Below are 114929 nucleotides of genomic sequence, written 5' to 3'. Positions count from 1 at the left end.
GCCCTGGATGTACAGCTGGTCGCCGGAGCCGTCGCCCTCCTTCCCGCGGAAGAAGTGGTTGAAGCCGGTCTCGTACAGCCAGGCCGCCGAGGCGAAGGTGGCGATGTGGCCGCCGACGCCGTGCTTGCTGCCGCGCGTCACCATCGCGGCCGCATTCCAGCGGTTGTACGCGGTGATCTTGGCTTCCATCTCCTCGTCACCGGGGAAGTCCGGCTCGGCGGAGGTGGGGATCGAGTTGATGTACTCGGTCGACAGGAGCTTGGGCAGCGGCAGGCCGCCGGCCTCGCCGCGCTCCAGCGTGCGCCGCATCAGCTGCGCGGCACGGTGCGGCCCGGCCGCCTTGGTAACGGCGTCCAGGGAGGCCTGCCACTCGGCGGTCTCCTCGGGGTCGCGGTCCGGGAGCTGGTCGAGCTCGCTCGGCTGGATGCGCATGGGGTCGGTCATAGTCGCCGCACGCCTTCCTGAGTCGAAGGGGGTGGGGTTGGGGTGCCCTTTGTCTTTGGCAGGACAGGGCGAGGTCCCGGTGGGGACCCGTCGGCGACTGTAACTCCCTGATCGATGATCGATCAAAGGGTTGAAGGGCAAAACCTCTTCAGATCAAGAAAGTAGGCACAGCGTGCCCGGGTACGGGGCACTCCGTGCCCCGTAAGGGGCGCGGGGAACTGCGCGACCAGCCACATACGGCGATCACTCTGCGACGCACCGCACACGGCAGACGAGACGCAGCTCACGCGCGCGGGGCACACCCGAGAACATGCGCCTTGACCAGCGCGGCAATATCCGGATCACGCCGCTGAAAGGCGGCGACGAGATCCGCGTGCTCCTCGGCGTACGACTGCTGCACCGTCCCCAGCCACCGGATGGACAGCGCCGTGAACACCTCGATGCCGAGCCCCTCCCAGGTGTGCAGCAGTACCGAGTTCCCGGCGGCCCGCACCATCTCCCGGTGAAAACCCACGGTGTGCCGCACCTGGGCGGTCCCGTCGGCCTCCTGGTCGGCGACGTACAGCGCGGCGACGTGCGGCTCCAGCGCGGAGCAGTCCCCGGCCAGCCGCTCGGCGGCCAGCTCGGCCGCGATGGCCTCCAGGCCCGCGCGCACCGGGTAGCTCTCCTCCAGGTCCGCCGCGGAGAGGTTCCGTACGCGCACGCCCTTGTTCGGCGCCGACTCGATCAGCCGCAGCGACTCCAGCTCCCGCAGGGCCTCCCGTACGGGCGTCTGGCTGACCTCCAGCTCGGTGGCGATGCGGCGCTCCACGATCCGCTCGCCCGGCTTCCAGCGGCCGCTGACGATCCCCTCCACGATGTGCTCGCGGATCTGCTCGCGCAGCGAGTGGATGACGGGCGCGGTCATGGGGGGCTCCTCGGCTGTACGGACCCGGTGGCTCGGCAGGGACCCTTAGACAATACGGCCGGGCCCCTGGACAGAAAGGGCAGCGTCGCTCTTGCCACGGGTGATGCCGGTTACAGAGACGTGCCCGACAGGGCGCCTGCCCATTCTGATGCGGCGTCACGCGGCGGCAGCCGCGGACACGACGAGGCCCCCGCCCGGAGCGGAACTCCGGACGGGGGCCTCGGTGCGTGCGGTGTCGCTTACAGACCCAGCTCGGCGGTGAACTCGCCGGCCTCGAGGATCTGCTTGACCGTGGTCAGGTAGCGGGCGGCGTCCGCGCCGTCCACCAGACGGTGGTCGTAGGAGAGCGTCACGTACGTCATGTCACGGACGGCGATCGTGTCACCGAGCTCCGGGTCGGAGACGACGACCGGGCGCTTGACCGTGGCACCGATGCCCAGGATGGCGACCTGGTTCGGCGGCACGATGACCGTGTCGAAGAGCGCACCGCGCGAGCCCGTGTTGGAGATCGTGAAGGTGGCGCCCGACAGGTCGTCCGGGGCGATCTTGTTCGTGCGGACCTTGTTGGCCAGCTCCGCGGTCTTCTTGGCGATGCCCGCGATGTTCAGGTCACCGGCACCCTTGATGACCGGGGTCATCAGGCCCTTCTCCGAGTCGACGGCGATGCCGACGTTCTCGGAGTCGAAGTAGGTGATGGTGCCCTCGTCGTAGTTCAGGCGGGCGTTGATGACCGGGTGGGCCTTCAGCGCCTGGACGGCGGCCTTGACGAAGAACGGCATCGGGGAGAGCTTGACGCCCTCGCGGGCGGCGAAGCCGTCCTTGGCCTTGTTGCGGAGCTTCATCAGCTTGGTGATGTCGACCTCGATGACCGAGGACAGCTGAGCCTGCTCCTGCAGCGCCTTGTGCATGTTGTCCGCGATGGCCTTGCGGATGCGCGGCAGCTTGACCGTCTGGCCGCGGAGGGGAGAGACCTCCAGGGCCGGGGCCTTCGACGCGGCGGCCGGGGCGGCAGCGGCGGCGGGGGCCGGAGCGGCGGCCTTGGCGGCCTCGGCGGCGGCGATGACGTCCTGCTTGCGGATCCGGCCACCGACGCCGGAGCCCTGGACGCTGGACAGGTCCACGCCCTGCTCGGACGCCAGCTTGCGCACCAGCGGGGTCACGTAGGCACCGTCGTCCGCCGGGGTGGCGGCGGGCGCGGGCTTGGCCGGGGCGGCCGGGGCCTGCGGCGCGGCCGGGGCGGGAGCCGGGGCCGGAGCGGCCGGGGCAGCCGGAGCCGGGGCGGCGGCCGGAGCGGCCGGAGCCGCGGGGGCCGGAGCCTGGGCGGCGGGCTGCGCCGGAGCGGCCGGGGCCTCCTGCGCCGGAGCCGGGGCGGCCGGAGCAGCCGGGGCGGCGGCGGCCGGAGCGGCACCGGGAGCGCCGATGACGGCGAGCTTGGCGCCGACCTCGGCGGTCTCGTCCTCACCGACGACGATCTCCAGGAGAACGCCGGCGACGGGGGAGGGGATCTCGGTGTCGACCTTGTCGGTGGAGACCTCGAGCAGGGGCTCGTCCTCCGCGACCTCCTCGCCGACCTCCTTCAGCCAGCGGGTCACGGTGCCCTCGGTGACGGACTCGCCCAGGGCGGGCAGCGTCACGTCGGTGCCCTCGGCGGAACCGCCGGAGGCCGCGGCGGGGGCCTCCTGCGCGGGGGCGGGCTGCTCCTGGGCCGGGGCGGGGGCCTCGGCGGCGGGAGCGGCCTCCTGCTGCGGGGCCTCCTGGGGGGCGGGGGCGCCCGAGCCGTCGTCGATGACGGCCAGCTCGGCGCCGACCTCGACCGTCTCGTCCTCGGCGACCTTGATGGAGGCCAGGACGCCGGCGGCGGGGGAGGGGATCTCGGTGTCGACCTTGTCGGTCGAGACCTCGAGCAGCGGCTCGTCGACCTCGACGCGCTCGCCCTCCGCCTTCAGCCAGCGGGTGACAGTGCCCTCGGTGACGCTCTCACCGAGCGCCGGAAGGGATACGGAAACCGCCATGGTTTCTGTTGCTCCTTAACGATGTGCAGTGCGCGGCAACGCAGTGCGGAAGTCTGGTGGTCGGTCGTCGCGCCCAGATGCGACGGGGGCGGGGCTCAGTCGTGCGAGTGCAGCGGCTTGCCCGCGAGCGCCAGGTGGGCCTCGCCGAGCGCCTCGTTCTGCGTCGGGTGGGCGTGGATGAGCTGGGCGACCTCGGCCGGCAGCGCTTCCCAGTTGTAGATCAGCTGGGCTTCGCCGACCTGCTCGCCCATGCGGTCGCCGACCATGTGGACGCCGACCACGGCACCGTCCTTGACCTGGACGAGCTTGATCTCGCCCGCGGTCTTGAGGATCTTGGACTTGCCGTTGCCCGCCAGGTTGTACTTCAGAGCGACGACCTTGTCCGCGCCGTAGATCTCCTTGGCCTTGGCCTCGGTGATACCGACGGAGGCGACCTCGGGGTGGCAGTACGTCACCCGCGGCACACCGTCGTAGTCGATCGGGACGGTCTTGATACCGGCCAGACGCTCCGCCACCAGGATGCCCTCTGCGAAGCCGACGTGCGCGAGCTGGAGCGTCGGGACGAGGTCACCGACGGCCGAGATGGTCGGCACGTTGGTCTGCATGTACTCGTCGACCAGGACGTAGCCGCGGTCCATCGCGACGCCCTGCTCCTCGTAGCCGAGGCCCTGCGAGACCGGGCCGCGGCCGATGGCGACGAGGAGGACCTCGGCGTCGAAGGTCTTGCCGTCGGCGAGGGTGACGCGGACACCGTCCTGCGTGTACTCCGCCTTCTCGAAGAAGGTGCCGAGGTTGAACTTGATGCCGCGCTTGCGGAACGCGCGCTCGAGAAGCTTGGAGCTGTTCTCGTCCTCGAGCGGGGCGAGGTGCTTGAGGCCCTCGACGATGGTGACGTCGGTGCCGAAGGACTTCCACGCCGAGGCGAACTCGACGCCGATCACGCCGCCGCCCAGGATGACCGCGGACTTCGGGACCCGGTCCAGCGTCAGCGCGTGGTCCGAGGAGATGATGCGGTTGCCGTCGATCTCCAGGCCCGGCAGCGACTTCGGCACGGAGCCGGTCGCGAGGAGGACGTGGCGGCCCTGGATCCGCTGGCCGTTGACGTCGACGGAGGTCGGGGAGGAGAGCTTGCCCTCACCCTCGATGTACGTCACCTTGCGGGAGGCGATGAGCCCCTGCAGGCCCTTGTAGAGGCCGGAGATGACCTCGTCCTTGTACCGCAGCACGGCGGGCATGTCGATGCCCTCGAAGGTCGTCTTCACGCCGAACTGCTCGGACTCGCGCGCCTGGTCGGCGATCTCACCGGCGTGCAGCAGCGCCTTGGTGGGGATGCAGCCGACGTGCAGGCAGGTTCCGCCGACCTTGTTCTTCTCGATCAGGGCGACGTCCAGGCCCAGCTGCGCTCCGCGCAGGGCCGCGGCGTAACCGCCACTGCCACCGCCGAGGATCACTAGGTCGAAAACGGTGCTGGCGTCGTTCGCCACGTCACGTCCTCCATGCATGTGCGCCGTACGCCGGTCTCCAGTGACCGCGCGGCGGCTGGTGTTCGGCCGCTCGATGATTCGGCCCTCGGGTGGGGCCCTGTCCTGCCGCCCCCCATCCTCGCACTTGTCGAAGGCATGCGGGACGTCGGGCCGGGCGGTGAGACCCCTGTTACATCGCAAACGCGAGTGACAAGGACGTCATTCCTGCGGATTTCGTCGAAAGCGAACAGCCCCGGGGATCGCTCCCCGGGGCTGTCACCAGTGACTTCCGCCTCAGCCGAGGTCGCCGGCCGCCGTGCGCTCGGCGAGCCGGACGAGCGTACGGACCGCGGAACCCGTGCCACCCTTCGGCGTGTAACCGAACGGGCCGCCCTCGTTGAAGGCCGGGCCCGCGATGTCGAGGTGGGCCCACGTGATGCCCTCGCCGACGAACTCCTTCAGGAACAGACCGGCGACCAGGCCGCCGCCCATCCGCTCGCCCATGTTGGCGATGTCGGCGGTCGGGGAGTCCATGCCCTTGCGCAGGTCGGCGGGGAGCGGCATCGGCCACGCGGGCTCGCCGACCTCCTCCGCGATCTCGTGGATCGACGTACGGAAAGCGTCGTCGTTGGACATGATCCCGTACGTGCGGTTGCCGAGCGCCAGCACCATCGCGCCGGTCAGCGTCGCCACGTCGACGATCGCGTCCGGGGTCTCCTCGGAGGCCTTGGCGAGCGCGTCGGCCAGGACCAGACGGCCCTCGGCGTCCGTGTTCAGGACCTCGACGGTCTTGCCGGAGTACATGCGCAGCACGTCACCCGGGCGGGTGGCGGAGCCGGACGGCATGTTCTCGGCGAGCGCCAGCCAGCCGGTCACGTTGACGTCGAGCTTCAGGCGGGCCGCGGCGACGACGGCGGCGAACACGGCGGCGGCGCCGGCCATGTCGCACTTCATCGTCTCGTTGTGGCCGGCCGGCTTCAGCGAGATGCCGCCCGAGTCGTACGTGATGCCCTTGCCGACGAAGGCGAGGTGCTTCTTGCCGCGGCCGGCCGAGTAGGCGATCTTCACGAGCCGCGGGCCCGAGGCGGAACCGGCGCCGACGCCGAGGATGCCGCCGTAGCCGCCCTTCTCCAGCGCCTTCACGTCGAGGACCTGGACCTTGAGGCCGTGCTCCTTGGCCGCGGCCGTGGCGACGGCGGCGAAGGCCTCCGGGTTCAGGTCGTTCGGCGGGGTGTTGATCAGGTCGCGGGCGCGGTTGAGCTCCTCGGTGAGGGCGAGGGCGCGCTCGATCTCGGCCTTGTACGCCTTGTCGCGCGGCTTGCCGCCGAGGAGGGCGATCTCGGCGAGCGGGCCCTTGGCGTTCTTCGGGTCCTTCGCGGACTCCTTGTACGCGTCGAAGGAGTACGCGCCGAGCAGCGCGCCCTCCGCGATCGCACCGGCGTCCTCGGCGTCCTGGACGGGCAGCGCGAACGCGGCCTTCTTCGAGCCGGTCAGCGCGCGCGAGGCGACACCGGCGGCGCGGCGCAGCGCCTCGGCCTCGTAGATCTCGTCCTTCTCGGGCTCGCTGCCGAGACCGACCGCCAGCACGACCGGCGCCTTGAACCCGGAGGGCGCGGGGACCTTGGTCACCTCGCCCTCGGCGCCGGTGGCACCGAGGGTCTCCAGGACGGAGGCGAGGTTGCCGTCGTACGCCTTGTCGACGGCCTCGGCGCCGGGGGCGACGACCGGGCCGGCGGCACCCTTCGCGATACCGACGACGATCGCGTCGGCGCGCAGGCCGGCGGCCGCGGCGGTGCTGAGAGTCAGAGCAGTCACGGTGGTGAGGTCTCTCTTTCATCGGTGGGGCCGGCATCGTTGCCGCGCCCATGGGGGTGTGGCCCTCGCTTGAGCCTACGCCGGGTCACCGAAAACCCTCCGCCGAGGTGCGCTTCACCTGCCGGTGGGTGGGGGGTGGCCGCGCTCCTGGGTTGTTCTTCGAGTGCGGCCCGGTGGGGCTTCTCGCGCAGTTCCCCGCGCCCCTGAAAACCAGTTCCCACGCGCGGCTCTCGTCGTGGCTGGTCGCGCAGTTCCCCGCGCCCCTGAGGCAGGCGCTTCGCGCAGCCTCCCCTTCAGAGGCTGCGGCTCCGCCGCGCCTCTGGTGATGAGATGGCGCACGAAGTGCGCATCTCAGGGGCGCGGGGAACTGCGCGAGAAGCGGCCACCGGCTCGCGGACGAAGGGCGTGCCCTCAAAGGGACAGGGTCACCAGCGCCGCTGTTCCGGCGACCTCCGCCACGGCGCCGAAGACGTCCCCCGTCACCCCGCCGAACCGCGACACACACCGCCGCAGCATCAACTCCCCGGCACCACACCCCAGTACGACAGCGGCAGCCCCCTGCAAGGAGACCCCCGCGACCACCGCGACGACCACCGCACCGACGACCAGCGCGCCCCGCACCGGCACCGTCTCGGCGACGGCGGCGCCGAGACCCTCCGGGCGGGCGGCCGGCACCCCGGCCCGGGACGCGAAGGTCAGCGCCAGACGGGCCGTCACCGCACACACGCCCGCCGCGACCGCCCCCCGAACCCAGGAATCGGCGTACATCTGCCCCAGCACGGCGACCTGCGCGAGCAGCGCGAGGACCAGGGTCACGACGCCGAAAGGCCCGATGTCGGACTGCTTCATGATCCGTAGCGCGTCCTCGGCCGGCTTGCCGCTGCCCAGCCCGTCCGCGACGTCCGCGAGCCCGTCCAGATGCAGGCCCCGGGTGAGGACGGCCGGCACCGCGACGGAGGCGACCGCGCAGAGCAGCGCCCCCGCGCCGAGGAAGGACAGCGCCACCCCGAGCGCGGCCGCGCCCAGACCGACGACCAGGCCCGCCAGCGGGGCGGACAGCATCCCGGCGCGGGCCGCGGCACGGTCCCAGCGGGTGACCCGGACGGGCAGCACGGTCAGGGTGCCGAAGGCGAAACGTATGCCGTCGGCGAGGGAGGCGCGGGGGTTCGTTGCGGACACCGGGGGAGATTACCCGGGGTGGCCCACAGGGTGGGCGGCGCCCGCCCGCCGCCCGCAGGATGGGTCCATGGGCGACTGGTGGTACCGCAACATCACGGAACCGGGAAAGCTGCCGGTGCTCCTCGCGCTGGTCACGTTCATTGCCACGTTCCTGATCACCCGTACGGTGACCCGGCTGATCCGGGCGGGCCGCGGCCCGTTCCGGGACATCTCGCCGGGCGGGCTGCACATCCATCACGTGGTGCCGGGCATCCTGCTGATGGTCGTCGGCGGGTTCGGCGCGGTGGGCAGCGAACGGCACGGCTTCGGCGCGTGCCTCTTCGCCGTCCTGTTCGGCATCGGGGCGGGCCTGGTGCTCGACGAGTTCGCGCTCGTGCTGCACCTGGACGACGTCTACTGGACCGACCAGGGACGGCAGAGCGTCGAGGTGGTGGTGCTCGCGGCGGCGCTCGGCGGTCTGGTGGTCAGCGGGTTCTCGCCGCTCGGGGTCAACGACATGACACAGGACGAGCAGCACGACCGGGCGGCCCTGATCGTCTCGCTCACCCTGAACTTCCTGTTCGTGCTGGTGACCCTGCTCAAGGGCAAGTTGCGGATGGCGCTCGTCGGCGTCCTGGTGCCGTTCGTCGCCTGGTACGGCGCGGTCCGGCTCGCCCGGCCCGATTCGGCCTGGGCCCGCCGCTGCTACCGCCGCAGGTACCGGGCGCGGGCCCGTTCGATCCTGCGGGCCTACAAGCACGACCGCCGCTGGCTGCGGATCAGCCGGCGCTTCCAGGATCTGGTCGGCGGATTCCGCGAACCGACGACCGTACAGCGCACACGATGAGCACGGCCGCGATCGCGGCCAGGTGTTCCCAGCCCGCGAGGTTCGGCTTGAGCGCGCACTCGACGACCATCGTGACGACGACCAGCGCGCAGGTGAACCAGGCCCGGTAGCGCCAGCACACGTACACCGCGAGCCCCACCACCGCGGCCGACGGGCCGGTGTCGACGATCTGCGCGTCGGAGGCGGGCAGCCAGCCGGCGGCGATGGCAAGGCGCGCGTACAGGGTGCCGCCGAGCGTCGCCGCGTACGCGATGCCGAGCGTGCGCGGGCGGCCCAGGGAGATCTCCGCGATCCCGAAGACCACCAGGATCTGGACGAGCGCGCCCCACACGGGCAGATCGAGGGCGGGCACGAACAGCGACAGCGGGGTGCGCAGCAGGGCGAGCGGCAGCGGATCGGCGGCCCGGACCGAGCCGATGTCCTGCACGATCCGGTAGCCCCAGGACTGGTTCTGCACGTACTGGAACACCGCCGTCAGGCAGACCGCGGCCAGGGTCAGCGGGATCGCCCGCCACCGTCCGGCGACGAGCCCGTCCCGTACGGCCGTGTAGAGGGGGCCCCACTCCGTGCGGGCCGCGTCCTTCCATCTCACCGGCGCGCCAGCCGTTTCGGCAGCCCCGGGACTTCGAGGAAGCCCTCGGCGCGGGCCGAGGCCAGGCCGATGCGCGGCAGGTCGGCGCTCTTCTCGAAGAGCAGGAAGCGGGGTTCCCAGATGGGCCGGTACTTGGCGTTGGCCCGGTAGAGCGATTCGATCTGCCACCACCGCGAGAAGAAGCTGAGCAGCGCGCGCCACAGGCGCAGCACCGGGCCCGCGCCGAGTCGCGCGCCGCGTTCGAAGACGGAGCGGAACATGGCGAAGTTGAGCGAGACCTGCGTGATCTCCATCTCGGGCGCGCGCTGGAGGAGTTCGATCACCATGAACTCCATCAGGCCGTTCTCGGCGTCGCGGTCACGGCGCATCAGATCGAGGGAGAGCCCGTGCGGGCCCCACGGCACGAAGGAGAGCAGTGCCCTCAACTCGCCCTCTCCGTCGCTGCATTCGAGCATCATGCACTGTCCGTCGCCGGGATCGCCGAGCCGCCCCAGCGCCATGGAGAAGCCGCGTTCGGTGGCGCCGTCGCGCCAGTCGTCGGCCCGCTTGAGGAGGTACGTCAGTTCGTCGGCCGGGATGTCCTCGTGGCGGCGGACGCGGACCGTGTAGCCCGCGCGCTTGACGCGGTTGTAGGCCTGGCGGACGGTGCGCATCGCCCGTCCTTCGAGGGTGAAGTCCGCGGTCTCGACGATGGCCTCGTCACCGAGTTCGAGGGCGTCGAGGCCGTGCCGGGCGTAGATGGTGCCCGCCTCCTCGCTCGCGCCCATCACCGCGGGCAGCCAGCCGTGTTCCCGTGCCTCGGCGAGCCAGGGCTCGATCGCGCCGGGCCAGGCCTCGGGGTCGCCGATCGGGTCGCCGGAGGCCAGCGACACCCCGCCGACCACCCGGTAGGTCACCGCGGCCTTGCCGGTCGGCGACCACACGACGCTCTTGTCGCGGCGCAGCGCGAAGTAGCCGAGCGAGTCGCGCTCGCCCTCCTTGGCGAGCAGGGCGCGCAGCCGCTCCTCGTCGTCGGCGGAGAGCGGGTCGACGGCGCGGCGGGAGCGGAACGCGGCGTAGACCACGGCGATCAGCAGGGCCGTGGAGAGGATGTTGATGACGACGTTGACCCAGTTCGGGGAGGTGATCCCCGGGAAGCGGGAGTCGTCGGTGGCGACCGAGATCAGCCGCAGCGTGCCGTAGCGCCAGCGCTCCAGGAACGTGGAGCGGTGCGGGTCGTGCGCCTGATTGGTGACCGTCACCAGGAACGTCGCGAACAGCGAGGTCACCAGGAGCCCGCCGACCGCCACGACGGCTGCCAGCTTCGCGTTCGACCGGTCGCCCTTCGCGTAGAACTCGCGCCGTCCCAGCAGCAGCGCCACGAGGAACGCGGCGGTCAGCACCAGCGAGATCCAGTTCTGCGCGTACTGCCGGACCTCCGGGAACACCATCACGAAGGCGAACAGCAGAAAGAACAGCCCGCTCAGTACGAGGTTGAGGATCCAGGCCGCGCGCTTGCGGCGGCGCATCGTGATCGCCAGGAACCAGGCGACGACCGCCGACGAGAAGCCCGCGGCGAGCAGGTAGGGGGTGAAGTAGTTCTCCGAGTTGTGGCGGCGCAGATCGTTGCCGAAGGAGACCCACACGGCGCTCAGCAGATTGATGCAGGTGACGATCCGCAGATACCAGACGGTGAAACTCGCGGCGCGACGTGAAGTGACAGTGCTTGTCCGTACGGCTCCCATGTCGGGAGCTTATGAGTGATTTGTCCTGCGCTCCGTAAGGGGCGCGAGGCTGTGTCGATATGGGGCTCCGCCGCGTGGGCGCGAGCAACCCGCGAAAAGCCGCGGACGCGAACGCTCGATGTACGAGCAGACGCGTCCGCGGCTTTTTGACGACTGAGCCCTACTGAACCTCGGGAAGCTCGGCGGCCAGCGCCGCCGCGGCCTGCACCAGCGGCAACGCCAGCAGCGCACCGGCGGCGCCGCCGACCTTGACGCCCTGGTCGAGCATCGGCTCCATGGCCATCCGGTCCAGCGCCTTGGCCTGCGCCGGCTCCCCGCTGGACTGCCCGGCCAGCCACCAGTCCGGCGCCCGGAACGCGACGCGCTGGCCGACCAGCGCGCAGGCCGCGGAGACGACCCCGTCCAGGATCACCGGCGTACGGCGCACCGCGCACTGGAGCAGGAAACCGGTCGTGGCCGCGAGATCGGCGCCGCCCACCGTGGCGAGCAGCTGCAACTGGTCGCCGAGGACCGGGCGGGCCCGGCGCAGCGCGTCGCGGACGGCCGCGCACTTGCGCATCCAGGCCAGGTCGTCGATCGGGTCGCCGCCGCGCCCGGTCACGACGGAGGCGTCCGTGCCGCACAGCGCGGCGATGAGCGTGGCCGCCGCCGTGGTGCCGCCGACGCTGAGGTCGCCGAGCACCACCAGATCCGTACCGGAGTCGGCCTCCTCGTCGGCGACCGCCATGCCCGCGCGGAACGCCTGCTCGGCCTCCTCCAGGGTGAGCGCGTCCTCGGTGTCGATGCTGCCGGAGCCGCGCCGCACCCGCCGGTTCTCCACGGCCTCGGGCAGCTCGTCCGGCTCGCAGTCGAGCGACAGGTCGACGATCCGTACGCCGACGCCCAGGCGCCGTGCGAGCACCGCACCGGGGGAGCCGCCCTCGACGGCCTCGCGCACCAGCTCCGCCGCCGTGCCCGCGCCCCGCTTCGACACGCCGAGACCGGCGACCCCGTGATCGCCCGCGAAAAGGATCACCCGCGGTCGCGCCACCGGCCGCACGGGCACGGCGCCCTGGGCGGCCGAGAGCCATTCGCCCAGCTCGTCCAGGCGGCCGAGCCCGCCGGGCGGCACGGCGAAGCGCGCCCTGCGCTCCTCGGCGTCGCGGCGCATACCGCCGTCGGGGCGCTCGATCAGGTCGGTGAAGTCGTCGAGATTCAGCGAGCTCATTCGCCGAACAGTACCGGCCGCACGCGCGCCGAGTCCCTGGTGTCCCGCCTGTCACAGGGCAGGTCACGACGGCTTTCCGACCGCCGGTTACGCCATGCGATGGGTCGAACGCACAACGTCATTGAAAGGCCGTCGATGATCCCTTACGTTCCCTTTCGTATCGGATTGCCGTTCGGATTGTCGTATCGCGGCCGTCGCCCGCCCGTGGAGCCGAAGGAGTCCCATGCCCCCCACAGCCCAGGCCGTCGCCGAGCGCCGCCCCGCCTATCTCACCGAACTCGCCCGCGGCACCGAGCGCTTCCACGAACCGCGCCGCCCCGACTGCCCCTGGTGCGGCTCGACGAAGCTGCGCACCCGGCTGCGCACCACGGACCTCCTCCAGCACAAGCCGGGCACGTTCACCGTCGACCAGTGCCGGGCCTGCGACCACTCGTTCCAGAACCCGCGGCTGACCCCCGAGGGCCTGAACTTCTACTACCGCGACTTCTACGACGGCCTGCGCGCCGGCCACGCCGAGAAGATCTTCGGCGGCCGCCCCTCGGCCAAGCGCCACCGGGCCGCCGCCCACGCCATGTTCCGGCACATCGAACCGGAGAGCTGGCTCGACGTCGGCACCGGCCCGTGCCACTTCCCGGCCGTGGCCAAGGAGGTCCTGCCCTACACCGCGTTCGACGGGCTCGACATCGGCGACGGCGTCGAGGAGGGCCGCAGGGCCGGCCGCATCGAGGAGGCCCACCGCGGCTTCCTCACCGAACTCGCGCCCCGGCTCGCGGGCCGCTACGACGCGATGAGCATGTTCCACTACCTGGAGCACTCCCTCGACCCGCGCGAGGAGCTGAAGGCCGCCCGCCGCGTCCTGCGCCCCGGCGGCCACCTCATGATCGAACTGCCCGACCCCGAGAGCCGCTGGGCGAAACTGCTCGGCAAGTGGTGGGTCTCGTACTTCCAGCCGCAGCACCTGCACCTCATCCCGCTCGCCAACCTGCGCACCGAACTGGCCGCCCTCGGCTACACCGTCGTCGCCGTCGACCGCCGCGCACCCCATCTGCCGCACGACCTGACGGCGGCCTGCGCGCTCTTCCTCGGCCACTGCCTGCCCGCCGCCGACGACCCGTGGCGCACCAAGGCCCCCAGCGACCTCCAGCGCGGCCTGCGCCGGGCGCTGACCCACGCGAGCACCCCCGCACTGCTCACCGCACGGGCCGCGGACCACCTGCTCTCCCCGCTGCCCGACCGCACCGGCTTCTCCAACGCCTACCGGGTCATCGCGCGCCGCAACCCCGACCCGGGCGTCAGCCGCGCAGCGTGAGCGCCTGACCGGCCACGATGAGCAGGACGTGCTCGCACTCGGCGGCGAACGCGGCGTTCAGCCGGCCCAGCTCGTCGCGGTAGCGCCGCCCGGAGGCGGTGGCGGGCACGATCCCCGACCCCACCTCGTTCGACACGGCCACCACCGTGCGCCGGGTGCACCGCACGGCCGCCACCAGCCCGGCCACCTTCTCCCGCAGCGCCTTCTCCCCGCCGCCCGCCCACTCGGCGTCGTCCCAGGCCCCGACCTCGTCCATGGCGTACGTCAGCCACAGCGACAGGCAGTCGATCAGCAGCGGCGCGGGGTCCGAGGCGTCGGCGAGGAGCGGTTCGAGATCGCAGGTCTCGGCGGTGCGCCACGACCCGGGCCGCCGCTCCCGGTGCGCGCCGACGCGCTGCGCCCACTCGGCGTCGCCGCCCCGGGTGCCGCCCGTCGCCACGTACAGCACGTCGGGGAAGGCCTCCAGGCGCCGCTCGGCCTCGACCGACTTGCCCGACCTGGCGCCCCCGAGGACCAGCGTCCTGCGCGGCACGTCGGGCACGTCCTCGTACGCCCCGACGTCCAGGGTCGTCCCGTCCGGCACCGCGCGGGCGCCCGCCGCCGCGAGCCGCCGGGCCAGCTCGGCGCCCGGCGGCGCGTCGTGCCCGAGGTGCACGGCGACGACGTCCGTGGTCGGCCCGACGGCGCCGCTCGCCCGCAGCCGCGCCAGCGCGTCCGGGCGCCCCACCACATCGGTGAGGACCAGCTCGTACGGGGCCCGCGCCGCTTCGAGCCCGGCGGGCGCGGCCCCCGGCGGCAGATAGAGCACCCGCACCCCGTCCGGCCCCGTCACCTCGTACCCGGTGCCGGGCGCGTCCAGGGCGAGCGCCCGCACCCGGTGCCCGCTGATCAGCGCCAGCTCGCGCCCGTCCGGCACCCGCACCGGCTGCGGCAGCCCCGCCGGGACCTCCACGGCGGGCCCGTCGTGCGGGTGCGTGAGCAGCACCTGCCGCACTCCGGCGAGGCTGTGCCCCGCGCGGGCCGCGGCGAACACCGCGCCCGGCGTCAGATCGAGCAGCAGCACCTTGTCGATCAGCACCGCCGTCGCGCCGCGGGCGTCCGCGCCGAGGGCACCCGCGCAGGCGGCGCAGGGGCAGTCGGGGCGGGGCAGTCCTTCGGGGGCACCGGTGCCGAGCAGTGTCAGTTCCACAGGAAGATCCTCCCGCGCGGCTTCGGGCGCCGCTCGCCCGGCTAGGCTTCCAGGGACATCGCGCATCGGACATCCGATACCGGGAGGCTGACATGGCGGCGTGGACGTGGCGGTTCGAGAAGTCCGACGGGACGGAGGTGCCTCCGGCGGTGCAGCCCGAGGAGTTCCCGACCCAGGGTGACGCGGAGTCCTGGATCGGGGAGTACTGGAAGGAACTCGCCGAGGGCGGCGCCGACCAGGTGACCCTCTTCGAGGACACCAACGAGATCTACGGCCCCATGAGCCTTCACGCCGAGGAGGCCGCCCCGTAAGGGGCGCGGGGAACAGCGCGCTCAGCCACGACGAAAGCCGCGGACGCGTCTGCTCGGTGCATGAGCAGACGCGTCCGCGGCTTTTCTGTGGTTGCCCCCGCGCCCCTGGCGGCGCTCTTTTACATCTCCCCGAGGGTGACGTCGGCCGACTTCTTGTCGCCGTCCCGGGTGAAGGTCACCTTCACCTTGTCGTCCGGCTTCTCGTCGGCCAGGGCCTCCTGGAGCGAGGTCATGGTCGTGATCTTCTCGTCGCCCAGCTCGGTGATGACGTCCCCGGCCTTCAGCCCGGCCTTGTCGGCGGGCCCGCCGTCGGTCACGGAGACCACCGAGACCCCGGCCGCCCGAAGATCACCGTCGACGACGACACGCGCGGTGATGCCCAGCTCGGCCCGCCCGGAGTCCGTCACCTTGCCGTTCTCGACGATCTGGTCGGCGATGTCGGTCACCGTCGAGGCGGGGATCGCGAAGCCGATGCCCGGCGCCGAGCTGTCCCCGAGTTCGGGGTCGGTCGCCGCCAGCGTCGGAATGCCGATGACCTTGCTGTCCAGGCCGACGAGGGCGCCCCCGCTGTTGCCGGGGTTGATCGCCGCCGAGGTCTGCACCATGTTGGCGATGGTCGCGCCGGTGCCGCCGCCCGAGCGGCCCTCGCTCACGGTCCGGCCGGTCGCGGAGACGATGCCCTGGGTGACGCTCGACGACAGCCCGAGCGGCGAACCCATGGCCAGCGTGATCTGCCCGACCTCCACCTTCGACGAGTCCCCGAACTCCGCCGCCTTCAGCCCGTCCGGCACCTTGTCCAGCTTGATGACGGCGAGATCCTGCTCCGGATACGAGGAGACGAGCTTCGCCGTCAGCTCGTCCTCGCTCGTCGACGTCGTCACCTTGAACGTCTTCTCGTCGCCGACCACATGGGCGTTCGTCACGATGTGCCCCTTGTCGTCGTAGACGATGCCGGAACCGAGGTCGGACGACGCCTGCACCTGGACGACGGACGGCAGGACGTCCTTGATGACGTCCTGGTACGCGTCCTGCAGATCGTTGCCGCCCGAGGCCGCGGCGGCCTGCGTGGTCGAGCCGGACGACGACGAGTCCCCGGCGTTCGACGAGCCGGAGTCGGAGCAGCCCCCGACGAGCGCCGCCGAGCAGGCGACGGCGGCGACGGGGAGCACGAGGCGCGTACGCGGAGAACGCGAAGAAGCAGTCATGCCCGGATTGTCACGTTCGCCCCGGGCGGGCGCTCCCGTCGATCGGCCGAACAGCCGACCCCCGGCGCGCCAGGATCAGCCCCGCACCCCGCACAGATGCAGCAGCGCGGCCACCCGCCGGTACGGCTCGCTGCGCCCGGCGCGCTCCTCGGCGGCGAGCAGCGTCTGCAACTCCCCGCGCTCCGGCACCGCCGCGGCGTCGCCGGCCTGGTCGGTGAAGACCCGCACCCCGTACCAGGCGTGCAGTGGCGCCCCGATCCCGGCGAGGGTCTCGGTCAGCGCGTCGAGCCGGTCGGCCCGGACGTCCAGGCCGAGCCGGTTGGTGTACTTCAGCGAGTCGAAGGCGCCGAGCGCCGTGACCCAGTCGCCGGCCAGGCCCGGCCGCATCGCCAGCGCGTCCGCGTTCCGTACGAGCAGGGAGAGCAGGCCCCCCGGCGCCAGCATCCGCGCCAGTCCCGCGAGCAGCGCGTCCGGCTCGTCGACGTACATCAGGACGCCGTGACAGAGCACGACGTCGAAACTGCCGGGCAGGAAGTGGACCCCGGTCTCCATGCCGCTGCCCTCGACGAACCGCACCCGCTCCTGCACGCCCGCGGGCTCCGCGGCGAGCGCGGCCTGCGCGACGGCGAGCATCGCGGGGTCCTGGTCCACACCGGTCACCTTGTGCCCGGCCCGTGCCAGGCGCAGCGCCTGGGTGCCCTGGCCCATCCCGACGTCGAGCACCCGCAGCCGCTGCCCGACGGGGAAGCGCCCGGCTATCTGCTCGTCGAGCTGCCGGGACACCAGTTCCTGCCGTACGACGTTGCGCAGGCCGCCCAGCTTCTGGAGCCAGGCGCCCGGCGCGTCCCCGGCGAAGGCGTCCGTGCTCAGGGCCGCTCTCCGCGCTTGACCTGGGGCTTGGGCAGCCGCAGTCGCTTCATCTGGAGCGTGCGCATCAGGGCGTAGGCCACGGCACCCTTGCGGCGCTCGTCGGGGAACTTCTCCGCGAGGCGCTTCTTGAGCCGGAAGCCGGTGATGGCCGAGTCGATCACGATCGCCACGATGACGAAGAGCCACAGCAGCAGCGCGATGTTCTGCAGCGAGCCGACGCGGACCATGCTCAGGACGAGGATGATCACCGCCATCGGCAGGAAGTACTCCGCGATGCAGAACCGCGAGTCGACGAAGTCGCGGGCGTAGCGCCGCACCGGGCCCTTGTCGCGGGCGGGCAGGTAGCGCTCGTCACCGCTGGCGAGCGCGGCACGCTGCTTCTCCATCGCCGAACGCCGCTCGTCGCGCTGGCGGGAGCGGGCCTCCTTCGGCGTCATCTTGGTGTTGGCCACGCTGCGGCGCTGCGACTGGGCCGCGCTGCGCTTGGGCGTGGGGCGGCCCTTGGGCGCCTGCGGGTCACGGGTCTCTTTGGACAGAGAGGTCACCGGGGCCTTGTCGGCCGGCGCCTTGTCGTCCTTGGATCGGCTACGGAACACAAAAGCCAAGGGTACGTGGTGGTCGTGCATGGACCACAGGCCCATGGGGAACGATCCGGCAACACCCTGCGTCCATAGAGGCACATGGGGACACACCGGGTGCGTCCGGGCGGCCCTTGGGGGGACACCTACTCCTTGCGCCGGAGCGGGACCGTACGCAGTCGTCCTTGGGGATGAGCGCATCCGCCCCTGGACAGTGCGGTAATAGATGCAGGACCCGTACTGTGGGTGGTGTCGCAGTGCCGGAGCTGGACCGTCGGCTTGATCAGTCAGTAGAAGGGGGCGCGCGAAGCCCATGAGCGGTGTCATGAAGCGTATGGGGATGATCTTCCGCGCGAAGGCGAACAAGGCCCTTGACCGGGCCGAGGACCCGCGCGAAACCCTCGATTACTCCTACCAGAAGCAGCTGGAGCTGCTGCAGAAGGTGCGCCGCGGCGTCGCGGACGTCGCGACCAGCCGCAAGCGCCTGGAACTGCAGCTGAACCAGCTCCAGGGCCAGTCCTCCAAGCTGGAGGACCAGGGCCGCAAGGCGCTCGCGCTCGGCCGCGAGGACCTGGCCCGCGAGGCGCTGTCGCGCCGTGCCGCGCTCCAGCAGCAGGTCACGGACCTGGAGACGCAGCACCAGACGCTGCAGGGCGAGGAGGAGAAGCTCACTCTCGCGGCCCAGCGGCTCCAGGCCAAGGTCGACGCCTTCCGTACGAAGAAGGAGACCATCAAGGCCACCTACACGGCGGCCCAGGCGCAGACCCGCATCGGCGAGGCGTTCTCCGGCATCTCCGAGGAGATGGGCGACGTCGGCATGGCGATCCAGCGCGCCGAGGACAAGACGGCCCAGCTCCAGGCGCGGGCCGGCGCCATCGACGAGCTGCTGGCCTCCGGTGCCCTCGACGACTCCTCCGGCCTCGCCAAGGACGACATCCAGAGCGAGCTGGACCGGCTCTCCGGTGGTACGGATGTAGAGCTGGAGCTCCAGCGCATGAAGCAGGAGCTGGCCGGCGGTCCGTCCTCGCAGCAGGCGATCGAGGGCGGCCAGGGCCAGCCCCAGCAGGCGCAGCAGCCGCAGGACACCCCGCGCTTCGACAAGCAGTAGCAGCCCGAGGAGGCCGACGTGATCGTACGGATCATGGGGGAGGGCCAGGTGAAGCTGGCCGACAGCCACTTCACCGAACTCAACAAGCTGGACGACGAGCTTCTGGCCGAGATGGAGACCGGCGACGAGGAGGGCTTCCGCCGTACCCTCGCCGCCCTCCTCGACGCCGTACGCCGTCTGGGCGAGCCGCTCCCGGACGACTCCCTGGAGCCGTCCGAGCTGATCCTCCCGTCCCCGGACGCGACCCTCGAAGAGGTCCGCGCCATGCTCTCCGACGACGGCCTGATCCCGGGCTGACCCGGTCCGCCGCCCCCTGAACGAGCGGAGTTCGTTTTCAGGGGCGCGGGGAACCGACCGGCGCCCGGAGGGCAGCCGCGTGAAAGGGGACCGTTACCGTGACCCCGGTGACCCCCCTCGTACGCTGGGCCAGAACCCACCCCCTGGCCCTCGACGCCACCCTGGCCCTCGCCGTGCTCGTCTGCATGGTCGCCGGTTCCTTCGTCGACCACAGCAACGCCGACGGAGGCAGCTACACCTGGGGCGCCCGCACCCCGAACCCCCTCAGCCTGGTCCTGATGGTGCTCGGCGCCGCCGCCCTGGTCTTCCGGCGCGTCGCCCCCATGTGCGTACTCGGCGCGACCGCGACCGTCTCCCTCGCCGAACTGGCCACCGGGGACCCCCGCGCCCCCATCGTGATGTCCGCCGTCATCGCCCTGTTCACGGTCGCCGCCCGCACCGACCGCCCCACCACCTGGCGCGTCGGCCTGGCCACGATGACCACGCTCACCGGCGTCGCCATGCTGGCGGGACCGCTGCCCTGGTACGCGCAGGAGAACCTCGGCATCTTCGCCTGGACCGGCATGGCCGCGGCCGCCGGTGACGCCGTCCGCTCCCGGCGCGCCTTCGTCGACGCCATCCGGGAGCGCGCCGAGCGGGCCGAGCGCACCCGCGAGGAGGAGGCCAGGCGCCGGGTCGCCGAGGAGCGGCTGCGGATCGCCCGCGATCTGCACGACGTCGTCGCCCACCACATCGCCCTGGTCAACGTGCAGGCCGGGGTCGCCGCGCACGTCATGGACAAGCGCCCCGACCAGGCCAAGGAAGCCCTCGGCCACGTCCGCGAGGCCAGCCGCTCCGCGCTCAACGAACTCCGTGCCACCGTCGGCCTGCTGCGGCAGACCGGCGACCCCGAGGCACCGACCGAACCGGCCCCGGGCCTCGACCGGCTCGACGACCTCGTGGACACCTTCCGGCACGCGGGCCTGCCGGTGGAGGTGGCCCGCGCCGAGGACGCCCCGCCGCTGCCCGCGGCCGTCGACCTGGCCGCCTTCCGGGTCGTGCAGGAAGCGCTGACGAACGTACAGAAGCACGCGGGCCGGGGCGCGAAGGCCGAGGTCAGCGTCGTCCGGGTGGGCGCCAATGTGGAGGTCAGCGTCCTCGACGACGGACCCGGCGGCGCCCCCGCACCCGGCGCGGCGGACGGCAACGGCGGGCACGGGCTGCTCGGCATGCGCGAGCGCGTCACCGCCCTGCGCGGCACCCTCACCGTCGGCCCGCGCTACGGCGGCGGGTTCCGCGTCCATGCGATCCTTCCCGTCAAGGACCTGGCCACCGAGACCACTTCAGGGGACACCACCACATGACCAGCGGCACGATCCGCGTCCTCCTCGCCGACGACCAGGCCCTGCTGCGCAGCGCCTTCAGGGTGCTCGTCGACTCCGAGCCGGACATGCAGGTGGTGGGGGAGGCGTCGGACGGCGCGGAGGCGGTCCGGCTCGCGCGCTCCGAGCGGCCCGACGTGGTCCTGATGGACATCCGGATGCCCGGCACCGACGGCCTCGCCGCGACCCGCGAGATCAGCGCGGACCCCGAACTCGCCGCCGTCCGCGTCGTCATGCTGACCACGTTCGAGGTCGACGAGTACGTGGTGCAGTCCCTGCGGGCCGGGGCCTCCGGGTTCCTCGGCAAGGGCGCGGAGCCGGAGGAACTGCTCGGCGCCGTACGGATCGCGGCCGCGGGCGACGCCCTGCTGTCGCCCGCCGCGACCAAGGGACTGATCGCCAAGTTCCTCGCGCAGGGCGAGGGTTACGAGGACGACGGCCGGTCCGCCGGAGCCCACGCCGAGCGGCTCGCCGCGCTCACCGTGCGCGAGCGCGAGGTCCTCGTGCAGGTCGCGGGCGGCCACTCGAACGACGAGATCGCCGAGCGCCTCGAAGTCTCCCCGCTCACCGTGAAGACCCACGTGAATCGCGCGATGGCCAAGCTCGGCGCCCGCGACCGGGCCCAACTCGTCGTCATCGCCTACGAATCGGGTCTGGTCCGCCCACGGGTGGAGTGACCTCCACCGGTCACGTACTACGGGCGCAGTAGGAAGCGGATAAGCAACGGGACCTGGGAGCGACGCCCCGCACCGTCCGCGTGCACCAGGGTGTACTCGTGCCCGGCGTGTCTGCGCGCCGGGGACTGCCCATCGCACACCGTTCCCCGGGGAGACCTGCCTTCATGTCCTGGCTGTCGAGATTCAGCCTCGCCCAGCGAGCCCTGATCGGCCTCATGTCGATCATCGCGATCGTCTTCGGCGCGATAGCGATCCCCCAGCTCAAGCAGCAGCTGCTGCCGACGATCGAACTGCCGATGGTGTCGGTGATCGCCCCGTACCAGGGCGCGTCGCCCGACGTGGTGGAGAAGCAGGTCGTCGAGCCGCTGGAGAACTCGCTCGATGCCGTCTCCGGGATCACCGGCGTCACCTCGACGGCCAGCGAGGGCAATGCCCTGGTGATGGCCTCGTTCGACTACGGCACCGGCACCAAGCAGCTCGTCGCCGACGTCCAGCAGGCCGTCAACCGGGCGCGCGCCCAGCTGCCCGACGACGTCGACCCGCAGGTCGTCGCGGGCTCCACCGACGACATCCCGACCGTCGTCCTCGCGGTCACCTCCGACCAGGACCAGCAGGCGCTCGCCGACCAGCTGGACAAGACCGTCGTGCCGTCCCTCAAGGACATCGACGGCGTCGGCCAGGTCACGGTCGACGGCGTCCGCGACCTCCAGATCAACGTCACGCCGAACCCGAAGAAGACGGCCGCCGCCGGAGTCAGTGCCCAGGCGATCGGCCAGTCTCTCCAGGCCGGCGGCGCCACGCTGCCCGCGGGCTCCTTCGACGAGGGCGGCAAGAACCGCACGGTCCAGGTCGGCGGCGGCTTCACCTCGCTGGCCCAGATCAAGGACCTGATGGTCACCGGCGAGGGCGTCAAGAAGCCCGTACGCCTCGCCGACATCGCCACCGTGAAGCAGGAGCCGTCCACGGCCGACTCGCTCACCCGCACCGACGGCCGGCCCAGCCTCGCCGTCGCCGTGACCATGGACCACGACGGCTCGGCCGTCACCATCTCCAAGGCCGTCGAGGACAAGCTGCCCGGCCTGCGCCAGGACCTCGGCAAGGGCGCCGACCTCACGGTCGTCAGCGACCAGGGCCCGGCGGTCTCCAAGTCCATCTCGGGCCTGACCACGGAGGGCGCGCTCGGCCTGCTCTTCGCCGTCATCGTCATCCTGGTCTTCCTCGCGTCGCTGCGCTCGACCCTGGTGACGGCGGTCTCCATCCCCCTGTCCGTGGTCCTCGCCCTGATCGTGCTGTGGACCCGCGACCTGTCGCTGAACATGCTGACGCTCGGCGCGCTGACCATCGCGATCGGCCGCGTCGTCGACGACTCGATCGTCGTCCTGGAGAACATCAAGCGCCACCTCGGCTACGGCGAGGAGCGCAAGGAGGCCATCCTCACCGCGGTCCGCGAGGTGGCCGGCGCGGTCACCTCCTCGACCCTGACGACGGTCGCCGTGTTCCTGCCGATCGGCCTGGTCGGCGGCATGGTGGGCGAGCTGTTCGGCTCGTTCTCCCTCACGGTCACCGCGGCGCTGCTGGCGTCCCTGCTGGTGTCGCTGACGGTCGTCCCGGTGCTGTCCTACTGGTTCCTGCGCGCCCCCAAGGCGGTCCGGGGCGTCGACCCCGAGGAGGCCCGCCGCCTCGCCGAGGAGAAGGAGGCCAGGTCGTGGCTCCAGCGGGCGTACGTGCCCGTGCTGCGCTTCGCGACCCGGCGCCGCCTCACCAGCCTGGCGATCGCCGTCGTCGTCCTCCTCGGCACGTTCGGCATGTCCTCGCTGCTGAAGACCAACTTCTTCGACCAGGGCGAGCAGGAGGTCCTCTCCATCAAGCAGGAGCTGGCCCCCGGCACCAGCCTGGCCGCCACCGACGCCTCGGCCAAGAAGGTCGAGCAGGTGCTCCAGAGCATCGACGAGGTCAAGGACTACCAGGTCACCGTCGGCTCGTCGGGCTTCATGGCGGCCTTCGGCGGCGGCACCGACACCAACCAGGCGTCGTACTCGGTGACCCTGAAGGACAAGGCGTCGTACGAGGACACGCAGGACCGCATCGAGCGCGAGCTCGGCAAGCTGGACGGCGTCGGTACGACGACGATCTCGGCCGGTGACGGCTTCGGCAGCCAGGACCTCAGCGTGGTCGTGAAGGCCGCCGACGGTGCCGTCCTCGACAAGGCGGCCGAGCAGGTCAAGGACGCCGTCGCCACCCTCGACGACGTCACGGACGTCACCAGCGACCTGTCCCAGTCCGTCCCGCGGATCTCGGTCCGGGCCAACTCCAAGGCGGCCGCGGCGGGGTTCAACGACACGACGCTCGGCGCCGCCGTCACCCAGGCGGTCCGCGGTACGACGACCGGCAAGGCGACCCTCGACGACACCGAGCGCGACATCGTGGTCAAGTCGGCGAAGCCCGCCGAGACCACGGCCCAGCTGAAGAAGCTGCCGATGGGCCCGCGCGGTCTGACCCTCGGCGACATCGCCACCGTGAAGCTGGTCGACGGCCCCGTCTCGATGACCCGGATCGACGGCGCCCGCGCGGCGACGATCACGGCGAAGCCGACCGGGGACAACACCGGTGCCGTCAGCGCCGACCTCCAGTCGAAGATCAAGGCGCTGGATCTGCCGAAGGGCGCCACGGCGACCATCGGCGGGGTCACCTCCGACCAGGACGACGCGTTCAAGAACCTGGCGCTCGCCATGCTCGCCGCGATCGCGATCGTGTTCATGCTGCTGGTGGCGACGTTCCGCTCGCTGGCGCAGCCGCTGATCCTGCTGGTCTCGATCCCGTTCGCGGCCACCGGCGCCATCGGCCTGCTGGTCGCCACCGGTACGCCGATGGGCGTGCCCGCGATGATCGGCATGCTGATGCTCATCGGCATCGTGGTCACGAACGCGATCGTGCTGATCGACCTGATCAACCAGTACCGGAGCCAGGGGCTCGGCGTGGTCGAGGCCGTGGTGGAAGGCGGTCGCCACCGTCTCCGCCCGATCCTGATGACGGCCCTGGCGACGATCTTCGCGCTGCTTCCGATGGCGCTCGGCGTCACCGGGGAGGGCGGGTTCATCGCGCAGCCGCTGGCCGTGGTCGTGATCGGCGGTCTGATCACCTCGACGCTGCTGACGCTGCTCCTCGTCCCGACGCTCTACGCGATGCTGGAGCTCCGCAAGGAGAAGCGGGCCCGCAAGCGCGCCGCCAAGCACGGCTCCGCCGAGGTGCCGCCGCAGTCTCCGACCCCGGACCAGGAATCGGAGCGGGCCGGAGTCTGACCCCGGTCACCGCCCCGCCGTCTTGGGCAATCTGCCGCCTGGGGCGGCAGGGTGGGCAAGGCGGCGCCCCGGCGCGGGGTGAGCGCTTCAGGGGGCGGTCACCTCGGCGCCGTTCGCGGGTGATCGCCCGGTGGGGCTTCTCGCGCAGTTCCCCGCGCCCCTGACGGGGCGCCTCAGCGGGGCCGTGCCAAAAGGTGCGGCCCCGCTGAAGCATCCCGCTACGGCAGCGCCAGCATGCGTTCCAGGGCCAGCTTTGCGAAGCGCTCCGTCTCCGGGTCGACCTCGATGCGGTTCACGAGCTGGCCGTCGGCCAGGGACTCCAGCGTCCAGACCAGGTGCGGCAGATCGATCCGGTTCATGGTCGAGCAGAAGCACACCGTCTTGTCGAGGAAGACGATCTCCTTGCCCTCGGGCGCGAACCGGTTGGCGAGGCGGCGCACCAGGTTCAGCTCGGTGCCGATCGCCCACTTCGACCCGGCCGGCGCGGCCTCCAGCGCCTTGATGATGTACTCGGTCGACCCGACGTAGTCGGCGGCGGCGACGACCTCGTGCTTGCACTCGGGGTGCACCAGGACGTTCACCCCCGGAATGCGCTCCCGCACGTCGTTCACCGAGTCCAGCGAGAACCGCCCGTGCACCGAGCAGTGCCCGCGCCACAGGATCATCTTCGCGTCCCGCAGCTGCTCGGCGGTCAGCCCGCCGTTCGGCTTGTGCGGGTTGTAGAGGACGCAGTCGTCCAGCGACATCCCCAGGTCACGGACGGCCGTGTTGCGCCCCAGGTGCTGGTCGGGCAGGAAGAGAACCTTCTCCCCCTGCTCGAACGCCCAGTTCAGCGCGCGCTCGGCATTGGACGACGTACAGATCGTGCCACCGTGCTTGCCGGTGAACGCCTTGATGTCGGCCGAGGAGTTCATGTACGAGACGGGGACGACGGAGCCGGCGATCCCGGCCTCGGTCAGCACGTCCCAGCACTCGGCGACCTGCTCGGCGGTGGCCATGTCGGCCATCGAGCAGCCGGCGGCCAGGTCCGGCAGCACGACCTTCTGGTCGTCGCCCGTGAGGATGTCGGCGGACTCCGCCATGAAGTGCACACCGCAGAACACGATGTACTCGGCCTCGGGGCGCGCGGCGGCGTCCCGCGCCAGCTTGAAGGAGTCGCCGGTGACGTCGGCGAACTGGATGACCTCGTCGCGCTGGTAGTGGTGCCCGAGGACGAACACCTTGTCGCCGAGCTTCTCCTTGGCCGCGCGGGCACGCTCCACCAGGTCCGGGTCGGACGGGGAGGGCAGATCGCCGGGGCACTCCACACCACGCTCGCTCCGGGTGTCGGCCTCGCGGCCGAGCAGGAGCAGCGCCAGCGGAGTGGGCGAGACATCCAGGTCAACGGGGGTCTGGGCCGTGGTCACGTCACGCACCCTTTCTTGAGTTCTGCAGAACACTTCTCGTCGAAATGACGCTATCTATCATACGTGCTTCACGTCAGTTTGACGATGCCGATGTCGTCGATGTGACGCAATCCGCGTGGGACGGCCCGTGCCCCGTTCGCCCCAGGTGTGCGAGCATGAAAAGAGGAAGTGCAAAACCCTCGGCGGATCCGGAATGGATCCGGGCCTTTGCCGGTTGCAATGGTCGGCAAGCAGTCTCCGTACAACCCGGGAGAGATGTAGATGTCCGTATCGGACGAGACCACCACCGTCAGCGACGGCATCATCCTCAGCGACGAAGCCGCCGCCAAGGTCAAGGCTCTGCTCGACCAGGAAGGCCGTGACGACCTGGCCCTGCGTGTGGCTGTTCAGCCCGGCGGCTGCTCCGGCCTGCGCTACCAGCTCTTCTTCGACGAGCGCTCGCTCGACGGCGATGTCGTCAAGGACTTCGGCGGCGTCAAGGTCGTCACCGACCGCATGTCCGCCCCGTACCTGGGCGGCGCGTCGATCGACTTCGTCGACACCATCGAGAAGCAGGGCTTCACGATCGACAACCCGAACGCGACGGGCTCCTGCGCCTGCGGCGACTCGTTCAGCTAAACAGCACGAGCGCCACAAGCAGCGCAAAGGGCTGGGGCACCCCCTCGGGGGTGCCCCAGCCCTTTTGTTCCTGCGCGCTTCTCAGTCCCGCGGCGCGGGGGCGCCGCCCGGCCGGTTCTTCTCCGCGGCCGACACCGTGCTCCCGTCCGTGCCGACGACCTTCCGCCCGTCCAGCGGGGCGTCGAGCGTCACCGGCAGCGTGTAGAACTTCGCGACCTTGACGCAGATCGTGCCCTTCTTCTGGGTCTCGGTGACCCGCACGGTCACCTGCTTCCCCGACTCGTCCGCCGCCGCCGTGTACGTCGCGCACACGCCACCGGTGAAGTGCAGGGTCAGCTCCGTGCCCGAGGAGTCGGCGCGGTACCCCTGCACCGGCACATCGCGGACCTCCGACCCCGGCCCGCCCGACGCCGAGGCGGAAGCCGAAACCGACGGCTCCGGTGCGGCCGTCGAACTCCCGGGCGCGACCAGGTACTTCGGCGCGACCGCCGGACGCGTCACGGTCATCGGGCGCTCGGCCCCCGGCTGCTCCACCGTGAACAGCCACGACGGTACGAGCATCTGCTCGCCGCCGCTCGCGTACGTCGCGAGCCCGAACACGGCGTCGGTGACGTCGACCGTCGTCGACGCGGGCGGCTTCGGCGACGACGGTGTACACCCCGAACCGCCGTCCAGCGGCACCGCGCTCGCACAGGCGTCGGCCGGGACACGGCCGCCCGCCGACGAGCCGTTCATCTTCTTCAGCGTCTCCTGCGCGCCGACCGTCGGATACGTGGCGCCCTCGGCCGGCGTCTTCAACCGGCCGCTGCCGCCGACCACTTGACCGTCGGAGCCGATCTGGATCCCGGTCGACCAGCCGTACGTGGGCAGGCCGCCCACCTCGGGATCGGCGTTCACCACTCGGGTGGCGCCCATCAGCTGGCTCGCGTCCACCTTCGCGGAGTCCTGACCGAGCGCCTTGAGGACCGGCGCCGCCGCCTTCTTCGCGGCCGCCTCGCTCACCGCGTCCCGCGCGTTCCCGCTGCCCACCCCGCCCGCGCACGAGGCGGCACCGGGGCACTTCTTGCCGCTCGCCGACCCCGCGTAGCGCGCGTACGTCCAGGTGCCCGGCGCCTTCCCGGTCACTTCAAGGGACGGCCCCGAGCCGTCCGGCGCCGGTCCGATCCGCCAGGTCCCGGCCTGCAGCTTCGGGGTGCCGGCCACGTCGAGCGCCGTGCCGAGGGCCTGCACGTCGGCGGCGGTCACCGAACCCTTCGCCCGGTACACCGCGGCCTCGTCCGGCCCGTCGGGCAGATCGCCCGTGGCCCTGTACCGCGAGCCGTTCGGATCCGGCTCGCCCGGCGCGATCCCGTTCGACGCACCCGGCGCGCCGCCCTCGCCGTAACCGTCGAGGGCGAGCGGCGGGGGAGTGCCGCCTGCCCCGGACCCGTCCGAACTGCCCCCGCCGTCCCCGCCGGTCACGCTCGTCGCCCAGTACGCGCCACCGCCACCGGCCAGGAGGACAGCCGCCAGGGCCGAGGCGACCGCCAGCGTGCGCCGTCGCCCGCTCCGGTCCCGCGTCCGCTCTTCGGTGCTCACCGCATCGCTCCTTCGCCTGCCGTGTCGTATCCCGCATCCCCTCGATGGGGGACATCGAAAGGGGACAGCGATGGGACGCGGCAAAGGGGCGTGCGGTTCCCTTCCGCGCGCCGTCAGTCGTCGAAGCCCGCCAGGGAGTCGACGAGCCGCGCGGACGAAGCGGGCACCACGACCCCGTGGATGCCGGCCGCACCGACCACGGTGACCCGCGGCTCCACCTCCCAGGGTGCCCGCGGCAGCACCCACTGCGGAACCATCCGGGCACAGTCGCCGCGCAGCGCCGCGAGCCCGTCCTGCGTCATGAAGGACACGTCGTAGGTCATGTACGCACCGTAGGCACGCGGCGGCTCCGGAAAAAAGACCTACTATCAGGTAGTTTCCGCACTTCAGGGCAAGGGTTCCGACCGGGTAGCGTGAACTGTCAACCGCCGCCCCTCAGGAAGCGTGTTCCCGCTGTGCGAATCGCAGTCACCGGCTCCATCGCCACCGACCATCTGATGACCTTCCCCGGCCGCTTCGCCGACCAGTTCGTCGCCGACCAGCTGCACACGGTCTCCCTCTCCTTCCTCGTCGACAACCTCGACGTGCGCCGGGGCGGCGTCGGCGCCAACATCGCCTTCGGCATGGGCCAGCTCGGCACGGGCCCGGTCCTGGTCGGCGCGGCCGGCTCGGACTTCGACGAGTACCGCGCCTGGCTCGACCGGCACGGCGTGGACACGACCTCGGTGCGGATCTCCGAGACGCTGCACACGGCCCGCTTCGTGTGCACCACGGACGCCGACCACAACCAGATCGGCTCCTTCTACACGGGCGCGATGAGCGAGGCCCGCCTCATCGAGCTCAAGACCGTCGCCGACCGCGTGGGCGGCCTCGACCTCGTCCTCATCGGCGCCGACGACCCGGAGGCGATGCTCCGGCACACCGAGGAGTGCCGCAGCCGCGAGATCCCCTTCGCCGCCGACTTCTCGCAGCAGATCGCCCGCATGGACGGCGACGAGATCCGCACCCTCCTCGACGGCGCCACCTACCTCTTCTCGAACGAGTACGAGAAGGGCCTCATCGAGTCCAAGACCGGCTGGAGCGAGGCCGAGATCCTCGGCAAGGTCGGCCACCGGGTGACCACCCTCGGCGCGCGCGGCGTCCGCATCGAGCGCGTCGGCGAGGAGCCGGTCGAGGTCGGCTGCCCGGAGGAGGAGGCGAAGGTCGACCCGACCGGCGTCGGCGACGCGTTCCGCGCCGGTTTCCTGTCCGGGCTCTCCTGGGGCGTCTCCCTGGAGCGGGCCGCGCAGATCGGCTGCATGCTCGCCACGCTCGTCATCGAGACCCTCGGCACCCAGGAGTACGCGCTGCGCCGGGTCCCGTTCATGGACCGCTTCCGCAAGGCCTACGGCGACGAGGCCGCCGCCGAGGTCGAGTCCTACCTGGGCTGAGGCCCCGCCAGGGGCGCGGCTGCTGTGCGGCTGAGCGCGCAGTTCCCCGCGCCCCTCACGGGGCTGTACTTCTGCGGACCTCGTAGGCGACGGCCCCGTCGGGCCGCGGGCTGGACCCCACATACGCGTGGCCCTGCGTGAAGCACCACGCCGGGATGTCCACGGCGGCCACCTCGTCGTCGGCGACGACCGTGACGGTGCCCCCGGGCCGGACCTTCCCGATCGCCCGGGCCAGTTCGATGACGGGCTGCGGGCACGTCAGGCCCAGGGCGTCCACGGTGACGGCCTCGGCGTCCCCCGGCGCCAGGGCGACCGGCGCCCCGAGCCGTTCCCTGACCTCCCGCACCACCTCCGGCAGCACGTCGAGGAACCGCTCCACCTCCGACTCCGGCGTCCCGAGCGGCAGCGACACCCGTACATTGCCCTCGCTCACCACACCCATCGCCCGCAGCACATGGCTGGGCGTCAGCGTGCTGCTGGTGCACGACGAACCCGACGACACCGAGAAGCCGGCCCGGTCGAGACCGTGCAGCAGGCTCTCCCCGTCCACGTACAGGCACGAGAACGTCAGCAGATGCGGCAGCCGCCGCACCGGATCCCCGACGACCTCCACGTCCGGCACCAGCTCGGGCACCCGGGCCCGCATCAGGTCCGTCAACTCGCGCAGCCGCGCCTCCTGGGCCGCGGCCTCGGCGCGGACCGCGCGCAGCGACGCGGCGGCGGCCACGATGCCCGGGATGTTCTCGAACCCGGGCGCCCGCCCCGACTCGCGCTCGTCCCCGGGCCCCTGCGGCGCGAACCGAACACCCTTGCGCACCACGAGCAGCCCGACCCCCGCGGGCCCGCCCCACTTGTGGGCGCTGCCCGCCAGCAGTGACCACGCACCCGGCACCGGCCCCCACGCCAGCGACTGCGCGGCGTCCACGAACAGCGGCACACCGGCGGCCCGGCAGTCCTCGGCGACCTCCTCGACCGGCTGCTCGGTGCCCACCTCGTGGTTGGCGGACTGCAGACAGGCCAGCGCGGTGTCCGCGCGCAGGGCCTCCCGGAAGGCGCCGGGGCGGACCGCGCCGGTCCGCCCGACCCCCACCTCGGTCACCGAACCGCCGTGTCCCTCATGGGCCGCCGCCGAATGGAGTACGGCCGAGTGCTCCACCGCCGATACCACCAAGTGCTGCCCGACACGCCGACGTGCGGCGAGTGCGCCGCCGACCGCCGTGTGCACGGAGGCCGTGCCGGACGGCGTGAACACCAGCTCGTCGGTCCGGCATCCGACGGCCTCGGCGGCCGCCTCGCGGGCGGCGTCGAGCAGCATCCGGGCCCGCCGTCCCTCCCGGTAGAGCCGCGAAGGATCGGCCCACCCCTCGTCCAGGGAGGCCTGCAGGGCCTGCCGGGCAACGGGATGCAGGGGAGCGGACGAGGCCACATCGAAGTACGACACGAGGCGAAGGCTAGAACGCCGGCTGGGCGAAGCGCCCTGTAGGGGCGCGGCGAACCGCGCGAGCAACCACGACGAACCCGCACTCGCGAGCGGACAAAACCCCCACCCCGGGACGGCGCCCCGACCCCCCGTCAGAAACGCCTGGAGCAGCCACATCCCACCCTTCGGAGTGACCCGCGGCGCGTTAGGCACCCTCCCCGCGCGACCCCAAATAGCGTCCAGTAGGGTTTGGTCCGCATAAACATCCAAACCCCTGCCCGTGTGCCAGGGCGGCGAGCGACCAGCGAGATGGCGGCCGTAGCCAACCAAAGAGCGCGGGCGAGACTCTCGGGAAGGCGCTACGTGAGTCCCAACGGCTCCGACCGCTCGTCGCGGCGCCCGATGCGGCGGAAGCTGCCGCAGGTGCTGACTGCGGGCCTGATCCTGGTTACCGCAACCGGTTGCACATACAAGGACTTCCCTCGTCTTGGTATGCCCACCCCGGTGACGGAAGAAGGTCCCCGGATCCTCTCCCTCTGGCAGGGCTCGTGGGCGGCAGCGCTCGCCACGGGCGTGCTGGTGTGGGGGCTGATCCTGTGGAGCATCATCTTCCACCGGCGTAGCCGCACCAAGATCGAGGTTCCGACGCAGACGCGGTACAACATGCCGCTCGAGGCGCTGTACACGGTCGTACCGCTCATCATCGTGTCGGTCCTCTTCTACTTCACGGCTCGAGACGAGTCGAAGCTCCTCAAGCTCTCCGACAAGCCGGACGTGACCGTCAACGTCGTCGGCTACCAGTGGAGCTGGGGCTTCAACTACGTCGAGAACGTGCCCGGCGTGTCCGGCGACGCGAAGACCTCCAAGGAGCTCTCGGGTATCCCCGAGCGCTTCAAGAAGGACTTCCCCGCCGACGCCGGCGGTGTCTACGAGGTCGGTACCCCCGGTACGCGGAACCCGCAGACCAACAACCCCGGCCCGACCCTCTGGCTCCCCAAGGGCAAGAAGGTCCGGTTCGTCCTCACTTCGCGTGACGTCATCCACTCCTTCTGGGTGGTTCCGTTCCTCATGAAGCAGGACGTCATCCCGGGCCACACCAACTCCTTCGAGGTGACCCCCAACAAGGAGGGGACCTTCCTGGGCAAGTGCGCCGAGCTCTGCGGCGTCGACCACTCCCGGATGCTGTTCAACGTGAAGGTCGTCTCTCCGGAGAAGTACGAGCAGCACCTCAAGGACCTCGCGAAGAAGGGGCAGACCGGTTACGTCCCGTCTGGCATCGCCCAGACGGAGCACGAGAAGAACCGGGAGACGAAGACAACGTGAGCATCCTCAACGAACCCCAGGGTGCCGCGGCAGCAGACGACTCGTACGAGAACGAGCTGCCGGTCCGGCCCAAGCGCCCCGGCGCGACCGTGATCAAGTGGCTGACCACCACTGACCACAAGACGATCGGCACGCTCTACCTGGTCACGTCGTTCGCGTTCTTCTGCATCGGCGGTCTGATGGCGCTCTTCATGCGCGCCGAACTGGCTCGTCCCGGCACGCAGATCATGTCGAACGAGCAGTTCAACCAGGCGTTCACGATGCACGGCACGATCATGCTGCTGATGTTCGCGACGCCGCTGTTCGCGGGCTTCGCGAACTGGATCATGCCGCTGCAGATCGGTGCCCCCGACGTCGCGTTCCCGCGGCTGAACATGTTCGCCTACTGGCTGTACCTGTTCGGCTCGCTGATCGCGGTGGGTGGCTTCCTCACCCCGCAGGGCGCGGCCGACTTCGGCTGGTTCGCCTACAGCCCGCTGTCGGACGCCGTCCGCTCGCCGGGCATCGGCGCCGACATGTGGATCATGGGTCTGGCCTTCTCCGGCTTCGGCACGATCCTCGGCTCGGTCAACTTCATCACCACGATCATCTGCATGCGCGCTCCCGGCATGACGATGTTCCGCATGCCGATCTTCGTCTGGAACGTCCTGCTGACCGGTGTCCTGGTCCTGCTGGCCTTCCCGGTCCTCGCGGCCGCGCTGTTCGCCCTGGAGGCGGACCGCAAGTTCGGTGCCCATGTGTTCGACGCCGCGAACGGCGGCGCGCTCCTATGGCAACACCTCTTCTGGTTCTTCGGTCACCCAGAGGTGTACATCATCGCCCTGCCATTCTTCGGAATCATTTCCGAAGTGATCCCGGTGTTCTCGAGAAAGCCGATGTTCGGCTACTCGGGCCTCATCGGCGCGACGATCGCCATCGCCGGTCTCTCCGTGACGGTGTGGGCGCACCACATGTACGTGACCGGTGGCGTGCTGCTTCCGTTCTTCTCCTTCATGACGTTCTTGATCGCCGTGCCAACAGGCGTGAAGTTCTTCAACTGGATCGGAACGATGTGGAAGGGCTCGCTGTCCTTCGAGACACCGATGCTCTGGGCGATCGGCTTCCTGATCACCTTCACCTTCGGTGGTCTGACCGGTGTGATCCTGGCGGCCCCGCCGCTGGACTTCCACATCTCCGACTCGTACTTCGTGGTGGCGCACTTCCACTACGTCGTCTTCGGCACGGTCGTCTTCGCGATGTTCGCCGGCTTCCACTTCTGGTGGCCGAAGTTCACCGGAAAGATGCTGGACGAGCGGCTCGGCAAGATCACGTTCTGGACGCTGTTCATCGGGTTCCACGGCACGTTCCTGGTCCAGCACTGGCTGGGCGTCGAGGGCATGCCGCGTCGTTACGCGGACTACCTCGCGGCCGACGGCTTCACCGCCCTGAACACGATCTCGACGATCTCCTCGTTCGTGCTCGGTCTGTCGATCCTGCCGTTCTTCTACAACGTGTGGAAGACCGCCAAGTACGGCAAGAAGATCGAGGTCGACGACCCGTGGGGCTACGGCCGTTCGCTGGAGTGGGCGACCTCCTGCCCGCCGCCGCGGCACAACTTCCTCACCCTGCCGCGCATCCGTTCGGAATCGCCGGCGTTCGACCTGCATCACCCTGAGATCGCGGCTCTGGACCAGCTGGAGAACGCTGGACACGGGGCCAAGGGCGACACTGCCCTCGCTGGCGGCAAGGAGGCCGGCAAGTGAAGGTCCAAGGCAAGATGTTCATCTGGCTGAGCCTCTTCGTCCTGATCATGGCGGCCGTGTACGGCGTCTGGTCGAAGGAGCCGGCCGGTACGACGGCGCTCTTCCTGGCGTTCGGCCTGTGCATCATGATCGGCTACTACCTGGCCTTCACGGCCCGGCGGGTCGACACCGGTGCGCAGGACAACAAGGAGGCCGACGTCGCGGACGACGCCGGCGAGGTGGGCTTCTTCAGCCCGCACTCCTGGCAGCCGCTCTCCCTGGCCGTCGGTGGCGCCCTCGCCTTCCTGGGCGTCGTCTTCGGCTGGTGGCTGCTGTACTTCGCCAGCCCCGTGATCCTGTTCGGTCTGTGGGGCTGGGTCTTCGAGTACTACCGCGGCGAGAACCAGAACCAGTAGCGGTTCCGAACTGCCGTACGTGAAGGGCCCGGACACTCCCGAGGGAGCGTCCGGGCCCTTCCGTGTGTCCGACATGCCCCGTGCGGCCCAATCACCGCGCCGGAGGTGATGAACCTTCATACGGTTCTGTTCATGAGCCACTCACCGCGCATCCGTACGGTTCTGGGCTGCACCCTCGGTGTGGCGGCCCTCGGTGCGGGCCTCACGGCCTGCGGCAGCTCCTCGCACCCGCTCTCCGCCGCGCCGTACGACGCGGCGGGCCAGATCTCCTTCAGCGGGCCCGTGGGAGCCAAGAAGGCGGATCCGGACAAGCCGCTGGAAGTCACCGCACAGGGCGACGAGGCGCGCATCACCGATGTGACCGCCACAGACGCCATGGGGCGCTACGTCGCGGGCGAACTCACCGCCGACGGCCACCGGTGGCACTCCACGGCTCCGCTGGCCGCAGAGGCCCAGTACACGGTCCGCGTCTCCACCGAGGACGAGGACGGGGCCCAGGGCCGCAAGGTCCTCACCTTCGAGACCGGCAACCCGTCCAAGGAGAAGGCGCTCAAGGTCACCTTCGGCCCCGACGCGGGCAAGTACGGCGTGGGCCAGCCGCTCGTCGCCGAGCTGAACAAGCCCGTCAAGGACAAGAAGGCCCGCGCCATCGTCGAGCGCGCCCTGAAGGTCGACTCCAAGCCCGCCGTGGACGGCTCCTGGTACTGGGTGGACAGCAAGGAGCTGCACTACCGCCCCAAGGAGTACTGGCCCGCCCACGCGACCATCACGGCCCGCAGCAATCTCCAGGGCATCAAGGTCACCGACCGGCTGTGGGGCGGCGCGTCCAAGCCGCTGACCATCACCACCGGCGACAAGATGGTCGCCATCACCGACGCCGGCTCGCACTACATGACGGTGTACCGCAACGGGGAGGAGATCAACTCCATCCCGATCACCACGGGCAAGCCCGGCTTCGAGACCCGCAACGGCACCAAGGTCGTGCTCGGGCAGGAGTACTACGTCCGGATGCGCGGCACCAGCATCGGCATCTCCGAGGGCTCGTCGGACTCGTACGACCTGCCCGTGTACTACGCCACCCGGGTCACCTGGAGCGGTGAATACGTGCACGCCGCGCCGTGGTCCACCGGCTCCCAGGGCGCCGCGAACGTCAGCCACGGCTGCACCGGCATGAGCACGGGGAACGCCGAGTGGTTCTTCGACACCTTCCGCAAGGGTGACGTCGTCAAGGTCGTGAACAGCTACGGCGACGACATGGACCCGTTCGGGAACGGCTTCGGGGACTGGAACCTCGGCTGGAAGGAGTGGGGCAAGGGCAGCGCCCTGAACACCACGGACACGCCCGACCCGGCCCAGCAGGCGCGGCTCAGCCCGGAACTCTGAGCATCCCGGGTGTGAGACTTCCGACTCCCGTACGCGGACCGCGTACGGGAGTCGGCGCGTGTCAGGCCCCCACGGCGAGCCGTGAGCGCAGCAGGGCGGCCAGTGCGTCGGCGAATTCCACCGGTTCGACCGGAAGCGTCACCGCGGCGTCCGCGCGGCTCCAGGTGGCCAGCCAGGCGTCCTGCGGGCGGCCGATCAGGAGCAGCACCGGCGGGCAGCGGAAGATCTCGTCCTTGATCTGCCGGCAGACCCCCATGCCCCCGGCCGGAACGGCCTCGCCGTCCAGCACGCACACGTCGATCCCGCCCCGGTCCAGCTCCTTCAGGACCGCGGGGAGCGTCGCGCACTCGATGAACTGGACCTCGGGGGCATCGGCCGCGGGCCTGCGTCCGGTCGCGAGCCGGACCTGCTCGCGGGTGTTGGCGTCGTCGCTGTAGACCAGGACCGTCGCGGTCGACTGCATCGTTCCTCCGAGACATCGGCAGACATCGGCGTCTTACGGGCGTCGTTGGCGCGGAGCCTACTCCTCCCGACACCCCGTCAACAGCGGTTCGCACACGCCTCCGATGGGCCATATGGGCTGGACACACCACCCAGACACTCCGAACGGCACCCCCCGGAGTGAGGGCGAGATAAGCGACCGACATAATGTCGGTCGTGGCGACAGCAACGACAGTAGAAACCGGGCACGCGCACCCGTCGGTCAATCGACCGAACCTCACCAGCGTCGGAACCATCATCTGGCTGAGTTCCGAGCTGATGTTCTTCGCGGCCCTCTTCGCGATGTACTTCACCCTGCGATCGGTGACCGGACCGGATCACTGGAAGGAAATGGCGTCCAGCCTGAACCTTCCGTTCTCCGCGACGAACACCACGATCCTGGTGCTCTCCTCCCTGACCTGTCAGCTCGGCGTGTTCGCCGCCGAGCGCGGGGACGTGAAGAAGCTCCGGATGTGGTTCATCGTCACCTTCATCATGGGTGCGATCTTCATCGGCGGTCAGGTCTTCGAGTACACCGAGCTGGTCAAGAAGGACGGGCTCTCGCTCTCCTCCGACCCGTACGGCTCGGTGTTCTACCTGACCACCGGCTTCCACGGCATGCACGTGACAGGCGGCCTCATCGCCTTCCTGTTCGTCCTCGGCAGGACGTACGCGGCCCGGAAGTTCACCCACGAGCAGGCGACCGCCGCCATCGTCGTGTCCTATTACTGGCACTTCGTCGATGTCGTATGGATCGGCCTCTTCGCCACGATCTACCTGATCAAGTAGTTCGCAGATCGCAGCATCGGGCGAAGCACCCGAAACATTCCCGCAGCACCGACGCAGAAGATCCTGACACCGGGGTAATCCGTGAAAAAGCTCTCCGCACGACGACGCCATCCGCTGGCGGCGGTCGTCGTCCTACTCCTCGCGCTGGCGGCCACCGGGGGGCTGTACGCCGCGTTCGCGCCCGCGGACAAGGCGCAGGCCGATGAAACCGCCCAGTCCCTCGCCATCGACGAGGGCAAGAAGCTGTACTCCGTAGGCTGCGCCAGCTGCCACGGAACCGGCGGTCAGGGCACCACTGACGGTCCTAGCCTCGTCGGTGTCGGCTCCGCCGCCGTCGACTTCCAGGTCGGCACCGGCCGTATGCCGGCCCAGCAGCCGGGCGCCCAGGTCCCGAAGAAGAAGGTCATCTACTCGCAGGCCGAGATCGACCAGCTCGCCGCGTACATCTCCTCCCTCGGCGCCGGTCCGGTCACGCCGACCAAGGAGGACTACGACCCGAGTGGGGCGGACGTCGCCAAGGGCGGCGAACTGTTCCGCACGAACTGCGCCCAGTGCCACAACTTCACCGGTGAAGGTGGCGCGCTGACGCACGGCAAGTTCGCGCCGAGCCTGGAGGGCGTCAGCCCGAAGCACATCTACGAGGCCATGCAGACCGGCCCGCAGAACATGCCGTCCTTCCCGGACACGACGATGACCAAGCAGAACAAGAAGGACATCATCGCGTACCTCGACGCGGTCAACGGTGACAAGTCCGAGAGCCCCGGTGGTCTCAAGCTGGGCGGGCTCGGCCCGGTCAGTGAGGGTCTGTTCGCCTGGATCTTCGGTCTCGGCGCCCTGATCGCCGTCGCCATCTGGGTTGCCGCTCGGACCGCAAAGGCCAAGAAGTCATGAGTAGCCAAGACATTCCAGAAGAGAACCTGCCCGCAGCGCAGGGTGACGGACACGGTTCCGTCGAGACGGTGAAGGACAACCCCTTCGCCGACCCGGGCCTGCCCCCGCACGAGCACCGGATCCAGGACATCGACGAGCGGGCCGCCCGGCGGTCCGAGCGCGTCGTGGCGATGCTGTTCACGATCTCGATGCTGGCCACCGTCGGCTTCATCGCGTCGTACGTGACCATCAGCGCCCACAAGATCGTCTACATCTTCCCGATGGGGCACATCAGCGCGCTCAACTTCGCCCTGGGCACGACCCTGGGCGTGGCGCTGTTCTGCATCGGCGCGGGCGCGGTCCACTGGGCCCGCACCCTGATGTCGGACGTCGAGATCGCCTCCGAGCGTCACCCGATCGAGGCCGAGCCCGACGTCAAGGCGCAGGTCCTGTCGGACTTCGCCGACGGCGCGCGCGAGTCGCAGTTCGGCCGTCGCAAGCTGATCCGCAACACGATGTTCGGCGCGCTGGCCCTGGTGCCGCTCTCCGGCGTCGTCCTGCTCCGCGACCTCGGGCCGCTGCCCGAGAAGAAGCTCCGCACCACGGCCTGGAAGAAGGGCCTGAAGCTCGTCAACATGAACACGAACGAGCCGCTGCGTGCTTCGGACATCGCGGTCGGTTCGCTCACCTTCGCCAAGCCCGAGGGCCTGGAGGAGCACGACGAGGACTTCCAGAAGGAGATCGCCAAGGCGGCTCTGATGCTCGTCCGGATCCAGCCGGACAACATCAAGGACAAGCAGGAGCTCGAGTGGTCGCACGAGGGTGTGGTCGCGTACTCGAAGATCTGCACCCACGTCGGTTGCCCGATCTCCCTGTACGAGCAGCAGACGCACCACGTGCTCTGCCCCTGCCACCAGTCCACCTTCGACCTCTCCGACGGTGCCCGGGTCATCTTCGGCCCCGCCGGTCACGCTCTTCCGCAGCTGCACATCGCCGCTGACGATGAGGGTTACCTCGTGGCGCAGGGCGACTTCGCTGAGCCCGTCGGTCCTGCCTTCTGGGAGCGCGGATGAGTACTGAACCCACGAACGACGCGCCTTCTCGCGAGAAGGCACCGGCCGGCGAGCGTGTCGCCGACTGGGCGGACGGACGCCTCGGGATCTACTCCCTGGCCAAGTCCAACATGCGCAAGATCTTTCCGGACCACTGGTCCTTCATGCTTGGCGAGATCTGCATGTACAGCTTCATCATCATCATCCTCACGGGTGTGTACCTGACGCTGTTCTTCCACCCGTCGATGAACGAGGTGGAGTACCACGGCAGCTACATCCCGCTGCAGGGTCAGCTGATGTCCGAGGCGTTCAACTCGACCATGCACATCTCCTTCGATGTGCGCGGTGGTCTGCTCATCCGGCAGATCCACCACTGGGCGGCGCTGATCTTCCTCGCCGGCATGTTCGTGCACATGATGCGCGTGTTCTTCACGGGTGCGTTCCGCAAGCCGCGTGAGGTCAACTGGCTGTTCGGCTTCCTGCTGTTCGTCCTGGGCATGTTCACCGGCTTCACCGGTTACTCGCTCCCCGACGACCTGCTGTCCGGCACCGGTGTCCGCTTCATGGAGGGCGCGGTCCTGTCCGTGCCGATCGTCGGCACGTACCTGTCGTTCTTCCTCTTCGGCGGTGAGTTCCCGGGCGGCGACTTCGTCGCGCGGTTCTACTCGGTCCACATCCTGCTGCTGCCGGGCATCATGCTCGGCCTGATGGTGGCCCACCTGATCCTGGTCTTCTACCACAAGCACACGCAGTTCGCGGGTGCCGGAAAGACCGAGAAGAACGTCGTCGGCATGCCGCTGCTCCCGGTCTACATGGCCAAGGCGGGTGGCTTCTTCTTCCTGGTCTTCGGTGTCATCGCGATCGTCGCGGCCATCGCCTCGATCAACCCGATCTGGGCCATCGGCCCGTACCGTCCGGACCAGGTCTCCACCGGCGCCCAGCCCGACTGGTACATGGGCTTCTCCGAAGGCCTGATCCGAGTCATGCCGGGCTGGGAGATCAACCTCTGGGGTCACACGCTCGTCCTGGGTGTGTTCATCCCGCTGGTGATCTTCCCGCTGGTCCTGGTCGCGATCGCGGTCTACCCGTTCATCGAGTCCTGGGTCACCGGCGACAAGCGCGAGCACCACATCCTGGACCGCCCGCGCAACGCGCCGACGCGCACCGCCTTCGGCGCTGCGTGGATCTCCTGGTACTTCGTGCTGATGATCGGTGGTGGCAACGACCTCTGGGCCACGCACTTCCACCTGTCGATCAACGCGATCACCTGGTTCGTCCGCATCAGCTTCTTCGTGATGCCGGTCGTGGTCTTCATCGTCACCAAGCGGATCTGCCTCGGCCTCCAGCGCCGCGACAAGGACAAGGTGCTGCACGGACGCGAGTCCGGCATCATCAAGCGCCTGCCGCACGGTGAGTTCATCGAGGTCCACGAGCCGCTCGACGCGGAGGCCCTGCACACGCTCACCGCGCACGAGCAGTACAAGCCCGCCGAGATCGGCCCGACGGTCGACGAGAACGGTGTGGAGCGCAAGGTGCCGCGTACGCAGAAGCTGCGTGCCAAGCTGTCGAAGGGCTACTACGGGGAGAACAACCAGATCCCCAAGCCCACCGCCGAGGAGTACAAGGAGATCACCAGCGGCCACGGCCACCACTGATCTCCGGGGTTCCACCTCGACACTGATCGCCACGGCAAGAGCCCTCGTCCAGGCACTGGACGGGGGCTCTTTGCCGTCCCCGGCGGTCGATAAGGTGGGTGCGTTCCCCAACCGCGTACGGACAACATCACAGGAGCGGCCATGAGCGCTTTGACCCCCGCTGGAGGCGACACCGCGGCGGGCCGTTCCTGGCCGAGCGTGCTGAACGGGCTGCTCGAGGGGCACGACCAGAGCGCCGACGACACCGCGTGGGCGATGGACCGCATCATGAGCGGCGAGGCGACCGACGCGCAGATCGCCGCCTTCGTGGTCGCGCTGCGCGCCAAGGGCGAGACCGTCGAGGAGATCACCGGTCTGGTCCGCGCCATGTACGAGCACGCCAACACCATCGAGGTGCCCGGCGAGACCGTCGACATCGTCGGCACGGGCGGCGACGGCGCGAAGACCGTCAACATCTCCACCATGTCCGCCATCGTGATCGCCGGCGCCGGGACCAAGGTCGTCAAGCACGGCAACCGGGCGGCCTCGTCCGCCTCCGGCTCCTCGGACGTCCTGGAGAAGCTCGGCGTCAATCTGGACCTGACACCGGCCCGCGTCCCCCAGGTGGCCGAGGAGGCGGGCATCACCTTCTGCTTCGCCGTCAAGTTCCACCCGGCGCTGCGGTACGCGGGCGCGGCCCGCGGCCAGATCGGCATCCGTACGGTCTTCAACCTGCTCGGCCCGCTGACCAACCCGGCCCGGGTGAGCGCCCAGGCCGTCGGGGTCGCCGATCCGCGGATGGCGCCGGTGGTCGCCGGGGTCTTCGCCGAGCGCGGCAACTCCTCGCTGGTCTTCCGCGGCGACGACGGCCTCGACGAGCTGACCATCACCGGGACCTCCCGGGTCTGGGTGGTGCGCGACGGAGCCGTGCGCGAGGAGGTCTTCGACCCGCGCGACGTCGGCATCGAGCCGGTCGGCATCGAGGCGCTGCGCGGCGGCGACCCGTCGTTCAACGCCGAGGTCGCCCGGCGCATCCTCGACGGGGAGCGCGGGCCGGTGCGCGACGCCGTGCTGCTGAACTCCGCCGCCGCGCTCGTCGCCGTACGCCCCGGCGGCGGCACGCTCGTCGAGCAGATCAGGGCCGGCATGGAGCGGGCCGCCGAGTCGATCGACTCCGGCGCCGCGAAGGCCACCCTGGAGCGGTGGGTCGTCGCCAGCAACCGCTGAGTGTGACGCAGGGCGCAGTCCTTCCTGTCTCAGGAGCTGGACTGCGCCCTTGCCATTCGGGACACGTATGGCAGGATTCTCCACAAGGTCATGAGTGACAGCGATCGAGGCCCCAGCCCGCTGTCCGGCAACCCTCCGTCCGTGGCGGGGTGCCCTGGGTGAAGACCAGGCCGTAGGCAGCGAGGTCTATGGCAAGCGCGGACCCCTGCACACCCTGGGGTCCTGGTCCTCAAGGGAGCAGTCTCGTGAGCAAGCGAATGCGATAGGGCGTTTCGGCCCCGCCTCTGCCTACCCGTTCCACCTTTTCTTTCCATGCCGTCGAGCCCTGTTCCGTAGCGCTCAGACGTGGCTCCGGCATGGTCAATTCGCTTACCTCGCCAGGGAGTTCAGCCATGTCTGTTGCCGTTGACGCCGCCGCCTGTACCGAGACCGTCGCTCCGCTTCCCGTGCTCGGCCGGGACGTCACCGTGCCGCTCGTCACCGGTGGCGAGGTGACCTACGCGGCCCTCGACTACGCCGCCAGCGCGCCCGCCCTGCAGCGGGTGTGGGACGACGTCGCCGCGTACGTCCCGTACTACGGCAGCGTGCACCGCGGCGCCGGGTACCTCTCGCAGCTCTCCACCGACCTCTTCGAGAACTCCCGTACGACGGTCGCCGAGTTCCTGGACTGCCGCGACGGCGACCAGGTCGTCTTCACCCGCTCGACCACCGACTCCCTCAACCTGCTCGCCGCCGCGCTCCCCGCCGACTGCCAGGTCTTCGTCTTCGAGACCGAGCACCACGCCTCGCTGCTGCCGTGGCGCGACGCGCGGGTCACCTACCTCAACGCCCCGCGCACCCCGGACGAGGCCGTCGCCACGCTGGAGCGGGCCCTTGCCGACCGCGACCCCTACGGGCCGGCCCTCGTGTGCGTCACCGGCGCCTCCAACGTCACCGGTGAGCTCTGGCCGGTGCGCGAGCTGGCGGCGGCCGCTCACGCGCACGGTGCCCGCATCGTGCTCGACGCCGCCCAGCTCGCGCCCCACCACCCCGTCTCCGTCCAGGACCTCGACGTCGACTGGGTCGCCTTCTCCGGGCACAAGCTGTACGCGCCGTTCGGCTCCGGCGTGCTCGCCGGCCGCTCCGACTGGCTGACCGAGGCCGAGCCGTACCTCGCCGGCGGCGGCGCCTCCCGCAAGGTCGCCCGGCGCACGGACGGCGGCGTGGACGTCGAGTGGCATGAGAACGCCGCCCGGCACGAGGCCGGTTCGCCGAATGTCATCGGCGTCTACTCCATCGCCTCCGCCTGCAAGGCGCTGACCGAGGCCGGGTTCGACAGCCTCGTCGCGCGGGAGCAGCACCTGATCCGCACGGTGCGCGACGGGCTGGCCGCCGTGCCCGAGGTGAAGGTGCTGTCCCTGTTCGGGGACGACGCCCCGCGCGTCGGCGTCATCTCGTTCGTGGTGGAGGGCTGGAACTCCTCGCACTTCGCCGCCGCGCTCTCCGCCGAGTACGGGATCGGCGTCCGTGACGGCCTCTTCTGCGCCCACCCGCTGGTCCGCACGCTGCTCGGCTCCGACCCGCAGACGCAGGGCGAGTGCGGGGCGCCCGAGGCGGCGCCCGGTGAGAAGTCGCTGAACGCGATCCGGGTCAGCTTCGGTGCCGGTACGCCCGACGAGCACGTCGAGCGGTTCGTCGCCGCCGTCACCGAGCTGGTCCGGGACGGCGCCGCGTGGAGCTACCGCACCGAGCAGGGGCGGTGTGTTCCGGCGTCGTAGGGCCCGGCCCTTTTTTGAAAGCCGCGGTCGCGTCTGCCTGGTTGGTGAGCAGGTGCGTCCGCGGCTTTCGTCGTGGCTGGTCGCGCAGTTCCCCGCGCTCCTTACGGGGTGCTGCTAGCCGTCCAGGCCGATGGAGAAGGCGGCTTCCAGGTCGTGCTGGGAGTAGGTGCGGAACGCCACGTGGGTGTCCGTGGCCTCGACGCCCGGGATCTTGCTGATGCTGCCGGGGATGATGTCCGCGAGGTCGTCGTGGCGGGCGACCCGGACCATGGCGATCAGGTCGTAGGTGCCGGTGACGGAGAAGACCTCGCTGACGCTGTCCAGAGCCGCGATCGACTCGGCGATCTCGGGGATCCGGTCCACGCTGGTCTTGATGAGCACGATCGCGGTGATCACGGCTGGCTGTCTCCCTCGGTGGCCGTGGCATGGGTCGGCTCAACCTTAGCCCGGCTCCTGTAGCGCACCCACGCGTAGAGGAACCCCAGGGAGAAGCCCACGAGGTGCGCCAGATAGGCGACCGCCGGGCCCTGGGTGTCCTGGCCCGCGGCCGCCCACTGGAGCGCCACCCAGAACGGCAGCACCACCCAGGCCGGAAAGCGCAGCGGCAGGAAGAGGAGGAACGGGAACAGGCTCGTCACGCGTGCGTCCGGGAAGAGATAGAGGAAGGCGCCCAGGACCGCCGAGATCGCCCCGGAGGCCCCGACCAGGCTCTGGTCGGAGTCGACGTGGGCGGCCGCGTACGCGAACAGCGCCAGATACCCGGTGATCAGGTAGAAGAGCGCGTACTGGACGCGGCCCATGCGCTCCTCGACCATCGCGCCGAAGACATAGAGGAACAGCATGTTGCCGAGCAGGTGCAGCCAGCTGCCGTGCACGAACAGAGCGGTGAGGGGAGTGAGGGCGGCCCGCGCCGATCCCGCGAAGAGTTCGGTGGGGACCACGCCCCAGCGGTCGAAGTAGGCGGCCTGTTCCGTGAGCAGCCGGGCACCCGTGCCGTAGGTGGGGTTGAAGCCCGAGGCGGGGGAGAGCACGAAGACCGCACAGCACAGCGCGATGATTCCGTACGTGACCGGGGCCGGATGCCCTCTGAGGAATGCGGTCACTTTTCCGAATTTTCCGGTCGCGTCGCGCCCGTCGCCGATCATGGGAAGAGCATGACGCAAGGCGGGGAGCGGGCGGCGTACGGCAGGCCGTAGGGTTACGGGCAATACAGCAAGCACCACGCACCACGCCGTGCACGCGCGAGGAAGAGATGCTCTGAGATGACGGTTCCCCTGCCGACCGCCACCACCCGCTGGCGCTGCACGCTGTGCGGCAACCTGACGCGGTTCGACGTGACGCGCTCCTCGAAGGTCGTCGAGTACGTCCACCTCGACCTGGCCGGTGAGCCGAAGGTCGAGGAACGCGACGTGGTCAGTGAGACCATCGAGTCGGTCCGCTGCCGCTGGTGCAACGCGGTGGACCAGGTGGAGCTCGTCGACAGGCCGGGCACCGACTCCTGACGGAGCCGGTGCACTCGAGACAGTTGGGGTGACGGATGGCGCAGAGCACGGGCGGGGAGGCCAAAGACCCTGAGCAGGCCGCCGCCGAGGTGCTCGACCGGCCGCTGCCCGAAGGCGTACGGCGTCGGGTCGTGCAGATCGTCTCGGACGGTTTCGGCGGGCTGACCATCGGCGAACTTCCCGCACAATTGCGGCAGTATGCCCGCTTCACCCCCACGCGGCGGGCCAAGTTCGCGGGCAACGCCATGGCCGCCGCCGTGGAGAGCGACACGATCTTCCGGCAGCGGATCGCCGAGCGGTTCCGTGAGGCGCAGCCCGAGCTGGCGGGCGCCCTGGAGTCCGGCTCGCCGCCGCCCGCCGCCGATCCCCTCGACGTCGCCGCCGCCGCGTACGTGCTGCGGCCCACCGGCTGGGTCAAGCTCGTCGCCGCCGCCGGCGAGGAGGCGCAGCGCGCCGACGCCGAGCGCGCCGACGAGGAGACCCGCGCCGAGCTGGAGAGCCTGCGGGCCCAGCTCGCCGAGGCGCAGACCCAGACCAGGACCGAGACGGAACGGTTGCGCGCCGAGCTGGACGCGGCCCGGCGCGAGGCCGACGCCGTGCACCGCAAGCTGCGCTCCGCCCAGAGCGACGTCAAGCGCGGTGAGGCCGCGGTGCGCAAGGCGCGCGGTGAGATCGACGCGGCGCGGGCCGAGGCACAGGCGCAGGTGTCGGCCGCGGAGAGCGAGTCGCGGCGGCTGAAGGGGCGGCTCGGCGAGGTCGAGGCGGCCCTGGAGGCGTCCCGGCGCGCGGCCCGCGAAGGGCGCAGCGTCGAGGACATGCGCGTACGGCTGCTCCTGGACACCGTGCTCGACGCCGCCCAGGGGCTGCGCCGCGAGCTGGCGCTGCCGCCGGTGTCGGCGCGGCCCGCCGACTCCGTGGACGCCGTGGAGCCGGGGAAGATGACCCCGAAGGACATCGCGGCGCGCGCCCTGCACGAGCACGACCCGGCGATCCTGGACCAGTTGCTGGCGCTGCCGCAGGCCCATCTCGTGGTCGACGGCTACAACGTCACGAAGACCGGCTATCCGACGATGCCGCTGGAGAAGCAGCGGCTGCGGCTGCTCGGCTCGCTCTCGCAGCTGGCCGCGCAGACCGGCGCCGAGGTGACCTGTGTCTTCGACGGGGCGGAGCTGGCCGCGCCGGTGCTGCTCGCGCCGCCGCGCGGGGTCCGGGTGCTGTTCTCCAAGGCGGGTGTCACGGCCGACGAGTTGATCCGGCAGCTGGTGCGCGCCGAGCCGCCCGGCCGGCCGGTGATCGTCGTCTCCACGGACCGCGAGGTCGCCGACGGGGTGGCGAAGGCGGGAGCCCGTCCGGTTGCGTCCGTCATGCTGCTGAAACGCCTCTCCCGGGGCTGATGTCCGCATTCGGTGGAGCCGCAACCTCCGTTCCACTTGCCCGAATTGGCGAAACCTTCACGCAACGTAGCGTCAAAGCGACATCACTGCATGTGAGTTGAGTGCAAAGAATGCAGTGGGTGACCGAGATTTTTCCCGACAGGATTTGAACTGATCACAAGAAGGTCACTAGGGTCGAGCCTCGAACCTCCGCTCGGTTGATCACTCACATGAGGTGAGTGGCGGTGGAGGGGCACCGCCCATCGGGTGTTCTTTGGGCGGCTGGAGGAAGAAGGAGCTCGCCTTCGTGGCGTCCCACCGTCGACCCAAGCAGCCGAGCCGCACCCGTGTGACCGTGCTCACCGCGACCGCCGCCGCTGCCGTGGCCCTCACGTCGCAGGCGGCCAACGCCGCGCCCAAGCCCGACAAGAGCGAGGTCAAGGCCAAGGTCGACAAGCTCTACGAAGAGGCGGGGAAGGCCACCGACCTCTACAACGGGGCCAAGGAGAAGCAGAAGAAGCTCGAGAAGGAGATCGGCGACCTCCAGGACAAGGTCGCCCGCGAGCAGGACGAGCTCAACCAACTGCGCACCGGCATCGGCACGATGGCCAGTGAGCAGTACCGCTCCGGCGGCATCGACTCCTCGGTCCAGCTCTTCCTCTCCGCCGACCCGGACGACTACCTCGACAAGGCCTCCACGCTCGACGCGCTCTCCGCGCAGCAGCTGGAGTCGCTGAAGAAGGTCCAGGCGAAGCAGCGCACGCTCGCCCAGGAGCGCGCCGAGGCCGCCGAGAAGCTCAAGGACCTCGCGGACACCCGCACCGAGCTCGGCAAGAAGAAGAAGGAAGTCCAGGGCAAGCTGAGCGAGGCGCAGAAGCTGCTCAACTCCCTGACCGCCGCCGAGCGTCAGAAGATGGCCGACGCCGAGACCCGCGCCAGCCGCTCCTCCGCGAGCCGCGTCGACCTCGGCAACGAGGCGGCCGCCTCCAAGTACGGCGCCGCCGCCCTGAGCGCCGCGGCCACCCAGCTCGGCAAGCCGTACGTCTCCGGCGGCACCGGCCCCAATTCGTACGACTGCTCGGGCCTGACCCAGTACGCGTACAACGTGGCCGGCGTCGGCATCACCCGGACCACGTACACGCAGCAGAACGACGGCACCAAGATAGGCATGAGCCAGCTCAAGCCCGGTGACCTCGTCTTCTTCAACAACCTCGCGCACGTCGGCCTGTACGCCGGCAACGGCCAGGTGCTGCACGCCCCGCACCCCGGTGCCGTCGTCCGCTACGAGTCGATGAGCACGATCGGTTCGTTCCAGTTCGGCGTCCGCATCTGATCCTCGTACCAACGGCCTGAGGAGATCGGAAAACGCGCCCGTTCGGGCGAATCCCGACACCTTTCGCTGACCCCGCGCCCCGCCCATGACCTGCGTCAGAGGCGGGGCGCAGCTGTGTGCGGCCCGTGAAGGGTCTTTGGTGAGGGGGTGGTTGCGCGGCTACTGTCGGCCCGCACTTCCCCCGAGCACGAGCATGGGGGACCGTCAGCGGAAGGGGAGCTGTCGCCCGTGGGGTCCCATCGCCGTACAGCGCACTCTCGGCAGTCAGGGTTCGACCTCGGGACGCGTGTCACCGTCCTGACCGTGGCCGCGGCGGGAGCCGTCGCCGCGCTCGGCGCCGCTCCCGCGGGGGCCGCGCCGCAGGACAAGCCCGCCGACACCAAGGCGGAGGTGGACCGCCTCTACGAGCAGGCGGAGCAGGCCACCGAGTCCTTCAACAAGGCGGACGAGCGCGCCGACCGGCTCCGCAAGGACCTGGCCAGGACCCAGGACGAGGTGGCCCGCGGGCAGGAGCGGATCAACAGGATGCGGCAGGCGCTCGGCATGGTGGCCGGCGCGCAGTACCGCACCGGCGGCATGGATCCCTCGCTCGTCCTGATGCTCTCCTCCGACCCCGAGGGCTATCTCGACCGGGCCGGCACGATGGACCGGATCAGCGCCCGGCAGGCCGACGACCTGGCGGAACTCCAGGAGGCCCAGCGGCAGTCGGCGCAGCAGCGGGCCGAGGCCCAGCGGCAGCTCGCCGAGCTGGACCGCAGCCGCAAGGCCGTGGCCCGGCACAAGCACACCGTCGAGAAGAAGCTGGCCAAGGCGCGGCGGCTGCTCAACTCCATGACCGGCCCCGACCGGGCCGCGTTCGAGCGGGCCTCGCGCGGCGGCGCCCGCCCCGATCTCGCGGGCGCGGGCCCGGCGTCCTCCTCGCGGGCCGCCGCGGCCCTGGCCGCCGCGCAGTCCGCGCTCGGCAAGCCCTACGTCTGGGGGGCCAACGGACCCTCCGGGTTCGACTGTTCGGGCCTGACCCAGTGGTCGTACGCGCAGGCGGGCGTCGGCCTGCCGCGCACCTCGCAGGCGCAGCGGTACGCGGGGCAGCAGGTGTCCCTGTCGCAGGCCCGCCCCGGTGATCTGGTCACCTACCGGAACGACGCCAGCCACGTCGGCATCTACGCGGGCAACGGGCAGGTGATCCACGCGCCCTACCCGGGCGCCGCGGTCCGCTACGACCCCGTCGGCATGATGCCCGTCTCATCCGTGACCCGGCCGTAGGCGCCTTCGGCCCGGACCGCCGTACGATCGGCAGGATGGCTGGTCGTCGGCGTGCGATGAGCAGGGCGGGCTCCTTCGTGGCGCTCGGCGCCCTGCTCGCCGCCATGTCCGCCTGCGGCGGCGGGGACGGAGCGCCGTCGGACGCCCGCTCGACGGCCGTGCAGCACGTCCTGGACCGGCGGGCCGCGGCGGTCGTCGCGGGGGACACGGCGGCGTACCGGGCCACCGGCGACGCGGACCCGGCCCTCCTGTCCGACCTCGCGGAGGTCCCGCTCGACGGCTGGAGCTACCGGCTCACCCGGCTCGGCCGCACCGAGCACGCCCGCGCCACCGCCACCGCCGAACTGCGCTACCGCGTCGAGGGCTACGACAAGGCCCCCGTCGTCACCGAGCGCACCCTCACGCTCCGCCTGCGGACCGGGCACTGGTACGTCACCGACGACCGGCCCGCGAAGAAGTCCGCGGACCAGCTCTGGGACCAGGGCCGGGTGACGGTGGTGAAGGGCGAGCACAGCCTGGTCCTCGGGGTGGGCCAGCGCCGCTCGGCGCTGCGCTCCTACGCCGACGACGCCGACGACGCGGTGCCCGCCGTGGACAGCGCGTGGGGCACCGACTGGGCGCGGCGGGTGGTCGTCGTGGTCCCCAAGTCGCTGGACGGCATGGGCGAGTTGCTGGGCGCGCCGGCCTCCGGCTATCAGGGCATCGCGGCCGTCACGACCGGTGAGGCGGGCGGCTCGCGCACCGCGCCCGCGGACCGGGTGATCATCAACCCCGAGGCGTACAGCGTGCTCGGGTACTTCGGCAAGCAGGTCGTCCTCACCCACGAGACGACGCACGTGGCGACGCGGGCGCACACCTCGGCGGCGACCCCGCTGTGGCTGTCGGAGGGGTACGCGGACTGGGCCGGCTACCGCGGCAGCGGCCGCACCCCGGCCCAGGCCGCGCCCGAGCTGCAGCGCGCGGTACGCGGCGGCTCGGCCCCCGGCACGCTCCCGGACGACGCCGACTTCGGCTTCAGCGGCGACTCCGCCGACCTCGCGCAGGCCTACGAGTCCGGCTGGCTGGCCTGCCGGATGATCGCCGACGACTGGGGCGAGGAGAAGCTCAACGCCTTCTACAAGGCGGTCGGCGGCCACCGGCAGCGCGCCGGGGCCGTGGACGCCGCGGCGCAGAGCGTGCTCGGCGTCGACGAGCGGGAGCTCGTGGCGCGCTGGCGGTCCTACGTGCGGGACGAGCTGGGCTGACCGGTCAGCCCGGGAGCGTGCTGAGGGCTTCCCGCAGCCAGGCCCGCTCGGCCCGGCCCGTCGCCCGCGCCACCTCCAGCATGCCGCGCCGGAACAGGTCGTCGGGCTCCTCCGCGCGCACCGGCCGGCCCTCCGCGTCGTAGAAGAAGCTCGCGGGGGTCTCCAGGAAGTCCAGGCGGCGGCGCAGGACGGCGGCCTGCTCGGCGGGGTCGGACAGATGGCGCAGGAACGCCAGGAGCGTGTTGAAGCGGGTGTGGTCGCTGATCTCGATGTCCTTCGGCCGGCGCAGGCGGTCGAGGAGGTCCGCGCGGCCCGCGTCGGTGAGCGTGAGTACCCGCCGCTGGGCCGCGCGCGTGCCGGGCACCGTGTGCTCGACGAGCCTGCCCGCCTTCACCAGCCGGGCGATCGCCGGGTAGAGCGCGCCGTCGCTGACCGGACGGACATGGCCGTGCAGCGCCTTGATGCGCTCCTTCAACTCATAGCCGTGCAGCGGCCGTTCACAGAGGAAGCCGAGAATCGGCAGCTCCAGCACGCGGCCTCCGGTGGGAATTGTGAATGCGGGGACGCCCATGCTACCTCTTTTCGAGGTAATCAATACCTCTAAAAGAGGCATGGGGGCTGTCGGGATGGGATCAGGGGCGGGAATGACGGACACCGAACACCGCAGAACACTCATCGGGCTGGCACGGCCCGTCTACTTCTCGCTGCTCGCCTCCGTGGCGGCCGGGATCATCAACACCGTGTGGGTGGCCCGGCTCGGGGGCGACGCCGTCGCCGCCGTGGCCGTCGCCACGAACGTGGAGAACGTGCTGCTCGGCGTGGCCCTCGTCTTCGGCTCCGGCGCGACCGTGCTGGTGGCCCACGCGCGGGGCGCCGGGGACCCGGGCGCGGTGCGGGCCGCGGCGCGCGGCGGGGCCGGGCTGTGCGCGCTGATCGTGCCGGTCGTCGTGGCCGGCGGCTGGCTGTTCCGGTCGGACCTGGCGCGGCTGGTGCTGGGCGGCGGGGACGAGCAGGGCGCGCTGCGGCTCGCCACCTCGTACTTCGCGGTCTCCATGCCCGGCATGGCCGTCTTCTTCGCGCAGCAGCTCGTCGACGGGCTCCTCAAGGGCGCGGGCGACACCCGCACCCCGATGCGGCTGGCCCTGCTCGCCAACGGCCTGATCCTCGTCCTGGACCCGCTGCTCATCCACGCGTACGGGGTCGTGGGCGCCGCCGTCGCCACGGTGGCGGCCCGGCTCGTCGCCCTGGCCGTGGGGGTCGTGGTGCTGCGGCGCGACCCGGTGCTGCGGGCAGCCCGCACGGCGACCGTGGGGGAGCGCCCGGCCGCCTCCGTGCGGCGCACCCTGCGCACCGGCCTGCCCATGTCCGCCGACTTCACCGTGCGGCAGACGGGCGCGCTCGCGCTGATCGCGGTCGTGGCGCGGCTCGGGGTGACGTCGGTGGCCGCGTACGCCGTCGCCTACAAGATCCTCTACCTCGCGACGATGGCCGCCTACGCGGTGCGCCAGGCCGCCTCCATCCACACCGCGCACCGCCGGGGCGCGGGCCGCGACGAGCGCCGCGCCATCGGGCGGCAGGCGGTCCTGGTGGCCGGGGCGGCGGGGCTCGCCGCGGCCGGGCTCTTCCTCGTGCTCGCGCCGTGGCTGCCGCGGGCGTTCGGGGCGCCGCACGCCGTCACCGCCGAGGCCGCCCTGTTCCTGCGCTGCGTGGGCCCGTACCTGGTGCTGATGGCCGCCTTCATCGCGCTGGGCGGTGTCTTCGAGGGCAGCGGGGGAGCGGGCCGGGTGCTGCGGGTGACGCTGCTCGGGACCGCCCTGCAACTCCCGTGCGCCCTCTGGCTGTCAGAGCTCTGGGGGCTGCCCGGGGTGTGCGCCGCGCTCGGGGCCGCCATGGCCGTGCAGTGCGCGGCCCTGCTGTTCCTGGCCCGGCGGGCGACGGCTCAGGAGCCGATCACCGAGTTCTCACGGGTGGCCTGAGCGGGAAGCGGGCTGCGCTCGGCGCGGCGCGGTTCGGTCACCGTCGCCCGCCACAGGCGGCGGCAGGCCGACAGGGACGCCACGACCAGCAGGCCGTTGCGGACCAGCAGCAGGGTGAGCCCCAGCGCGTCGCTCGCGACCACGTGCGAGAACCAGATCGGGAACTCCAGGAAGGTGACGAACGTGGCCGCGAGCACCAGCCACACCGGCAGCGCCATCCGGCTCTCACGGAACAGCAGACAGACCGCCGCGAGCCCGACCAGCCACAGCATGTACTGCGGGCTGATGACCCGGCTGGTGGTCGTGAACAGCAGCACCGCCGTGAGCGCCGCGTCGGCGAGCGTGGCCGGTCCCCAGGCGCGTGCCTTGAGCCGCCACAGCAGCAGCCAGCCGAAGGCGAGCGCGGTCAGCACCTGCGCGAACATGCTCACCAGGTCCACGTACGGGCCGAGGAACTCCACCGAGCCGTAGTTCAGCTGCACCGTGCCCGACCAGCCGAACTGCCGTGCCACATGGAAGACGAGCGAGCCCAGCGACTCGACCTCGGTGCCCCGGTCCCGCTGGAAGGTCAGGAAGGCCATCGCGCCCGGCATCGCGATCATGAAGGCCAGGATCAGCCCGCCCGCCGTCAGCGCGGCCGCGCCCCACGACTCCCGGGTGGCCCGGCCGCGCCGGGTGCCGAGCAGCAGCAGCGCGGGCCAGACCTTCAGCATCGCGCCGATCGCGGCCAGCACCCCCGCGGCCTTCGGGTGCCGGGCGGCGGCGAGCAGCGCGGCGACCGCGACGGCGGTGACCATCACGTCGTAGCGCGCGTAGACGGTCTGTCCGAGCAGCGGCAGGCCGACGACCCACACCCACACCCCGCGCCGCGACGCGTACGGCCGGCCGGACAGGTGGAGCAGCATCAGGAAGACGACCGCGTCCGCCAGGAAGGCGAGCAGGAAGAACGCGGAGGCGTATTCGAGGAACGGCAGCAGGGCCGGCGAGAGGATCGCGACCGCCGCGGCCGGCGGGTACTGCCACGTCACGTCGTCCAGAGGGAACGTTCCGGTACGCAGAATGTCGAACCAGCCGTGGTAGATCACCGAGACATCGCTGGTCACGTCCGGTCCGGGGACGACGATGACCTTGAAGACGCAGAGCAGGAGCAGGGTCCTGGTCAGAGCCCAGGTGAACAGGAGTGCGGAGGGATTTCGCGTCTTCATTCGACTCATCATGCCGGGGGGAACTGTGCCGTGGCCATGGAACCCGGCGGCGTGGCGCGATCCGAGGGCCCGGTTCGGTACTGTCGGCGGCGATGCACCAGACAAACAAGACGCTGCTCGTGACGAACGACTTCCCGCCCCGCCCCGGTGGTATCCAGGCGTTCCTGCACAACATGGCGCTGAGGCTCGATCCCGAGCAGCTCGTCGTGTACGCCTCCACGTGGAAGCACGGCCGGGAGGGCGCCGAGGCGACCGCGGCCTTCGACGCCGAGCAGCCGTTCACCGTCGTACGCGACCGTACGACGATGCTCCTGCCGACGCCGCGCGTGACCCGGCGCGCGGTGGGCCTGCTGAAGGAGCACGGCTGTACGTCCGTGTGGTTCGGGGCGGCCGCGCCGCTCGGGCTGATGGGTTCCGCGCTGCGCAGGGCGGGCGCGCGGCGGCTCGTCGCGACGACGCACGGGCACGAGGCGGGGTGGGCCCAGCTGCCCGCCTCCCGCCAACTGCTGCGCAGGATCGGCGAGTCGACGGACTGCATCACGTACCTGGGCGAGTACACGCGCTCCCGGATCGCCGCCGCGCTGACGCCCGAGGCCGCGGCGCGCATGGTCCAACTGCCGCCCGGGGTCGACGAGAAGACCTTCCATCCCGGATCGGGAGGGGACGCGGTCCGGGGCCGGCTCGGGCTCGCCGACCGGCCCGTCGTCGTGTGCGTCTCGCGGCTCGTGCCGCGCAAGGGGCAGGACACGCTGATCCTGGCCATGCCGCGGATTCTGGCCGCCGTGCCGGATGCGGTGCTGCTGATCGTCGGGGGCGGGCCGTACGAGAAGGAGCTGCGGCGGCTCGTCGCGGAGACCGGGGTCTCCGACTCCGTGCACTTCACGGGCGCGGTGCCGTGGGCGGAGCTTCCGGCGCACTACGGCGCCGGTGACGTGTTCGCCATGCCGTGCCGGACGCGGCGCGGGGGCCTGGACGTCGAGGGGCTCGGCATCGTCTATCTGGAGGCCTCCGCCACCGGGTTGCCCGTGGTCGCCGGGGACTCCGGCGGGGCGCCGGACGCCGTGCTCGACGGGGAGACGGGGTGGGTCGTCCGGGGTGGCTCGCCCGAGGCGGCGGCGGATCGGGTGGTGCCGTTGTTGCTCGATGCCGAGTTGCGGGCCCGGATGGGGGAGCGGGGGCGCGCCTGGGTGGAGGAGAAGTGGCGCTGGGACCTGCTCGCCGAACGCCTGCGGGAGCTGTTGTAACCCGGGTTCGCCTTCGGGTTCGCCTTCGGGTGCGGCTCCGGTGGGGGCTGGTCGCGCAGTTCCCCGCGCCCCTGGAGCGAGCTTCGCTCGCCCTCAGGGGCGCGGAAGGCGTCAGCCCCGGTACAGGGCCTCGATCTCGTCGGCGTAGTCCTTTGCCACAACGTTTCGCTTCAGCTTCAGCGAGGGCGTCAGGTGGCCCGACTCCTCGGTGAACTGGGTGCCCAGGATGCGGAACTTGCGGACCGACTCGGCCTTGGACACGGCGGCGTTGCCGTCGTCCACCGCCGACTGGATCTCGGCCAGCAGATCGGCGTCGGAGCTGAGCGACGCCACCGTGGCACCGTCCGCCTTGCCGTGATCGGCGGCCCACTTGCCGAGGAACTCCTCGTCGATCGTGACCAGCGCGCCGACGAACGGCCGCCCGTCCCCGACGACCATGCACTCGGCGACCAGCGCGTGCGCGCGGATGCGGTCCTCGATGACGGCGGGGGCGACGTTCTTGCCGCCGGCCGTCACGATGATCTCCTTCTTGCGCCCGGTGATCCGGAGGTAGCCGTCCTCGTCGAGGGTGCCGATGTCACCGGTGTGGAACCAGCCGTCGGCGAGGGCCTCCTCGGTCGCGCCCTCGTTGTTCCAGTAGCCCGTGAACAGGTGCTCGCCGTGCAGCAGCACCTCGCCGTCGTCGGCGATGCGGACCACCGAGCCGGGCAGCGGCTGGCCGACCGTGCCGATCTTCTGCCGGTCCCACGGGTTGAAGGCGGTCGCCGCACAGGACTCGGTGAGGCCGTAGCCCTCCAGGACCGTGAAGCCGATGCCGCGGAAGAAGTGGCCGAGCCGCTCGCCGAGCGGGGCGCCGCCGGAGATCGCGTACTCGCCGCGCCCGCCGAGCACGGCCCGCAGCTTGCTGTAGACGAGCTTGTCGAACGTCTTGTACTTCAGCTTGAGCGCCAGCGACGGCCCCTTGGGGGTGTCGAGCGCGCGGCTGTACTCGATCGCCGTGTCCGCGGCCTTGTCGAAGATCCTGCCCTTGCCGTCGGCCTGCGCCTTGGCCCGCGCCGAGTTGTAGACCTTCTCGAAGACGCGCGGGACGCCCAGGATCAGCGTGGGACGGAACGCGGCGAGCTCGTCCGTGAGGTTCTTGATGTCCGGGGCGTGGCCCAGCTTGATCGGGGCCATCAGCGAGGCCACCTGGACCAGCCGGCCGAAGACGTGCGCCACCGGAAGGAAGAGGAGGACCGAGCACTCGCCGGTGCGGAACAGTGGCTTCAGGCGCTCCACCACGTTGCCGCACTCCGCGAAGAAGCTGCGGTGGGTCAGCACGCAGCCCTTGGGCCGGCCGGTGGTGCCCGAGGTGTAGACGATGGTCGCCGGGTCGTCGGCCTTGGCGACGGCGCTGCGCTCGTCGACGGTCGTGTCCGGCACCTCGGCGCCGGTCCGGTTCAGCTCCTCGACCCCGCCCGCGTCGATCTGCCAGACGTGCGCGAGCTGCGGCAGCGTGCCGCGCACGGAGTCGACGGCCGCGGCGTGCGCGTCCGACTCGACGACGATGCCGACGGCACCGGAGTCGCCGAGGATCCACTGGATCTGCTCCGGCGAGCTGGTCTCGTAGACCGGGACGGTGACCGCGCCCGCGCTCCAGATGGCGAAGTCGAGCAGCGTCCACTCGTAGCGCGTACGGGACATGAGGGCGACGCGGTCGCCCGCCTGCACACCGGCGGCGATGAGGCCCTTGGCGGCCGCGAGGACCTCGGCGAGGAAGACGGTCGCGGTGATGTCCTGCCAGGTGCCGCCGACCTTGCGGCCGATGACGGCGACATCCGGATGCTGCGCGGCGTTTCTGCGGACGATGTCGGTCAGATTGCCGTCGGCAGGGACCTCGTACAAAGCCGGAAGGCTGAACTCGCGCAAGACTGCTGCTCCTCATAGGGCGCCGGCGCCACGACTCTGTGTGCTGCGTCGGTGCGGTCCAAGATCGGGCAGGTGCTCAGTCCCTGAACTGGTCGATCTGGTTGAACTGAGCACGACTGGACTGCCCGGACGTTACCCACCGGTACTGCTTTTTCGGTAGGGGGTCCAGGCCAGATGTTCGCTGCGTCACACGTCACGGCGGTGCTCTGCGCACAGTAGTCCAGCAGTTTCCCGACTCGGAAGTAACCGCAGGTCCGGCGGGCTCTACCCACCTTAGGCCGGTCGTCCTAGGGTGATCGCATGCGCGTTCATGTAGTCAGCGATGTGCACGGAAACTCCACCGACCTCGCACGGGCCGGCGACGGGGCCGATGCCCTCGTCTGCCTCGGTGACCTGGTGCTTTTCCTCGACTACGCGGATCACTCGCGCGGCATTTTCCCCGACTTGTTCGGAAAGGAGAACGCCTCGCGCCTCGTGGAGCTGCGCACCGCCCGCCGTTTCGACGAGGCACGGGAGTTCGGAGCGCGCCTGTGGGCGGGCGTCGACCGTAGGCCCGCCATCGAAAAAGCGGTGCGCAAGCAGTACGCGGAGCTGTTCGCCGCCTTCCCCACTCCGACGTACGCCACGTACGGCAACGTCGACGTGCCCCACCTGTGGAGCGAGTACGCCGGACCGGGCACGACCGTGCTCGACGGACAGCGGGTCGAGATCGGCGGCCGCGTCTTCGGCTTCGTCGGCGGCGGCCTGCGCACCCCGATGCGCACCCCGTACGAGATCGACGACGAGGAGTACGCCGCGAAGATCGAGGCCGTCGGCGAGGTCGACGTGCTGTGCACCCACATCCCGCCCGAGGTGCCCGACCTGGTGTACGACACCGTGGCGCGGCGGTTCGAGCGCGGCAGCCGGGCGCTGCTCGACGCCATCCGCAGGACCCGCCCCCGCTACGCCCTGTTCGGCCACGTTCACCAGCCGCTGGCCCGGCGGATGCGGATCGGCGCCACCGAATGCGTCAACGTCGGCCATTTCGCGGGTTCCGGCAGGCCCTGGGCCCTGGAGTGGTGACGGCGCGGCCACTCGCGCGCGATAGCCTGCACGCGACGCGCATGTACGCACGCACCCCAGCGCGGCGCACCCACCCCTGACCGGTATCCGGAGGAGCCACGGCGATGGCGGAACACACCAGTTCGAGCATCACGATCGAGGCGGCACCGGCCGACGTCATGGAGGTGATCGCCGACTTCGCCCGCTACCCGGACTGGACGGGAGAGGTGAAGGAGGCCGAGGTCCTCAGCTCCGACGACGCCGGCCGCGCCGAGCAGGTCCGCCTCGTCATGGACGCCGGCGCGATCAAGGACGACCAGGTCCTCAAGTACGCCTGGGCCGGTCCGAACGAGGTGTCCTGGTCCCTCGTGAAGTCGCAGATGCTGCGCTCCCTCGACGGGTCCTACGTCCTCAAGCCCGCCGGCACGGGCACCGAGGTCACCTACTCCCTGACCGTCGACGTGAAGATCCCGCTGCTCGGGATGATCAAGCGCAAGGCCGAGAAGGTCATCACCGACCGTGCCCTCGCCGGGCTGAAGAAGTGGGTGGAGTCGGGCGCCGCCAAGTAGCGCCCGACAGGCCCCGGGCGGCCGTCGGTACCCTGCACTCTCATGCGCACCCTCTTCGTCACCGGCCCCGGCGGTTCCGGCACGACGGCCGTCGCCTCCGCCACCGCTCTCCGGGCCGCCCGGGACGGCGCGCGCGTCCGGCTGGTCAGCGGATTCGGCGGACACACCGCGGGCGCCGTGGACGACCTCCCCGGTGTCACCGTCACCCGGCTCACCCCGGCCGACGACTTCCGCGCCGATCTGCTCGCACTCCAGGAGCGGGCCGCCACCGGTCTCGACCTCCTCGGCGCCTCCCGGCTCGACGGCGACGAACTCACCCCGCTGCCCGGAGCCGGGGAACTGGCCCTGCTGCGCGCCCTGCGCGACAGCGCCGAAGGCCCCCACGACCTGGTCGTCGTCGACCTCCCGGCCGCCCCGCGCGCCGTCGCCCTGCTCGCCCTGCCCGAGCAGCTGCGCCGCTACCTGCGCCGGCTGTTGCCCGCCGAACGCCAGGCCGCCCGCGCCCTGCGGCCCGTCCTCGGCCGGCTCGCCGGAGTGCCGATGCCCGCGGAGTGGCTGTACGAGGCCGCCGCCCGCTGGGACGCCGAACTCGCCGCCGCGCAGGCCGTGATCGACGCCGACGACACCTCCGTACGCCTCGTCGCCGAGCCCACCGAGGCCGCCGCGGAGACCCTGCGCACCACCGTCGCCGGGCTCGCCCTGCACGGACTGCGCCTCGACGCCGTGCTCGCCAACCGGCTCCTGCCCGACGGCTCCACCGACCCCTGGCTCGCCGACGCCGCCGCCCGGCAGCGCAAGATCGTCGCCGAGTGGCAGCACGAGACGTACGGCATCGCCCACCTGGGACGGGACGCGCGCGCCGCCGACCTGGACGTGCCGCCGCCCGCGGCGCCCGCGCCCCCGGTGACCTGGCCCGTCGAGGACCGGCTCGCGGACGACGGCGTGCTGGTCTGGCGGATCCCGCTGCCCGGCGCCGTGCGCGAGGAGCTGAGCCTGGTGCGCCGGGGCGACGAGCTGGTCATCGGCGTGGGCGCCCACCGCCGGATCGTCCCGCTGCCCTCCGCCCCGCGCCGCTGCACCGTCGCCGGGGCCGGTCTGGTCGACGGGGAACTGCGTGTGCGGTTCGCCCCCGACCCGGATCTGTGGCCGCAAGCACGGTGAACCTCCTGCACCCGTTCGGGTAACGTCGAAGATGCAACCGGTTCAGGAAACCCTCAGCTCTTCGCAGGAGTCAGCGCCATGAGCGACGCCACCGAGAAGCCCGTAGACGCCGACGCGTGGGAGCAGGCGTGCGCCGAGGACCTCGCGGAGGAGAAGGCCCGCCGCCGCGCCGAGCACGGGGCGTCGCCCGGCTCCGCCGCCGAGGAGCTGAAGAGGCTCGTCGACGCGGTCGCCGACAAGCTCTCCGAATTCTCGGGGTTCTCCGGGGCCCAGGCACCCTTCCTCGGCTCCGTCGCGCAGGGCACCGCCGAACAGGTCGCCCGGCAGGTCGTCCGGCAGGCCAGGTCCGTCGTCGAGCCCGTCATCGAGCGCAACGCCGACGTCTTCGACCACCTCGCCGCCGCCGGGTCCGAGCTGCTCGCCGCCTACCGCTCCGCGGTCGAGGGCCAGGAGGGGCGCTGGACCAAGGCGTCCCAGGAGACCCGGCCGCCCGAGCCCCGCAAGCCCGAGGACGAAGGCCCCGGCGGGGAGCACATCGACCTGGACTGAACGCCGCTCAGGTACGGTGGGCCGTAGCGGGGCTCGACCGAACTGAGGGATTCATGGGACTCACCATCGGCGTCGATATCGGCGGCACGAAGATCGCGGCCGGCGTGGTCGACGAGGAGGGGAACATCCTCTCCACGTTCAAGGTGCCGACGCCTTCCACGCCTGACGGGATCGTGGACGCGATCGCCTCGGCCGTGGAAGGTGCCAGGGCCGGACACGAGATCGTCGGCGTCGGCATCGGAGCCGCCGGATACGTCAACCGTCAGCGCTCCACCGTGTACTTCGCGCCCAACATCGACTGGCGCCAGGAACCGCTCAAGGAGAAGGTCGAGGCACGCGTCGGCCTGCCCGTCGTCGTGGAGAACGACGCGAACGCGGCGGCCTGGGGCGAGTACAAGTTCGGCGCCGGCAAGGGCCACCGCAACGTCATCTGCATCACGCTCGGCACCGGCCTCGGCGGCGGCATCATCATCGGCAACAAGCTGCGCCGCGGCCACTTCGGCGTGGCCGCCGAGTTCGGCCACATCCGCATGGTGCCGGACGGTCTGCTGTGCGGCTGCGGCTCGCAGGGCTGCTGGGAGCAGTACGCGTCCGGCCGCGCCCTGGTGCGCTACGCCCGCCAGCGGGCCAACGCGACGCCGGAGAGCGCCGACTACCTGCTGTCGCTCGGCGACGGCACCCCCGAGGGCATCGAGGGCAAGCACATCTCCATGGCCGCCCGGCAGGGCGACCTGGTGGCCGTCGACTCCTACCGCGAGCTGGCCCGCTGGGCCGGCGCGGGCCTGGCCGACCTGGCCTCGCTCTTCGACCCGTCGGCGTTCATCGTCGGCGGCGGCCTGTCGGACGAGGGCGAGCTGGTCCTCGACCCGATCCGCAAGTCGTACAAGCGCTGGCTGGTCGGCGGCAACTGGCGGCCGGTGGCCGACGTGATCGCGGCCCAGCTCGGCAACAAGGCGGGCCTGGTCGGCGCCGCCGACCTGGCGCGGGAGCCCGACCCCGTCATGTGACATCCGCACGGCCCGGTGCCCGTCGTTCCCTCCGGGAGCGGCGGGCATCGGCGTATCTTGATCGTCATGGACTCCGGCTCCCTCAGCGCTCTCTCCGAACTGCCCAACTCCGGTACGGAAGCGGACGGTTCGGCCGTCATCCGCGTCCTCAGCTACAACATCCGCTCGATGCGCGACAGCCCGGTCGCCCTCGCCCGGGTGATGAAGGCCTGCGCCCCGGACCTGGTGCTGATCCAGGAGGCGCCCCGGTTCTTCCGCTGGCGCAAGCAGCTCGCCCGGCTCGCCCGCGCCGCGAACCTCGTGTACCTCTCCGGCGGCGGCAGCGCCGCGGGGCCCGCGCTGCTCTGCTCCCTGCGCGCCACCGTCGAGCGCACCGAGGACGTACTGCTCCCGCTCACCCCGGGCCTGCACCGGCGCGGCTTCGCCACCGCCGTCGTACGGTTCGGCGGCGCGCGCCTGGGTGTGGTCAGCTGTCACCTGAGCCTGCAGAAGGACGAGCGGTACGCGCAGGGCGGGCTGCTGCTCGACCGGATCGCCGAGCTGGGCGTCGAGCACGTCGTCGCGGGCGGCGACCTCAACGAACGCCCGGACGGGCGGACCTTCCGGCGGCTGGGCACGGCCCTCCAGGACTGCTGGGCGAAGGCGCCCTGGGGCGGCGAGTACACGTCGACGCCGGACGACCCCCATCAGCGGATCGACGCGATCCTGGCCACCGAGGGCGTGGAGGTGCTGGGCTGCGGGGTGCCGCCCTTCCTGGACACGGACGAACTGAGGGCGGCCACGGACCATCTGCCGGTCCTGGCCGCCCTCAGAATCCGCGCCGCGTGAGCGCTACGGGCGCTGCTTCACCTTGTCGGTGATCGCCCTAGCGGGCTGGTTCACCGGTACTTCGCCGCAGCGCCCGATCGGGTTCCATCCGGCACGGCGAAGGCCCGGCCGGAAGCAGCCCGGCCGGGCCTTCAACCGCGTACACGCACTGGTCAGACGACCGCGCCGCGCCCCGGGTCGTCGTCCTCTTCGTCACCCGGCTGCATCCGGGCGACCAGCGTCGCGAAGCCGCCGAGGAAACCGCCGATGCAGAGCGTCGCCAGCCACCACGTCATGTCCCAGCCGAGCAGCACCGCGAGGAGCAGCAGCAGCGGGCCGCCGACCACGGCCAGCCAGGCGAACTTCGAGGTGACGTCGGCCTCCGGAAGCTCGGGGTCCGGCTGCACGAAGTGGCCCTCGTCGTCACCGAGGTCGTCGTCCGCGGGCTCATCCAGCGTGTGGTCGCGCGGGCCAGGGGGCGCGCCGACACCCGGGGCGAAGGAGACCGAGGAGCCGAGCGGGGTGTCCTTGCGCGGTGTGTCGTCCTCGGGGGAGTCATTGGTCTCCGGGTCCAGGAGCGCCAGGTCCTCCACCGACTTGAACGGCTTGGCGCCCGGCGGGTCCGGCGGCTCGGCGCCGTACCCGGCGACGATCTCGGCCCAGGCGGCGTCCTCGTCGGCCGGCAGCAGGGAGTCGGGCTGCTGCCCCTCCGTCTGCTCCGGCTCCTGCGGATCGGGCTTCTCGGGCTCCCGCCGCTCCTCCTCCTGCTCAGCCACCGCTGGCCGTCCCTTCCGCACTGTCGCCGGGGCCTGTCCCGCCCTCGCCGGGGATCTGGCCGGCACGGGGGGCGATCCGGTCGACGAAGGCCACGCTCTCGTCGAAGATCCGGTCCGCGTCATGGTCCAACGTCGCGACGTGGTAGCTCTGTTCCAGCAGGATCTCGGTGACGTCCGTCGACGAGACACGGCTGAGCACGCGCGCGGAGTCGGCCGGCGGCACCACGTGGTCCTGGACGCTGTGCAGCACCACCAGTGGCTGGGTCACCTGCGGCAGCTCCCGGTCGACGAGCCGGAAGAACTGGCGGAGTTGATGCGCCGCGTGCAGCGGCACCCGGTCGTAGCCGACCTCCTCCGAGCCCTCCTTGGCGATGTCGCTGGCGATGCCCTTGACCGTGGGGACCAGGTGCCGGGCGACGGGGAGCGCGTGCGCGGCCACGCCGTGCACCTTGTTCCCCGGGTTCACCAGAACGAGACCCGCCACCTCGTCCCCATGGCGGGCCGCCAGCCGCAGCGCGAGCGCGCCGCCCATCGACAGACCGAAGACGAAGACCCGCGAGCAGCGCTCCCTGAGATCGCGCAGGGCGCGGTCCACCTCCGCGTACCAGTCCTGCCAGGCGGTGACCGACAGGTCCTCCCAGCGGGTGCCGTGTCCGGGCAGCAGGGGGAGCGAGACGGTGAGGCCGCGCTCGGCCAGGTACTCCGCCCAGGGGCGCAGGGACTGGGGTGTTCCGGTGAAGCCGTGACAGAGGAGGACGCCGATCTCGCCGCCGTCGTGGCGGTACGGCTCGGCTCCAGGAAGGACCGGCACCTTCGGTCTCCTGTTCGTGGGTATGTGGGGGCAACGGGGGCATCGGGAGTGAGGTCTTCACCGTACGCGACCGGGCTGACACCGACCAGGGTCGTCGGGCCCACCGGCGGCCCTGCGGGTTAAGGTCTGATCCTCGGACCGATCCGCGTACGAGTCCGTGTACGGGGTCCGAGAACGAGGGAAGGCAGAGGGTTGATCTACGGCGCAATGAAGGTGGCCATCGGGGGGCCGCTCAAGCTCGGCTTCCGGCCGTGGGTGGAGGGCCTGGAGAACATTCCGGCCACCGGCCCCGCGATCCTGGCCAGCAACCACCTCTCCTTCTCCGACTCCTTCTTCCTGCCGACGATGCTCGACCGCAAGGTCACCTTCATCGCGAAGGCCGAGTACTTCACCACTCCGGGGGTGAAGGGCAAGCTGACGGCCGCCTTCTTCAAGGGCGTCGGACAGCTCCCGGTGGACCGTTCCGGGTCGCGCGGCGCGGGCGAGGCCGCCATCAAGAGCGGCATCGAGGTCCTGGAGCGCGGCGAGCTGTTCGGCATCTACCCGGAGGGCACCCGCTCGCCCGACGGCCGTCTCTACCGCGGCAAGCCCGGCGGCCTCGCGCGCGTGGCGCTCGCCACCGGCGCGCCCGTCATCCCGGTCGCGATGATCGACACGGAGAAGATCCAGCCGCCGGGCAAGGTGCTGCCCAAGCTCATGCGCCCGGGCATCCGTATCGGCAAGCCGCTCGACTTCACCCGGTACCAGGGCATGGAGGGCGACCGGTTCGTGCTGCGGGCCGTGACCGACGAGGTCATGTACGAGATCATGAAGCTCTCCGGCCAGGAGTACGTCGACATGTACGCGACCGCCGCCAAGCGGCAGATCGCGGACGCGGCGAAGGCCGAGAAGGAAGCTCAGAAGGAAGCCCAGAAAGAAGCGCAGAAGTCTGCGGAGCGGGACGGGGAACGGGGCGGCAGCTAGCCGCACCGTTTTTTCGGGGGGTGGGGGACATGGGGAGCGCGACCCGGCGGGAACGCGTGGTGCGGATGTCGGTGGAGCAGCCGCTGTGGCGTGCCCTGACGGCCTACCGCGTGCTGACGATGGTGTACGCGATCGGGCTCTTCGCCTCCGCGTACGAGGTGTACGAGCGGCCCTGGGTCGGCATCGCCTTCTACGCCGTGCTCGCGGTGTGGACCCTGGCGACGCTGCCCCAGGTGTCGGGCGCCCGGCGCTGCACCAAGCGGTTCCTCACCATCGACCTGACCATCGCGGTCGCCGGCATCCTGCTCTCCCCGGTCGCGGGGCACGAGCGGGCGGTCACCGGCGGCTCGACGCTGCCGTCGATCTGGACGGCCGGCGCGGTCCTCGCGTGGGCGCTCAAGGGCGGCTGGCGCTGGGCGGCCTTCGCGTCGGTGCTGATCGGCGCGGCCAACGTGGTGCAGCGCGGCGACATCAGCCGCAGCACCATCCACAACGTCCTGCTGGTGTGCATCGCGGGCATAGCGATCGGCTACGTGGTCGAGGTGGCCCGCGCCTCCGAGCGGACCCTCGCCCGCGCCCTGGAGATCGAGGCCGCCACCCGGGAGCGGGAGCGGCTGGCCCGCGACATCCACGACAGCGTGCTCCAGGTCCTCGCCATGGTGCAGCGGCGCGGCACCGCCCTGGGCGGCGAGGCCGCCGAGCTGGGCCGGATGGCGGGCGAGCAGGAGATCGCGCTGCGCACCCTGGTCGCCGCCGGCCTGCGCCACCCGTCCCGCACCTCGGAGGACCTGTCCCAGGGAGCGGTCGTCCGGGCCGTCACCACCTACGCCGAGGCCGACGCGCCGTCCGGTGCCGACGGCCCGCGGGACCTGCGCCCGCTGCTCGCCCCGCACGCCAACGCCCTGACCACCTTCTCCGCGCCCGGCACCGCCGTCCTGATGCCGCCCGCCGCCGCCCATGAACTGGCCGCCGCTGTCAGTGCCGCCCTGGACAATGTGCGACAGCACGCGGGCGAGGGCGCGCGGGCCTGGATCCTGGTGGAGGACGAGCCGGAGGCGGTGATCGTGACGGTACGGGACGACGGACCCGGCATCCCGGAGGGCCGCCTCGCCCAGGCCGAGGGCGAGGGCAGGCTCGGCGTCGCCCAGTCCATCCGGGGCAGGCTGCGCGACATCGGCGGCACCGCCGAGCTGATCTCCGTACCCGGTCAGGGCACCGAGGTCGAACTGCACGTACCGAAGAAGAAGTGAGCAGGCCCGGCAGGGCCGCACGGGGGAAGGCAGGACTGGAGCGATGAGCGAACAGGTGGCCGAGCGGGAGCCGGCCGGACAGCAGGCGATCAGAGTGATGGTGGTCGACGACCACCCGATGTGGCGCGACGCCGTCGCGCGCGACCTGGCCGCCGCCGGTTTCGACGTCGTCGCCACGGCGGGCGACGGCGAGCAGGCGGTGCGCCGCGCCCAGGCCGCGGCCCCCGACGTCCTCGTCCTGGACCTGAACCTGCCGGCCAAGCCGGGCGTCCAGGTCTGCAAGGAGCTCGTCGCCTCCTTCCCCGCGCTGCGCGTCCTGGTGCTGTCCGCGAGCGGGGAGCACGCGGACGTCCTGGAGGCGGTGAAGTCCGGCGCGACCGGCTATCTCCTCAAGTCCGCCTCGACGGACGAGCTGATCGACGCGGTGCGCCGCACGGCGGTCGGCGACCCGGTGTTCACCCCCGGCCTCGCGGGCCTCGTGCTCGGCGAGTACCGCCGGCTCGCCTCGGAGCCCGCGCCCGCCGCCGACACGAACGAGCCGAAGGCGCCCGAGCTGACCGACCGGGAGACCGAGGTGCTGCGCCTGGTCGCGAAGGGGCTGAGCTACAAGCAGATCGCCGAGCGCCTGGTCATCTCCCACCGCACGGTGCAGAACCACGTGCAGAACACCCTCGGCAAGCTCCAGCTGCACAACCGCGTCGAGCTCGTCCGGTACGCGATCGAGCGGGGTCTGGACGACGAGTGACCCCGCGCGGGACAGTTTCCTGAACTGCTCACCGTGACAAGGGAGTTACGCGATGAGGGTCGGAGTACTGACCGGCGGCGGCGACTGCCCCGGGCTCAACGCCGTTCTCCGGGGCATCGTCCGCAAGGGCGTCCAGGAGTACGGCTATGACTTCGTCGGCTACCGGGACGGCTGGCGCGGTCCCCTGGAGAACGACACCGTCCGTCTCGACATCCCAGCGGTCCGCGGCATCCTGCCCCGGGGCGGCACCATTCTCGGCTCCTCGCGCACCAACCCCTTCCAGGCGGAGGACGGGGTCCGCCGGGTCAAGGAGAACCTGGCCGAACAGGAGGTCGACGCGCTCATCGTGATCGGCGGCGAGGACACCCTGGGTGTCGCCGCACGCCTCACCGACGAGTACGGCGTCCGGGCCGTCGGCGTCCCGAAGACCATCGACAACGACCTCTCCGCCACCGACTACACCTTCGGCTTCGACACGGCCGTGGGGATCGCGACCGAGGCGATCGACCGGCTGCACACCACGGCCGAATCGCACATGCGGGTCCTCGTCGTCGAGGTCATGGGCCGCCACGCGGGCTGGATAGCCCTCCACTCCGGCCTGGCCGGCGGCGCCAACGTCATCCTCATCCCCGAACAGCGCTTCGACATCGAGCAGGTCTGCACCTGGGTCACCTCCCGGTTTCGGGCCTCCTACGCCCCGATCGTGGTCGTCGCGGAGGGCGCGATGCCGCGCGACGGCGACATGGTCCTGAAGGACGAGTCGCTCGACTCCTTCGGGCACGTCCGGCTGTCCGGCGTCGGCGAATGGCTGGCGAAACAGATCGAGAAGCGCACCGGCAAGGAGGCCCGCACCACCGTTCTCGGCCATGTGCAGCGCGGGGGGACTCCGTCGGCCTTCGACCGGTGGCTGGCGACCCGGTTCGGGCTGCACGCGATCGACGCCGTGCGGGACGGGGAGTGGGGGTCCATGGTCGCGCTGCGGGGGACCGAGATCGTGCGGGTGCCCATCGCCGAGGCGACGGCTCGGCTCAAGACCGTGGATCCGGCCCTCTACGAGGAGGTCGGCGTCTTCTTCGGCTGAGGTGGTTCCGGGGCTCCGCCCCGGACCCCGCTCCTCAATCGTCGGAGGGGCTTGATCGGGAATCGCCGGAGTGGGGAGGTCGGCCTAGACTCGGGCCATGGAGATTCTCGCTTTTGGTGTGCAATCAGACGAAAAGCCCCTCATCGAGAAGGCCTTCGCGGGTCACCACGACGTCCGCTGCCTGGACGTCTTCCTCAACGAGGACACGGCCCCCATCGCGGCGGGCTACGAGATCATCTCCACCAGCGTCAACGCCACCCTGAACAACCGCGTCCTGCAGACCCTCGCGGCCGGCGGCACGCAGATGATCGCCCAGCGGTCCACCGGCTTCAACAACATCGACCTGGAGGTCGCCGAGCGCCTGGGCCTGACCGTGTCCCGGGTCTCGTACTACTCGCCGTACTCGGTCGCGGAGTTCGCCTGGGCCCTCGTGATGGCCGTCAACCGTCGCATCGTCCGGGCGAGCATCCGCACCCGCGACTTCGACTTCCGCCTCGACGGCCTGATGGGCCGCGACATGCGCGGCCGCACCGTCGGCGTCCTCGGCACCGGCAAGATCGGCGAGGCGTTCACCCGGATCGCGCACGGCTTCGGCATGAATCTGCTCGGCTGGGACGTCGCCGAGAACCCGGAGTGCGTCGCCCTCGGCATGAAGTACGTCGACAAGGAGCAGCTCTTCGCCGAGGCCGACCTGATCAGCCTGCACGTGCCGCTGCTCCCCTCCACCGAGCACATCGTCGACGCCGCCGCGCTGCGCACCATGAAGGACGACGCGATCCTGATCAACTCCAGCCGCGGCGGCCTCGTCGACACCAAGGCGCTGGTCGCCGAACTGCGCGAGGGCCGCTTCACGGGCGTGGGCCTCGACGTCTACGAGGCCGAGGCGGGCCTGTTCTTCCTCGACAAGTCCCTCGACGTCGTCGAGGACGACACCCTCGCCCGCCTCGTCACCTTCCCGAACGTGCTGGTCACGTCCCACCAGGCGTACTACACCGTGGACGCGGTCGGGCAGATCATCGAGGCCACGGTGAAGAACGTCCTCGACTATCAGGCGGGCCGCCGCTCCGAGAACGTCCTCGTGCCGGCCGTCAGCTGAGTCAGCAGCTCCCGCACGATCCCGGCGCCGCGCAGCGACAGCACCGACTCCGGGTGGAACTGGATCGAGGCGAACCCGGGCCCGCGCAGCGCGTGCACCTCGCCGCCGGTGTCCCGGGCGACCTCCACCTCGTGGGCGGCCAGTTCGCGCGCGGCCTCGTCGTCGCAGGCCGCCACGAAGCTGTTGTAGAACCCGACGGTCTCGGTGCGGCCGAACAGCTCGATGTCGGTCTGCGCCCCCTGGTACGGCACCTCCTTGCGGACGATGTCCAGGCCCAGCTCGGCCGCGATCAGCTCGTGCCCGAGGCAGACGCCGAGCACCCCGTGGCCGTGCGTGCGCAGCACATCGGCGGTCAGGGAGCGCAGGAAGCGCATCTTGGGGTCGCTGAGGTCGGACGGGTCGCCGGGGCCCGGTCCGAGCACGACCGGCCCCTCGTGCGCGAGCACCCGCTCCCGCAGCCCCTCCTCGTCGTAGCGCCGCACGCTCACGTCGAGCCCGGACGAGCGCAGTACGTGGGCCAGCATCGCGGTGAACGTGTCCTCGCCGTCCACCACCAGCGCGTGCCCGGACAGCTCACCGGCCCGCTCCTGCATCCGCAGCCAGAACGGGGCCAGGGCGGCCCGGCGTCCGTCGAGCGCGGCCCGCACCCGCGGGTCGTCGGCCAGCGCCGGGCGCGCGCTCTCCTCGCGCGGCCTGGACGGACGTACCCCCAGGGCGGCCAGCACCCCGGCGGCCTTCGCGTGCGTCTCGGCGACCTCGCTCATCGGGTCCGAGCCGCGGACGAGCGTCGCGCCGACCGGCACCCGGAGGCGTCCGGCCGCGTCGATGTCGGCGGTCCTGATCAGGATCGGCGAGTCCAGCGTCTGCGCGCCGCCCGCGTCCCGGCCGACCAGCGCGAGCGCCCCCGCGTAGTAGCCACGGCCGACACCGTCCCGCCCGAGGGGCTCGTATCGCTCGATGACCCGGCAGGCGTTCTGCACCGGCGAGCCGGTGACCGTCGCCGCGAACATCGTCTCCTTCAGGACGTCCCGCACATCGAGGGTCGACTTCCCGCGCAGCTCGTACTCGGTGTGCGCGAGGTGCGCCATCTCCTTCAGGCGCGGGCCGATCACCACTCCGCCCATGTCGCCGACGGTGCACATCATCTTCAGTTCCTCGTCGACGACCATCGACAGCTCCTCGATCTCCTTGCCGTCGGCGAGGAAGTCCAGGAGGTCGTCCGCGGTGGGACCGGTGGCCGGATAGCGGTACGTGCCGCTGATCGGGTTCATGACGACGGTCCCGCCGGCCATCCGCACATGCACCTCCGGGCTTGCCCCCACCAGGGTGCGGTCGCCGGTGTGCACGACGAACGTCCAGTACGCGCCGCGCTCACCGTCGAGCAGTCGCCGGAACAGGGCGAGGGCGTCGGCCCGTGAGAACCCCGGGATCTCACCCTCGTACGTCCTGCGGATCACGAAGTTCGCGCCCTCGCCCCGCCCGATCTCCTCGCGCAGGACCCGGCCGACGATGGCCGCGTACGTGTCGTCGTCGACGTCGAAGCCGCCGTCCCTGACGTCCACCGCGTGCGCGGGCAGCTGCCGCAGGGCGTCGGCGAGGGGGATCTCGTACGACTCCTCGGGGCGCAGGACGGCCAGCGGGGTCCCGTCGTCACGGACGTCGAAGCCGCGCTCGCGGATCTGGCGGAAGGGGACGAGCGCCAGGCCCTCCGGGATGTCCGCGAGCCGGTCGTACGTGCCGACCGGACCGATCAGGACCTCGACCGTGTCGTGGTCGCGCCCCGGGGTGCGGCGGCGCAGCAGGGCGAAGGGGCGGTCGTCGGTGAGGAGTCGGTCGAGCATGGGAGGTGTTCCTTCCAGTGACTGTCGGGAGTGAGAGTCGATCGGGAGGAACGGCCGCCGCTTGTGTCGGAAAACACTGAAGGCCGCCCCTCGGGCGGCCTTCGCGGAAGTGGATACGCGCAGTCAGTGGGCCGCCGGATGTGCGGTCCACCACCAAGTGGTGTTGAGGCTGGGCTTTTCCAGCGGCTGCGCGAACATGAGCGGAACCATACCCGAGCGGGGGCTCAGACGTGTCCGACGCGTCTCAAAAGATGAGCGCCGGAATGGACACGCGACATGACCCCGTAATGTGGGCGAGGTGACCGTGAACGCTAAGACCAGCGCGAGCGCTGGCAACACCTGGCGAGACCTGCCCGCGGCGCAGCAGCCCGAGTACCCCGATGCCGAGGCTCTGCGCGATGTGATCGCGGACCTCGAGTCGTATCCGCCGCTCGTCTTCGCAGGCGAGTGCGACCAGCTGCGCGCCCGACTGGCGGCCGTCGCCAAGGGAGAGGCGTTCCTCCTCCAGGGCGGCGACTGTGCCGAGGCCTTCGACGCCGTCTCCGCAGATCACATCCGTAACAAGCTCAAGACCCTGCTCCAGATGGGTGCCGTACTGACGTACGCCGCCTCGGTGCCGGTCGTGAAGATCGGCCGGATCGCCGGCCAGTACTCCAAGCCGCGCTCCAAGCCGACCGAGACCCGCGACGGCGTCACCCTGCCGACCTACCGCGGCGACTCCGTCAACGGCTTCGAGTTCACCGAGGCCGCCCGCATCCCGGACCCCGAGCGCCTGAAGCGGATGTACAACGCGTCCGCGTCGACGCTCAACCTGGTGCGCGCCTTCACCACGGGTGGCTACGCGGACCTGCGCCAGGTGCACGCCTGGAACCAGGACTTCGTGAAGTCGTCCCCGTCCGGCCAGCGCTACGAGCAGCTCGCGCGTGAGATCGACAACGCGCTGAACTTCATGCGCGCCTGCGGCACCGACCCGGCCGAGTTCCAGACGGTCGAGTTCTACGCCTCCCACGAGGCGCTGCTGCTCGACTACGAGTCGGCGCTGACCCGCGTCGACTCCCGTACGGGCAACCTGTACGACGTCTCGGGCCACATGGTCTGGATCGGTGAGCGCACCCGTCAGCTCGACGGCGCCCACATCGAGTTCGCCTCGAAGATCCGCAACCCGATCGGCATCAAGCTCGGCCCGACGACGACGGCCGAGGAGGCGCTGCAGTACATCGAGCGTCTCGACCCGGACCGCGAGCCCGGCCGACTGACCTTCATCGTCCGCATGGGCGCCGACAAGGTCCGCGACAAGCTGCCCGAGCTGGTGGAGAAGGTCACCGCCTCCGGCGCGACCGTCGCCTGGATCACCGACCCGATGCACGGCAACACGTACGAGGCGGCCTCCGGTCACAAGACCCGCCGCTTCGACGACGTGCTCGACGAGGTCAAGGGCTTCTTCGAGGTCCACAAGGAGCTCGGCACGCACCCGGGCGGCATCCACGTCGAGCTCACCGGTGACGACGTCACCGAGTGCGTGGGCGGCGGCGACGAGATCTTCGTCGACGACCTGCACCAGCGCTACGAGACGGCCTGCGACCCGCGCCTCAACCGCAGCCAGTCGCTCGACCTCGCGTTCCTGGTGGCGGAGATGTACCGCGACCAGTGAGGTTCTCTCGCTCTGCGTAAAGGCCGTGGGGCGCGGATCACAAGGATCCGCGCCCCACGGCACTTTTGTGCTCCCGGGAGGCCGGGTAAGGTTAGGTTAGCCTCACCGATCAATCGGGACGGCACCGCTGATGAGTCTCGACCTGATCCCGACCGGGAGGTGAACCCGCGTGTACGTCTGCAACTGCTTCGGCGTCACCGAGGCGCAGGTCAAGAAGCACGCGGACGACGGTGCCTCCACCCCGCGCCAGATAGCCTCGGCCTGCAAGGCCGGCACCGACTGCGGCTCGTGCGTACGGCGGATCCAGGCGCTGCTCGGCCGGGGCGCGTGCCCCCGCCGGGAACTCGTCGAGCAGGGTGAGACGGCCGTGGCCCTGTCGCCGCAGGCCGAGCTGCCGGACGCCGCCTAGGCCGTCCCGCTGAAGAGGGCCGGGTCTCAGCTCTCGGGCTGCTCGATCAGCTGCGCGATGTACAGCGGCTCGCCCAGCTTCTCCACCAGTTCGAGCTGCGTGTCGAGATAGTCGATGTGGTGCTCCTCGTCCTCGAGGATCGACTCAAAGATGTTTGCGGACGTGATGTCGCCCTTGGCGCGCATCACCTCGATGCCCCGCTTCAGACGGTCGATCGCCGCGACCTCGATCTGCCGGTCCGCCTGGAACATCTCGGTGACCGTCTGGCCGACCTGGACGTGGAAGAGCCGCTGGTAATTGGGCAGGCCGTCCAGGAAGAGGATCCGGTCGGTCAGCACCTCCGCGTGCTTCATCTCGTCGAACGACTCGGCCCGGGTGTACTTCGCGAGCTTCGTCCAGCCGAAGTTCTCCTGCATCTTGGCGTGCAGGAAGTACTGGTTGATCGCGGTGAGCTCGGCCGTCAGCTGCTCGTTGAGAAATTCGATGACCTCGGGGTCGCCCTGCATCGCAGAGGCTCCTTCCAAGCGGGTGGACTGGGCAGGTTTCGCGCATCCTCGCACCGGCACCCAGACCCGTCCAGTAAGTGCACGCTTAGTAGGAGTTGCCCGAATCGATGATCGACTGTCGCCCGTCGACGTGCGCGTGGTCACGCCCACTGCCCGGTGTCTGTCAGGATGGAGGCATGGGTCATCCGGTGGAACGCGAGTCTGGGGGAGCGGTGCAGCAGGAGCTTCCGCCGGGACAGCGTCTGCAGCGCGGCTGGCCCGTCACGCACTACGGTCCGGTGCCCAAGTTCCGCCCCGAGCGCTGGGAGTTCAGGGTCTTCGGGGCCACCGCCGACGGGGACAAGCACACCTGGAACCACGAGGAGTTCTCGGCGCTGCCGTACGGCACCGTGGTCGGTGACCTGCACTGCGTCACGAAGTTCAGCATGATCGGCGCCGAGTGGGGCGGGGTGCGGGCCTCGACCGTGCTCGAACTGGCGCCGCCGGCCCCCGACGTCACGCATGTGATGGTCTGGGCCGAGTACGGCTTCAGCTCCAACCTCCGCCTCGCGGACTTCCTCTCCGAGCGCACGATCTTCGCCACCCACAAGGGCGGTGAACAGCTCACCGCCGAGCACGGCTTCCCGCTGCGCCTCGTGGTGCCGCACCTGTACGCGTGGAAGGGCCCGAAGTGGGTCCGCGGCGTCGAGTACATGACCGCGGACCGGCGGGGCTTCTGGGAGGAGCGCGGGTACCACAACGTGGGGGACCCGTGGCGTGAGCAGCGCTATTCGTACCAGGAGGGGCCCGGGGAAGGGCCCGAGCTCTAGGCTCTTCGCCTCCCCGGGCGGCAGTCCTCAGTGGTGGTACTGGTGCACCACCGCATGGCCCTTGCCGCGGCCGATCATCCAGCGGTTGACCGGCGTCGTCACCACGAAGGCGAGCGCGAGGGACACGGCGAGGGTGCCCCAGAACAGCACGTCGTCGAGGTGCGCGTCCATGGCGCTCGGCCACAGGGCGATGACGCCGTTGTCGATCAGCTCCATGACGGCGATCGACAGGGTGTCGGCGGCGAGCGCGACCCGGAACGCGGTCCGGAAACCGACGCCCGCCCGCAGCACCCCGCGCAGCGTGAGCGAGTAGCCGAAGACGAAGGCCAGAGCGATCGCCAGCACCATCGTCGGCACATTGCCCCAGCCGAGCGCGGTGCCGATCACCATGCCGAGGATCTCGCCGATGGCGCAGCCGGTGAGGCAGTGCAGGGTCGCCTGCGCGGCCGTCGACCAGCTGACCCGGGCGGTCCCGTGCTGGTGGTCGTGGGTGTGCTGCGTGTGGTGCTGCTCGGTGTGCTCGTCGTGCCGCATGGGTCCCCCAGCGTCCGTCACGGTTCCTGTCACCGAGAAGAACCGTATACCCCCCGGGGGTATTCCCCTCTGAGGGAGGAGATTGCTACGGACGCAGCTCCTTGAGGCGGGCCACGTCCGCGGCGTGCCCTTCCTTGCCGCCGGGCGTCTCGATGACCAGCGGCACGTTCTCGGTCGCCGGATGCGCCATGAGCTCGCGGAACGGATCGGCGCCGATGTGGCCGGAGCCGATGTTCTCGTGCCGGTCCTTGTGCGCGCCCGCGACGTCCTTGGAGTCGTTGGCGTGGATCAGCTTGAGGCGGCCCTCGCCGACCGTGTCCACGAGCAGATCGAGGGTCTGCTTCATGCCGGCCGGACCGGTCAGGTCGTGGCCCGCCGCGAAGATGTGGCAGGTGTCGAGGCAGACGCCCAGCCTGGGGTGGCGGTCGAGCGCGTCGAAGTACGGGCCGAAGTCCCAGGTCCGCGAGCACAGCGACGCGCCCTGCCCGGCGGTCGACTCCAGGAGCAGAAACGGATCGTCGTCGTGCGTCAGCTCGTCGAGCAGCGGCAGCATGTGCTCCCGTACCTGCGCCAGCGCCACCTCGCGCGGCCGGCCGCCGGTCGCGGAACCGGTGTGCACGACCACGCCCAGGGCGCCGATCTCACGGCCGCGCCGCAGGGAGTGGCGCAGCGACTCCACCGACTTCTCGACGGTGGCCTCGGTGTGCGACCCGAAGTTGATCAGATAGGGAGCGTGGACGTACGCGGGAATGTTCTCGGCGGCGCACGCGGCGCGGAACTCCTCGTCCTGCCGGGGGTTGCCGGTGGGGGTCGCCCAGCCGCGCGGGTTGGCGACGAAGACCTGGACGGTCTCGGCCTTGAGCTCACGCGCGTAGGACAGTCCTACGGAGGCGAGGCCGCCGGCCACGGGGACGTGACCGCCGATCGGGTTGCGGATGCTGCTGTTCACCCGGCCCAGGGTGTCATGGCGCGCACGAACGCCCTGGGGCCGGGCCGCCGCCCACTACCTGATCGTGATCTTGATGGTCGAGCCCTTGGGGGCCTCGTCGCCGGCCTCCGGGGACTGCTTGTCCACGTGGTCGCCGAACAGTCCGAGCAGGCCCCGGTCCTCGTCGACCTGGAACCCGGCGTCCTCCAGGGTGGACGTCGCCTCGTCGACCTTCATGCCCGTGACGTCCGGGACCTCGACCATGACGGGCCCCTTGGAGATCGTCAGGGTCACGGTGTCGCCCTCGGCGAGCTGCTTGCCCTCGCCCGGCGACTGCTCGGCCACGGCGCCCTTGTCCTCGTCCGAGTTGACCCGCGCCGGGGCGATCTTCGCCTTCAGGCCCGCGTCCGCCAGGTCGGCGACCGCGTCCTCCTGCGACTCACCGGTGACGTCGGGGACGTCGACGGGGGAGCCCTTGGAGACGACGAGGGCGACCGCCGCGCCGGACTTGCGCGTCGAACCCGCCTTCGGGTCCGTACTGATCACGGAGCCCTTGGCGACGTCCTCGCTGAACTCCTTGGTGACCATCCCCGGTGCGAGTCCCGCGTCCTTGAGCCCGCTCCTGGCCTTGGCCAGCGGGGTGCCCTCGAGATCGGGGACCTTCACGGTCTCGGGGCCCTTGGACACCGTCAGGTTCACCGTGCCGTTGTTCCTGATGCGGCTGCCGGGCGCCGGGTCGCTGCCCATGACGGTGCCCCGGTCGTAGGCGTCGCTGTACTTCTCGGTGACCTTGCCGAGGTTCAGGCCCGCCCCGTCGACGCGGCGCTCGGCCTCGGCCCGGCTCTGGCTCAGGATCGTGGGGACCTTGGTGAACTGGCCCGAGTTGATGTACCAGACGCCCGTGCCGACGCCCAGGGCCAGCAGCACCGCCGCGATGATCACGAAAAGTCCGCGGCGCGGCCGGCCGCCCGCGCCGCGCGGCGGAGCCGGCGGCATGGGCGGCGGGCTCTGGAGCACGCTCGTGCGGTGGTACTGGTCCTCGTCCTGCGTCGGCAGCGGAAGCTGTACCGAGGTGGCCCCCACCGCGCGCGGGATCACGCTCGTCCGGTCGTCGGCCCCCACGTGCTCCGCCTCGTGGGCCTGCGGCGGCACCGCGTCCAGCTGCGGGTCGGAGAGCGTCGCCCGGGCCGCGCGGACCTGGGCCAGGAACGCCACCGCGTCGTACGGGCGGACACCGGGCGTGCGGGCCGTCGCCGAGGCGACCAGCTCGTCCAGCTCGTAGGGCAGGCCGGGGACGGAGGCCGACGGCGGCGGCACGTCCTCGTTGAGGTGCTTGTACAGGATCTGCGCGGGGGAGTCCCCCAGGTGCGGCTTGCCGCCGGTCAGCATCTCGTACAGGACGACACCGCACGCGTAGACGTCCACCGAGGGCGTCGCCGTGCCGTGCTCGATCTGCTCCGGCGCCAGATAGGACACCGTGCCGAGGACCGACCCGGTGGTGTTGGTGACCGTGTCCACCGCGCGGACGAGCCCGAAGTCGGCGACCTTCACCCGGCCGTCGTCGCCTATCAGCACGTTCTCCGGCTTCATGTCGCGGTGCACGAAGCCCGCGCGGTGCGCCGCTCCGAGCGCGGCGAGCACCGGCTCCAGGATGTCGAGCGCCGCGCGCGGCCGCAGCGCCCCGCGGTCGCGCAGGACGTCGCGCAGCGTGCAGCCCGCGATGTACTCCATCGCCAGATAGACGTACTGCCCGTCGGTGCCCTGGTCGTAGACGCCGACCACATTGGGGTGCGAGAGACGGGCCACCGACTTGGCCTCGCGGATGAACCGGTCGACGAACGAGACGTCGGCCGCCAGCGACGGGTGCATCACCTTGATCGCGAGCACGCGGTCGAGGCGGGTGTCCACGGCCCGGTAGACCGTGGCCATCCCGCCGACCGCGATGCGTGCGTCGATGCGGTACCGGGCGTCGAGCACATGCCCGAGCATGGGGTCTCCCCGGCCGGAGGCTGGGGAAGGGTCCTGAAGGGTCGTGTCCACGCAGGGAGTCTACGAGGAGCGACCGACAGGCCGGTCCCGTGCGGCAGGACCGGACCCGTACTGCAGCAGAGCTGTGACCGGCGCGGGTGTCAGAAGGCGGGGCGCTCGGGATCGAGGTGCGCGCGCCCCTCCCGGGGCGAGGACGCCTCGGCGAAATGGCGCCGGGGGATGCGCCCGGCCCGGTGCGCGAGGCGCCCCGCCTCCACCGCGTGCCGCATCCCTTCGGCCATGAGCACCGGCTCCTGGGCGCGGGTCACCGCGGAGGCGAGCATCACACCGGCGCAGCCCAGTTCCATGGCGAACGCCACATCCGACGCGGTACCCGCGCCCGCGTCCAGGATCACCGGCACGCGCGCGTGCTCGACGATCAGCTGGAAGTTGTGCGGGTTGCGGATGCCGAGCCCGGAGCCGATGGGGGAGCCCAGCGGCATGACCGCCGCGCAGCCCACGTCCTCCAGCTTGCGGGCCAGGACCGGGTCGTCGTTCGTGTACGGGAGCACGGTGAAACCGTCGTCGACCAGCGTCTCGGCGGCGTCGAGCAGCTCGATGGGGTCCGGCAGGAGGGTGCGCTCGTCCGCGATGACCTCCAGCTTCACCAGGTCCGTGCCGAGCGCCTCGCGCGCGAGGCGGGCCGTGAGCACCGCCTCGCGCGCCGTGAAGCAGCCCGCGGTGTTCGGCAGCACCCGGATGCCCAGCTTCTCCAGGACCGACAGGACCGAGCCGTGCACATCGGCGCTGACGCGCCGCATCGCCACCGTGGTCAGCTCGGTGCCGGAGGCCACGAGAGAGCGTTCGAGGACATCGAGGCTCGGCGCCCCGCCCGTGCCCATGATCAGGCGCGAGGAGTACGTGGTGCCGCCGAGAACGAAAGCGTCGTCAGCCATGGATGGGTTCAGCCTCCTTGGACGGCGGTGAGGACTTCGACACGGTCTCCTTCGGAGAGCGCGGTGAGCGGCCACCGGGTGCGCGGCACGACGGTCTCGTTGAGCGCGGCGGCGACTCCGGAGTGCGCGGTGGTGAGCGTGGCCACCAGGGCGCCGAGCGTGACCCCGGCGGCCACGGCGCGCGGCTCGCCGTTCACAGTGACGTTCATGCGGGCTGCTCCAGGGTGGCGGCGCTGAACCGCCTCGGGGTGAACGGGCGTGCTTCCTCAGGGAGTTCACCGGAGACCAGGACATGGGCCAGGGCGTCGCCGGTGACCGGTGTGAGCAGCACGCCGTTGCGGTGGTGACCGGTGGCGAGGTGCAGGCCCGGCAGCGCGGTCGGGCCGAGGAGCGGGGCGTTGTCGGGGGAGCCGGGGCGCAGGCCCGCGCGCGTCTCCGTCAGCGGCAGTTCGGTGATGCAGGGGACGAGCTCGTGGGCGTCGCGCAGCAGCTCGTAGACGCCGCCCGCGGTGACCGTGGTGTCCCAGCCCAGCTCCTCGGTGGTCGCGCCGACGACCAGCTCGCCGTTGACGCGCGGGACCAGATAGACGTGGCTGCCGCGGACCATGGCGCGCACGGTGCGGCTCAGGAACGGCGCGTACCGCCGCGGCACCGTGAGCCGCAGCACCTGGCCCTTGACCGGCCGGACGGGCGGCAGCACCTCGTCGGGGACGCCCGCGAGCTGCCCGCTGCGGCTTCCGCCCGCCAGGACGACCTGCCCGGCGTCGAGCTCCGTCCCGTCGGTGAGCGTCACGCCGCGCGCCCGGTCCCGGACGACACGGAGCCGGTCGGCCCACGCCCGGCGCAGGATCACGCCGGAGCGCTCGCAGGCCGTCAGCAGGGCGCTCGCGAGCCTTCTCGGGTCGATCTGGTGGTCGCCGTCGACCCGCAGGCCCCCGCGCACGCCCGGCGCGAGCATCGGCTCCAGGCGCCGGCAGTCGCGGCCCGACAGCCACTCGGAGTCGAGGCCCGACTTCCTTTGCAGCGCGTGCAGTTCACGCAGGTGCGCCCGGTCGTCGGCGTCGAGCGCGACGGCGAGCGTGCCGCACGCGCGGTAGCCGAGATCCTGCCCGGTGGCCTCGGACAGCTCGGCGGCGAACTCCGGATAGCGGGCGGCCGAGGCGACGTTCAGACCGAGCAGCGTCTGCTCGCCGTAGTGCAGTTCGGTGACGGCGGCCAGCATCCCGGCCGCCACCTGGGCGGCCCCGCCGCCCGGTTCGGGGTCCACGACCGCGACGGACAGACCGCGCTGGGCGGCCCGCCACGCGGTGACCAGGCCGATGATGCCGCCCCCGACGACGAGGACGTCAGTTCCGGAAGGCTTCTTCGATGCTTCGGGTGGCGTACGCGACATGGGCGTCCAGCCCCTCCCTTCGCCGGCATGACCCGGATCAGGTTCGTACGGTCGGAGGCCGCTCCAGCCTCCCTCTCAGCCCGCTGCGTACGGGCTCCCGCGAGTGCTTTACGGTGGCCACCCTAGCCCTTCGGTCCCCGCCCCAGTAAGGGAGCCCTCGCCCGTGGCGCGCTCGCTCGACGGCCTCTTCCTCGCCCCTGTCGCCGACCAGGCGCCGGGCCAGGTGGGCACCAGGACCCGCTTCGCCTACCGCGAGGAGGACGGCCGCATCTGGGCCGACTACGCGGGCGGCGACGTCGTCCGCGGACACCTCGTGGGCACCCGCTCCGGTGACCGGCTCGACTTCCGCTACGTCCAGCTGAAGACCGACGGGTCCACCTCCACGGGGCACTGCCTCTCCGTCGTGTCCGAACTCCCCGACGGACGCGTGCGGCTCGACGAGACCTGGCGGTGGGAGTCGCAGGAGGGCCGCGGCACCAGCGTCGTCGAGGAGATCGCGCCCACCGCCGGCCCCCTTCCGGGCGCTGTTGATCACTAAACCCGGTGACACGTGTGCAGGACGTCACGGCGCTCCAGTGGCCCGCTCCGCTGACTGACGCAAGATCAGGTGCCTAAGGTGATCCTGTGAGCGAGCAGCGGAACGGGAACACGGGTTCGGCAGGGCGACGCGTCGTCATCGTCGGCGCGGGCATGGCCGGAGTGCAGACGGCGGTGGCCCTGCGCGAACAGGGCTTCCCCGGCACGGTCACCCTGATCGGCGCGGAGCCCCATCAGCCCTACGACCGGCCGCCGCTGTCCAAGGCGGTGCTGCTGGGCAAGGCCGAGGGCTCCGCCTTCGACGTCGACTTCGAGGCGCTCGGCGTCACGCTGGAGCTGGGCCGCGAGGTCACCGGCCTGCGCCCGGGCGACCACGAGCTGGACACCGCGCAGGGCCCCGTCCCGTACGACGTGCTGGTCGTCGCCACCGGCGCCGAACCGGTGCGGCTGCCGGGCACCGAGGACGTCCCCGGCGTGCATCTGCTGCGCACCCTCGACGACGCCGAGCGGCTGCGGCCCGTCCTCGCCGAGCAGCACGACGTGGTGGTCGTGGGCGCGGGCTGGATCGGCGCCGAGTTCGCCACCGCCGCGCGCGAGGCGGGCTGCCACGTCACCGTCGTGGAGGCCGCCGAGCGGCCGCTGGCCGGAGCCCTGCCCGCCGAGATCGCCGCCCCCATGGCGGCCTGGTACGCCGACTCGGGCGCCGAACTGCGCACCCGCGCGCGCGTGGAGCACATCGAACCCGGGGCCGTGGTCCTGGACGACGGCACGCGCCTGCCCGCAGGGGCCGTCGTCATCGGCATCGGCGCCCGCCCCGCCACCCGCTGGCTGGCCGGCTCCGGCATCGCCCTGGGCGACCACCGCGAGGTGCTGGCCGACGAGGGGCTGCGCACCTCCGTGCCGGACGTCTACGCGGTCGGGGACTGCTCGTCGTTCCCCTCGGGGCGCTACGGACAGCGGCTCCTCGTCCACCACTGGGACAACGCCCTGCAAGGACCGCGCACCGTGGCGGCGAACATCATCGGGGAGACACCCGCCGTCTACGACCCGGTGCCCTACTTCTGGTCCGAGCAGTTCGGCCGCTTCGTGCAGTACGCGGGCCACCACGAGAGCGCCGACACGGCCGTGTGGCGCGGCGACCCGACGGGCGCCTCCTGGTCGGTGTGCTGGCTGCGCGAGGGCGCCCTGGTGGCCGTCCTCGCGGTCGGCAAGCCCCGTGACCTGGCCCAGGGCCGCAAGCTCATCGAGGCCGGAACGGTCCTGGACCCCGGGCGGCTGGCCGACCCCGCCCGCCCGCTGAAGTCCGCCGTGGCGTGACCGGGGGCCCGAGCCGCTCCTGAAAACACCTGGTCAGACGGTCCCGGCTTCCGACTGTCAGTCCGGGATGGCACGCTTGTCCCGTGACCGAGATTGACGCAAAGATCGATGCTCTCGTCCCCGAGTGGCTGACCCTCCCCGACATCGCCGAGCAGATGGACCTCGAGGTGACGCGGGTCCGCCAGCTGGTGAAGGAAGGCCAGGTGATCGCCGTACGCCGTGGGGAGAACCGCGCGCTGCACGTGCCCGCCGCCTTCATCGACGGCGACAAGATCGTCAAGGGGCTCGTCGGCCTCCTGACGGTCCTGCGGGACGACGGCTTCTCCGACGAAGAGATGCTGGAGTGGCTCTTCACCGCCGACCCGACCCTGCCGGGCACGCCCGCGCAGGCGCTGAGCGAGAATCGCGGCACGGAGGTGAAGCGCCGCGCCCAGGCGCTCGCCGTCTGACCTGACGACCGTCCGGCGTGCGCGCCCCACACCCCGTGGGGCGCGCACGCCACGACACCGCACCACCCACGGGGGGAATTTCCATGGCAGACACCCAGCGTGCCCGGCTCGCCGACGCGCGGCTCTATCTCTGCACCGACGCGCGCAGGCGCCAGGGGGACCTCCCGGAGTTCCTGGACACCGTCCTGGCGAACGGGGTGGACATCGTCCAGCTGCGCGACAAGGGCATGGAGGCCGGCGAGGAGCTGGAGCACCTCGCCGTGTTCGCCGAGGCGGCCCGCCGCCACGGCAAGCTGTTCGCGGTGAACGACCGGGCGGACGTCGCCCACGCGATCCGCTCGGACGTGCTCCACCTGGGCCAGGGAGACCTGCCCGTGCCCGCCGCCCGCGCCGTCCTCGGCGCGGACGTCCTCATCGGCCGCTCCACGCACGCCGAGGCGGAGGCCGACGCGGCCGCCGTCCAGGACGGCGTGGACTACTTCTGCACCGGCCCCTGCTGGCCGACCCCCACCAAGCCGGGCCGTCACGCCCCCGGTCTCGACCTCGTGCGCCACACCGCGGGCCTCGGCACCGACCGCCCCTGGTTCGCCATCGGCGGCATCGACCTGGGCAATCTCGACGAGGTCCTGGAGGCCGGCGCCCGCCGCGTCGTGGTCGTGCGGGCCATCACCGAGGCCGACGATCCGGGCGCCGCCGCGGCCGAGTTCACCAAGCGCCTGCGCTCCGCCTGACCCGCGCTTTCCACCCGCTGTCCGCAGGGTGGACGGGGATTAGGGCGTGCGGTAATCCGTCAGTAACCTGCCCGTATGGCCCTAGGTACTCCTTCCACCAGGACTGATCGCGCCCGCACCGTGCGCGACATGCTCGCGACCGGCAAGACGGTCTACTCCTTCGAGTTCTCCGCGCCGAAGACCGCCAAGGGCGAGCGCAACCTGTGGAACGCGCTGCGCAGGGTCGAGGCCGTCGCCCCCGACTTCGTCTCCGTGACGTACGGCGCGGGCGGCTCCACGCGCGCGGGCACCGTGAAGGAGACCGAGCAGATCGTCGCGGACACGACGCTCACGCCGGTCGCCCACATCACCGCCGTCGAGCACTCCGTCGCCGAACTGCGCAACATCATCGGGCAGTACGCCGACGCCGGGATCCGGAACATGCTCGCGGTGCGCGGCGACCCGCCCGGCGACCCGATGGGCGACTGGATCTCGCACCCCGAGGGCCTCACGTACGCGGCCGAACTCGTCGAACTGATCAAGGAGTCCGGCGACTTCTGCGTGGGAGTCGCGGCCTTCCCCGCGATGCACCCGCGCTCCGCAGACTGGGACTCCGACGTGCGGTACTTCGTCGACAAGTGCCGTGCGGGCGCCGACTACGCGATCACCCAGATGTTCTTCTACCCGGAGGAGTATCTGCGGCTGCGCGACAAGGTCGCCGCCGCCGGCTGCGACACCCCGATCATCCCCGAGTGCATGCCGGTGACGAGCGTGCGGATGCTCGAACGCCTGCCCAAGCTGAGCAACGCGGACTTCCCTCCGGCGCTGAAAGAGCGGATCCTCACAGCCAAAGACGATCCGGCCGCTGTACGCTCCATTGGCATCGAGTTCGCTACGGAGTTTTGCGCCAAGCTGCTTGACGAGGGAGTGCCGGGTCTGCACTTCATTACGCTCAACAACTCGACTGCGACGCTGGAAATCTACGAAAACCTGGGCCTGCACGATCAGCGGGCCTGATGGGCCGTACCCACCCGGGGCTGCGGCCGTACGAGAGGGGCGTACATGGGCTGGGCGGTCCTCTATATCGCGTTCGGACTGGTGGCGCTGTGGCTGCTCGGTGAGGTGCTGCTGCAGTACAAGGCGAGGCTGCGCTGGCGGCTGCTCGCCTTCGGCGGCTTTCTCGGGGTGGTCCTCGGCGTCCTGATGCCCTCGGTGATCGTCATCGGGCTCGGCGCCATCGCCTTCGCGATCGGGCAGACCTACGTCACGCTGTCGTTCCGCCGCGGCTTCGCGTCCGGCTGGGCCCTCAAGAAGGGCGACCCGGCGGCGGAGGCCCCGAGCGGGCGGCGCGGCAGGAGGGAAACGGTCCGGCAGGACCCGACCCTCGAAGTCTCCGACCTGGAGTACGCGCAGGGCGAGCGGGGCGCGCAGGACACGGCCGGGGACGACTACGCGGCGGCGCCGGAGAGCGCGGCCGAGTCGACCTCCGTGTACGCCCCGGAGCCGATGCCCGAGGACACCGGCCAGTACGGCGTCTACAGCGACGCGGCATACGCCCAGGCCACCCACCAGGGCGACCAGCAGGGCTACGGCTACGACACCGGGTCCTACGGCTACGACCAGAACGGCTACGGGTACGACACCGGGCAGCAGCCCTACGCGGCCCCGTACTCCGACCCGTACATCGGGGCGCAGAGCTACCCCGAGCAGCCTCAGTACGGGGACCCGTACGCCACCGGCCAGCAGAGCTACGGCGACCCGTACGCGACGGGCGGCGGCTACGGCGGGGAGACCCCGCCCGGCGGTGTCTGGGTCCCGCAGCAGCGCGACGGCGACGAGTACGGCGGCGAACTGCCGCCCGAGCAGCCCTATCCCGCGTACCCGCAGCACGACCCCAACGCCGGGTACGACACCGGGTATCAGCAGGAGCAGCAGTACCGGTACTGACGGTCCCGCCACTGGCGTGACGGAGTGGGCCCGAGTTCCGCGGCCCGGCTCACTGCGAGCCGCGGAACTCGGGCCCTTCCACGACCAGTCCGGCCACCAGCGCCCCCGACATGCCCGCGTGCGGCAGTCCGCCGCCCGGGTGCGACCAGCCTCCGACGGCGAGGAGCCCCGGCAGCGGTGTGCTGTTGGCCGGGTGGAGCAGCGCGCCCCGCGCCGCCGCCAGCGCGGGCGCGGGCACGGCGCCGCCCTCCGCGCCGGTCGCCTCCGCGATGTCGCGCGGGGTGCGGATCTCGTGCCACAGCAGGCGCTCGCGCAGCTCGGGCACCGCGCGCCCGGCCGCCGCGAGGACCGCGTCGACGTCGGCGTCGGACACCGCCGCGCCGGACGGCACCGTCACGGTGAGGGTCACCGCCTCGTGCGCGTCGTCCGGCACCTGGGCCGCGTCCCCCGGGCGCAGCACCGTGACCGTGGGCCGGTCCGGCCGCGCGGCGCCGTCGAACAGCCACGCCGTCTCGGTGGCCCGGTCCGTCCCGTGCACCACCGTGCGGTGCGGGGTGCCCTCGGGGCGGGGGCCGCGCAGCGCGAGATGCACCGTCAGCCGGCTGGGCACGGCCGCCTCGGCACGGGCCGGGACCGCGCCGCGCACCGACGGCCCCGGTACGAGCGCGTCGAGCACGCCGGGCGCGACACCGGCCACCACGAACTCCGCGTCCTCCACCGATCCGTCGGCCAGCTCGACGCCCGCCGCGCGCCCGTCCTTCACCATGACCCGGGTGACGGCCGCACCGAATCTGAACTCGACCTTCCGCTTCAGGCAGCGCGCGTGCACGGCGTCGGCGAGGGCCCGCATGCCGCCGGTCACCGCCCAGGTGCCGAAGGTCTGCTCCATGTACGGCAGCACGGCCGCGCTCGCCGGTGCCGTACGGGGATCGAGGCCGTACGCGAGCGCGTAACTCTCCAGGAGCGCCACGAGGCGCGGGTCCCCGGCGAGCTCCAGGTCGCCGATGTCGGCGAGCGTGGCCGCCGTGCGGGCCTTGCGCAGCAGTCGCTTGTGCGGGACGGCCGGGTAGGGCTCGCGCTCGGCCAGCACCTCCCAGTTCGGCCACAGGGGCTCTTCGAGCAGGGGGCGGCGCGAGCGGTCCCAGGCTTCCCGCGCCCGGTCCATGAACGCCGACCAGCGCGCGCCCGCGCCGGCGCCGACCGTCGCGTCCAGCGCCTCGGCGACGCCCGCCCGCCGGGCGTTCGGCAGGTCGGCCGCCGTGCCGTCCGCGAAGACGTGCCGCACGGCGGGCTCCACCTGGGTGAGACCGACCAGGTCCTCCAGGGGCTCCTTGCCGGTCTTGATGAACAGGTCGCGGTAGACCGCCGGCAGCGGGAGCAGGCCGGGGCCCGTGTCGAACGCGAAGCCGTCGCGCTCGAAGCGGCCCACCGCACCGCCGTACGTCGACGCGCGCTCGAAGACCACCGGTCGGTGGCCCGCCACGGCCAGCCGAGCGGCGGCCGCCATGGCGCCCAACCCCGCGCCGATCACCGCAATTCGTGCCATGCCAGGGACTGTAGCGGCCGCCACCGACAACGCCGCCGCCAGGTCAGGGCGGGGGCTGCGGCCCCTCGCGGGCGATCCGTCGCTCCTCGCGCCGCTGGGCCCGTCTGCGCAGGAATCTGCGGATGCGGCTGATGAGGAAGACCAGGACCACCAGCCCGGCGACGAGCAGCACCGCCGCGATCACCGCGGCCGCCACCGGATGGAACATCGCGAACGTCACGATGCCGGCGACGCCCAGATCCTCGGCGGTGGACAGCACGAAGTTCGACGCCGGTTCCGGCGAGGTGTTGACCGCCATCCGGGTGCCGGCCTTCACCGCATGGCTGGCCAGCGCCGTCGAGCCGCCGATCGCGCCCGCGGCCAGGTCGGACAGCGACCCGCTCTGCCCGGCGAGCAGCGCGCCCACGACGGCGCCCGCGACCGGCCGGATCACGGTGTGCACCGAGTCCCACACCGAGTCCACGTACGGGATCTTGTCGGCGACGGCCTCGCACAGGAAGAGCACGGCCGCCGCGATCAGCACGTCAGGCCGCTGCAGCGACTCGGGGACCTCGTCGGTCAACCCGGTCGCGCCGAAGACGCCGAGCAGCAGGACCACCGCGTACGCGTTGATGCCGCTCGCCCAGCCGCTGGTGAAGACCAGGGGGAGTACGGACACGGAGGTGATCGTAACCATTGGAGAACTCGCCGTGCCTGGGGATGAGCACGCAGGTCTGAGTATCCGTACCTAGATGGGGAGATGAGTAGGTACGCGGATGGGGTTCTACCTGCGTAGACGGAAGAGTGGAGGCCACGGGGAAGGGCGCGGCCCCCGGCACCGCCGACACGGGGCGGCGGAACGGAAGAAGCGCCCTTGTACCGCTCCTCTCGCCCGGCAGGGCGGGAGCGAGGCACGGGGGACCGAGGGAGAACCGACGGGGGAACGACGGGGATCCCACGGGGGAACGACGGGGGATGCGCCGGTCCGGTGAGGCCTATGAGCAGTCACAGGCCTTGCCGGACCGGCGCTCTTACGTGTTCCGGTGCCCTATGCCTTTCCGGTCAGCGGCTGGCCGCCGCCCACGCGCCCCTGGAGCAACAGGGACAGCGCGGCGTGCACGTCGTCCAGCGAGCGCTCCGGCTGGAACGCCTGCCAGTCCAGGGCCGCCACCAGGACCATGCCCACCAGCGCGGCCGCCGTGAGCGGCACATCGATCTCGTCGCTCAGCTCGCCGCTGCCCACGGCGTCGCGCAGCACGCCCTCCACGACGGCCACCGCCTCCTGGCGGACCACGGCGAGCGTGGACTGCCAGGCACGGTTGGTGCGCCACAGCTCGGCCACGTAGAGCTGGGTGAAGGCCGGGTACCGGTCGATGAAGACCAGGCCCGCGCGGATCATCGCGTCCAGGGCGTCGACTTTGCTGCCGCCCTTGTCTGCAGCCTTCTCCGCCGCTTCCCGCAAGGAGGCGGTCAGAAGTCCGACGCCGTGCCGCAGCAGCTCCTCGAAGAGGACCGACTTACTGGCGAAGTTGTAATAGACGGTGCCCTTCGCCACCCCGGCGCGCTCGGCGATCTCGTCGACCGTCGTGGCGGAGAAACCCTGCTCCGCGATGAGCGTGACAGCGGCCTCGTAGAGCTTCTGCCGGGTGGCCTGGCGCCGTGTGCTGCTTTCCATGCCCCTGATTCTCACAGGCTGCCCCTCGGGCGCGCTCACAGGCTCAGCTCCGGGTGCAGCCGGTCCAGGGTCCACACCTGCTTGCGCCGGGCGGTCAGGGCGGTGAGCGCGAGGGCGCCCGCCGTGAACGCCGCCAGCACCGCGCACGCCTGCCACACGGGCCCGAGCCCGCCGCCGGAGATCAGCCGGCGCAGCGCCTCCACGACGTAGCTCATCGGCAGGAACGGGTGGATCGCGTTGAAGAAGCCCGGACTGGTCTGTACGGGATACGTGCCACCCGCCGACGTCAGCTGCAGCATCAGGAAGGCGAGGACGAGGATGCGGCCCGCCGCCCCGAAGCGTGCGTTCAGCCACTGCACGATGGCCGCGAAGCAGGCCGTGACCAGGCACAGGAAGCCGACGGTGCCTGCCGCGTGCAGCATCTGGAGCCCGAGCGCCCAGTGCAGGACGGACATCAAGGCCGCCACCTGGAGCAGGCCGAGCGCGGCCACCGGCAGCCAGCCCGCCAGCGTCACCCGCCAGGACGACGCGCCCACGGCGAGCGCCCGCCGGTTCAGGGGCGCGATCAGCATGTAGGCGACCATCGCGCCCACCCACAGGGACAGCGGGATGAAGTACGGGGCGAAGCCGGTCCCGTAGTTGGGCGCCTTGTGCAGCGACTGCGAGGCCAGCTGCACGGGGTCGGCCATCACTCCGGTGCGCTGGTCACGGTCCTTCTTGCCGTAGTCGGGGATCTTCCCGACGCCGTCGTGCAGCCCGCCCGCGAGCTTCCCCGAACCGTCCGCCAGTTGGTACATGCCGCCGTCGAGGTCCTGGGCGCCGGTCTCCAGCCTGCCGACTCCCGAGTCGAGGTCGTCGGCGCCGGCCGAGGCCGTGCCGAGCCCGGTGTGCAGCGTCCTGGCGCCCGCGGCGACCTGCCCGGCCCCGTCGTTGAGGCGGTTGATCTGCGCGACCGCCTTCTCGACGTCCCGGTCGAGCGTCGGGGCGTGCCGGGCGAGGGCGGCGGACTGCTGCTGGAGCGTCGCCAGATTGCGGTCCATGGCCGCCAGATCGCCGTTCTGGTCCTGGACGAGGGTGTTCAGGTCGTCCGAGACGGTGGCGACGTCGGCGGCCGCCGTCATGGCCTTCTTCAGGTCCGGGCAGGCCGGGTCGTCGAGCACCGCCTGCGTGCAGCGGCGCTCGTAGATCGCGGCGAGGATGTCCGATCCCGCGTGAGCGCCCTGGCGGGCGGTGGGGGCGAGCTTCACCAGGTCGTCCAGGTGGCGCCGGACGCCCGCGGCCGAGTCGGACACGAGCCGCGCGGTGTCGCCGATCGTCTTCTTGTTGTCCTTGAGGAAGGGCAGCACCTGGTCGGCCGCGCCGTTGACCCGGCTCGCGAGCAACCGCGTACCGTCCGCGACCTGCCGGGACCCCGACTCCAGGTCATCTGCCCCCTTGTCGAGCCTGGTCAGACCGCTCGCCAGGTCACCGCTGCCCTTCTTGGCGTCCTTGAGACCGTCGGCCAGATCCTTCGCGCCCTCCTGGGCCTTGCCGATGCCGCCCCTGAGGTCGTCCGCGCCGTCGGCCGCCTTCTTGGTCGCGTCGTGGATGTCCGAGAAGGAGATGAAGATCTTGTCGAGGAACGAACGCGACGCGTTGGTCGACGCGGCCGAGCGCACCTCCGAGAACACCGTCCGCGAGATCTGTCCGACGATGTAGTTGTTCGCGTCGTTCGTACGCACCTGAAGGGCGCCGGTCTCGGGAGCGTTTCCGGAGCTGGACGCGATCCGCTCGCTGAAGTCCTTCGGCATGGTGAGCGACAGGTAGTACGTGCCGTCCTCCACGCCCTTCGCGGCCCGGGCCGAGTCGACCTCGTGCCACTGGAAGGTGTCGCTGTCGTACAGGCCCTTGGTGATGTCGTCGCCCGCGGTGATCTTCTGACCGCCCGCCTTCGCCCCCTGGTCGTCGTTGACGAGCGCCACGGGGATCTTGTCGAGCCGCCCGTAGGGATCCCAGAAGGACCACAGGTACAGCGCCCCGTAGAGCAGGGGCAGCAGCAGAAGCGCGACGAGCGCGGCGCGCGGCAGCTTCCCTCTGCCGAAGCGCCTCAGCTCAAGCGCGGCCAGCTTCGGCGAGCGCATCGGCCGTCTCCTTCTCGGTGTCGGTCGTGGACGGGTCGGCGGTGCGAGCGGGGGCGGTCGACACGGTGAGCACGCCCTCGGGGGCCTCGCTGCACACGGCGAGCACCGTGATGCCGCCCGCGGCGATGGTGCGCAACCGGTCCCAGATCTCGGCCCGCTCCCGGTCCGAGAGCTTCAGGTCGGTGTCGTCGACGCCGATCAGGCGCGGGCGGCCGATGAGGGCGAGCGCCAGGGAGAGGCGCAGCGCCTCCACCCGCTCCAGGTCGCGCACGGCCGTACGGGCCTTCTTGGGCAGCGTGTCCGGATCGAGCCCCGCACCGGCCAGCGCGGTGTCGATCCGCTCCCGGGCCCGGGCCACGCGCTCCCGGCGCGGGCGCAGCAGCGCGCGCCACGAGCCGTCGAACCGGCGCTGCAACAGCGCCCGCTCCCGCAGATGCTCGGCGACGGTCAGCGCCGGATCGAGATCGGTCACCCCGGGCACGTGCGCGAGCGCGCTCACCCGGCGGACGGCGGTCATCTGCTTGGGCAGCCCGAGTCCGGCCACGCGGGCCGTGCCCTCGGCCGCGCGCATCCGCCCCGTCAGCGCGAGCAGCAGACAGGTGCGCCCGCTGCCGGACGGCCCCTCGACCGCGACGAGCGTCCCCGGCTCCGCGTCGATGTCGACGCCGCGGAACGCCCAGCCCCGCGGTCCCTTCACCCCGAAGCCCGCGGCGACGACGGCGGCCCCGCCCTGCGGCCCGTCCATGACCCTCCCCTTGTGACCCGACTGCCTTTGTGACCCGACCACCTTTTGAACTGACTGGTCAGTGCAAAAAACTAACCCGAACCTTCGATCGAAGCAAAGTCGCAGGTCAGGGCCGATTGTCAGTGGCGTCGTCCACTATCGACACATACGGCCACTGCGCCGTCACACAGACGACAGGAGGTTCGTCATGGCCGGACATCGCGCATCCACCGCGGCCGCCGCCGCACGACGCCGCGCCGCCACTGGCCCTGCCCCCTCACCCACCGGCCCCGCGAGCGACGTCCACCCGGTGCTGCGCCGGGCCGGCGCGCCGCCCGCCGCCCTCGATCTGCTCGCCCAGGCCCGCACGGGGCTCGACGAGGCGGAGACCCTCGAAGCGCCGAACGAGCGGTACGCGACGGCCCACCTGGCCGCCCTGCGCACCGCCGCCGCCGTGCTCGCCGCCCGTGGCCGTCCTGAACCCACCCCCAGGCGCCGCGCCCGGATCCGCAGCGCCTGGGAGGTGCTCCCCGAGATAGCGCCCGAACTGGCCGAGTGGAGCGTCCTGTTCGCCTCCGGCGCCACCCGCCGGGCCCGCGCGGAGGCGGGCATCCGCGGCGCGGCCAGCGCCCGCGACGCCGACGATCTGCTGCGCGACGTGGCGATGTTCCTGCGCCTCGTCGAGCGGATGCTCGTCCTGCAGCCGGTCCTGCCGGGACCACGGCAGGACGGCGGGGAGCGGGGCGTGCCCGACGCCGGGTGAGCGCCGGCGATGCCCCACGTCCGGGCCCATTAGGGTGGAGTCGCCCGAACCAGTTCTCGCTCCGCCCGTCGGCCGGAGCCGCGCCGAGGAGTCACCTGCAGTGTCGGACCCGACTCGCCCGCCCGCCTCCCGTCGCCCGTCGCAGCCGACGTCACAGCGCTCCGACCCCTTCGGCCCCCGCGCCTCGCTCCGTACCGCCGTGGTCTGGGAAGTCCTCAAGGACGCCCTCGACCGGCGCACCAAGGCCGCCGGAAGCCAGGCGCACCCAGCTCTCGACGTTCTCGACACCGGCGGCGGCAGCGGCAACTTCGCGGTGCCGGTCGCCCGCCTCGGCCACCGCGTGACCGTCGTCGACCCCAGTCCGAACGCGCTGTTCGCGCTGGAGCGCCGCGCCGCCGAGGCCGGGGTCGCCGACCGGGTGCGCGGCGTCCAGGGCGATGTCTCCGGACTGTTCGACGTCGTCGAGCGCGACGGCTACGACGCGGTGCTCTGCCACGGCGTCCTGGAGTACGTCGAGGAGCCGGAGGAGGGCGTGCGCAACGCCGTGGACGCGCTGCGCCCGGGTGGTGTGCTGAGCCTGCTCGCCGCGGGTGTCGGCGGCGCCGTGCTCGCGCGGGCCCTCGCCGGTCACTTCAAGGAAGCCCGGCAGGCGCTCGACGATCCGGCGGGCCGCTGGGGCGACGCCGACCCGGTGCCCCGGCGCTTCACCGCCGAGCAGCTCACCCGGTTGGTCGCCGACGCGGGAGTGGATGTCGGCGCGGTGCACGGCGTGCGGGTCTTCGCCGATCTGGTCCCCGGAGTCCTGGTGGACACCGAGCCCGGAGCCCTTCAGGAACTGCTCAGGCTGGAAGCGGCCGCCGCCGAACAGCCCGCCTTCCACGCCGTGGCGACCCAACTGCACGTGCTCGGTGAGAAGCAGGTGCGGGACGGGGCCTGAGTGCCCGCTGTGCCGCACCGCTGATCAGCGGCGCAGCGGCAGATGGAGTACGCCACAGGCCCCCCGCTCCGGCGCCCGGCGCCGTATGATCGGGGGAGACCGCCCGGCATGACGGGTCGGCCACCGGGGAATGACGTCCCAGGAGGCCGGAGCGGCGTGATGCGGTCCGGAATGGTGAAGTTGGCGTAGAGGGGCGGGTTTCACGGGGGCGATTCCCTGCCTATCCTGAAGGGGACCCCCGGTCGCCCCGGCGACTGCACGATGAGGAGGACTCCGTGCCGCTCTCGGAGCACGAGCAGCGAATGCTCGAGCAAATGGAGCGAGCGCTGTACGCCGAAGATCCCAAGTTCGCGACAGCGCTTGAGGGAAGCGGGCTGCGTACATACACCCGACGTCGGGTCTACCAGGCCGTGGCCGGTTTCCTGGTGGGTATCGCGCTCCTCATGGCTGGAATGGTCGCGAAGCAGATCTGGATCAGCGTGGTGGGATTCCTCGTCATGCTGGGGTGCGCGGTGCTCGCCGTCACCGGCTGGCGCAAAGCGCCCAAGCCGGGCGAACAGCCGGCCGGAGCCGTGCCGGGAGGCACCGCGGCCCGGCGCCAGAGCAAACCGAAGCGGTCGATGATGGACCGCATCGAGGAGCGCTGGCAGCGCCGCCGCGACGAGCAGGGCGGCAGCCGCTGATCACCTCCGCGTCCTGCGCGGGGTCCGGTTGATCGAAGCACGTGCGTGAGATGTACGTGCGTGGGATGTACGTGAGTGAGGGGTGACCGCGGGATGCGGTCACCCTCTGTGCGCTCCGCGCCCGAACACGGATGAAGGCCCGGCCCCCGCGGGGGCCGGGCCTTCGAGCGCTCCGCGTCAGCCCTCCTGACCGGACAGCCGGGACCGGGCCGCGGTCCAGCGGGCCCGCAGCCCCGCGGTGAACCGTGCCCGGCGCTCGGCCAGGGCCCACACCACCCGGACGGCCGAGCGCGGTGCGAGCGTCGCGCGCAGCCGCGTCATGCGGCTCGCCTCCGCGTGCAGTCCGGCGTGCACCCGCCGGACGTCCTCACCGAGACCCGAAACAGGCTGTGGCCGAGGCGCGTACAGCGCCTGCTCGACCGCCGCGGCCACCCGCCGCACCGCGTCGGCGGCCGGCTCCTTCAGCTGCCCGAGACGCACGATCCGGGCCGCCGCCTTGCGCGGAGTCTGCGAATCGTCCGGCGCGATGCCGTGATCCCACGCCGTGTCCGTGACCTCGCGCCATGCCGCCAGGGCGGGACCGGTGACCATGGCGTCACTGCGGACGTCCCGCGCGACGCCGCGCCCCCCCGCCGTGTCCGCGACCCCGCGCCACCCGGCCGGGCCGGCTCCGGTGACATCGACGCCGGTCCGGCCCCCGGAGCCCAGGCGCCGCGCCCGGACCCGCAGCCGCCACAGCATCGGCAGCAGCGGCACCAGCACGGCCAGCAGCACCGCGAGCGTCACCAGCAGGATCGAGCCGACCGGCGGCCCGTCGTCATGGGGACCCGGGTCCGGCGTGGGAAGGAGCGCGGCGCACTGGCCCTCCTTGCGCTGCTGCCGCGAGCAGCTCTCCATCGGCAGGGGGGCGTCCGCGGACGCCGAGTCCGAGGCGGACTCGCTGGGCGCCGCCGAGACGGACGAGTCATCGGTCGGCGTGTTGTCCTGCGTGTACTCCGGAGTGAAGCCACGGGTCGGCGTCGGCTCGAAGCGGGTCCAGCCGATCCCCTCGAAGTACAGCTCCGGCCAGGCGTGCGCGTCCCGAAGCCCCACCGAGTACGTACCGTCACCCGAGGCGGAGCCCGGGGTGAAGCCGACCGCGACCCGGGCCGGGATGCCGAGCGTCCTGGCCATCGCCGCCATCGAGAAGGCGAAGTGGACGCAGAAGCCCTCCTTCTGCTTCAGGAAGCGCACGATCGCGGCGGAACCACTGCCCGCCTGCACATCGGTGTTGTACGTGAACCCGCCGTCGACCGCGAAGTAGTCCTGGAGCTTCACCGCGCGCTCGTAGTCGTTCGCCGCGCCCCGCGTGACCCGGACCGCCGTGCGGCTCACCACGTCCGGCAGCGACGCGGGCACCTTCGTGAACTCCTTCAGCAGCTTGTCCGGCGGCTGCCCGGCATTGGCCAACTGCTGCGCCGTCGGCTGCACCACCAGGCTCTTGACGCTGTACAGCTTGCCGCGCGTCGTCTGCCCGTGGTCGCCCACCAGGGTCCGGCCGACCTCCTCGAACCGCCAGCGCCCGTCGATCGACACCTTGGAGGCGGGATACGGCATCGGCAGCCAGTCCTGGCTGTACCAGTCGGCTGCCTTGATGTTCGTCTCCACCTCCGTCCTGCGGATGTCCGGGCCGAGGCCCGGCGGGGTCGGCAGCGTCGAGGGAACGTCGCCGATGCTGCGCACCGAGGGACGCCAGGTGGTGCCGTCGAACTCGTCGAGCGAGACGATCCGCAGGTACAGATCCGAGGTCTGCTCGGCGTTGGTCCGGTACGTCATCACCGTCCGGTCCTCCGGCTGGTTCAGACTGTTCTGCAGCGAGACCAGCGGATTGACCGCGGAGATCGTGCCGCCGCCGCCAGAACCGGCCCCCACGCCCGAACCGGACGGGCCGAGCACACCGCCGTTCAGCGCGGGCAGCGCCCATGCCACCACCAGGGCGATGCCCAGGGACACGGCGCCGATGCGCCGACCGGTGCGGACCGGGGCGGTCGCGCCGCTCGGCCCGTCACCCACCGGCGCCCGGCCGGGACCGCGCCCCGCGCCGCCGAAGACCCGCCCCCACTGGGAGAGCCGGTCGCGCCCCTCGGCGAGCAGCAGCACCAGATAGCCGCCGGCCGCGAGGAGGAACCACAGCCAGTCGAGGCCGCCCTCGGAGAGTCCGGCGGCCACCGAGTACAGCGCCAGCAGGGGCAGCCCGGCCGGCGCCGCGCTGCGGAACGTCACCGCCAGCGCGTCCACCGCGAGCCCGATCACCAGCGCGCCGCCCACCAGCATCAGCCGGATGCCGTCGGACACCGGCGCCGGGATCGCGTACCGGCTGACGTCGTCGCCGCCCGCCTCCAGGAGCAGCCCGAAGTACTTGAAGGCATCCGGTCCCGGGACGATCGCGCCGATCGCCTGCTCGCGGGCGAAGGACACCGTGAGCAGCAGCAACGACACCAGCGCCTGCGCGGCGATCGTCAGCGGCCGGGCCAGCGGCACCCTGCGCGCCACGGCGCCCACCGCCGCCTGGATCGTCAGCAGGATCGCCGCTTCGAGCAGCCACGCCGACGTGTCGACCAGGGGCAGCAGGGAGCACGACGCCAGGAAAGTGGCCAGCGTCGCGCAGATCGACAGTCGGGCACCACCGCTCATGACCGGCCCCCAGCCGTGCTCGTACCGGCCGTGTGCGCGCCCGAACGGTCCCGGTCCGCCTGCCGCCACACCTCCACCAGGGACGCGCCGGCCGGTACGGCCACCGCCGTCCAGCCCGCCTCCTGGAGCATCCGCAGCCGCTCCGCGCAGCGTGCGGCCGGGGCCGCGTCCGTGCCCTGCGCCCAGGTCTCGCTGTCCAGCAGGAAGGCGATCGCGCCACCGCTGCGCTGACGCATCTTGGCGGCCACAGCGGCCTGTTCCTCGTCCAGATCACCGAAGAAGGCGATCAGCAGTCCTTCGTTCCCACCGCGCAGCACGTCGTACGCGGACGAGAGCGACGCCAGGTCCGAGTGGTCGACGACGGCGAGCGTGTCCATCATCAGGCCCGCGGCGTCGGCCGACCCCTGGCTCGCGCCCGCGAACCCGTCGCTGCCCTCGCCCGGCACGGAGGCGCCGGTGTCGGTGAGCAGCCGGACCGAGAAGCCCCGCTCCAGCATGTGGACCAGGGCGGAGGCCGCGCCGGACACCGCCCACTCGAAGGCCGAGTCGGGGCCCGCGCCCTGGAAGGCGCGCTCGCGCGTGTCGAGCAGCACCGTGCAGCGGGCCCGCTGCGGCTGCTCCTCGCGGCGCACCATCAGCTCGCCGTAGCGCGCCGTCGAGCGCCAGTGGACGCGGCGCAGATCGTCGCCGTGGCGGTACCCGCGCGGGATCACGTCGTCCTCGCCGGCCAGCGCCAGCGAGCGCTGCCGCCCGTCCCCGTACCCCTTGGCCTCGCCGGCCAGCCGCACCGGCGGCAGCGCCTCCACGCGCGGGATCACCGTCAGGGTGTCGTACGTGGAGAAGGAGCGGGTCAGCTCGCACATGCCGAAGGGGTCGGTCAGACGCAGCTGGAGCGGGCCCAGCGGATAGCGGCCGCGCAGGTCGGAGCGGACCCGGTAGGACACCTCGCGGCGGCCGCTCGCCTCGACCCGGTCGAGCACGAAGCGGGGCCGCGGCCCGAGCACGTACGGCACCCGGTCCTGGAGCATCAGCAGGCCGGTGGGGAGCCGGGAGATGTTGTCGATCCGCAGATGCACCCGCGCCTCGGAACTCGCGGGCACGCGCGCGGGGGAGAGACGCCGGCTGCCCGCGACCCGGTAGCGGGTGCGGTACAGCACGCCCGCGCAGACCAGCGGCAGCACCGCGAGCAGCAGCCCGACCCGGCGCAGATCGTTCTGCCCCAGGACATAGGCGCAGATGGTCGCGGCGATACCGGCCGCGAGGAACGAGCGGCCGCGCGTGGTCAGTCCGGACAGCGCCGTGCGCAGCCCGCTCTTGTCACCCTTGTCGTTCGTCGCGCCGCCGTCCGTGAATCCGCCCCCGGGGTCGGCCGCGTGATACCCCCCGGCCGTCATCACGGCCTCCGTGTGCCGGGCGACTGCTGGCCGTACATCGGGGACGTCGTGGTGTCGAAGCCCTGCTGGGCGGCGCGGATGTCCGCGGCCGGGACCGGGGTGCGCTGCAGGATGTCCAGGACGACCTGCTCGGCCGTGCGCCGGTTCAACTGCGCCTGCGCGGTGGGCAGCAGACGGTGCGCCAGGACCGCCACGGCCAGCGCCTGCACATCGTCCGGCAGCGCGTACTCGCGCCCGCTGAGGGCGGCCGACGCCTTGGCCGCGCGCAGCAGGTGCAGCGTCGCGCGCGGGGAGGCGCCGAGTCTGAGATCCGGGTGGGTGCGCGTGGCGGCGACCAGGTCCACCGCGTAGCGCCGTACGGCGTCGGCGACATGGACCGTGCGCACGGCGTCCACCAGCTTCACGATGTCGTGCGCGTGCGCCACCGGCTGGAGGTCGTCGAGCGGCGACACCCCGCCGTGCACGTCGAGCATCTGCAGCTCGGCCTCCGGGCTGGGATAGCCGATGGAGACCCGGGCCATGAAGCGGTCGCGCTGGGCCTCGGGCAGCGGATACGTGCCCTCCATCTCGACCGGGTTCTGCGTCGCCACCACCATGAAGGGGCTGGGCAGTTCGTAGGACTTGCCGTCGATGGTGACCTGACGCTCCTCCATGGACTCCAGCAGCGCGGACTGGGTCTTCGGCGAGGCGCGGTTGATCTCGTCGCCGATCACGATCTGGGCGAAGATCGCGCCCGGCTTGAACTCGAAGTCCCGCCGCTGCTGGTCGAAGATGGACACACCGGTGATGTCCGACGGCAGCAGGTCGGGAGTGAACTGGATGCGGCGCACCGAGCAGTCGATGGACCGTGCGAGCGCCTTGGCGAGCATCGTCTTGCCGACGCCCGGTACATCCTCGATGAGCAGGTGTCCCTCGGCGAGGAGCACCGTCAGCGAAAGCCGTACGACCTCCGGCTTGCCCTCGATCACACCCTCCACCGACCTGCGGACCCGCTCCGCAGTGGTGGTCAGATCAGTGAGGCTCGCTCGATCGTCATAGGTCGTCACCCGGCCCTCCTCGGCCCGTACTTTCCGGGCCGACGCTCTGTGACGCGGACCGGCCCACCCCGAAACACGGACACCACGCGCGAAGAGTTCCGACGCCCGCGCGAGGTGTCACACCCGCATTCTTGTTGCCGTTACCGGTTCGTGTCACTCGCCTGTGGATAACTGGCCGCGATATGTCGGGGCTTACGACCTTTTGAGCGGACGGCCGAGCGGCCGTCCGCCCATTCCCGCGCTCAGGCCGGGGTGATTTCCCGCAGCCGCCCGGTCTTCACGTCGAACACAAAACCGCGGATGTCGTCGGTGTGCAGAAGGAAGGGAGAGGTGCGCACCTTCTCAATCGACTGCCGCACGTCCTGGTCGACATCGCGGAAGCCCTCGACGGCCCAGCTCGGACGCTGGCCGACCTCCAGCTCCAGCTCGTGCCGGAACTCCTCCGTGAGCGATTCCAGGCCGCACGTCGTGTGGTGGATGAGGACCACGCTGCGGGTGCCGAGAGCGCGCTGGCTGATGGTCAGCGAGCGGATCACGTCGTCGGTCACGACACCGCCCGCGTTGCGGATCGTGTGGCAGTCGCCCAGTTGGAGGCCGAGCGCCTTGTGCAGGTCGAGGCGCGCGTCCATGCACGCCACCACGGCGACGCGCAACACGGGGCGCGCGTCCATGCCGGGGTCGGTGAACGCCTCGGCGTACTGCCCGTTCGCCTCGACCAGGCGGTCCGTCACGGTGCCGTCGGCCGATATGGCGCCGTCGGAGGGGAGGGATGCGGAAGTCGTCATGGTGACGACGTTACTGGTCACCGAAGTGCGGGGCCTGCTGTGAGAGGGGACAAAGAAGGCCTTCGAGCCTTGTTGTGAGCTAACCCACAGGGCGTTCCCGCCTCCTCCGAACAGGTGAATTCGACGGAGGTACGGCTTCCTCGGGAAGCAGTCCGCGACGCGCAGGCCGGTTGATTGACCGGGGGTCGCCGTGGACTAAAGTGACGCCGAACCCCATTAACGAAGCAACACGGAGAACCCGGCGCTGCCGGACGCTCCCCGCGTGCGCGGCGCGTACGTACGGCTCGGCCTCCTCCCGCTCCGGTCGGCCGGCGTCACTTCCCCGGCGCCGACGGACCACCATCCCCTTCATGAGCGGGCGGGGACCCGGCAGTGCGTCCGCGCCGGCCCGCCGGACCTGAGAGGGCCTCTTGAGTCAGCGACACGTCCCGGTCATGCTCCAGCGCTGCCTGGACATGTTGGCCCCCGCGCTGGCCCAGCCGGGCGCGGTCGTCGTCGACTGCACGCTCGGCCTCGGCGGCCACAGCGAAGCCCTGCTCAGCACGTTCCCCTCCTGCCGTCTCGTCGCGCTGGACCGCGACAAGGAGGCGCTGCGCCTGTCGGGCGAGCGCCTCGCCCCCTTCGGTGACCGGGCCACCCTGGTGCACGCCGTCTACGACGAACTGCCCGAGGTCCTGGACCGCTTGGGCATCCCGCGCGTCCAGGGCGTCCTGTTCGACCTCGGCGTCTCCTCCATGCAGCTCGACGAGGCCGACCGCGGCTTCGCCTACGCGCAGGACGCGCCGCTCGACATGCGCATGGACCAGACGACGGGGATGAGCGCCGCGGAGGTCCTCAACACCTACCCCGCGGGCGAACTGGTGCGCATCCTGCGCCAGTACGGCGAGGAGAAGCAGGCCAAGCGCATCGTCTCGGCCGTCGTGCGCGAGCGCGAGAAGGAGCCGTTCAGCAACAGCGCGCGGCTCGTCGAGCTGATCAGGGACGCGCTGCCGCAGGCCGCCAAGCGCACCGGCGGCAACCCGGCCAAGCGCACCTTCCAGGCCCTGCGCATCGAGGTCAACGGCGAGCTGAGCGTCCTGGAGCGGGCGATCCCGGCCGCGGTGAAGGCGCTCGCCGTCGGCGGCCGGATCGCCGTGCTGTCCTACCAGTCGCTAGAGGACCGCCTCGTCAAGCAGGTCCTCGCGGCCGGCGCGGCCACCACGGCGCCGCCCGGACTGCCCGTGGTCCCCGAGCAGTACCAGCCCCGCCTGCAGTTGCTCACGCGCGGCGCCGAACTCCCCACGGAGGAAGAGGTCGCCGAGAACCGCCGGGCCGCCCCGGCACGGCTGCGGGGTGCGCAGCGGATCCGCGAGGACGTGAACGGATGACGGTCGAGTGAGGCACGCGCGCGTGGAGGGGTGGTCATGAGCGCCAGAAGTGACGCGCAAGGAACCAAGAACTCCAAAGGAGCCAAGAGCTCACGGAGTTCCGGCGGCCCGTCCCGAGGACCACGCGGACGGGTGGCACGGCTCGCGCGCTTCCTCCCCGTCGCGCCCTCCGGCGGCTCACAGGCCGCGCGCACGCCGTTCGTCCTCCTCGTCGTGCTGCTGCTCGGCGGCGGGCTCATCACGCTCCTGATGCTGAACTCCTCGCTCAACGAAGGATCGTTCAAGCTCACCAAGCTCAGGAAGCAGACCACCGAGCTGACCGACGACGAGCAGGAGCTCCAGCGCGAGGTCGACTCCTACTCCGCGCCCGACGCCCTCCAGCGCCGCGCCCGTGAACTCGGCATGGTCCCCGGCGGCGACCCCGCGTTCCTGAACCCCGATGGCACCGTCCGCGGCCTGCCGAGCCCGGCCTCGCTGCCCCTGCCGTCCCGGCAGCAGACGCCCCGCCCGCCCGAGGCCGAGCCGACGGCCCCGGCGCCGAGCGCCACCCCGGCACCCGGCGCCTCGGCCTCCGCGCCGCCCGCGCCGACCTCCACGCCCACCGCCTCCACCCCCACGGCCCCCGCCCCTTCCAGCTCCGGCAGGTGACGTCATGACCGACAGGCAGCCTCCGCGCCGTCGCGTCCCGGGACCCGCGCGCCCGGTCAGAACCGCCAGGCCCGGAGCCCAGCGGCGCTCCGGCCCCGGCGCGCGCCCCGCCGCACGGCGCCCGCGCCCCGCCGGGACGAAGGGCTCCACCCCACTGCGCCTGGGCAGCCCACGGCCCCGCCTGCGGATGGTGAGCCTGGGCCTCACGCTCGTCCTCATGGTCTTCACCGTGCGGCTCCTCCAGGTGCAGGGCGTCGACGCGAGCGCGTACGCGGCCAAGGCCCAGCTGAACCGCTTCGTCAGCCACACGATCGCCGCCGAGCGCGGGCAGATCACCGACCGCGGCGGCGTCGCGCTGGCCACGAGCGTGGACGCGTACGACATCACGGCCGACCCGACGATGTTCACCAAGAAGGTCACGAAGGTCGCCGACGCCCCCGAGCAGGCGGCCGCGCTCCTGTCGCCGATCGTCGGGGTCGACACCGCCACCCTCACCAAGCGGCTGAAGACCAGGAACACCCGGTACGTGCGGCTGGCCGCACGGCAGACGCCGCAGGTCTGGAAGCAGATCAAGGACCTCAGGTCCACCCTGAACGACAAGGCGAACGCCGAGGGCCGGGAGGCGAGCGTGCTCTCCGGCGTCCTCGCCGACCCCAGCAGCAAGCGGGTGTACCCCAACGGCGACCTCGCCGCCGGGATACTGGGCTGGGTCAACGCCGACGGCAAGGGCGGCGGCGGGGTCGAGCAGCAGCTCAACAAGCAGCTGTCGGGCAAGGACGGCAAGATCCGGTACGCGCAGTCCGGCGGCCGCCAGGTGCCGACGGCCGGCAGCACCGAGCAGCCTGCGGTGGCCGGCTCCGACGTCGAGCTGACCATCGACCGGGACATCCAGTGGGCCGCGCAGGACGCGATCACCGAGCAGGTCAAGAAGTCCGGGGCCGACCGCGGCTACGTGATAGTGCAGGACACGCAGACCGGCGAGGTCCTGGCCATGGCCAACGCGCCCGGCTTCGACCCCAACGACCTCGGCCACGCGAACTCGGCGGCCCTCGGCAACGCCGCGCTCCAGGACGCCTACGAGCCCGGCTCCACCGCCAAGGTGATGTCGATGGCGGCGGTCCTGGAGGAGAACGCGGCGACGCCGCTGACCCACGTCACCGTGCCCAACCGGCTGCACCGCGGCGACCGCCTCTTCCAGGACGACATCGACCACGAGACCTGGCACCTCACGCTCAACGGCGTGCTCGCCAAGTCCAGCAACATCGGCACCATCCTGGCCACCGGCCAGCTCGGCAGGACGCAGCCCGAGGCCAACCGGACGCTCTCCTCGTACCTGCGCAAGTTCGGCATCGGCTCGGCCAGCGGCCTCGGCTTCCCCGGCGAGACGCCCGGCATCCTCGCCCCCGCCGACAAGTGGTCGACGTCGCAGCAGTACACGATCCCGTTCGGCCAGGGCTTCTCCATCAACGCGATGCAGGCGGCCTCCGTCTACTCGACCATCGCCAACGGCGGCGTACGGGTCGAACCCACCCTGGTGCGCGGCTCCACCGGCGCCGACGGCAAGTTCGTCGCCGCGCCCAAGCCGAAGCAGACCCGCGTCGTGAGCGAGAAAACGGCGCGCAAGGTCGCGCAGATGCTCGAGTCGGTCGTCGACGACGTGGAGGGCACCGGCACCGCGGCCCGGATCCCCGGCTACCGCGTCGCGGGCAAGACGGGCACCGCCAACCGCGTGGACCCCGAAACCGGCCGCTACAAGGGCTACACGTCGTCGTTCGCCGGATTCGCGCCCGCCGACAAGCCGCGCGTCACCGTCTACTGCGCCATCCAGAACGCCACGAAGGGGAGCTACTTCGGCGGCCAGATCTGCGGCCCCATCTACAAGAAGGTCATGGAGTTCGCCCTCAAGACCCTCCAAGTCCCGCCCACGGGCGCCAAGTCCGCGAAACTGCCCGTCAATTTCAAGCCATGACGGTCGGAACCGGCCGGACCGGCCGTGACCATGATCACCCCACACAGTGAAGACAGCCTGAAGACCCCGTGACAACCATCACCCCCGATCCGGGGAACCAGCCCGCGCCACGCCCCTCGCTTCGCCCAGGGCGGGCCCGGCCCGGTACGCTCACCGCCGTGCCACACGCTGATCAGTCCCAAACCACCCAGAAGGGCGCACCCGTGACCTATCCCGGGCCGCCGCGACCGGCCGACGTCACCGCCGCACCCCTCGCGGAACTGGCCGGTCAGCTGGGCGTCGCCGCGCCCCGGGCCACGGTCGAGGTCACCGGCATCACCCATGACTCCCGTGCGGTCCGCCCCGGCGACCTGTACGCGGCCCTGCCCGGAGCCCGCGCCCACGGCGCCGACTTCGCCGCGCAGGCCGCGAGTCTCGGCGCCGTCGCCGCGCTCACCGACCCGGCGGGCGCCGACCGCGTCACCGCCGCGGGGCTCGCCGCGCTCGTCGTCGAGAACCCGCGCGGACACATGGGCGAGCTGGCCGCGACCATTTACGGCCACCCCGGCCGGGACCTGCTGCAGATCGGCATCACCGGCACGTCCGGGAAGACCACGACCGCGTACCTCGTCGAGGGCGGTCTGAAGCAGGTGCGCTCCACCGGGCTCATCGGCACGGTCGAGATGCGCATCGGCGACGAGCGGATCAAGTCCGAGCGGACCACCCCCGAAGCCACCGACCTCCAGGCCCTGTTCGCCGTCATGCGCGAGCGCGGCGTCGACGCCGTCGCCATGGAGGTCTCCAGCCACGCCCTCGTGCTCGGCCGGGTCGACGGCTGCGTCTTCGACGTCGCCGTCTTCAACAACCTCAGCCCGGAGCACATGGAGTTCCACCGGGACATGGAGGACTACTTCCAGGCGAAGGCGCAGCTGTTCACACGTGCGCGCAGCAAACAGGGCGTCGTGAACCACGACGACGAGTACGGCCGCCGCCTCATCGAGGAGTCCGAGGTCCCCGTCGTCACCTTCTCCGCGGAGGGTCACCCCGACGCCGACTGGCGCGCCGAGGACGTCGAGGTCGGCCCGCTGGGCTCGACGCTGACCGTCGTCGGCCCCAAGGGCGAGCGGATCACCGCCATGGCACCACTGCCGGGCCCCTTCAACGTCGCGAACACCCTCGCCGCGATCGTCACCCTGGCCGTCGCCGGGATCGACCCGCAGACCGCGGCCGACGGGGTCGCCGCCGTGCCGGGCGTGCCCGGCCGCCTCGAGCGCGTGGACGCCGGACAGGACTACCTCGCCGTCGTCGACTACGCGCACAAGACCGACGCCGTCGAGTCCGTCCTCAAGGCGCTGCGCAAGGTCACCGAGAACAAGCTGCACATCGTGCTGGGCTGCGGCGGCGACCGGGACAGGACCAAGCGGATGCCGATGGGCGCCGCCGCCGCGCGGTTCGCCGACACGGCCATCCTCACCTCCGACAACCCCCGCGGCGAGGACCCCCTCGCGATCCTCGCCACGATGCTCGCGGGCGCGGCCGACGTGCCGGCCCACGAGCGCGGCGACGTCGCCGTCTTCGAGGACCGGGCCGCCGCCATCGCCGCCGCCGTCGCACGCGCCGAGCCCGGCGACACCGTGCTCGTCGCCGGCAAGGGCCACGAGCAGGGACAGGACATCGCCGGGGTGGTGCGTCCCTTCGACGACCGCCTGGTGCTTCGCGAAGCCATCGAGCAAACCCAGGGATGAAGTTGTGATCGCCCTCTCCCTCGCCGAGATCGCCACAGTCGTCGGCGGGCAGACGTACGACATACCGGATCCGCAGGTCCGGGTCACCGGACCGGTGGTCAGGGACTCCCGTGAGGTGGAGCCCGGCAGCCTGTTCGCCGCCTTCGCGGGTGAGCGCGTGGACGGCCACGACTACGCCGCCGACGTGGTCGCCAAGGGCGCCGTCGCGGTCCTGGCCACCCGGCCGGTCGGAGTGCCCGCCATCGTCGTCGACGACGTCAAGGCGGCGCTCGGCGCACTCGCCCGGCACGTCGTCGCCCGGCTCGGCGCCACGCTCGTCGCGCTGACCGGCTCGGCCGGCAAGACCAGCACCAAGGACCTGATCGCCCAGGTGCTGCGGAGCAAGGCCCCCACGGTCTTCACGCCCGGCTCGCTCAACAACGAGATCGGGCTGCCGCTCACCGCACTCTCCGCCACCGACGAGACGCAGTTCCTCGTCCTGGAGATGGGCGCCCGCGGCATCGGCCACATCCGCTACCTGACGGACCTGACGCCCCCGAAGGTGGGCCTCGTCCTCAACGTCGGGACCGCGCACATCGGCGAGTTCGGCGGCCGCGAGCAGATCGCGCAGGCAAAGGGTGAACTCGTCGAGGCCCTGCCCGCCGACGGCACCGCGATCCTGAACGCCGACGATCCGCTGGTGAAGGCGATGGCCTCGCGCACGAAGGCGAAGGTGCTCTTCTTCGGAGAGGCCGCCGAAGCCGACATTCGTGCCGAGAATGTCCGTCTCACGGAGAACGGCCGCCCCTCCTTCAGCCTTCACACACCCTCCGGGTGCAGCGAAGTGACCTTGCGGCTGTACGGTGAGCACCACGTGTCGAACGCGCTCGCTGCGGCCGCCGTCGCCCACGACCTTGGCATGTCCGTGGAGGAGATCGCCCTCGCGCTCTCCGAGGCGGGCACCCTGTCCCGCTGGCGGATGGAGGTCACCGAGCGCCCGGACGGCGTCACGATCGTCAACGACGCCTACAACGCGAACCCAGAGTCCATGCGGGCGGCTCTCCGTGCCTTGGTTGCCATGGGCGGAGCCCGGCGGGCAGAGGGGGGCCGTACGTGGGCGGTGCTCGGACAGATGGCCGAGCTCGGGGACGACGCGCTGGCCGAGCACGACGCGGTCGGACGGCTCGCCGTCCGGCTCAACGTCAGCAAGCTCGTGGCGGTCGGGGGCAGGGAAGCGTCCTGGCTGCGACTGGGCGCCTATAACGAGGGTTCGTGGGGTGAGGAGTCGGTGCACGTGTCCGACGCACAGGCGGCGATCGACCTGTTGCGCAGTGAGCTGCGCCCGGGAGACGTCGTGCTCGTGAAGGCCTCCAGGTCGGTGGGCCTGGAGAGCGTTGCACAGGCTCTCCTCGACGACGTACAGGGTGGGGCTGATGCCCGATGATGAAGCAGATTCTCTTCTCGGGTGTCATCGGTCTGTTCCTGACCCTGGTCGGCACCCCGCTGCTCATCAAGCTGCTGGCCCGCAAGGGCTACGGCCAGTACATCCGTGACGACGGCCCGCGCGAGCACCACAGCAAGCGCGGTACGCCGACCATGGGTGGTATCGCCTTCATCCTGGCGACGCTCATCGCGTACTTCCTCAGCAAGCTGATCACCGGCGCCGCCCCGACCCTGTCGGGTCTGCTCGTCCTCGGCCTGATGGCGGGCATGGGCCTGGTCGGCTTCCTGGACGACTACATCAAGATCGTCAAGCGGCGCTCGCTGGGCCTGCGGGCCAAGGCGAAGATGGCCGGACAGCTGATCGTCGGCATCGCCTTCGCGCTGCTCGCCATCAACTTCGCGGACGTCCGCGGCAACACCCCGGCCTCCACCAAGCTCTCCTTCGTCGAGGACTTCGGCTGGACGATCGGCCCGGTGCTCTTCGTGGTCTGGGCGCTGTTCATGATCCTCGCGATGTCGAACGGCGTGAACCTGACCGACGGCCTCGACGGCCTCGCCACCGGCGCCTCCGTGATGGTCTTCGGCGCCTACACCTTCATCGGTGTCTGGCAGTTCCAGGAGTCCTGCGCCAATGCGCAGACCCTCACCAACCCGGGCGCCTGTTTCGAGGTCAGAGACCCACTCGACCTGGCCGTCGTCGCCTCCGCCCTCATGGGCTCCTGCTTCGGCTTCCTGTGGTGGAACACCTCACCGGCCAAGATCTTCATGGGCGACACCGGCTCGCTCGCCCTCGGCGGCGCCCTCGCGGGTCTCGCGATCTGCTCGCGCACCGAGCTGCTGATCGCCCTGCTCGGCGGCCTGTTCGTGATGATCACGATGTCCGTGGTCATCCAGGTCGGCTCGTTCAAGATGACCGGCAAGCGGGTCTTCCGCATGGCGCCACTGCAACACCACTTCGAACTCAAGGGGTGGTCCGAAGTCCTTGTCGTGGTCCGGTTCTGGATCATCCAGGGCATGTGCGTGATCGTCGGACTCGGCCTCTTCTACGCGGGATGGGCAGCCAAGAAGTGACGTCCTGGACGGACATGAACATCACCGTCGCCGGTCTCGGCGTGAGCGGCGTCAGCGCCGCCCGCGCCCTGGCCGGCCTCGGCGCGTCGGTGACCGTGGTGGACGGCGGCGACAGCCCCGCCCACCACGAAAAGGCCGCCCTCCTTACGGAGGCGGGCATTTCCGTACAGCTCGGCGATTCCACCACGCTGCCCGAGGGCACCGACCTCGTCGTCACCTCGCCCGGCTGGAAGCCTTCGTCGCCCCTGTTCGCCGAGGCCGCCGCGGCCGGTGTCGACGTCGTCGGCGACGTCGAGATCGCCTGGCGGCTGCGCGGCCCGGACGCCGCGCCCTGGCTCGCCATCACCGGCACCAACGGCAAGACGACGACCACGCAGATGCTCGCCTCGATCCTGGAGGCCGCGGGTCTGCGCACGGCCGCCGTCGGCAACATCGGTACGCCGATCATCGACGTCGTCCTCCAGGGGGACGACGCCTACGACGTGTTCGCCGTGGAGCTGTCCTCGTACCAGCTGCACTGGGCCCCCTCGCTGCGCGCCCACTCCGCCGCCGTCCTGAACCTGGCGCCCGACCACCTCGACTGGCACGGCTCCATGGAGGCGTACGCCGCCGACAAGGGCCGTATCTACGAGGGCAATCAGGTCGCCTGCGTCTACAACGTCGCCGACAAGGCCACCGAGAACCTGGTCCGCGAGGCCGACGTCGAGGAGGGCTGCCGCGCCATCGGCTTCACCCTCGGCACGCCCGGCCCCTCCGAACTCGGCGTCGTGGACGGCATCCTGGTCGACCGCGCCTTCGTCGACGACCGGCAGAAGAACGCGCAGGAGCTCGCCGAGATCTCCGACGTGAACCCGCCGGCCCCGCACAACATCGCCAACGCCCTCGCCGCGGCCGCCCTCGCCCGCGCCTTCGGCGTCGAGCCCGCCGCCGTACGCGACGGGCTGCGCGACTTCACGCCGGACGCGCACCGCATCGCGCACGTCGCGGATGTGGACGAGGTCGCGTACATCGACGACTCCAAGGCCACCAACACCCATGCCGCCCAGGCATCGTTGGCCTCCTACGAGTCCATCGTGTGGATCGCGGGCGGGCTCGCCAAGGGAGCCACCTTCGACGAGCTGGTCGCGGGCGCCGCGAAGCGGCTGCGGGGCGCCGTCCTGATCGGTGCCGACCGTGGCCTGATCCGTGAAGCCCTGGAGCGACACGCGCCCGAAGTACCCGTCGTCGACCTCGACCGGACCGACACTGGGGCGATGTCGGCGGCGGTCCAGGAGGCAGCACGGCTCGCCCGCCCGGGGGACACCGTGCTGATGGCTCCGGCCTGTGCGTCGATGGACATGTTCACCAACTACAACAAGCGTGGCGAGGCGTTCGCGGAAGCAGTCCGCGAACTCGGCGCCACCAGCGTCTGACGGGACCCACGGGTGCCCGGTGACGCCGGGCACCCTTCGGGAGGGGACGTGGCAGCGCAGACCGATTGCGGAACGGGGGTCCGTGATGGCCGGTAGCACCACCAAGCGCCCCGCGGCACCACCGCGCAGGACGAGCAAGGTCTACCGGGCCCGCGCCAACCCGCTGCGCCGCCTGTACACCCAGGCACGCCGCGCCTGGGACCGGCCGCTCACCGCCTACTACCTGATCCTCGGCTCCGCGCTGCTCATCACGGGCCTCGGCCTGGTGATGGTGTACTCGGCGTCGATGATCACGGCCCTGCAGATGGGCCTCACCGGCTCCTACTTCTTCCGCAAGCAGTTCATCGCCGCCGTCCTCGGCTCGATCCTGCTGGTGGTCGCCATGCGCATGCCGGTGAAACTGCACCGCGCGCTCGCCTATCCCATCCTCGCCGTCAGCGTCTTCATGATGGCGCTCGTGCAGGTGCCGGGGATAGGAGTGTCGATCAACGGCAACCAGAACTGGATCTCGCTCGGCGGCCCCTTCATGCTCCAGCCCAGCGAGTTCGGCAAGCTGGCACTGATCCTCTGGGGCGCCGACCTGCTCGCCCGCAAGCACGACAAGCGGCTGCTGAACCAGTGGAAGCACATGCTGGTGCCGCTGGTCCCGGTCGCCTTCCTGCTGCTCGGCCTGATCATGCTCGGCGGCGACATGGGCACCGCGATCCTCCTCACAGCCATCCTTTTCGGCCTTCTCTGGCTCGCCGGAGCGCCCACCCGGCTCTTCGTCGGCGTGCTCTCCGTCGCGGCCGCCATCGGCGTCATGCTCATCAAGACCAGCCCGAACCGGATGGCGCGCCTCGCCTGTCTGGGCCGGGCCGACGCGGGCCCGGACGACATGTGCTGGCAGGGACTGCACGGGATCTACGCCCTGGCCTCCGGTGGATTCTTCGGTTCCGGCCTCGGCGCCAGTGTGGAAAAATGGGGTCAACTTCCCGAAGCGCACACCGACTTCATCTTTGCCATCACCGGTGAGGAACTGGGCCTGGCAGGGACGCTGTCGGTGCTCGCCCTGTTCGCGGCTCTAGGCTATGCGGGTATCCGCGTGGCCGGACGCACGGAGGACCCCTTCGTTCGATACGCCGCGGGTGGCGTGACGACCTGGATCACGGCGCAGGCCGTGGTCAACATCGGTGCGGTGCTCGGCCTGCTGCCGATCGCCGGTGTCCCGCTCCCGCTGTTCTCGTACGGAGGTTCCGCACTGCTGCCGACCATGTTCGCCGTGGGGCTTCTGATCGCGTTCGCGCGGGACGAGCCGGCGGCGCGGGCGGCCCTCGCCATGCGGCGAACCTCGGGGGAGCGTGGGATGAGATGGAACACGATGCGACGGCGCGCCTCGGCGCGTACGTCCGGAGAGCGGTGAATTTCGGTGCATGTCGTACTCGCCGGTGGGGGGACCGCCGGCCACATCGAGCCGGCGCTCGCCCTCGCGGACGCCCTGCGCAGGCAGGACCCGACCGTGGGCATCACGGCCCTCGGCACGGAGAGGGGGCTCGAGACACGGCTCGTACCCGAGCGCGGCTACGAGCTGGCGCTGATCCCCGCCGTACCGCTGCCCCGCAAGCCCACACCTGAGCTGATCACCGTCCCCGGGCGGCTGCGCGGCACCATCAAGGCCGCCGAGCAGATCATGGAGCGGACCAAGGCGGACGCGGTGGTCGGCTTCGGCGGCTATGTGGCGCTGCCCGGCTATCTGGCCGCCAAGCGGCTCGGCGTGCCGATCATCGTGCACGAGGCCAACGCCCGGCCCGGCCTGGCCAACAAGATCGGTTCGCGGTACGCGGCCCAGGTCGCCGTCTCCAGCCCGGACAGCAAGCTGCGCAACTCCCGCTACATCGGCATCCCGCTGCGCCGCACCATCGCCATGCTGGACCGGGCCGCGGTGCGCCCCGAGGCCCGCGCCGCGTTCGGCCTCGACCCGAACCTGCCGACGCTGCTGGTCTCCGGCGGTTCGCAGGGCGCACGCAGGCTGAACGAGGTCGTCCAGCGCGTCGCCCCGCTGCTCCAGCAGTCCGGCATCCAGATCCTGCACGTGGTCGGACCCAAGAACGAACTGCCGCAGGTTCAGCAGATGCCGGGAATGCCCCCCTATATCCCGGTACCGTACGTGGACCGGATGGACCTCGCGTACGCCGCGGCCGACATGATGCTCTGCCGCGCGGGCGCGATGACCGTCGCCGAACTCTCCGCCGTCGGGCTCCCGGCCGCCTACGTCCCGCTGCCCATCGGCAACGGCGAACAGCGGCTCAACGCCCAGCCGGTGGTCAAGGCCGGCGGCGGCCTGCTGGTCGACGACGCGGAGCTGACCCCGGAGTGGATCCAGGGCAACGTGCTCCCCGTGCTCGCCGATCCGCACCGGCTGTTCGAGATGTCCCGCGCCGCGTCCGAGTTCGGCCGCAGGGACGCCGACGATCTGCTCGTCGGAATGGTGTACGAGGCGATCAACTCGCGTCACCAGTGACGTAGAAGGAGCGAGCGTGGCCGGATCGGCTGTGACGGACCGAGAGGACGCCGAGGCGCACGAGGCCGGCCCGCCCCCGCCCCGCTTCCGCCGTCCGAGCGTCCGCACGCTCATCGTGGCCGGAGTGCTGCTCGTCCTGATCGGGGCGGGCGGCATCTGGTCGCTCTACGGATCGCAATGGCTGCGCGTGGAGCGCGTCACGACCGCCGGAACCGAGGTCCTGACGCCCGCCCAGGTGCGCGACGCGGCCGCCGTTCCGGTCGGTGCCCCACTGATTTCCGTCGACACGGACGCCATTGCGGACCGGTTGCGTGAGAAATTGCCCCGAATTGACTCGGTTGACGTGGTGCGTTCCTGGCCGCACGGAATCGGGCTGAAAGTGACGGAACGCAAGCCGGTTCTGATTGCCGCGGAGGAACGAAATTCGGGCAAGTTCGTCGAAGTCGACCATGAAGGCGTGCGTTTCGCGACGGTCGACAAGGCCCCGAAGGACGTTCCCCGACTGGAATTGACGCCCGATCAGAAGAGCGCGGCGGCCAGCCTGCGCCGGTTCGGCCCCGAGCGGCTGACCCGGGAAGCGGTGCGGGTCGCGGGCCGGTTGCCCGCCGTGGTGGCGCGCGACACCAGGACCGTCAAGGTCCGTTCGTACGACGACATCTCGCTGGAACTCACCGGCGGGCGGACCGTCGTCTGGGGAAGCGGCGAGAAGAGCGCGCAGAAGGTACACGCTCTCACCGCTCTCATGAAAGCCGCTCCGAAGGCACGGCACTTCGACGTGAGTGTTCCCACCGCCCTCGCGTCAGTGGGGAGTTGACGCACATCAGCGCAGGCCAGCACCCTGGTTGGGCAGCGCTACGCCTGATCACATAGGGTGAAAAGAAAAACGGGAGGTTCGGCGTGTTCGTTGAACGGGCGCCACTTGTCGACTTAGTGTCAGGTTCGGAAGAGTCCAGGGAACAGACACACTGGTAACCCTAAACTTCAGCGTTAGGGTTCGGGTCGGCAGCCGACTAGTAGTCAACTAGTAGTCCGGACCGCCCCAATTCGGCATCAGTCGTCGCAGCGCAGAAGGCGAGCGACGACACGTAACTCGAGGCGAGAGGCCTTCGACGTGGCAGCACCGCAGAACTACCTCGCAGTCATCAAAGTCATCGGTGTCGGCGGCGGTGGTGTCAATGCCATCAACCGGATGATCGAGGTCGGTCTCAAGGGCGTCGAGTTCATCGCCATCAACACCGACGCGCAAGCCCTGTTGATGAGCGACGCGGACGTCAAGCTCGACGTCGGCCGTGAACTCACCCGCGGACTCGGCGCCGGAGCCAATCCGGCCGTCGGCCGCAAGGCGGCCGAGGACCACCGCGAGGAGATCGAGGAGGTCCTCAAGGGGGCCGACATGGTCTTCGTCACCGCCGGTGAAGGTGGCGGCACCGGCACCGGCGGCGCGCCCGTCGTGGCCAACATCGCACGCTCGCTCGGCGCCCTCACGATCGGCGTGGTCACCCGCCCGTTCACCTTCGAGGGACGGCGCAGGGCGAACCAGGCGGAGGACGGCATCGCCGAGCTCCGCGAAGAGGTCGATACCCTCATCGTCATTCCGAACGACCGGCTCCTGTCCATCTCGGACCGGCAGGTCTCCGTCCTCGACGCCTTCAAGTCGGCGGACCAGGTCCTGCTCTCCGGTGTCCAGGGCATCACCGACCTGATCACCACCCCGGGTCTGATCAACCTCGACTTCGCCGACGTCAAGTCCGTGATGTCCGAAGCCGGTTCCGCCCTCATGGGCATCGGCTCGGCGCGCGGCGACGACCGCGCGGTGGCGGCGGCCGAGATGGCGATCTCCTCGCCGCTCCTGGAGGCGTCCATCGACGGCGCCCGCGGTGTGCTGCTCTCCATCTCCGGTGGCTCGGACCTCGGTCTCTTCGAGATCAACGAGGCCGCGCAGCTGGTCAGCGAGGCCGCGCACCCCGAGGCGAACATCATCTTCGGTGCCGTCATCGACGACGCCCTCGGCGACGAGGTGCGGGTCACGGTGATCGCCGCCGGCTTCGACGGCGGCCAGCCGCCGGCCAAGCGGGAGAACGTCATCAGTTCGTCGTCGGTCAAGCGGGAGGACCCGGCCGCGGCGGCCCGTGCCGCGTCGGCCGCCGAACCCTCGCGTCCGAGCTTCGGCAGCCTCGGCAGCGTCACGCCGCGCGAGGAGCTCAAGCCGGAGCCGGCCGAGACGCCCGCCCCGGTGAACGAGACCCCGGCGACCCCGGTCGCCCCGCCCCACGTGCCCCGGCCGTCCTACCCGGACAGCCAGGCCGAGGAGCTGGACGTCCCGGACTTCCTCAAGTGACCTCGGGAAGCTCGGACCACTGAAGTGATAGGACAGCTCGACGCCGTGGCTTCGGCGTCCACGGCAAGCGGCGCGCACTTCGCCTTCACCGACCGGTGGGGCGGGGTGAGCGCCGCTCCGTACGAGGAGCTCAATCTCGGCGGGGCGGTCGGCGACGACCGCGACGCCGTGCTCCGCAACCGGGAGCTGGCCGCCCGGGAACTCGGCCTCGAACCGGCCCGGGTCGTCTGGATGAACCAGGTGCACGGGCCCGATGTCGCCGTGGTGGACGGGCCCTGGGCCACGGACGCCGACGTGCCGAGCGTCGACGCCCTGGTCACGGCGCGGCCCGGCCTCGCCCTGGCCGTGCTCACCGCGGACTGCACCCCGGTGCTGCTCGCGGACCCGGACGCCGGAGTCGTTGCCGCCGCACACGCGGGGCGCCCCGGCATGGTCGCCGGGGTCGTGCCCGCCGCGGTCGAGGCGATGGTGAAGCTGGGTGCCGAGCCCGGCCGGATCGTCGCTCGGACCGGGCCCGCGGTCTGCGGGCGCTGCTACGAAGTACCCGCCGACATGCGTGCGGAGGTCGCCGCGATCGAGCCGGCGGCGTACGCCGAGACCAGTTGGGGCACTCCGGCCGTCGATGTGACCGCCGGTGTGCAGGCGCAACTCGAAAGGCTCGGGGTGCGCGACCGGCGCTCGTCGCCGGTGTGCACGCTGGAGTCGCACGACCACTTCTCGTACCGTCGCGAGCGCACCACCGGGCGCCTCGCGAGCTATGTCTGGCTGGACTGAAACGACATGACGGACCTTCAGGGACGTAAGGACGAACTCGCCGCGAACCTGGCCCGGGTGGAGGAACGTATCTCCGCCGCCTGCGCCGCCGCGGGGCGGGAGCGCGAGGACGTCACTCTCATCGTGGTCACCAAGACCTACCCCGCGAGCGACGTCCGGATCCTGTCCGGGCTCGGTGTGCGGCATGTGGCCGAGAACCGCGACCAGGACGCCGCCCCCAAGGCGGCCGAGTGCGCGGACCTCCCGCTCACCTGGCACTTCGTCGGTCAGTTGCAGACCAACAAGGTGCGATCCGTGGTGGGTTATGCCGATCTGGTGCAGTCCGTGGACCGGGCGAAGCTCGTCACGGCGCTGTCCAAGGAGGCGGTACGGGCCGAGCGCGAGCTCGGTTGCCTGATCCAGGTCGCGCTCGACGCCGACGTGAGTGTGGGCGACGGGCGCGGCGAGCGCGGTGGCGTGGGACCGGGCGGAGTGGAGGAGTTGGCGGCGCGCGTGGCCGAGGCGCCGGGGCTGCGGCTCGACGGACTGATGACCGTCGCGCCGCTCACCGGGGACTACGCGGGACGGCAACAAGCGGCGTTCGAGCGCCTCATGGATTTGTCGACTGCCCTGCGCGCGGCCCATCCGGCTGCGAACATGGTCTCGGCAGGGATGAGTTCGGATCTCGAGCAGGCCGTGGCGGCCGGAGCGACACATGTGCGCGTCGGTACGGCGGTCCTCGGTGTCCGGCCGAGGCTCGGGTAACGTCGCCAAGAAGTCGTACCACAGCAGAAAATATGGTCATTCTCGCTGATGGGCGGGGAGGCCACGTGGATCGCGGGCACTTTGGTTGACGTCAGCCGATCCACCACAGAGCGGAGGACTCAGAGCATGGCCGGCGCGATGCGCAAGATGGCGGTCTACCTCGGCCTCGTGGAGGACGATGGGTACGACGGCCGGGGGTTCGACCCCGACGACGACTTCGAACCCGAGCTCGACCCGGAACCCGAGCGTGACCGCCGGCGGCACGAGCCGTCGCACGTGTCACACAACGCACGTTCAGTGATCGAAGA

General features: G+C 71.2%; 106 protein-coding genes and 2 riboswitches (2 of these 108 running past the window's edge). Of the genes, 64 read left to right on the top strand and 42 right to left on the bottom strand.

Annotated elements, in window-relative coordinates:
* The 6 genes from aceE to K377_RS04815 all read right to left on the bottom strand — a co-directional run.
* Positions 1-444 carry the 5' end (the start) of a pyruvate dehydrogenase (acetyl-transferring), homodimeric type gene (gene aceE / locus K377_RS04840; protein WP_111661873.1) on the bottom strand. Its footprint begins 2262 nt before the window's first position, so 444 of the gene's 2706 nt are visible here — the first part of the coding sequence; the start codon lies at positions 442-444; its stop codon lies off the left edge, out of view.
* A 283-nt stretch (positions 445-727) separates the two neighbouring features.
* Positions 728-1351 (bottom strand): GntR family transcriptional regulator, encoded by a 624-nt coding sequence (locus K377_RS04835; protein ID WP_111661872.1) that lies wholly within the window; start codon positions 1349-1351, stop codon positions 728-730.
* Between the two features lie 239 nt (positions 1352-1590).
* The gene (sucB, locus tag K377_RS04830) at positions 1591-3363 is read right to left on the bottom strand and encodes a 2-oxoglutarate dehydrogenase, E2 component, dihydrolipoamide succinyltransferase (protein WP_111661871.1); all 1773 of its coding nucleotides are present in this window, start codon (positions 3361-3363) and stop codon (positions 1591-1593) included.
* Between the two features lie 95 nt (positions 3364-3458).
* Positions 3459-4847 (bottom strand): dihydrolipoyl dehydrogenase, encoded by a 1389-nt coding sequence (gene lpdA, locus K377_RS04825; protein WP_111661870.1) that lies wholly within the window; start codon positions 4845-4847, stop codon positions 3459-3461.
* Positions 4848-5120: 273 nt separating this feature from the next.
* Positions 5121-6641 (bottom strand): leucyl aminopeptidase, encoded by a 1521-nt coding sequence (locus K377_RS04820; RefSeq protein ID WP_111661869.1) that lies wholly within the window; start codon positions 6639-6641, stop codon positions 5121-5123.
* 411 nt (positions 6642-7052) lie between these two features.
* Entirely contained in the window at positions 7053-7820 is a 768-nt protein-coding gene (locus K377_RS04815; RefSeq protein ID WP_111661868.1) for an adenosylcobinamide-GDP ribazoletransferase, read from the bottom strand.
* 67 nt (positions 7821-7887) lie between these two features.
* Here K377_RS04815 and K377_RS04810 point away from each other — a divergent pair, with 67 nt between their 5' ends.
* Positions 7888-8646 carry a hypothetical protein gene (locus K377_RS04810; RefSeq protein ID WP_111661867.1) on the top strand — a complete coding sequence of 253 codons (759 nt, stop codon included), beginning with the start codon at positions 7888-7890 and terminating at the stop codon, positions 8644-8646.
* Here the strand turns inward: K377_RS04810 and K377_RS41555 are convergent.
* The 3 genes from K377_RS41555 to K377_RS04795 all read right to left on the bottom strand — a co-directional run bounded on the left by K377_RS41555 (position 8579) and on the right by K377_RS04795 (position 12169).
* A complete protein-coding gene (locus K377_RS41555; RefSeq protein ID WP_161195041.1) occupies positions 8579-9238 on the bottom strand; it encodes a hypothetical protein in 660 nt (219 codons plus the stop codon). The two genes, K377_RS04810 and K377_RS41555, sit on opposite strands and share 68 nt — an antisense overlap.
* Entirely contained in the window at positions 9235-10962 is a 1728-nt protein-coding gene (locus K377_RS04800) for a phosphatidylglycerol lysyltransferase domain-containing protein (protein WP_111661866.1), read from the bottom strand. Before K377_RS04800 ends, K377_RS41555 begins: the two co-directional genes overlap by 4 nt.
* Before the next feature lie 160 nt (positions 10963-11122).
* Positions 11123-12169, bottom strand: coding sequence for a nicotinate-nucleotide--dimethylbenzimidazole phosphoribosyltransferase (locus tag K377_RS04795; RefSeq protein WP_111661865.1), 1047 nt, complete (start codon positions 12167-12169; stop codon positions 11123-11125).
* 223 nt (positions 12170-12392) lie between these two features.
* Here K377_RS04795 and K377_RS04790 point away from each other — a divergent pair, with 223 nt between their 5' ends.
* Complete coding sequence (locus tag K377_RS04790) at positions 12393-13478, top strand: class I SAM-dependent methyltransferase (RefSeq protein WP_111661864.1); 1086 nt, start codon at positions 12393-12395, stop codon at positions 13476-13478.
* On the opposite strand, the gene K377_RS04785 is transcribed toward K377_RS04790, so the two are convergent.
* Complete coding sequence (locus K377_RS04785) at positions 13462-14667, bottom strand: bifunctional adenosylcobinamide kinase/adenosylcobinamide-phosphate guanylyltransferase (protein WP_161195040.1); 1206 nt, start codon at positions 14665-14667, stop codon at positions 13462-13464. The two genes, K377_RS04790 and K377_RS04785, sit on opposite strands and share 17 nt — an antisense overlap.
* 92 nt (positions 14668-14759) lie before the next feature.
* On the opposite strand from K377_RS04785, the gene K377_RS04780 reads away from it, so the two are divergent.
* Positions 14760-14978 carry a hypothetical protein gene (locus K377_RS04780; protein ID WP_111661863.1) on the top strand — a complete coding sequence of 73 codons (219 nt, stop codon included), beginning with the start codon at positions 14760-14762 and terminating at the stop codon, positions 14976-14978.
* A 119-nt stretch (positions 14979-15097) separates the two neighbouring features.
* Here K377_RS04780 and K377_RS04775 read toward each other — a convergent pair whose 3' ends face one another.
* From K377_RS04775 to K377_RS04765, 3 genes are all read right to left on the bottom strand, one after another.
* Positions 15098-16183 (bottom strand): S1C family serine protease, encoded by a 1086-nt coding sequence (locus K377_RS04775; protein WP_111661862.1) that lies wholly within the window; start codon positions 16181-16183, stop codon positions 15098-15100.
* 75 nt (positions 16184-16258) lie between these two features.
* A complete protein-coding gene (locus K377_RS04770) occupies positions 16259-16966 on the bottom strand; it encodes a bifunctional 2-polyprenyl-6-hydroxyphenol methylase/3-demethylubiquinol 3-O-methyltransferase UbiG (protein ID WP_111661861.1) in 708 nt (235 codons plus the stop codon).
* Positions 16967-17049: 83 nt separating this feature from the next.
* Positions 17050-17694 carry a DUF3043 domain-containing protein gene (locus K377_RS04765; RefSeq protein WP_111661860.1) on the bottom strand — a complete coding sequence of 215 codons (645 nt, stop codon included), beginning with the start codon at positions 17692-17694 and terminating at the stop codon, positions 17050-17052.
* Positions 17695-17944: 250 nt separating this feature from the next.
* Here K377_RS04765 and K377_RS04760 point away from each other — a divergent pair, with 250 nt between their 5' ends.
* The 5 genes from K377_RS04760 (at position 17945) to K377_RS04740 (ending at position 24373) form a co-directional block, all read left to right on the top strand.
* Positions 17945-18739, top strand: a complete 795-nt coding sequence (locus K377_RS04760) for a PspA/IM30 family protein (RefSeq protein ID WP_111661859.1) — start codon at positions 17945-17947, stop codon at positions 18737-18739.
* An 18-nt stretch (positions 18740-18757) separates the two neighbouring features.
* Positions 18758-19036 carry a hypothetical protein gene (locus tag K377_RS04755; protein ID WP_111661858.1) on the top strand — a complete coding sequence of 93 codons (279 nt, stop codon included), beginning with the start codon at positions 18758-18760 and terminating at the stop codon, positions 19034-19036.
* A 107-nt stretch (positions 19037-19143) separates the two neighbouring features.
* Entirely contained in the window at positions 19144-20379 is a 1236-nt protein-coding gene (locus tag K377_RS04750; protein WP_258394972.1) for a sensor histidine kinase, read from the top strand.
* Positions 20376-21074 carry a response regulator transcription factor gene (locus tag K377_RS04745; protein WP_111661857.1) on the top strand — a complete coding sequence of 233 codons (699 nt, stop codon included), beginning with the start codon at positions 20376-20378 and terminating at the stop codon, positions 21072-21074. The genes K377_RS04750 and K377_RS04745 overlap by 4 nt, the downstream gene beginning before the upstream one ends.
* 164 nt (positions 21075-21238) lie before the next feature.
* The gene (locus tag K377_RS04740) at positions 21239-24373 is read left to right on the top strand and encodes an efflux RND transporter permease subunit (protein ID WP_111661856.1); all 3135 of its coding nucleotides are present in this window, start codon (positions 21239-21241) and stop codon (positions 24371-24373) included.
* A 218-nt stretch (positions 24374-24591) separates the two neighbouring features.
* Here K377_RS04740 and nadA read toward each other — a convergent pair whose 3' ends face one another.
* Positions 24592-25779 (bottom strand): quinolinate synthase NadA, encoded by a 1188-nt coding sequence (nadA, locus tag K377_RS04735; protein ID WP_111661855.1) that lies wholly within the window; start codon positions 25777-25779, stop codon positions 24592-24594.
* Between the two features lie 261 nt (positions 25780-26040).
* Between nadA and K377_RS04725 the strand changes: the two genes are divergently transcribed.
* A complete protein-coding gene (locus K377_RS04725; protein WP_111661853.1) occupies positions 26041-26397 on the top strand; it encodes an iron-sulfur cluster assembly accessory protein in 357 nt (118 codons plus the stop codon).
* A gap of 81 nt (positions 26398-26478) precedes the next feature.
* On the opposite strand, the gene K377_RS04720 is transcribed toward K377_RS04725, so the two are convergent.
* Positions 26479-27975 carry a hypothetical protein gene (locus K377_RS04720; RefSeq protein WP_111661852.1) on the bottom strand — a complete coding sequence of 499 codons (1497 nt, stop codon included), beginning with the start codon at positions 27973-27975 and terminating at the stop codon, positions 26479-26481.
* Between the two features lie 113 nt (positions 27976-28088).
* The gene (locus K377_RS04715; RefSeq protein WP_111661851.1) at positions 28089-28298 is read right to left on the bottom strand and encodes a hypothetical protein; all 210 of its coding nucleotides are present in this window, start codon (positions 28296-28298) and stop codon (positions 28089-28091) included.
* Between the two features lie 132 nt (positions 28299-28430).
* Between K377_RS04715 and K377_RS04710 the strand changes: the two genes are divergently transcribed.
* Positions 28431-29405 carry a carbohydrate kinase family protein gene (locus tag K377_RS04710; RefSeq protein WP_111661850.1) on the top strand — a complete coding sequence of 325 codons (975 nt, stop codon included), beginning with the start codon at positions 28431-28433 and terminating at the stop codon, positions 29403-29405.
* Positions 29406-29460: 55 nt separating this feature from the next.
* Here the strand turns inward: K377_RS04710 and K377_RS04705 are convergent, their stop codons facing one another.
* Positions 29461-30846, bottom strand: a complete 1386-nt coding sequence (locus K377_RS04705; protein ID WP_111661849.1) for a cysteine desulfurase/sulfurtransferase TusA family protein — start codon at positions 30844-30846, stop codon at positions 29461-29463.
* Between the two features lie 342 nt (positions 30847-31188).
* Here K377_RS04705 and coxB point away from each other — a divergent pair, with 342 nt between their 5' ends.
* The 4 genes from coxB to K377_RS04685 all read left to right on the top strand — a co-directional run bounded on the left by coxB (position 31189) and on the right by K377_RS04685 (position 35668).
* Entirely contained in the window at positions 31189-32148 is a 960-nt protein-coding gene (coxB, locus tag K377_RS04700; RefSeq protein ID WP_111661848.1) for a cytochrome c oxidase subunit II, read from the top strand.
* A complete protein-coding gene (gene ctaD / locus K377_RS04695) occupies positions 32145-33890 on the top strand; it encodes a cytochrome c oxidase subunit I (protein WP_111661847.1) in 1746 nt (581 codons plus the stop codon). Before coxB ends, ctaD begins: the two co-directional genes overlap by 4 nt.
* Positions 33887-34285, top strand: a complete 399-nt coding sequence (locus K377_RS04690) for a cytochrome c oxidase subunit 4 (protein WP_111661846.1) — start codon at positions 33887-33889, stop codon at positions 34283-34285. Before ctaD ends, K377_RS04690 begins: the two co-directional genes overlap by 4 nt.
* Positions 34286-34417: 132 nt before the next feature.
* Positions 34418-35668, top strand: a complete 1251-nt coding sequence (locus tag K377_RS04685) for an Ig-like domain-containing protein (RefSeq protein ID WP_111661845.1) — start codon at positions 34418-34420, stop codon at positions 35666-35668.
* A gap of 61 nt (positions 35669-35729) precedes the next feature.
* Here the strand turns inward: K377_RS04685 and K377_RS04680 are convergent, their stop codons facing one another.
* On the bottom strand, positions 35730-36131 hold the full coding sequence (locus K377_RS04680; RefSeq protein ID WP_111661844.1) for a hypothetical protein: 402 nt from the start codon (positions 36129-36131) through the stop codon (positions 35730-35732).
* 185 nt (positions 36132-36316) lie between these two features.
* On the opposite strand from K377_RS04680, the gene K377_RS04675 reads away from it, so the two are divergent.
* From K377_RS04675 to K377_RS04650, 6 genes are all read left to right on the top strand, one after another.
* Positions 36317-36937, top strand: a complete 621-nt coding sequence (locus tag K377_RS04675; protein WP_026246331.1) for a heme-copper oxidase subunit III — start codon at positions 36317-36319, stop codon at positions 36935-36937.
* Positions 36938-37018: 81 nt separating this feature from the next.
* Positions 37019-37828 (top strand): c-type cytochrome, encoded by an 810-nt coding sequence (locus K377_RS04670; protein ID WP_111661843.1) that lies wholly within the window; start codon positions 37019-37021, stop codon positions 37826-37828.
* Positions 37825-38880: a ubiquinol-cytochrome c reductase iron-sulfur subunit gene (locus tag K377_RS04665; protein WP_111661842.1), complete on the top strand. Its 1056-nt coding sequence runs from the start codon at positions 37825-37827 to the stop codon at positions 38878-38880. The genes K377_RS04670 and K377_RS04665 overlap by 4 nt, the downstream gene beginning before the upstream one ends.
* Entirely contained in the window at positions 38877-40514 is a 1638-nt protein-coding gene (locus K377_RS04660) for a cytochrome bc complex cytochrome b subunit (protein ID WP_111661841.1), read from the top strand. Before K377_RS04665 ends, K377_RS04660 begins: the two co-directional genes overlap by 4 nt.
* A gap of 141 nt (positions 40515-40655) precedes the next feature.
* Entirely contained in the window at positions 40656-41720 is a 1065-nt protein-coding gene (gene trpD, locus K377_RS04655; protein WP_111661840.1) for an anthranilate phosphoribosyltransferase, read from the top strand.
* 86 nt (positions 41721-41806) lie between these two features.
* Positions 41807-41924: riboswitch (SAM riboswitch) on the top strand.
* Positions 41925-42112: 188 nt separating this feature from the next.
* Positions 42113-43477 (top strand): aminotransferase class V-fold PLP-dependent enzyme, encoded by a 1365-nt coding sequence (locus K377_RS04650; protein ID WP_111661839.1) that lies wholly within the window; start codon positions 42113-42115, stop codon positions 43475-43477.
* Between the two features lie 114 nt (positions 43478-43591).
* Here the strand turns inward: K377_RS04650 and K377_RS04645 are convergent, their stop codons facing one another.
* A complete protein-coding gene (locus tag K377_RS04645; protein WP_111661838.1) occupies positions 43592-43873 on the bottom strand; it encodes an Lrp/AsnC family transcriptional regulator in 282 nt (93 codons plus the stop codon).
* Complete coding sequence (locus K377_RS04640) at positions 43870-44622, bottom strand: rhomboid family intramembrane serine protease (protein WP_111661837.1); 753 nt, start codon at positions 44620-44622, stop codon at positions 43870-43872. Before K377_RS04640 ends, K377_RS04645 begins: the two co-directional genes overlap by 4 nt.
* Before the next feature lie 117 nt (positions 44623-44739).
* On the opposite strand from K377_RS04640, the gene K377_RS04635 reads away from it, so the two are divergent.
* The 5 genes from K377_RS04635 (at position 44740) to K377_RS04615 (ending at position 50192) form a co-directional block, all read left to right on the top strand.
* A complete protein-coding gene (locus K377_RS04635) occupies positions 44740-44979 on the top strand; it encodes a hypothetical protein (RefSeq protein WP_111661836.1) in 240 nt (79 codons plus the stop codon).
* 35 nt (positions 44980-45014) lie between these two features.
* Complete coding sequence (locus K377_RS04630) at positions 45015-46373, top strand: NYN domain-containing protein (protein WP_111661835.1); 1359 nt, start codon at positions 45015-45017, stop codon at positions 46371-46373.
* Between the two features lie 286 nt (positions 46374-46659).
* Positions 46660-47685, top strand: coding sequence for an NlpC/P60 family protein (locus tag K377_RS04625; protein ID WP_181512478.1), 1026 nt, complete (start codon positions 46660-46662; stop codon positions 47683-47685).
* 228 nt (positions 47686-47913) lie between these two features.
* Entirely contained in the window at positions 47914-48948 is a 1035-nt protein-coding gene (locus K377_RS04620) for an NlpC/P60 family protein (RefSeq protein WP_111661834.1), read from the top strand.
* Between the two features lie 35 nt (positions 48949-48983).
* Complete coding sequence (locus tag K377_RS04615) at positions 48984-50192, top strand: hypothetical protein (RefSeq protein WP_111661833.1); 1209 nt, start codon at positions 48984-48986, stop codon at positions 50190-50192.
* 4 nt (positions 50193-50196) lie between these two features.
* Here the strand turns inward: K377_RS04615 and K377_RS04610 are convergent, their stop codons facing one another.
* Complete coding sequence (locus K377_RS04610; RefSeq protein WP_111661832.1) at positions 50197-50724, bottom strand: PadR family transcriptional regulator; 528 nt, start codon at positions 50722-50724, stop codon at positions 50197-50199.
* A 112-nt stretch (positions 50725-50836) separates the two neighbouring features.
* On the opposite strand from K377_RS04610, the gene K377_RS04605 reads away from it, so the two are divergent.
* Entirely contained in the window at positions 50837-52168 is a 1332-nt protein-coding gene (locus tag K377_RS04605; protein WP_111661831.1) for an MATE family efflux transporter, read from the top strand.
* Here K377_RS04605 and K377_RS04600 read toward each other — a convergent pair.
* Positions 52132-53373, bottom strand: a complete 1242-nt coding sequence (locus K377_RS04600) for a glycosyltransferase family 87 protein (protein WP_111661830.1) — start codon at positions 53371-53373, stop codon at positions 52132-52134. The genes K377_RS04605 and K377_RS04600 overlap by 37 nt on opposite strands.
* Before the next feature lie 92 nt (positions 53374-53465).
* On the opposite strand from K377_RS04600, the gene K377_RS04595 reads away from it, so the two are divergent.
* Positions 53466-54617 carry a glycosyltransferase family 4 protein gene (locus tag K377_RS04595; RefSeq protein ID WP_111661829.1) on the top strand — a complete coding sequence of 384 codons (1152 nt, stop codon included), beginning with the start codon at positions 53466-53468 and terminating at the stop codon, positions 54615-54617.
* Positions 54618-54728: 111 nt separating this feature from the next.
* On the opposite strand, the gene K377_RS04590 is transcribed toward K377_RS04595, so the two are convergent.
* Complete coding sequence (locus K377_RS04590) at positions 54729-56525, bottom strand: long-chain fatty acid--CoA ligase (RefSeq protein ID WP_111661828.1); 1797 nt, start codon at positions 56523-56525, stop codon at positions 54729-54731.
* Between the two features lie 300 nt (positions 56526-56825).
* Between K377_RS04590 and K377_RS04585 the strand changes: the two genes are divergently transcribed.
* The 6 genes from K377_RS04585 to K377_RS04560 all read left to right on the top strand — a co-directional run bounded on the left by K377_RS04585 (position 56826) and on the right by K377_RS04560 (position 61680).
* Positions 56826-57587 carry a metallophosphoesterase gene (locus K377_RS04585; protein WP_111661827.1) on the top strand — a complete coding sequence of 254 codons (762 nt, stop codon included), beginning with the start codon at positions 56826-56828 and terminating at the stop codon, positions 57585-57587.
* A gap of 104 nt (positions 57588-57691) precedes the next feature.
* Positions 57692-58135, top strand: a complete 444-nt coding sequence (locus tag K377_RS04580; RefSeq protein ID WP_111661826.1) for an SRPBCC family protein — start codon at positions 57692-57694, stop codon at positions 58133-58135.
* 42 nt (positions 58136-58177) lie between these two features.
* Positions 58178-59296 (top strand): ArsA family ATPase, encoded by a 1119-nt coding sequence (locus K377_RS04575; RefSeq protein ID WP_111661825.1) that lies wholly within the window; start codon positions 58178-58180, stop codon positions 59294-59296.
* Positions 59297-59374: 78 nt separating this feature from the next.
* Positions 59375-59845, top strand: coding sequence for a DUF5304 domain-containing protein (locus K377_RS04570; RefSeq protein ID WP_111661824.1), 471 nt, complete (start codon positions 59375-59377; stop codon positions 59843-59845).
* Positions 59846-59898: 53 nt separating this feature from the next.
* Positions 59899-60852 carry an ROK family glucokinase gene (locus K377_RS04565; protein ID WP_111661823.1) on the top strand — a complete coding sequence of 318 codons (954 nt, stop codon included), beginning with the start codon at positions 59899-59901 and terminating at the stop codon, positions 60850-60852.
* A gap of 66 nt (positions 60853-60918) precedes the next feature.
* Positions 60919-61680 (top strand): endonuclease/exonuclease/phosphatase family protein, encoded by a 762-nt coding sequence (locus K377_RS04560; RefSeq protein ID WP_111662181.1) that lies wholly within the window; start codon positions 60919-60921, stop codon positions 61678-61680.
* 152 nt (positions 61681-61832) lie between these two features.
* Here K377_RS04560 and K377_RS04555 read toward each other — a convergent pair whose 3' ends face one another.
* Together K377_RS04555 and K377_RS04550 are read right to left on the bottom strand one after the other, a co-directional pair.
* Positions 61833-62435 carry a hypothetical protein gene (locus tag K377_RS04555; protein ID WP_111661822.1) on the bottom strand — a complete coding sequence of 201 codons (603 nt, stop codon included), beginning with the start codon at positions 62433-62435 and terminating at the stop codon, positions 61833-61835.
* Positions 62428-63246 (bottom strand): carboxylesterase, encoded by an 819-nt coding sequence (locus K377_RS04550; protein ID WP_111661821.1) that lies wholly within the window; start codon positions 63244-63246, stop codon positions 62428-62430. The genes K377_RS04555 and K377_RS04550 overlap by 8 nt, the downstream gene beginning before the upstream one ends.
* 195 nt (positions 63247-63441) lie before the next feature.
* Here K377_RS04550 and K377_RS04545 point away from each other — a divergent pair, with 195 nt between their 5' ends.
* The 5 genes from K377_RS04545 to K377_RS04525 all read left to right on the top strand — a co-directional run bounded on the left by K377_RS04545 (position 63442) and on the right by K377_RS04525 (position 68381).
* The gene (locus tag K377_RS04545; protein ID WP_111662180.1) at positions 63442-64209 is read left to right on the top strand and encodes a 1-acyl-sn-glycerol-3-phosphate acyltransferase; all 768 of its coding nucleotides are present in this window, start codon (positions 63442-63444) and stop codon (positions 64207-64209) included.
* A 29-nt stretch (positions 64210-64238) separates the two neighbouring features.
* Positions 64239-65459: a MacS family sensor histidine kinase gene (gene macS / locus K377_RS04540; RefSeq protein WP_111661820.1), complete on the top strand. Its 1221-nt coding sequence runs from the start codon at positions 64239-64241 to the stop codon at positions 65457-65459.
* 43 nt (positions 65460-65502) lie between these two features.
* On the top strand, positions 65503-66204 hold the full coding sequence (locus K377_RS04535) for a response regulator transcription factor (RefSeq protein WP_111661819.1): 702 nt from the start codon (positions 65503-65505) through the stop codon (positions 66202-66204).
* A gap of 52 nt (positions 66205-66256) precedes the next feature.
* Complete coding sequence (locus tag K377_RS04530; RefSeq protein ID WP_111661818.1) at positions 66257-67285, top strand: 6-phosphofructokinase; 1029 nt, start codon at positions 66257-66259, stop codon at positions 67283-67285.
* Positions 67286-67382: 97 nt separating this feature from the next.
* On the top strand, positions 67383-68381 hold the full coding sequence (locus K377_RS04525) for a 2-hydroxyacid dehydrogenase (RefSeq protein WP_111661817.1): 999 nt from the start codon (positions 67383-67385) through the stop codon (positions 68379-68381).
* Here K377_RS04525 and K377_RS04520 read toward each other — a convergent pair.
* The gene (locus tag K377_RS04520) at positions 68333-70222 is read right to left on the bottom strand and encodes an anthranilate synthase family protein (protein ID WP_111661816.1); all 1890 of its coding nucleotides are present in this window, start codon (positions 70220-70222) and stop codon (positions 68333-68335) included. The genes K377_RS04525 and K377_RS04520 overlap by 49 nt on opposite strands.
* Positions 70223-70520: 298 nt before the next feature.
* Here K377_RS04520 and K377_RS04515 point away from each other — a divergent pair, with 298 nt between their 5' ends.
* Together K377_RS04515 and K377_RS04510 are read left to right on the top strand one after the other, a co-directional pair.
* Positions 70521-71873, top strand: a complete 1353-nt coding sequence (locus tag K377_RS04515) for a class II 3-deoxy-7-phosphoheptulonate synthase (RefSeq protein ID WP_111662179.1) — start codon at positions 70521-70523, stop codon at positions 71871-71873.
* A 169-nt stretch (positions 71874-72042) separates the two neighbouring features.
* Complete coding sequence (locus K377_RS04510; RefSeq protein WP_111661815.1) at positions 72043-72282, top strand: bacterioferritin-associated ferredoxin; 240 nt, start codon at positions 72043-72045, stop codon at positions 72280-72282.
* Positions 72283-72308: 26 nt separating this feature from the next.
* On the opposite strand, the gene bfr is transcribed toward K377_RS04510, so the two are convergent.
* On the bottom strand, positions 72309-72788 hold the full coding sequence (bfr, locus tag K377_RS04505) for a bacterioferritin (protein WP_111661814.1): 480 nt from the start codon (positions 72786-72788) through the stop codon (positions 72309-72311).
* A gap of 176 nt (positions 72789-72964) precedes the next feature.
* Between bfr and K377_RS04500 the strand changes: the two genes are divergently transcribed.
* Positions 72965-73597, top strand: coding sequence for a sulfite oxidase-like oxidoreductase (locus K377_RS04500; RefSeq protein ID WP_111661813.1), 633 nt, complete (start codon positions 72965-72967; stop codon positions 73595-73597).
* A 27-nt stretch (positions 73598-73624) separates the two neighbouring features.
* On the opposite strand, the gene K377_RS04495 is transcribed toward K377_RS04500, so the two are convergent.
* The 6 genes from K377_RS04495 to thiO all read right to left on the bottom strand — a co-directional run bounded on the left by K377_RS04495 (position 73625) and on the right by thiO (position 79376).
* Positions 73625-74131: a DUF4396 domain-containing protein gene (locus tag K377_RS04495; protein WP_111661812.1), complete on the bottom strand. Its 507-nt coding sequence runs from the start codon at positions 74129-74131 to the stop codon at positions 73625-73627.
* Between the two features lie 85 nt (positions 74132-74216).
* On the bottom strand, positions 74217-75080 hold the full coding sequence (locus tag K377_RS04490; RefSeq protein ID WP_111661811.1) for a deoxyribonuclease IV: 864 nt from the start codon (positions 75078-75080) through the stop codon (positions 74217-74219).
* A 54-nt stretch (positions 75081-75134) separates the two neighbouring features.
* Positions 75135-77099 (bottom strand): Stk1 family PASTA domain-containing Ser/Thr kinase, encoded by a 1965-nt coding sequence (gene pknB / locus K377_RS04485; RefSeq protein WP_375605903.1) that lies wholly within the window; start codon positions 77097-77099, stop codon positions 75135-75137.
* 89 nt (positions 77100-77188) lie between these two features.
* Positions 77189-77983 (bottom strand): thiazole synthase, encoded by a 795-nt coding sequence (locus K377_RS04480; protein ID WP_111661809.1) that lies wholly within the window; start codon positions 77981-77983, stop codon positions 77189-77191.
* A gap of 8 nt (positions 77984-77991) precedes the next feature.
* Positions 77992-78192: a sulfur carrier protein ThiS gene (gene thiS, locus K377_RS04475; RefSeq protein WP_111661808.1), complete on the bottom strand. Its 201-nt coding sequence runs from the start codon at positions 78190-78192 to the stop codon at positions 77992-77994.
* Entirely contained in the window at positions 78189-79376 is a 1188-nt protein-coding gene (gene thiO, locus K377_RS04470; protein ID WP_111661807.1) for a glycine oxidase ThiO, read from the bottom strand. The genes thiS and thiO overlap by 4 nt, the downstream gene beginning before the upstream one ends.
* A riboswitch (TPP riboswitch) is annotated at positions 79374-79487 on the bottom strand. Its footprint overlaps the gene before it by 3 nt.
* Positions 79488-79539: 52 nt before the next feature.
* Between thiO and K377_RS04465 the strand changes: the two genes are divergently transcribed.
* The 6 genes from K377_RS04465 (at position 79540) to K377_RS04440 (ending at position 84336) form a co-directional block, all read left to right on the top strand.
* Complete coding sequence (locus K377_RS04465; RefSeq protein WP_111661806.1) at positions 79540-79914, top strand: hypothetical protein; 375 nt, start codon at positions 79540-79542, stop codon at positions 79912-79914.
* Positions 79915-80000: 86 nt separating this feature from the next.
* Positions 80001-81230: an NAD(P)/FAD-dependent oxidoreductase gene (locus K377_RS04460; RefSeq protein WP_111661805.1), complete on the top strand. Its 1230-nt coding sequence runs from the start codon at positions 80001-80003 to the stop codon at positions 81228-81230.
* 83 nt (positions 81231-81313) lie between these two features.
* Positions 81314-81679 (top strand): Rv2175c family DNA-binding protein, encoded by a 366-nt coding sequence (locus tag K377_RS04455; RefSeq protein ID WP_111661804.1) that lies wholly within the window; start codon positions 81314-81316, stop codon positions 81677-81679.
* Between the two features lie 83 nt (positions 81680-81762).
* The gene (gene thiE / locus K377_RS04450) at positions 81763-82410 is read left to right on the top strand and encodes a thiamine phosphate synthase (protein ID WP_111661803.1); all 648 of its coding nucleotides are present in this window, start codon (positions 81763-81765) and stop codon (positions 82408-82410) included.
* A gap of 75 nt (positions 82411-82485) precedes the next feature.
* Positions 82486-83406 carry a methylenetetrahydrofolate reductase [NAD(P)H] gene (metF, locus tag K377_RS04445; protein WP_111661802.1) on the top strand — a complete coding sequence of 307 codons (921 nt, stop codon included), beginning with the start codon at positions 82486-82488 and terminating at the stop codon, positions 83404-83406.
* Between the two features lie 45 nt (positions 83407-83451).
* A complete protein-coding gene (locus tag K377_RS04440) occupies positions 83452-84336 on the top strand; it encodes a hypothetical protein (protein WP_111661801.1) in 885 nt (294 codons plus the stop codon).
* Positions 84337-84385: 49 nt separating this feature from the next.
* On the opposite strand, the gene K377_RS04435 is transcribed toward K377_RS04440, so the two are convergent.
* From K377_RS04435 to K377_RS04415, 5 genes are all read right to left on the bottom strand, one after another.
* A complete protein-coding gene (locus K377_RS04435) occupies positions 84386-85882 on the bottom strand; it encodes an NAD(P)/FAD-dependent oxidoreductase (RefSeq protein ID WP_111661800.1) in 1497 nt (498 codons plus the stop codon).
* A 43-nt stretch (positions 85883-85925) separates the two neighbouring features.
* Positions 85926-86540 (bottom strand): DUF4126 domain-containing protein, encoded by a 615-nt coding sequence (locus K377_RS04430; protein ID WP_111662178.1) that lies wholly within the window; start codon positions 86538-86540, stop codon positions 85926-85928.
* 369 nt (positions 86541-86909) lie between these two features.
* The gene (locus K377_RS04425; protein WP_111661799.1) at positions 86910-87536 is read right to left on the bottom strand and encodes a TetR/AcrR family transcriptional regulator; all 627 of its coding nucleotides are present in this window, start codon (positions 87534-87536) and stop codon (positions 86910-86912) included.
* Positions 87537-87571: 35 nt separating this feature from the next.
* On the bottom strand, positions 87572-89656 hold the full coding sequence (locus K377_RS04420) for a YhgE/Pip family protein (RefSeq protein ID WP_111661798.1): 2085 nt from the start codon (positions 89654-89656) through the stop codon (positions 87572-87574).
* Positions 89628-90401 (bottom strand): ATP-binding cassette domain-containing protein, encoded by a 774-nt coding sequence (locus K377_RS04415; protein ID WP_111661797.1) that lies wholly within the window; start codon positions 90399-90401, stop codon positions 89628-89630. Before K377_RS04415 ends, K377_RS04420 begins: the two co-directional genes overlap by 29 nt.
* Positions 90402-90588: 187 nt before the next feature.
* Between K377_RS04415 and K377_RS04410 the strand changes: the two genes are divergently transcribed.
* The 3 genes from K377_RS04410 (at position 90589) to K377_RS04400 (ending at position 92763) form a co-directional block, all read left to right on the top strand.
* On the top strand, positions 90589-91143 hold the full coding sequence (locus tag K377_RS04410; protein WP_111661796.1) for an SAV_6107 family HEPN domain-containing protein: 555 nt from the start codon (positions 90589-90591) through the stop codon (positions 91141-91143).
* A gap of 100 nt (positions 91144-91243) precedes the next feature.
* Complete coding sequence (locus K377_RS04405) at positions 91244-92080, top strand: methyltransferase (protein ID WP_111661795.1); 837 nt, start codon at positions 91244-91246, stop codon at positions 92078-92080.
* 275 nt (positions 92081-92355) lie between these two features.
* Complete coding sequence (locus K377_RS04400) at positions 92356-92763, top strand: DUF3040 domain-containing protein (RefSeq protein ID WP_111661794.1); 408 nt, start codon at positions 92356-92358, stop codon at positions 92761-92763.
* 177 nt (positions 92764-92940) lie between these two features.
* Here K377_RS04400 and K377_RS04395 read toward each other — a convergent pair whose 3' ends face one another.
* From K377_RS04395 to K377_RS04380, 4 genes are all read right to left on the bottom strand, one after another.
* The gene (locus tag K377_RS04395; protein WP_111662177.1) at positions 92941-95436 is read right to left on the bottom strand and encodes a DUF3488 and transglutaminase-like domain-containing protein; all 2496 of its coding nucleotides are present in this window, start codon (positions 95434-95436) and stop codon (positions 92941-92943) included.
* Positions 95433-96830: a DUF58 domain-containing protein gene (locus K377_RS04390; RefSeq protein ID WP_237551512.1), complete on the bottom strand. Its 1398-nt coding sequence runs from the start codon at positions 96828-96830 to the stop codon at positions 95433-95435. Before K377_RS04390 ends, K377_RS04395 begins: the two co-directional genes overlap by 4 nt.
* Positions 96830-97876: a MoxR family ATPase gene (locus tag K377_RS04385; RefSeq protein WP_111661793.1), complete on the bottom strand. Its 1047-nt coding sequence runs from the start codon at positions 97874-97876 to the stop codon at positions 96830-96832. The genes K377_RS04390 and K377_RS04385 overlap by 1 nt, the downstream gene beginning before the upstream one ends.
* 233 nt (positions 97877-98109) lie before the next feature.
* Complete coding sequence (locus tag K377_RS04380) at positions 98110-98652, bottom strand: carbonic anhydrase (RefSeq protein ID WP_181512477.1); 543 nt, start codon at positions 98650-98652, stop codon at positions 98110-98112.
* A 410-nt stretch (positions 98653-99062) separates the two neighbouring features.
* On the opposite strand from K377_RS04380, the gene rsmH reads away from it, so the two are divergent.
* From rsmH to K377_RS04305, 14 genes are all read left to right on the top strand, one after another.
* On the top strand, positions 99063-100019 hold the full coding sequence (gene rsmH / locus K377_RS04375; protein ID WP_258394970.1) for a 16S rRNA (cytosine(1402)-N(4))-methyltransferase RsmH: 957 nt from the start codon (positions 99063-99065) through the stop codon (positions 100017-100019).
* Positions 100020-100055: 36 nt separating this feature from the next.
* On the top strand, positions 100056-100667 hold the full coding sequence (locus K377_RS04370; RefSeq protein WP_111661790.1) for a septum formation initiator family protein: 612 nt from the start codon (positions 100056-100058) through the stop codon (positions 100665-100667).
* A gap of 4 nt (positions 100668-100671) precedes the next feature.
* Entirely contained in the window at positions 100672-102636 is a 1965-nt protein-coding gene (locus K377_RS04365) for a penicillin-binding protein 2 (RefSeq protein ID WP_111661789.1), read from the top strand.
* Between the two features lie 68 nt (positions 102637-102704).
* On the top strand, positions 102705-104360 hold the full coding sequence (locus tag K377_RS04360) for a UDP-N-acetylmuramoyl-L-alanyl-D-glutamate--2,6-diaminopimelate ligase (protein WP_111661788.1): 1656 nt from the start codon (positions 102705-102707) through the stop codon (positions 104358-104360).
* Between the two features lie 4 nt (positions 104361-104364).
* Positions 104365-105783 carry a UDP-N-acetylmuramoyl-tripeptide--D-alanyl-D-alanine ligase gene (gene murF / locus K377_RS04355; RefSeq protein ID WP_111661787.1) on the top strand — a complete coding sequence of 473 codons (1419 nt, stop codon included), beginning with the start codon at positions 104365-104367 and terminating at the stop codon, positions 105781-105783.
* Positions 105780-106853 carry a phospho-N-acetylmuramoyl-pentapeptide-transferase gene (gene mraY, locus K377_RS04350; protein WP_111661786.1) on the top strand — a complete coding sequence of 358 codons (1074 nt, stop codon included), beginning with the start codon at positions 105780-105782 and terminating at the stop codon, positions 106851-106853. The genes murF and mraY overlap by 4 nt, the downstream gene beginning before the upstream one ends.
* Complete coding sequence (gene murD, locus K377_RS04345; protein WP_111661785.1) at positions 106835-108265, top strand: UDP-N-acetylmuramoyl-L-alanine--D-glutamate ligase; 1431 nt, start codon at positions 106835-106837, stop codon at positions 108263-108265. The genes mraY and murD overlap by 19 nt, the downstream gene beginning before the upstream one ends.
* Before the next feature lie 85 nt (positions 108266-108350).
* Entirely contained in the window at positions 108351-109667 is a 1317-nt protein-coding gene (gene ftsW / locus K377_RS04340) for a putative lipid II flippase FtsW (RefSeq protein ID WP_111661784.1), read from the top strand.
* 6 nt (positions 109668-109673) lie between these two features.
* Positions 109674-110765, top strand: coding sequence for an undecaprenyldiphospho-muramoylpentapeptide beta-N-acetylglucosaminyltransferase (gene murG / locus K377_RS04335; protein WP_111661783.1), 1092 nt, complete (start codon positions 109674-109676; stop codon positions 110763-110765).
* Between the two features lie 16 nt (positions 110766-110781).
* Complete coding sequence (locus K377_RS04330) at positions 110782-111579, top strand: cell division protein FtsQ/DivIB (RefSeq protein WP_161195038.1); 798 nt, start codon at positions 110782-110784, stop codon at positions 111577-111579.
* A gap of 297 nt (positions 111580-111876) precedes the next feature.
* Positions 111877-113103, top strand: a complete 1227-nt coding sequence (gene ftsZ, locus K377_RS04320; RefSeq protein WP_111661780.1) for a cell division protein FtsZ — start codon at positions 111877-111879, stop codon at positions 113101-113103.
* A gap of 24 nt (positions 113104-113127) precedes the next feature.
* A complete protein-coding gene (pgeF, locus tag K377_RS04315) occupies positions 113128-113877 on the top strand; it encodes a peptidoglycan editing factor PgeF (protein WP_111661779.1) in 750 nt (249 codons plus the stop codon).
* A gap of 6 nt (positions 113878-113883) precedes the next feature.
* Positions 113884-114621 (top strand): YggS family pyridoxal phosphate-dependent enzyme, encoded by a 738-nt coding sequence (locus K377_RS04310; RefSeq protein WP_111661778.1) that lies wholly within the window; start codon positions 113884-113886, stop codon positions 114619-114621.
* 126 nt (positions 114622-114747) lie between these two features.
* Positions 114748-114929, top strand: partial view of a cell division protein SepF gene (locus tag K377_RS04305; RefSeq protein WP_111661777.1) — the start only. 463 nt of this gene lie beyond the right edge of the window; only the first 182 of its 645 coding nucleotides appear in the window; its start codon is at positions 114748-114750; its stop codon lies off the right edge, out of view.

The sequence above is a fragment of the Streptomyces sp. PsTaAH-137 genome, assembly GCF_003259365.1.
GTDB lineage: Bacteria > Actinomycetota > Actinomycetes > Streptomycetales > Streptomycetaceae > Streptomyces.
Note: the sequence above shows the minus strand (reverse complement) of the source record. Positions and strands in the feature narration are given on the sequence as shown.

Excerpts from the sequence above, each read along its gene's own strand:
- K377_RS04810 (WP_111661867.1), top strand. The coding sequence starts at position 7,888 with ATGGGCGACTGGTGGTACCGCAACATCACGGAACCGGGAAAGCTGCCG.
- K377_RS04725 (WP_111661853.1), top strand. The coding sequence starts at position 26,041 with ATGTCCGTATCGGACGAGACCACCACCGTCAGCGACGGCATCATCCTC.
- K377_RS04595 (WP_111661829.1), top strand. The coding sequence starts at position 53,466 with ATGCACCAGACAAACAAGACGCTGCTCGTGACGAACGACTTCCCGCCC.
- K377_RS04795 (WP_111661865.1), bottom strand. The coding sequence starts at position 12,169 with ATGAGCTCGCTGAATCTCGACGACTTCACCGACCTGATCGAGCGCCCC.
- K377_RS04390 (WP_237551512.1), bottom strand. The coding sequence starts at position 96,830 with ATGACGGCCGGGGGGTATCACGCGGCCGACCCCGGGGGCGGATTCACG.
- K377_RS04420 (WP_111661798.1), bottom strand. The coding sequence starts at position 89,656 with ATGCGCTCGCCGAAGCTGGCCGCGCTTGAGCTGAGGCGCTTCGGCAGA.
- K377_RS04790 (WP_111661864.1), top strand. The coding sequence starts at position 12,393 with ATGCCCCCCACAGCCCAGGCCGTCGCCGAGCGCCGCCCCGCCTATCTC.
- K377_RS04685 (WP_111661845.1), top strand. The coding sequence starts at position 34,418 with ATGAGCCACTCACCGCGCATCCGTACGGTTCTGGGCTGCACCCTCGGT.
- K377_RS04500 (WP_111661813.1), top strand. The coding sequence starts at position 72,965 with ATGGGTCATCCGGTGGAACGCGAGTCTGGGGGAGCGGTGCAGCAGGAG.
- metF (WP_111661802.1), top strand. The coding sequence starts at position 82,486 with ATGGCCCTAGGTACTCCTTCCACCAGGACTGATCGCGCCCGCACCGTG.
- K377_RS04520 (WP_111661816.1), bottom strand. The coding sequence starts at position 70,222 with ATGCTCGACCGACTCCTCACCGACGACCGCCCCTTCGCCCTGCTGCGC.
- K377_RS04800 (WP_111661866.1), bottom strand. The coding sequence starts at position 10,962 with ATGGGAGCCGTACGGACAAGCACTGTCACTTCACGTCGCGCCGCGAGT.
- thiS (WP_111661808.1), bottom strand. The coding sequence starts at position 78,192 with ATGAACGTCACTGTGAACGGCGAGCCGCGCGCCGTGGCCGCCGGGGTC.
- mraY (WP_111661786.1), top strand. The coding sequence starts at position 105,780 with ATGATGAAGCAGATTCTCTTCTCGGGTGTCATCGGTCTGTTCCTGACC.
- K377_RS04565 (WP_111661823.1), top strand. The coding sequence starts at position 59,899 with ATGGGACTCACCATCGGCGTCGATATCGGCGGCACGAAGATCGCGGCC.
- K377_RS04745 (WP_111661857.1), top strand. The coding sequence starts at position 20,376 with ATGACCAGCGGCACGATCCGCGTCCTCCTCGCCGACGACCAGGCCCTG.
- K377_RS04410 (WP_111661796.1), top strand. The coding sequence starts at position 90,589 with ATGGCCGGACATCGCGCATCCACCGCGGCCGCCGCCGCACGACGCCGC.
- K377_RS04370 (WP_111661790.1), top strand. The coding sequence starts at position 100,056 with ATGAGCGCCAGAAGTGACGCGCAAGGAACCAAGAACTCCAAAGGAGCC.
- K377_RS04310 (WP_111661778.1), top strand. The coding sequence starts at position 113,884 with ATGACGGACCTTCAGGGACGTAAGGACGAACTCGCCGCGAACCTGGCC.
- ftsW (WP_111661784.1), top strand. The coding sequence starts at position 108,351 with ATGGCCGGTAGCACCACCAAGCGCCCCGCGGCACCACCGCGCAGGACG.
- K377_RS04585 (WP_111661827.1), top strand. The coding sequence starts at position 56,826 with ATGCGCGTTCATGTAGTCAGCGATGTGCACGGAAACTCCACCGACCTC.
- K377_RS04630 (WP_111661835.1), top strand. The coding sequence starts at position 45,015 with ATGGCGCAGAGCACGGGCGGGGAGGCCAAAGACCCTGAGCAGGCCGCC.
- K377_RS04425 (WP_111661799.1), bottom strand. The coding sequence starts at position 87,536 with ATGGAAAGCAGCACACGGCGCCAGGCCACCCGGCAGAAGCTCTACGAG.
- K377_RS04560 (WP_111662181.1), top strand. The coding sequence starts at position 60,919 with ATGGACTCCGGCTCCCTCAGCGCTCTCTCCGAACTGCCCAACTCCGGT.
- K377_RS04495 (WP_111661812.1), bottom strand. The coding sequence starts at position 74,131 with ATGCGGCACGACGAGCACACCGAGCAGCACCACACGCAGCACACCCAC.
- K377_RS04680 (WP_111661844.1), bottom strand. The coding sequence starts at position 36,131 with ATGCAGTCGACCGCGACGGTCCTGGTCTACAGCGACGACGCCAACACC.
- K377_RS04765 (WP_111661860.1), bottom strand. The coding sequence starts at position 17,694 with ATGGGCCTGTGGTCCATGCACGACCACCACGTACCCTTGGCTTTTGTG.
- K377_RS04365 (WP_111661789.1), top strand. The coding sequence starts at position 100,672 with ATGACCGACAGGCAGCCTCCGCGCCGTCGCGTCCCGGGACCCGCGCGC.
- murD (WP_111661785.1), top strand. The coding sequence starts at position 106,835 with ATGGGCAGCCAAGAAGTGACGTCCTGGACGGACATGAACATCACCGTC.
- K377_RS04525 (WP_111661817.1), top strand. The coding sequence starts at position 67,383 with ATGGAGATTCTCGCTTTTGGTGTGCAATCAGACGAAAAGCCCCTCATC.
- K377_RS04760 (WP_111661859.1), top strand. The coding sequence starts at position 17,945 with ATGAGCGGTGTCATGAAGCGTATGGGGATGATCTTCCGCGCGAAGGCG.
- K377_RS04395 (WP_111662177.1), bottom strand. The coding sequence starts at position 95,436 with ATGAGCGGTGGTGCCCGACTGTCGATCTGCGCGACGCTGGCCACTTTC.
- K377_RS04380 (WP_181512477.1), bottom strand. The coding sequence starts at position 98,652 with ATGACGACTTCCGCATCCCTCCCCTCCGACGGCGCCATATCGGCCGAC.
- K377_RS04675 (WP_026246331.1), top strand. The coding sequence starts at position 36,317 with ATGTCGGTCGTGGCGACAGCAACGACAGTAGAAACCGGGCACGCGCAC.
- K377_RS04665 (WP_111661842.1), top strand. The coding sequence starts at position 37,825 with ATGAGTAGCCAAGACATTCCAGAAGAGAACCTGCCCGCAGCGCAGGGT.
- K377_RS04740 (WP_111661856.1), top strand. The coding sequence starts at position 21,239 with ATGTCCTGGCTGTCGAGATTCAGCCTCGCCCAGCGAGCCCTGATCGGC.
- K377_RS04480 (WP_111661809.1), bottom strand. The coding sequence starts at position 77,983 with ATGGCTGACGACGCTTTCGTTCTCGGCGGCACCACGTACTCCTCGCGC.
- K377_RS04605 (WP_111661831.1), top strand. The coding sequence starts at position 50,837 with ATGACGGACACCGAACACCGCAGAACACTCATCGGGCTGGCACGGCCC.
- K377_RS04600 (WP_111661830.1), bottom strand. The coding sequence starts at position 53,373 with ATGAAGACGCGAAATCCCTCCGCACTCCTGTTCACCTGGGCTCTGACC.
- K377_RS04780 (WP_111661863.1), top strand. The coding sequence starts at position 14,760 with ATGGCGGCGTGGACGTGGCGGTTCGAGAAGTCCGACGGGACGGAGGTG.
- K377_RS04570 (WP_111661824.1), top strand. The coding sequence starts at position 59,375 with ATGAGCGACGCCACCGAGAAGCCCGTAGACGCCGACGCGTGGGAGCAG.
- K377_RS04660 (WP_111661841.1), top strand. The coding sequence starts at position 38,877 with ATGAGTACTGAACCCACGAACGACGCGCCTTCTCGCGAGAAGGCACCG.
- K377_RS04640 (WP_111661837.1), bottom strand. The coding sequence starts at position 44,622 with ATGATCGGCGACGGGCGCGACGCGACCGGAAAATTCGGAAAAGTGACC.
- trpD (WP_111661840.1), top strand. The coding sequence starts at position 40,656 with ATGAGCGCTTTGACCCCCGCTGGAGGCGACACCGCGGCGGGCCGTTCC.
- K377_RS04580 (WP_111661826.1), top strand. The coding sequence starts at position 57,692 with ATGGCGGAACACACCAGTTCGAGCATCACGATCGAGGCGGCACCGGCC.
- thiE (WP_111661803.1), top strand. The coding sequence starts at position 81,763 with ATGGCAGACACCCAGCGTGCCCGGCTCGCCGACGCGCGGCTCTATCTC.
- K377_RS04415 (WP_111661797.1), bottom strand. The coding sequence starts at position 90,401 with ATGGACGGGCCGCAGGGCGGGGCCGCCGTCGTCGCCGCGGGCTTCGGG.
- bfr (WP_111661814.1), bottom strand. The coding sequence starts at position 72,788 with ATGCAGGGCGACCCCGAGGTCATCGAATTTCTCAACGAGCAGCTGACG.
- K377_RS04635 (WP_111661836.1), top strand. The coding sequence starts at position 44,740 with ATGACGGTTCCCCTGCCGACCGCCACCACCCGCTGGCGCTGCACGCTG.
- K377_RS04575 (WP_111661825.1), top strand. The coding sequence starts at position 58,178 with ATGCGCACCCTCTTCGTCACCGGCCCCGGCGGTTCCGGCACGACGGCC.
- K377_RS04535 (WP_111661819.1), top strand. The coding sequence starts at position 65,503 with ATGAGCGAACAGGTGGCCGAGCGGGAGCCGGCCGGACAGCAGGCGATC.
- K377_RS04835 (WP_111661872.1), bottom strand. The coding sequence starts at position 1,351 with ATGACCGCGCCCGTCATCCACTCGCTGCGCGAGCAGATCCGCGAGCAC.
- thiO (WP_111661807.1), bottom strand. The coding sequence starts at position 79,376 with ATGTCGCGTACGCCACCCGAAGCATCGAAGAAGCCTTCCGGAACTGAC.
- K377_RS04715 (WP_111661851.1), bottom strand. The coding sequence starts at position 28,298 with ATGACCTACGACGTGTCCTTCATGACGCAGGACGGGCTCGCGGCGCTG.
- K377_RS04775 (WP_111661862.1), bottom strand. The coding sequence starts at position 16,183 with ATGACTGCTTCTTCGCGTTCTCCGCGTACGCGCCTCGTGCTCCCCGTC.
- sucB (WP_111661871.1), bottom strand. The coding sequence starts at position 3,363 with ATGGCGGTTTCCGTATCCCTTCCGGCGCTCGGTGAGAGCGTCACCGAG.
- K377_RS04435 (WP_111661800.1), bottom strand. The coding sequence starts at position 85,882 with ATGGCACGAATTGCGGTGATCGGCGCGGGGTTGGGCGCCATGGCGGCC.
- K377_RS04615 (WP_111661833.1), top strand. The coding sequence starts at position 48,984 with ATGGCTGGTCGTCGGCGTGCGATGAGCAGGGCGGGCTCCTTCGTGGCG.
- macS (WP_111661820.1), top strand. The coding sequence starts at position 64,239 with ATGGGGAGCGCGACCCGGCGGGAACGCGTGGTGCGGATGTCGGTGGAG.
- K377_RS04650 (WP_111661839.1), top strand. The coding sequence starts at position 42,113 with ATGTCTGTTGCCGTTGACGCCGCCGCCTGTACCGAGACCGTCGCTCCG.
- K377_RS04440 (WP_111661801.1), top strand. The coding sequence starts at position 83,452 with ATGGGCTGGGCGGTCCTCTATATCGCGTTCGGACTGGTGGCGCTGTGG.
- K377_RS04530 (WP_111661818.1), top strand. The coding sequence starts at position 66,257 with ATGAGGGTCGGAGTACTGACCGGCGGCGGCGACTGCCCCGGGCTCAAC.